At 61.9% G+C, this 115,343-nt stretch carries 103 protein-coding genes (1 of these 103 only partly in view); 74 read left to right on the top strand and 29 right to left on the bottom strand.

Annotated elements, in window-relative coordinates:
- Positions 1-3: 3 nt before the first annotated feature.
- From GGD65_RS08475 to GGD65_RS08460, 4 genes are read right to left on the bottom strand one after another with little or no spacing between them, the layout of a single operon-like run.
- A complete protein-coding gene (locus GGD65_RS08475) occupies positions 4-828 on the bottom strand; it encodes a carbohydrate ABC transporter permease (RefSeq protein WP_183233473.1) in 825 nt (274 codons plus the stop codon).
- A gap of 50 nt (positions 829-878) precedes the next feature.
- A complete protein-coding gene (locus GGD65_RS08470; protein ID WP_183233452.1) occupies positions 879-1,808 on the bottom strand; it encodes a carbohydrate ABC transporter permease in 930 nt (309 codons plus the stop codon).
- A complete protein-coding gene (locus GGD65_RS08465; RefSeq protein ID WP_183233451.1) occupies positions 1,805-2,971 on the bottom strand; it encodes an ABC transporter ATP-binding protein in 1,167 nt (388 codons plus the stop codon). Before GGD65_RS08465 ends, GGD65_RS08470 begins: the two co-directional genes overlap by 4 nt.
- 6 nt (positions 2,972-2,977) lie before the next feature.
- Entirely contained in the window at positions 2,978-3,802 is an 825-nt protein-coding gene (locus GGD65_RS08460; RefSeq protein WP_183233450.1) for a metallophosphoesterase, read from the bottom strand.
- Positions 3,803-4,044: 242 nt separating this feature from the next.
- Here GGD65_RS08460 and GGD65_RS41095 point away from each other — a divergent pair, with 242 nt between their 5' ends.
- From GGD65_RS41095 to GGD65_RS08415, 9 genes are all read left to right on the top strand, one after another.
- Complete coding sequence (locus GGD65_RS41095; protein ID WP_409333945.1) at positions 4,045-4,347, top strand: hypothetical protein; 303 nt, start codon at positions 4,045-4,047, stop codon at positions 4,345-4,347.
- 137 nt (positions 4,348-4,484) lie between these two features.
- Positions 4,485-5,834 carry a PotD/PotF family extracellular solute-binding protein gene (locus GGD65_RS08450; RefSeq protein WP_183233449.1) on the top strand — a complete coding sequence of 450 codons (1,350 nt, stop codon included), beginning with the start codon at positions 4,485-4,487 and terminating at the stop codon, positions 5,832-5,834.
- A 79-nt stretch (positions 5,835-5,913) separates the two neighbouring features.
- Positions 5,914-6,804 (top strand): ABC transporter permease, encoded by an 891-nt coding sequence (locus GGD65_RS08445; protein WP_091953806.1) that lies wholly within the window; start codon positions 5,914-5,916, stop codon positions 6,802-6,804.
- Positions 6,801-7,721 carry an ABC transporter permease gene (locus GGD65_RS08440; RefSeq protein WP_183233448.1) on the top strand — a complete coding sequence of 307 codons (921 nt, stop codon included), beginning with the start codon at positions 6,801-6,803 and terminating at the stop codon, positions 7,719-7,721. Before GGD65_RS08445 ends, GGD65_RS08440 begins: the two co-directional genes overlap by 4 nt.
- A gap of 8 nt (positions 7,722-7,729) precedes the next feature.
- Positions 7,730-8,836 carry an ABC transporter ATP-binding protein gene (locus tag GGD65_RS08435; protein WP_183234887.1) on the top strand — a complete coding sequence of 369 codons (1,107 nt, stop codon included), beginning with the start codon at positions 7,730-7,732 and terminating at the stop codon, positions 8,834-8,836.
- Positions 8,837-8,857: 21 nt separating this feature from the next.
- Positions 8,858-9,349, top strand: coding sequence for a (2Fe-2S)-binding protein (locus GGD65_RS08430; RefSeq protein ID WP_183233446.1), 492 nt, complete (start codon positions 8,858-8,860; stop codon positions 9,347-9,349).
- A gap of 2 nt (positions 9,350-9,351) precedes the next feature.
- Positions 9,352-11,739 carry a xanthine dehydrogenase family protein molybdopterin-binding subunit gene (locus GGD65_RS08425; RefSeq protein WP_183234885.1) on the top strand — a complete coding sequence of 796 codons (2,388 nt, stop codon included), beginning with the start codon at positions 9,352-9,354 and terminating at the stop codon, positions 11,737-11,739.
- Positions 11,740-11,750: 11 nt separating this feature from the next.
- Positions 11,751-12,548 (top strand): xanthine dehydrogenase family protein subunit M, encoded by a 798-nt coding sequence (locus tag GGD65_RS08420; protein ID WP_183233444.1) that lies wholly within the window; start codon positions 11,751-11,753, stop codon positions 12,546-12,548.
- Between the two features lie 16 nt (positions 12,549-12,564).
- The gene (locus GGD65_RS08415; RefSeq protein ID WP_183233443.1) at positions 12,565-14,055 is read left to right on the top strand and encodes an amidase; all 1,491 of its coding nucleotides are present in this window, start codon (positions 12,565-12,567) and stop codon (positions 14,053-14,055) included.
- A 159-nt stretch (positions 14,056-14,214) separates the two neighbouring features.
- On the opposite strand, the gene GGD65_RS08410 is transcribed toward GGD65_RS08415, so the two are convergent.
- The 3 genes from GGD65_RS08410 to GGD65_RS08400 form a co-directional block, all read right to left on the bottom strand.
- A complete protein-coding gene (locus tag GGD65_RS08410) occupies positions 14,215-15,114 on the bottom strand; it encodes a LysR substrate-binding domain-containing protein (protein WP_183234883.1) in 900 nt (299 codons plus the stop codon).
- A gap of 84 nt (positions 15,115-15,198) precedes the next feature.
- Complete coding sequence (locus GGD65_RS08405) at positions 15,199-16,569, bottom strand: amidase (protein WP_183233441.1); 1,371 nt, start codon at positions 16,567-16,569, stop codon at positions 15,199-15,201.
- The gene (locus GGD65_RS08400; protein ID WP_183234882.1) at positions 16,550-17,746 is read right to left on the bottom strand and encodes an MFS transporter; all 1,197 of its coding nucleotides are present in this window, start codon (positions 17,744-17,746) and stop codon (positions 16,550-16,552) included. Before GGD65_RS08400 ends, GGD65_RS08405 begins: the two co-directional genes overlap by 20 nt.
- 26 nt (positions 17,747-17,772) lie before the next feature.
- On the opposite strand from GGD65_RS08400, the gene GGD65_RS08395 reads away from it, so the two are divergent.
- Entirely contained in the window at positions 17,773-18,108 is a 336-nt protein-coding gene (locus tag GGD65_RS08395; RefSeq protein WP_183233439.1) for a hydroxyisourate hydrolase, read from the top strand.
- Here GGD65_RS08395 and GGD65_RS08390 read toward each other — a convergent pair whose 3' ends face one another.
- From GGD65_RS08390 to GGD65_RS08375, 4 genes are read right to left on the bottom strand one after another with little or no spacing between them, the layout of a single operon-like run.
- A complete protein-coding gene (locus GGD65_RS08390; RefSeq protein WP_183233438.1) occupies positions 18,109-18,924 on the bottom strand; it encodes an ABC transporter permease in 816 nt (271 codons plus the stop codon). It abuts the gene before it with no gap.
- A complete protein-coding gene (locus tag GGD65_RS08385; protein ID WP_183233437.1) occupies positions 18,924-19,787 on the bottom strand; it encodes an ABC transporter permease in 864 nt (287 codons plus the stop codon). Before GGD65_RS08385 ends, GGD65_RS08390 begins: the two co-directional genes overlap by 1 nt.
- 3 nt (positions 19,788-19,790) lie before the next feature.
- Positions 19,791-20,837 carry an ABC transporter substrate-binding protein gene (locus tag GGD65_RS08380; RefSeq protein ID WP_183233436.1) on the bottom strand — a complete coding sequence of 349 codons (1,047 nt, stop codon included), beginning with the start codon at positions 20,835-20,837 and terminating at the stop codon, positions 19,791-19,793.
- 44 nt (positions 20,838-20,881) lie between these two features.
- The gene (locus tag GGD65_RS08375; protein WP_183233435.1) at positions 20,882-21,976 is read right to left on the bottom strand and encodes an ABC transporter ATP-binding protein; all 1,095 of its coding nucleotides are present in this window, start codon (positions 21,974-21,976) and stop codon (positions 20,882-20,884) included.
- A gap of 88 nt (positions 21,977-22,064) precedes the next feature.
- Between GGD65_RS08375 and GGD65_RS08370 the strand changes: the two genes are divergently transcribed.
- Positions 22,065-23,447, top strand: coding sequence for an amidase (locus tag GGD65_RS08370; protein WP_183234880.1), 1,383 nt, complete (start codon positions 22,065-22,067; stop codon positions 23,445-23,447).
- Here the strand turns inward: GGD65_RS08370 and GGD65_RS08365 are convergent.
- Together GGD65_RS08365 and GGD65_RS08360 are read right to left on the bottom strand one after the other, a co-directional pair.
- Entirely contained in the window at positions 23,444-24,193 is a 750-nt protein-coding gene (locus tag GGD65_RS08365; RefSeq protein WP_183233472.1) for an aspartate/glutamate racemase family protein, read from the bottom strand. The two genes, GGD65_RS08370 and GGD65_RS08365, sit on opposite strands and share 4 nt — an antisense overlap.
- Positions 24,194-24,195: 2 nt before the next feature.
- Positions 24,196-24,927 carry a GntR family transcriptional regulator gene (locus tag GGD65_RS08360; protein ID WP_210316766.1) on the bottom strand — a complete coding sequence of 244 codons (732 nt, stop codon included), beginning with the start codon at positions 24,925-24,927 and terminating at the stop codon, positions 24,196-24,198.
- A gap of 174 nt (positions 24,928-25,101) precedes the next feature.
- On the opposite strand from GGD65_RS08360, the gene GGD65_RS08355 reads away from it, so the two are divergent.
- From GGD65_RS08355 to GGD65_RS08330, 6 genes are all read left to right on the top strand, one after another.
- Positions 25,102-26,106, top strand: a complete 1,005-nt coding sequence (locus tag GGD65_RS08355; protein ID WP_183233433.1) for an ABC transporter substrate-binding protein — start codon at positions 25,102-25,104, stop codon at positions 26,104-26,106.
- Positions 26,090-26,941 (top strand): ABC transporter permease, encoded by an 852-nt coding sequence (locus GGD65_RS08350; RefSeq protein WP_183233432.1) that lies wholly within the window; start codon positions 26,090-26,092, stop codon positions 26,939-26,941. Before GGD65_RS08355 ends, GGD65_RS08350 begins: the two co-directional genes overlap by 17 nt.
- Complete coding sequence (locus GGD65_RS08345) at positions 26,941-27,717, top strand: ABC transporter ATP-binding protein (RefSeq protein ID WP_183233431.1); 777 nt, start codon at positions 26,941-26,943, stop codon at positions 27,715-27,717. Before GGD65_RS08350 ends, GGD65_RS08345 begins: the two co-directional genes overlap by 1 nt.
- A gap of 9 nt (positions 27,718-27,726) precedes the next feature.
- On the top strand, positions 27,727-28,458 hold the full coding sequence (locus tag GGD65_RS08340) for an aspartate/glutamate racemase family protein (protein WP_183233430.1): 732 nt from the start codon (positions 27,727-27,729) through the stop codon (positions 28,456-28,458).
- A complete protein-coding gene (gene hydA, locus GGD65_RS08335) occupies positions 28,458-29,879 on the top strand; it encodes a dihydropyrimidinase (RefSeq protein ID WP_183234996.1) in 1,422 nt (473 codons plus the stop codon). The genes GGD65_RS08340 and hydA overlap by 1 nt, the downstream gene beginning before the upstream one ends.
- A gap of 81 nt (positions 29,880-29,960) precedes the next feature.
- Positions 29,961-30,236: a hypothetical protein gene (locus GGD65_RS08330; RefSeq protein WP_183233429.1), complete on the top strand. Its 276-nt coding sequence runs from the start codon at positions 29,961-29,963 to the stop codon at positions 30,234-30,236.
- 436 nt (positions 30,237-30,672) lie between these two features.
- Here GGD65_RS08330 and GGD65_RS08325 read toward each other — a convergent pair whose 3' ends face one another.
- Positions 30,673-31,551 carry a GNAT family N-acetyltransferase gene (locus GGD65_RS08325; RefSeq protein ID WP_092252109.1) on the bottom strand — a complete coding sequence of 293 codons (879 nt, stop codon included), beginning with the start codon at positions 31,549-31,551 and terminating at the stop codon, positions 30,673-30,675.
- A 342-nt stretch (positions 31,552-31,893) separates the two neighbouring features.
- Here GGD65_RS08325 and GGD65_RS08320 point away from each other — a divergent pair, with 342 nt between their 5' ends.
- The 3 genes from GGD65_RS08320 (at position 31,894) to GGD65_RS08310 (ending at position 34,856) form a co-directional block, all read left to right on the top strand.
- Entirely contained in the window at positions 31,894-32,817 is a 924-nt protein-coding gene (locus tag GGD65_RS08320) for a glyoxylate/hydroxypyruvate reductase A (RefSeq protein ID WP_183234879.1), read from the top strand.
- Between the two features lie 13 nt (positions 32,818-32,830).
- The gene (locus GGD65_RS08315; protein ID WP_092252113.1) at positions 32,831-33,187 is read left to right on the top strand and encodes a cupin domain-containing protein; all 357 of its coding nucleotides are present in this window, start codon (positions 32,831-32,833) and stop codon (positions 33,185-33,187) included.
- 211 nt (positions 33,188-33,398) lie between these two features.
- Positions 33,399-34,856 (top strand): NAD-dependent succinate-semialdehyde dehydrogenase, encoded by a 1,458-nt coding sequence (locus GGD65_RS08310; protein WP_183233427.1) that lies wholly within the window; start codon positions 33,399-33,401, stop codon positions 34,854-34,856.
- 112 nt (positions 34,857-34,968) lie between these two features.
- Here GGD65_RS08310 and GGD65_RS08305 read toward each other — a convergent pair whose 3' ends face one another.
- Complete coding sequence (locus tag GGD65_RS08305) at positions 34,969-35,658, bottom strand: haloacid dehalogenase type II (protein WP_183233426.1); 690 nt, start codon at positions 35,656-35,658, stop codon at positions 34,969-34,971.
- Between the two features lie 343 nt (positions 35,659-36,001).
- On the opposite strand from GGD65_RS08305, the gene GGD65_RS08300 reads away from it, so the two are divergent.
- The gene (locus GGD65_RS08300) at positions 36,002-37,378 is read left to right on the top strand and encodes an aspartate aminotransferase family protein (protein ID WP_183234995.1); all 1,377 of its coding nucleotides are present in this window, start codon (positions 36,002-36,004) and stop codon (positions 37,376-37,378) included.
- Between the two features lie 28 nt (positions 37,379-37,406).
- Here GGD65_RS08300 and GGD65_RS08295 read toward each other — a convergent pair whose 3' ends face one another.
- Both GGD65_RS08295 and GGD65_RS08290 read right to left on the bottom strand, forming a co-directional pair.
- Entirely contained in the window at positions 37,407-37,883 is a 477-nt protein-coding gene (locus GGD65_RS08295; RefSeq protein WP_018321783.1) for an Lrp/AsnC family transcriptional regulator, read from the bottom strand.
- A 113-nt stretch (positions 37,884-37,996) separates the two neighbouring features.
- A complete protein-coding gene (locus GGD65_RS08290; RefSeq protein WP_183233425.1) occupies positions 37,997-39,322 on the bottom strand; it encodes an FAD-binding oxidoreductase in 1,326 nt (441 codons plus the stop codon).
- 640 nt (positions 39,323-39,962) lie between these two features.
- On the opposite strand from GGD65_RS08290, the gene GGD65_RS08285 reads away from it, so the two are divergent.
- From GGD65_RS08285 to GGD65_RS08235, 11 genes are all read left to right on the top strand, one after another.
- The gene (locus GGD65_RS08285; protein ID WP_183233468.1) at positions 39,963-41,654 is read left to right on the top strand and encodes an ABC transporter ATP-binding protein; all 1,692 of its coding nucleotides are present in this window, start codon (positions 39,963-39,965) and stop codon (positions 41,652-41,654) included.
- Positions 41,651-43,321 (top strand): peptide ABC transporter substrate-binding protein, encoded by a 1,671-nt coding sequence (locus GGD65_RS08280; protein WP_183233424.1) that lies wholly within the window; start codon positions 41,651-41,653, stop codon positions 43,319-43,321. The genes GGD65_RS08285 and GGD65_RS08280 overlap by 4 nt, the downstream gene beginning before the upstream one ends.
- 55 nt (positions 43,322-43,376) lie before the next feature.
- The gene (locus GGD65_RS08275; protein WP_183233423.1) at positions 43,377-44,327 is read left to right on the top strand and encodes an ABC transporter permease; all 951 of its coding nucleotides are present in this window, start codon (positions 43,377-43,379) and stop codon (positions 44,325-44,327) included.
- Between the two features lie 38 nt (positions 44,328-44,365).
- Positions 44,366-45,244: an ABC transporter permease gene (locus GGD65_RS08270; RefSeq protein WP_018321788.1), complete on the top strand. Its 879-nt coding sequence runs from the start codon at positions 44,366-44,368 to the stop codon at positions 45,242-45,244.
- Between the two features lie 53 nt (positions 45,245-45,297).
- Positions 45,298-46,608 carry an FAD-binding oxidoreductase gene (locus GGD65_RS08265; RefSeq protein WP_183233422.1) on the top strand — a complete coding sequence of 437 codons (1,311 nt, stop codon included), beginning with the start codon at positions 45,298-45,300 and terminating at the stop codon, positions 46,606-46,608.
- A 72-nt stretch (positions 46,609-46,680) separates the two neighbouring features.
- The gene (gene thrC / locus GGD65_RS08260; protein WP_183234877.1) at positions 46,681-48,108 is read left to right on the top strand and encodes a threonine synthase; all 1,428 of its coding nucleotides are present in this window, start codon (positions 46,681-46,683) and stop codon (positions 48,106-48,108) included.
- Between the two features lie 34 nt (positions 48,109-48,142).
- Positions 48,143-49,111, top strand: a complete 969-nt coding sequence (locus GGD65_RS08255) for a homoserine kinase (protein WP_183233420.1) — start codon at positions 48,143-48,145, stop codon at positions 49,109-49,111.
- Positions 49,112-49,481: 370 nt separating this feature from the next.
- A complete protein-coding gene (locus GGD65_RS08250) occupies positions 49,482-50,354 on the top strand; it encodes a GNAT family N-acetyltransferase (RefSeq protein WP_183233419.1) in 873 nt (290 codons plus the stop codon).
- A gap of 26 nt (positions 50,355-50,380) precedes the next feature.
- A complete protein-coding gene (locus GGD65_RS08245; RefSeq protein WP_183233467.1) occupies positions 50,381-51,550 on the top strand; it encodes an alanine racemase in 1,170 nt (389 codons plus the stop codon).
- Between the two features lie 75 nt (positions 51,551-51,625).
- Positions 51,626-53,098 (top strand): aldehyde dehydrogenase family protein, encoded by a 1,473-nt coding sequence (locus GGD65_RS08240; RefSeq protein WP_183234875.1) that lies wholly within the window; start codon positions 51,626-51,628, stop codon positions 53,096-53,098.
- A gap of 147 nt (positions 53,099-53,245) precedes the next feature.
- Complete coding sequence (locus tag GGD65_RS08235; RefSeq protein WP_183233417.1) at positions 53,246-54,568, top strand: FAD-binding oxidoreductase; 1,323 nt, start codon at positions 53,246-53,248, stop codon at positions 54,566-54,568.
- Positions 54,569-54,814: 246 nt separating this feature from the next.
- Here GGD65_RS08235 and GGD65_RS08230 read toward each other — a convergent pair whose 3' ends face one another.
- The 6 genes from GGD65_RS08230 to GGD65_RS08205 all read right to left on the bottom strand — a co-directional run bounded on the left by GGD65_RS08230 (position 54,815) and on the right by GGD65_RS08205 (position 63,310).
- Positions 54,815-56,254 (bottom strand): FAD-binding oxidoreductase, encoded by a 1,440-nt coding sequence (locus GGD65_RS08230; protein WP_244550582.1) that lies wholly within the window; start codon positions 56,252-56,254, stop codon positions 54,815-54,817.
- Between the two features lie 975 nt (positions 56,255-57,229).
- Complete coding sequence (locus GGD65_RS08225; RefSeq protein WP_183233416.1) at positions 57,230-58,282, bottom strand: SMP-30/gluconolactonase/LRE family protein; 1,053 nt, start codon at positions 58,280-58,282, stop codon at positions 57,230-57,232.
- A gap of 77 nt (positions 58,283-58,359) precedes the next feature.
- The gene (locus tag GGD65_RS08220) at positions 58,360-59,097 is read right to left on the bottom strand and encodes an EthD domain-containing protein (protein ID WP_183233415.1); all 738 of its coding nucleotides are present in this window, start codon (positions 59,095-59,097) and stop codon (positions 58,360-58,362) included.
- A gap of 51 nt (positions 59,098-59,148) precedes the next feature.
- The gene (locus GGD65_RS08215; RefSeq protein ID WP_183234873.1) at positions 59,149-60,513 is read right to left on the bottom strand and encodes an MFS transporter; all 1,365 of its coding nucleotides are present in this window, start codon (positions 60,511-60,513) and stop codon (positions 59,149-59,151) included.
- A 197-nt stretch (positions 60,514-60,710) separates the two neighbouring features.
- Positions 60,711-61,202, bottom strand: a complete 492-nt coding sequence (locus tag GGD65_RS08210; RefSeq protein ID WP_183233413.1) for a nuclear transport factor 2 family protein — start codon at positions 61,200-61,202, stop codon at positions 60,711-60,713.
- A gap of 386 nt (positions 61,203-61,588) precedes the next feature.
- On the bottom strand, positions 61,589-63,310 hold the full coding sequence (locus tag GGD65_RS08205) for an extracellular solute-binding protein (RefSeq protein WP_183233412.1): 1,722 nt from the start codon (positions 63,308-63,310) through the stop codon (positions 61,589-61,591).
- A 156-nt stretch (positions 63,311-63,466) separates the two neighbouring features.
- On the opposite strand from GGD65_RS08205, the gene GGD65_RS08200 reads away from it, so the two are divergent.
- Entirely contained in the window at positions 63,467-65,134 is a 1,668-nt protein-coding gene (locus tag GGD65_RS08200) for a GMC family oxidoreductase (protein WP_183234872.1), read from the top strand.
- 333 nt (positions 65,135-65,467) lie between these two features.
- Here the strand turns inward: GGD65_RS08200 and GGD65_RS08195 are convergent, their stop codons facing one another.
- Entirely contained in the window at positions 65,468-66,094 is a 627-nt protein-coding gene (locus tag GGD65_RS08195; protein WP_183234871.1) for a TetR/AcrR family transcriptional regulator, read from the bottom strand.
- 405 nt (positions 66,095-66,499) lie between these two features.
- Here GGD65_RS08195 and GGD65_RS08190 point away from each other — a divergent pair, with 405 nt between their 5' ends.
- On the top strand, positions 66,500-67,348 hold the full coding sequence (locus GGD65_RS08190; protein WP_246783213.1) for a S9 family peptidase: 849 nt from the start codon (positions 66,500-66,502) through the stop codon (positions 67,346-67,348).
- A gap of 336 nt (positions 67,349-67,684) precedes the next feature.
- On the opposite strand, the gene GGD65_RS08185 is transcribed toward GGD65_RS08190, so the two are convergent.
- The gene (locus GGD65_RS08185) at positions 67,685-69,268 is read right to left on the bottom strand and encodes a gamma-glutamyltransferase family protein (RefSeq protein WP_183234870.1); all 1,584 of its coding nucleotides are present in this window, start codon (positions 69,266-69,268) and stop codon (positions 67,685-67,687) included.
- A gap of 592 nt (positions 69,269-69,860) precedes the next feature.
- Positions 69,861-70,664, bottom strand: a complete 804-nt coding sequence (locus GGD65_RS08180) for a TetR/AcrR family transcriptional regulator (RefSeq protein WP_210316765.1) — start codon at positions 70,662-70,664, stop codon at positions 69,861-69,863.
- A gap of 825 nt (positions 70,665-71,489) precedes the next feature.
- On the opposite strand from GGD65_RS08180, the gene GGD65_RS08175 reads away from it, so the two are divergent.
- From GGD65_RS08175 to GGD65_RS08125, 11 genes are all read left to right on the top strand, one after another.
- A complete protein-coding gene (locus tag GGD65_RS08175; protein ID WP_183233408.1) occupies positions 71,490-72,470 on the top strand; it encodes a hypothetical protein in 981 nt (326 codons plus the stop codon).
- A 269-nt stretch (positions 72,471-72,739) separates the two neighbouring features.
- Positions 72,740-74,467 carry an AMP-binding protein gene (locus GGD65_RS08170; protein WP_183234869.1) on the top strand — a complete coding sequence of 576 codons (1,728 nt, stop codon included), beginning with the start codon at positions 72,740-72,742 and terminating at the stop codon, positions 74,465-74,467.
- A gap of 236 nt (positions 74,468-74,703) precedes the next feature.
- Positions 74,704-75,405, top strand: a complete 702-nt coding sequence (locus GGD65_RS08165; RefSeq protein ID WP_210316764.1) for an NAD(P)-binding domain-containing protein — start codon at positions 74,704-74,706, stop codon at positions 75,403-75,405.
- A gap of 719 nt (positions 75,406-76,124) precedes the next feature.
- Positions 76,125-77,804, top strand: coding sequence for an MOSC domain-containing protein (locus GGD65_RS08160; RefSeq protein ID WP_183234868.1), 1,680 nt, complete (start codon positions 76,125-76,127; stop codon positions 77,802-77,804).
- Positions 77,805-77,890: 86 nt separating this feature from the next.
- On the top strand, positions 77,891-79,168 hold the full coding sequence (locus tag GGD65_RS08155; protein ID WP_092252188.1) for an MFS transporter: 1,278 nt from the start codon (positions 77,891-77,893) through the stop codon (positions 79,166-79,168).
- A gap of 136 nt (positions 79,169-79,304) precedes the next feature.
- The gene (locus tag GGD65_RS08150; RefSeq protein WP_183234867.1) at positions 79,305-80,534 is read left to right on the top strand and encodes an amidohydrolase family protein; all 1,230 of its coding nucleotides are present in this window, start codon (positions 79,305-79,307) and stop codon (positions 80,532-80,534) included.
- Between the two features lie 78 nt (positions 80,535-80,612).
- Entirely contained in the window at positions 80,613-81,113 is a 501-nt protein-coding gene (locus GGD65_RS08145; protein ID WP_183233403.1) for a nuclear transport factor 2 family protein, read from the top strand.
- Positions 81,114-81,197: 84 nt separating this feature from the next.
- Positions 81,198-82,265, top strand: coding sequence for a LysR family transcriptional regulator (locus GGD65_RS08140; RefSeq protein ID WP_183233402.1), 1,068 nt, complete (start codon positions 81,198-81,200; stop codon positions 82,263-82,265).
- 137 nt (positions 82,266-82,402) lie between these two features.
- Positions 82,403-83,023 (top strand): glutathione S-transferase family protein, encoded by a 621-nt coding sequence (locus GGD65_RS08135; protein ID WP_183233401.1) that lies wholly within the window; start codon positions 82,403-82,405, stop codon positions 83,021-83,023.
- Positions 83,024-83,075: 52 nt separating this feature from the next.
- Positions 83,076-84,323, top strand: coding sequence for an NAD(P)/FAD-dependent oxidoreductase (locus GGD65_RS08130; RefSeq protein ID WP_183234866.1), 1,248 nt, complete (start codon positions 83,076-83,078; stop codon positions 84,321-84,323).
- Between the two features lie 118 nt (positions 84,324-84,441).
- A complete protein-coding gene (locus GGD65_RS08125) occupies positions 84,442-85,374 on the top strand; it encodes a pyridoxal-phosphate dependent enzyme (protein WP_183234865.1) in 933 nt (310 codons plus the stop codon).
- Positions 85,375-85,683: 309 nt separating this feature from the next.
- Here GGD65_RS08125 and GGD65_RS08120 read toward each other — a convergent pair whose 3' ends face one another.
- Positions 85,684-86,448: an SDR family oxidoreductase gene (locus tag GGD65_RS08120; protein WP_183233397.1), complete on the bottom strand. Its 765-nt coding sequence runs from the start codon at positions 86,446-86,448 to the stop codon at positions 85,684-85,686.
- 165 nt (positions 86,449-86,613) lie between these two features.
- On the opposite strand from GGD65_RS08120, the gene GGD65_RS08115 reads away from it, so the two are divergent.
- From GGD65_RS08115 to rlxS, 13 genes are all read left to right on the top strand, one after another.
- Positions 86,614-87,345 (top strand): autoinducer binding domain-containing protein, encoded by a 732-nt coding sequence (locus GGD65_RS08115; protein ID WP_183233396.1) that lies wholly within the window; start codon positions 86,614-86,616, stop codon positions 87,343-87,345.
- 197 nt (positions 87,346-87,542) lie between these two features.
- On the top strand, positions 87,543-88,181 hold the full coding sequence (locus GGD65_RS08110; protein ID WP_183234864.1) for an acyl-homoserine-lactone synthase: 639 nt from the start codon (positions 87,543-87,545) through the stop codon (positions 88,179-88,181).
- 158 nt (positions 88,182-88,339) lie between these two features.
- A complete protein-coding gene (locus GGD65_RS08105; RefSeq protein WP_183261961.1) occupies positions 88,340-88,744 on the top strand; it encodes an isochorismatase family protein in 405 nt (134 codons plus the stop codon).
- 463 nt (positions 88,745-89,207) lie between these two features.
- Positions 89,208-90,176: an ArdC family protein gene (locus tag GGD65_RS08100; protein ID WP_183233629.1), complete on the top strand. Its 969-nt coding sequence runs from the start codon at positions 89,208-89,210 to the stop codon at positions 90,174-90,176.
- Positions 90,177-90,262: 86 nt separating this feature from the next.
- Positions 90,263-90,484 (top strand): hypothetical protein, encoded by a 222-nt coding sequence (locus GGD65_RS08095; protein ID WP_183233574.1) that lies wholly within the window; start codon positions 90,263-90,265, stop codon positions 90,482-90,484.
- Between the two features lie 172 nt (positions 90,485-90,656).
- Positions 90,657-90,809, top strand: coding sequence for a hypothetical protein (locus GGD65_RS08090; protein ID WP_183234862.1), 153 nt, complete (start codon positions 90,657-90,659; stop codon positions 90,807-90,809).
- A 1,108-nt stretch (positions 90,810-91,917) separates the two neighbouring features.
- Positions 91,918-92,241, top strand: coding sequence for a DUF736 family protein (locus GGD65_RS08085; protein WP_183233576.1), 324 nt, complete (start codon positions 91,918-91,920; stop codon positions 92,239-92,241).
- A 115-nt stretch (positions 92,242-92,356) separates the two neighbouring features.
- A complete protein-coding gene (locus tag GGD65_RS08080) occupies positions 92,357-93,160 on the top strand; it encodes a DUF2285 domain-containing protein (RefSeq protein WP_183234861.1) in 804 nt (267 codons plus the stop codon).
- Between the two features lie 149 nt (positions 93,161-93,309).
- Positions 93,310-93,531, top strand: coding sequence for a helix-turn-helix domain-containing protein (locus tag GGD65_RS08075; protein ID WP_183233578.1), 222 nt, complete (start codon positions 93,310-93,312; stop codon positions 93,529-93,531).
- Positions 93,521-94,060 carry a S26 family signal peptidase gene (locus GGD65_RS08070; protein ID WP_210316778.1) on the top strand — a complete coding sequence of 180 codons (540 nt, stop codon included), beginning with the start codon at positions 93,521-93,523 and terminating at the stop codon, positions 94,058-94,060. Before GGD65_RS08075 ends, GGD65_RS08070 begins: the two co-directional genes overlap by 11 nt.
- A gap of 495 nt (positions 94,061-94,555) precedes the next feature.
- Positions 94,556-95,503: a methyltransferase gene (locus tag GGD65_RS08065; protein ID WP_183234860.1), complete on the top strand. Its 948-nt coding sequence runs from the start codon at positions 94,556-94,558 to the stop codon at positions 95,501-95,503.
- Between the two features lie 248 nt (positions 95,504-95,751).
- The gene (locus tag GGD65_RS08060; protein ID WP_183234859.1) at positions 95,752-95,967 is read left to right on the top strand and encodes a hypothetical protein; all 216 of its coding nucleotides are present in this window, start codon (positions 95,752-95,754) and stop codon (positions 95,965-95,967) included.
- 728 nt (positions 95,968-96,695) lie between these two features.
- On the top strand, positions 96,696-98,663 hold the full coding sequence (gene rlxS / locus GGD65_RS08055) for a relaxase/mobilization nuclease RlxS (protein WP_183234858.1): 1,968 nt from the start codon (positions 96,696-96,698) through the stop codon (positions 98,661-98,663).
- 8 nt (positions 98,664-98,671) lie between these two features.
- On the opposite strand, the gene GGD65_RS08050 is transcribed toward rlxS, so the two are convergent.
- Entirely contained in the window at positions 98,672-100,027 is a 1,356-nt protein-coding gene (locus GGD65_RS08050) for a GSU2403 family nucleotidyltransferase fold protein (RefSeq protein WP_183234857.1), read from the bottom strand.
- 418 nt (positions 100,028-100,445) lie between these two features.
- Between GGD65_RS08050 and GGD65_RS08045 the strand changes: the two genes are divergently transcribed.
- Genes GGD65_RS08045 through GGD65_RS07990 form a run of 12 tightly spaced genes read left to right on the top strand, consistent with a single transcriptional unit; the run spans position 100,446 to position 112,399 of the window.
- Complete coding sequence (locus GGD65_RS08045; protein ID WP_183234856.1) at positions 100,446-102,473, top strand: conjugal transfer protein TraG; 2,028 nt, start codon at positions 100,446-100,448, stop codon at positions 102,471-102,473.
- An 11-nt stretch (positions 102,474-102,484) separates the two neighbouring features.
- A complete protein-coding gene (locus tag GGD65_RS08040) occupies positions 102,485-103,036 on the top strand; it encodes a CopG family transcriptional regulator (protein WP_183234855.1) in 552 nt (183 codons plus the stop codon).
- The gene (gene trbB, locus GGD65_RS08035) at positions 103,029-104,012 is read left to right on the top strand and encodes a P-type conjugative transfer ATPase TrbB (RefSeq protein WP_183234854.1); all 984 of its coding nucleotides are present in this window, start codon (positions 103,029-103,031) and stop codon (positions 104,010-104,012) included. Before GGD65_RS08040 ends, trbB begins: the two co-directional genes overlap by 8 nt.
- A 17-nt stretch (positions 104,013-104,029) precedes the next feature.
- Complete coding sequence (locus GGD65_RS08030) at positions 104,030-104,398, top strand: TrbC/VirB2 family protein (RefSeq protein WP_246783212.1); 369 nt, start codon at positions 104,030-104,032, stop codon at positions 104,396-104,398.
- Positions 104,398-104,655: a VirB3 family type IV secretion system protein gene (locus GGD65_RS08025; RefSeq protein ID WP_183234852.1), complete on the top strand. Its 258-nt coding sequence runs from the start codon at positions 104,398-104,400 to the stop codon at positions 104,653-104,655. The genes GGD65_RS08030 and GGD65_RS08025 overlap by 1 nt, the downstream gene beginning before the upstream one ends.
- Positions 104,649-107,201 (top strand): conjugal transfer protein TrbE, encoded by a 2,553-nt coding sequence (trbE, locus tag GGD65_RS08020; protein ID WP_183234991.1) that lies wholly within the window; start codon positions 104,649-104,651, stop codon positions 107,199-107,201. The genes GGD65_RS08025 and trbE overlap by 7 nt, the downstream gene beginning before the upstream one ends.
- A 29-nt stretch (positions 107,202-107,230) precedes the next feature.
- On the top strand, positions 107,231-107,983 hold the full coding sequence (gene trbJ / locus GGD65_RS08015) for a P-type conjugative transfer protein TrbJ (protein ID WP_183234850.1): 753 nt from the start codon (positions 107,231-107,233) through the stop codon (positions 107,981-107,983).
- 11 nt (positions 107,984-107,994) lie between these two features.
- The gene (gene trbL, locus GGD65_RS08010) at positions 107,995-109,158 is read left to right on the top strand and encodes a P-type conjugative transfer protein TrbL (RefSeq protein WP_183234848.1); all 1,164 of its coding nucleotides are present in this window, start codon (positions 107,995-107,997) and stop codon (positions 109,156-109,158) included.
- A 3-nt stretch (positions 109,159-109,161) separates the two neighbouring features.
- Entirely contained in the window at positions 109,162-109,866 is a 705-nt protein-coding gene (gene trbF, locus GGD65_RS08005) for a conjugal transfer protein TrbF (protein WP_183234847.1), read from the top strand.
- Positions 109,863-110,888 (top strand): P-type conjugative transfer protein TrbG, encoded by a 1,026-nt coding sequence (gene trbG, locus GGD65_RS08000; RefSeq protein ID WP_183234846.1) that lies wholly within the window; start codon positions 109,863-109,865, stop codon positions 110,886-110,888. The genes trbF and trbG overlap by 4 nt, the downstream gene beginning before the upstream one ends.
- Positions 110,885-112,162, top strand: coding sequence for a TrbI/VirB10 family protein (locus GGD65_RS40130; RefSeq protein WP_183234845.1), 1,278 nt, complete (start codon positions 110,885-110,887; stop codon positions 112,160-112,162). The genes trbG and GGD65_RS40130 overlap by 4 nt, the downstream gene beginning before the upstream one ends.
- 3 nt (positions 112,163-112,165) lie before the next feature.
- Positions 112,166-112,399 carry a DUF2274 domain-containing protein gene (locus GGD65_RS07990; protein WP_183234844.1) on the top strand — a complete coding sequence of 78 codons (234 nt, stop codon included), beginning with the start codon at positions 112,166-112,168 and terminating at the stop codon, positions 112,397-112,399.
- A 7-nt stretch (positions 112,400-112,406) separates the two neighbouring features.
- Here the strand turns inward: GGD65_RS07990 and GGD65_RS07985 are convergent, their stop codons facing one another.
- Positions 112,407-112,787 carry a hypothetical protein gene (locus GGD65_RS07985; RefSeq protein WP_183234843.1) on the bottom strand — a complete coding sequence of 127 codons (381 nt, stop codon included), beginning with the start codon at positions 112,785-112,787 and terminating at the stop codon, positions 112,407-112,409.
- 110 nt (positions 112,788-112,897) lie between these two features.
- Here GGD65_RS07985 and GGD65_RS07980 point away from each other — a divergent pair, with 110 nt between their 5' ends.
- The 4 genes from GGD65_RS07980 to GGD65_RS07965 form a co-directional block, all read left to right on the top strand.
- Positions 112,898-113,137 (top strand): helix-turn-helix domain-containing protein, encoded by a 240-nt coding sequence (locus GGD65_RS07980; RefSeq protein ID WP_183234842.1) that lies wholly within the window; start codon positions 112,898-112,900, stop codon positions 113,135-113,137.
- Between the two features lie 365 nt (positions 113,138-113,502).
- Entirely contained in the window at positions 113,503-114,282 is a 780-nt protein-coding gene (locus tag GGD65_RS07975) for a hypothetical protein (protein WP_183234841.1), read from the top strand.
- A gap of 42 nt (positions 114,283-114,324) precedes the next feature.
- On the top strand, positions 114,325-115,185 hold the full coding sequence (locus GGD65_RS07970; RefSeq protein WP_183234840.1) for a hypothetical protein: 861 nt from the start codon (positions 114,325-114,327) through the stop codon (positions 115,183-115,185).
- A 125-nt stretch (positions 115,186-115,310) separates the two neighbouring features.
- Positions 115,311-115,343, top strand: partial view of a hypothetical protein gene (locus tag GGD65_RS07965; protein WP_183234839.1) — the 5' portion only. It continues 1,296 nt past the right edge of the window; 33 of the gene's 1,329 nt are visible here — the first part of the coding sequence; its start codon is at positions 115,311-115,313; its stop codon lies off the right edge, out of view.

Here is a 115,343-nt window from a genome sequence, read left to right as displayed (position 1 = left end):
ACGTCACTTGATTCCGGTCATCGTGATGCCGGCGATGAAATGCCGCCGCGCGATCAGGAACGCGATCACCAGCGGCGCGGTGATGATGGTGGCACCGGCGGCCAGCGCGCCGTAATTCGAGCCCAGCTCGGAATCGGCGAAATACATCATGCCGAGCGGCGGTGTTGCGAGCTTGGTGTCGGAGACGACGATGAGCGGCCAATAGAGGTCGTTCCAGTGCGCCACGACCGAGAAGATCGAGAACGCCGCAATGGCAGGCCAGGCGCTCGGCACGACGATGCGCCAGACGATTTCGAATTCGCCGACGCCATCGAGCCGCGCGGCTTGGATGATCTCGTCCGGATAGGATTTGAAGAACTGCCGGAACAGGAAGATCGCGAAGACCGACAGGAAGAACGGCATCATCATCGAGAGGTAGGTGTTGAGAATGCCGAGCTCGGCGAACGCGATGTAGAGCGGGAGCGAGGGCGCCTGGACCGGAATGCAGAGTCCGAGCAGGACAAGCGAAAACAGGATCGGCCGTCCCGGAAACTTCAGCTTGGCGAGCGCATAGGCGCAGGGAATTGCGACCAGCAGCTGGACGATGAGGATTCCGCCGCAGACGATGAGACCGTTGAGCAGAAAACGCAGCAGTGGTGCGGTGCTCAGGGCAGATTCGAAGTTCTGCCATCCGTAGAATTGGCGCGGCCAGAGCCGGAACGTCGCCTCGAAGATCTCACCCGGCGGCTTGATCGCGCTCGTCAGCATGAAGACGAACGGCAGCAGCATGAAGACTGCGCCGCCGATCAGCACCGCGTGGACGAGCGCAAGCGACACGAGGCGCCGCATGCGGATCGCCACCGGTGTCGGCGGGCGAGTGATCGTGGCCGAGTTGCGCATCAATAGTGCACCCGTCGATCGAGGATGAAGGTTTGCAGCACCGAGAACACCAGCGTGAACGCCAGGAAGACGAGTGTGAGCGTCGCCGCATAGCTCATGTGAAAGTACTGAAATCCCTCCAGATAGATGGCATACAGCAGCACCTCGGATGCGCCTCCGGGGCCACCCCGCGTCATTACCGCAACCGTGTCGAAGATCTTGAAGGCGGTGATGAAGGTGGTCACGGTCACGAACATCGTCGTCGGACCAAGCATCGGCCACGTCACTTTCAGGAAGCGGTCAATGGGATGGCTCGCGCCATCGATGTCGACGGCCTCGTAGAGATCGCGGGGGATCGCCGAAAGGCCGGCGAGGAATAGCACCATGTTGAAGCCGACGAGCTGCCAGATGCCGATCGCGGCGAGCGTCGGGATGACGAGGCGCGGCTCGCTCAGGAAAGCCGTCTCCGCGAACCCCAGTACCTTGAGCGCCTGATTGATGAGCCCCAGGGTCGGGTGCAGCAGGAACTGCCACATCGTGGCCATTGCGATGAGCGTCGAGGTAACGGGGAGGAAATAGATCACTTCATAGAGGCTGCGCGTGCGCTTGCGCTGGTGGATCAGGATTGCGACCAGCAGCGAGATCAGGACGCCGCCGGGCACGACAATCGCCACGTAGAGCAGGGTATTGGTCACCGAGCGACGAATCACGGGATCCTGCAGCGCCGCGCCGAAGTTCTTGAAGCCGACGAACGAGAAGTCGAGCGCACCCAGCTCGTAGTTGGTAAAACTCAGGAAGGCGAGAGCAGCCAGCGGCGCCAGATTCGTCAGGACCAGCAGGATGAAGGCCGGCGCGGCAAAGCCCAAGCCCGCGAACCGCTCGACCCATCGCTGGCGGCCGGCTGGCGGCGCCGCGACGAGCGGAGTGACTTGAGCCGCGACCGTGGTCATCGGGCCTCGCTCGTGCGGCGCACATCGCGGCCGGCGGCATTGCGGCTTTCCACCTCGATGCGGCGGCCGTTGTTGTCGAAGACGTGGCAATCCCGTGGCTCGAAGGCGAGCGGGACCTCGCCCTCGGGGATCGGGATGCTGTTGTCGACCCGGCAGAGCACCGCTACTTCCGGGGAGGCCACGAGATCGAAGTGAAGGATGCTTTCCGAGCCGAGATTTTCGCGGCGCCGGAACCTGCACGTGACGGCGCACGGTCCGCCTCCGATCCGCATCGCGTCCGGACGCACGCCGACCGTCAGTTCCGGCGTCGGCGCGTTGCGAACATCGATCGGCAGCGTCCGGCCGAGCAGTTCGACGTGACCGCTGGGCCCCACATGGGCCGGAAATAGATTGATCGCCGGACTGCCAATGAACTGCGCGACCGCGGTCGTGGCGGGCCGTTCATAGACCTCGGCGGGGGTGCCGAGCTGGAGTATGTTGCCGTGATCCATCACGGCAAGGCGATCGGACATCGTCATCGCCTCGATCTGGTCGTGTGTCACGTAGATCATCGTGGCGCCGAGACGCGCGTGCAGCTCGGTCAGCTCGCCACGCATGTGCACACGCAGCTTGGCGTCGAGGTTCGACAATGGCTCGTCCATCAGGAAAGCCTGCGGGTGACGCACCATTGCGCGGCCGAGCGCGACGCGCTGCCGTTGCCCGCCCGAAAGCTGTCCGGGGCGGCGGTGAAAGAAGGATTCGATGCGAAGCTGCTCCGCGACGGCCCGCACCTCACGCGCGATCTCGTCCATGATGCGCCTGCGGTGAGGCGACAGATGACGCATCAAGGGCAGGCGCTCGAACAGGTTGAGGCGCGTCATGGTGAGGGGCAGCGCGATGTTGTCGAACACCGACATGTGGGGATAGAGCGCGTAATTCTGGAACACCATGGCGATCCTGCGCTCGTGAGGCCGCATATGGTCGACCGAAGTCCCGCCGATCGACACCGAGCCGCGGTCCTGCGATTCGAGGCCGGCGATGATGCGCAGGAGCGTCGACTTGCCACAGCCGGAGGGGCCAACCAGCGTCAGAAATTCGCCGTCCGCAATATCGAGGTCGATGTCGTTGAGGACGGATGTGTCGCCGAAAGCCTTATGGATGCCGCGCAATGTGAGACCGGCCATCGCAGCTCACGCCTCAGCTTCGCGCGGCGGATAGACCTCGTGCACGACGTCGTCGATCCAGTAATCGGTAAGACCTGGCACCGGACGAATGCTCACGTCGATGTTCTCGCCGTCGATGTCGTAGACCACCGCTCCAAGCCGTGCAGCGCCGCCCATCGGCGGCGCCAGTTTCTCACCGACCAGAAAGCCGGCCGCCGGCCCCCAAATGTAGTGCGTGCCGTTCAGCCGGATTTCGTGCCACCGATGCAAATGCCCACTGGCCACGATCTCCACCCGGTAGCCTTGCAGGAGATCGAGAAGGGCGCGGCGCGGCTCCGGCTTGACCGACCAGTAACCGGTGTCGGCCTCGGTCGGTGACTCGATGAACAGCGGCCGGTGCGTGAACCAGGCAAGGCGACGCCCCGCAGCGTCGGCCATCGCGGCCTCGAGCCATTCGGTCTGCCGCGCCTCTTCGGGGCCGCCGCCGAAGATCATCGAATTGAGGCCGATCAGGCGCCAACCGTCCACATCGCGTAGCCAGCGGTCGTCGCCGAAGTGGCGGCGAAAGCGATCGAGCCGCTCGCCATTTACCGGCTGATGCGGATTGCCGACCTCGCCGACGTCATGATTTCCCGGAACCGCCACGACTGGGACGCCGAGCGAGGCCAGTTGGGTCGCGCAATATGCTGCGTCGGTTTCCTGATCGGCTGCATCGACCGTCACGTCGCCGGTATGTATGACAAGATCTGGCTTATGCTGCGCGATCCAACGCGCAAGGGGCGCCCAGTTTGCCTCGAAGTGCTGCTTGCTCGGGCTGAGATGCGTATCGGAAATCTGAATAACTCGGACCATGACGTCTCTGCTTTGGGTCGCGTGTCATGCCGTGCGTTGGCCGCGCAGCGGTCTCTCGCTCGAATCAAACGCGTTACTTCTCGCTGCGCGAGGTTGGGATAGTCATCGCAATCGCTTGACGTGAGGTTTCTGGCGCTCTCCCGTTCCTTTGACGCCGCCAAGGGGCTTGGATGTTTTCGATAATTATACATATGATCGGCAATGGAGACAAATGTAATTTCTGGGCCGGAGTCTGAGACGCGGTGTTTCCCGAGCACCACGCCTTTCTCGGCGAGCTGCCGCTGTTTCAGGCGGTCGAGCGGCTACACCGGGCTGCGCCGGACAAGAAGCTCGTGATCGAGGTAAAGCAGGCGGTAGATGCGCAAGATCAGCGGCTGAAGGCTGTGAAGGCCAACACGGTCGCTTGTGGTGCGAGCAGGAGTCGTGCTCCGAGCAATTCGAGGAACGACGGACCGGAGAAGCTCCTATTCACCGCGATCGGCACATCGGCCTGCTGCCTTCCTAAGCCGCGTGCCGAGATGACGTGCAGAGAGTTGAGCCATTAGTGGCGCTTATGCCGTGAATTGCTACTTCCAATTTTACTTCGCAGAATCCCGCCTCTAGCCTCGCGCGCAACTGATCACATCCGCGGCCGGTCAATGGCGTCCGGCGCGAGCGTTCATCGTAACCAACGAGGGTTGCCATGTCTGACGGGGCTAAGGGGACGTCCACTTCCATTCCGGCGGGATCGGAGACGAAAGCTGCGAAAAAGTTGAGCCGGCGCACCCTGTTGAAGGGGGCAGCCGCGGTTGCGGGCGCAGCCGCAGGATCGGATGCGATCCGCGGATTCCCGACCATCTGGGCGCAGGAGATCAAGGACATCGAGCTGCGCCATGTCGGCGTCTCCTATTCGGTGGTGAAAGCGATCGGCGACCAGGCCGCCAAGGATCTCGGCTTCAAGGTGACGATGCAGAACCTCGACACCTCCGCCGCCATCAACCGCTTCATAAGCCAGCCTAATACGGTCGACATCGCCGACCTCGAGGGCTGGCAGGCCAAGCTTGCCGCCAAGCGCGGGGTGATCCAGGGCATCGAGGTCAAGAAGATCAAGGAGTTCGACAACATCCTGCCGATCTTCACCAAGGGCGAGATCGACGGCCACAAGATCCCGCGCCAGGGCATCTCGCCTTATGAAGCCATGTACATCTCCAAGCCCGACTCGACCGATCTGCACGACGGCGTCACCGAGTGGGCGACCTTCCTGCCGCAGGTCTACAACGCCGACTCCATCGGCTATCGCCCCGACCTCGTCGGCTATGAAGTGACCGAGTGGAAGGACCTGATCGATCCGAAATTCAAGGGTAAGGCCGCGATCCTCGACGTGCCCGCGATCGGCATCATGGATGCCGCGCTCTGCTTCGAAAGCGCCGGGCTGATCAAGTACGGCAACAAGGGCAACATGACCAAGGAGGAGATCGACTTCACCTGCAACAAGCTGATCGAGCTGAAGAAGCAGGGCCAGTTCCGGGCGACCTGGACCACCTTCGACCAGTCGGTGCAGCTGATGGCCGCGGGCGAGGTGGTCATCCAGTCGATGTGGTCGCCGGCGGTCGCAGCTGTCCGCGTCAAGGAGATTCCCTGCGTCTATGCGCCGGTCAACGTCAAGAACGGCAAGGAGGGCTATCGCGGCTGGTGCAACGGCATGGGCCTGATGAAGCATCTCTCCGGCAAAAAGTTAGATGCCGCCTACGAATATCTCAACTGGTACCTCTCGGGCTGGCAGGGGGGCTTCGTCGGCCGCTACGGCTATTACAGCCCGGTGCCGTCGACGGCGAAGAAATTCCTGACCGCTGCCGAATGGGATTTCTGGTACGACGGTAAGCCGGCGCCGGAGGTCATCAATGATCCCTACGGTGTGCCGATGGAGAAGGCCGGCACCAAGCGTGACGGCGGCTCGTTCCTCGATCGCGTCAAGAACATCTCGTGCTGGAACACGCTGATGGATGAAGCCGCCTACATGAACAAGCGCTGGAACGACTTCAAGGTGGCCTGAAACCTGCTTTCCCTGACTTAAGCGAAGCACCGGCGCGTGAACTGCGCCGGTGCGAGAAGACTTCGAGGCGTTCGCCGACATGCAGCCAAGGTCTAGTCCAGCTCAAAAGTCACCACGCGCAAATCTCGCCGGCTGGCTCTACGTGTCGCCGCTGGTGCTGGTGCTCGTGCCGTTCTTCGTCGCGCCGATCCTGGTTGTGCTGGCCGCAAGCTTCTTTGCGACCGACGGCTTCGGCGGACTGACGCCGGGCTTTACGCTGGCCAGCTACGTCGAGGTGCTGCATTCGGCGCTGACGCTGAAATTGTATCTGGCGACGATCAAGTTCACGGCGCTGACCTGGATATTCACCCTGATCATCGGCTTCTTCGTCGCGTACTTCCTGGTGTTCCACGTTCGCAATCAACTCCTGGCAATCGGCCTGTTCCTGCTCTGCACGGTGCCGTTCTGGACCTCGAACATCATCCGGATGATCTCGTGGATCCCGCTGCTCGGCAAGGAAGGCCTGATCAACCAGGCGCTGCTGGGGTTGGGCGTGATCCGGCAGCCTCTCGAAGTGCTGCTGTTCTCCGACCTCGCCGTCGTTATCGCCTACGTCCATCAGCTCACGATCTTCATGATCGTGCCGATCTTCAATTCCATGGCGCGGATCGACAAGAAGCTGATCGAGGCCGCGATCGATGCCGGCGCGAGCCGGTTCGACATCATGCGCCTGATCGTAGTGCCGATGTCCAAGAGCGGCATCGCGCTCGGCACCATCTTCGTGGTCTCGATCGTGATGGGTGACTTCTTCGTGGTGAAGGTGATGTCCGGCGGCGGTTCGGCCTCGGTGGTCAGCGCGTTCTACGAGGACGTCGGCGTGCTGCAATATCCGACCGCGGCGGCGAGCGCGGTGCTGCTGACCCTGGTGCTGGTTGCGATCGTCTCGCTGATCTTGCGCACCGTCGACATTCGGCAGGAGATCACGCGATGAGCGCGGTTCTCGCCGACATGCCCAAGACCGAAAAGTCCAAGACCGAAACGTCCAAGACCGTCGCGCCTGCGGCCACCAAGGCGATCGCGCCGAGCACGGGCCGCAGGCCCTGGACCTTCTACGTGCTGGCGACGCTGTTCGCTGCCTACGTCATCGCGCTCTACGGCCCGATGTTTTGCATCTACATCCTGTCTTTCCAGGACATTCGCGGCGGCCTCGTGTTCCCGATGAAGGGGCATTCGCTGCACTGGTTCGCGGACCTCGTCACCCAGGTCCGGACTGGGGACGTCAAGGGCTCGTTCGACCGCTCGATCAAGCTCGCGGTCATCGTCACCGTCATCACTGTGGTGGTCTCGTTTCTTGCCGGCCTCGGCTTCCGCAAACGCTTCGGAGGCGACAGCTTCGTCTTCTACATGATGATCGGCAGCCTGGTCGCGCCCGGCCTCGTGCTCGGTCTCGGCACGGGTCTCCTGTTCCAGGCACTCGGGCTGAATGCGAGCTGGTACACCTCGGCGCTCGGTGCGCAGCTGTCCTGGACGCTACCGTTCGGCGTGCTCGTGATGTTCGCGGTGATGTCGCGCTTCAACCATGTCTGGGAGGAGGCGGCCTACGACCTCGGCGCCAGCCGTTGGCAGTCGATTCGGCTGGTGATGATCCCGGTGCTTGCACCCGGCCTCGTCGCGGTCGCCCTGTTCGGTTTCACGCTGTCGTATGATGAGTTTGCGCGCAGCCTCCAGACCGCGGGCTCGCTAAACACGCTGCCGCTGGAAATCTGGAGCATGACGCTGAACGTCACTTCGCCCTCGCTTTATGCGCTCGGCACCGTGACTACCGTCGTCTCCTTCATCGTCATCGGCGCGAGCCTAGGCAGCATCGTGCTGATCCAGAAGAAGCGCGGCAGCAGTGCAAAGGGTTGAGCTGGGAAATGAAGAACGATCGCGGCGATATCGAACTGGCGGGTGTCTGCAAGAGTTTTGACGGCGCGACCTACGTGGTTGACGGCGTCAATCTTAGGATCGCGGACGGCGCCTATTGCTGCTTCATCGGCCCGTCCGGCTGCGGCAAGACCACGATCCTGCGCATGATCGCCGGTCACGATGATCCGACCGCAGGCGAGATCGTCATCGGGGGGCAGAATGTGGTCGGACTGGCGCCGGTGCAGCGCCGCACTGCGATGATGTTCCAGTCCTATGCGCTGTTCCCACATCTGACGGTGCGTGAGAACATCGCCTTTGCCTTGCGGGTGCGAGGCCAATCCAAGGCCGATCGCCTGCGCGCAGCCGATGCCATGATCGAGAAGGTACGGCTGACGCAATTCGCCGACCGCTTGCCGGCCCAGCTCTCCGGCGGCCAGCAGCAGCGCGTGGCGCTGGCGCGTGCGGCGATCACCGAGCCGCGGGTGCTGCTGCTGGACGAGCCACTGTCGGCGCTCGACGAGCAGCTCCGTGTGCAGATGCGCCAGGAACTGCGGCGGATGCAGCAGGAGCTTGGCATCACGTTCATCCACGTCACCCACACCCAGCTCGAGGCGATCGCGCTCGCCGATCTCGTCGTGGTGATGGAGCAGGGCAAGATCAAGCAGGCGGGAGCGGCGCGGGACGTCTACGCCCACCCGCACGATCGCTACGTCGCCGAGTTCATGGGCGGGCAGAACGTGCTGTCCGGCCGGGTCGAGAAGGTCAACGGCGCAAGCTTTACGCTTGCGCAGGCTGCGCCTGACGGCATCGAGGTGCCGCTTCTGGCGCGGCCCACCGTCAACGTCGGCGACAAGGTCGATATCGCCGTGCGCCGCGATGATGTTGCGCTGGTGCGGCCGGGCAGGGATCTGCCGCCCGGGTGCACCACGTCGCTGCCGAGCCGGGTGCTCGCGATCGAATATCAGGGCTACTTCGTCAAGGTGATGCTCGACACCGTACCGGACGACGAGTTCGTCGCCTATGTGCCGGAAAAGACCTTCTTTGCGGACCCCTTCACAGTCGGCGATGTCGTGATGGCCACATGGGCCGCCGGCAGCGCCTTGCCTCTCGCCTAAAGACCAATCGCGCACAGGAGTATGACCGTGCAGATATCCTTCACACTCAACGGCCGGCCAACCACCGTGGACGTCGAACCGGCGACGCTCGTCGCCGGGCTGCTGCGCGAGCAGCTCCATCTCACGGGCACCCATATCGGCTGCGACACCAGCCAGTGCGGCGCCTGCGTAGTGCATCTCGACGGTTTGCCGGTGAAGAGCTGCACGCTGCTGGCTCCGGCGCTTGATGGCGCGACGCTGCTCACCATTGAAGGTCTGCAAGGTGCGCCGGGCTCGAACCAAATGCATCCCATGCAGGAGGCCTTTCGTGAGCATCACGGGCTGCAATGCGGGTTCTGCACACCCGGCATGTTGATGACCGCGGTCGCGCTCGCCGCGGAGAAGTCTGACCTGACAGAGGCCGATGTCCGCCATGGCCTCGAAGGCAACATCTGCCGCTGCACCGGCTACCAGAACATCGTCGTTTCGGTGCTGGCTGGCGCTGCCGCCATGAACGCCGCCAAGGGAGAGTGACCATGGGCAATGTCATCGGCATCGGCGCCGCGCCGAAGCGCAAAGAGGACCAGCGCTTCCTCACCGGCCGCGGCAATTACGTCTCCGACATCAAGCGTCCGGGCATGACGGCCGGCGTATTCGTGCGCTCTCCGCATGGCCATGCGCTGCTGCGCGGCATCGACAAGAGTGCGGCGCTGGCATCATCAGGCGTGATTGCCGTGTTGACTGGCGACGACGTCAAGGCCGATGGCCTGGGATCACTGCCTTGCGGCTGGGGTATCTCGGATGCGCAGGGCGTGCCGATGAAGGAGCCGCCGTTTCCGATGCTGGCGCAGGGCAAGGTGCGCTTCGTTGGTGACATGGTGGCCTTCGTCGTGGCGGAGACGCCGGAGCAGGCAAATGCTGCAGCCGAATTGCTCGCGATCGACTACGAAGTGCTGTCTTCAGTCGTCGGCGTGCTCGAAGCCGTCCGGCCCGGCGCGCCGCAATTGTTCGACGACGTCCCGAACAACATCTGTTGCGACTGGGAGCTCGGTGACAAGGCCGCCGTCGAGACCGCGTTCCGGAAAGCTGCGCATGTCGCAAAGCTGAGCCTCGTCAACAACCGCCTGATCGGCAATCCGATGGAGCCGCGTGCGGCGATCGCGGAATACGAGCCAGGCACGGACCGATTCACGCTGTGGACCACGAGCCAATTCCCGCATGTCGTACGCTTCCTGATGGGGGCGCTGGTGCTGAACATCCCGCAGCACAAGCTGCGGGTGGTTGCGCCCGATGTCGGCGGCGGATTCGGCGTCAAGCAGTTCCACTATGGCGAGGAGGCCGTCATCACCTGGGCCGCCAAGCGCGTGAAGCGGCCGGTGAAATGGGTCGCGAGCCGCTCGGAAGGTTACGTCTCCGATCGTCACGGCCGCGATCACGTCACCGAGGCCGAGCTGGCGCTCGACGAGACCGGAAAATTCCTGGCCTTCCGCGTCAACACGCTCGCCAATATGGGCGGCTATCTCTCGACCTTCGGGCCGAACATCCCGACCAATCTCTATGGGCCGCTGCTCGGCGGCGTCTACACGACGCCTGCGATCTACTGCAACGTGAAGGTGGTCTTCACCAATACGGTGCCGGTGGATGCCTATCGCGGCGCTGGCCGTCCCGAGGCGACCTTCGTCCTGGAGCGCATCGTCGATGTCGCCGCCAGCGAGATGGGGATCGACCGCGTCGAGATCCGCCGCCGCAACATGATCCCGAAGGAGGCCTATCCGTACCAGACGCCGGTGCTGGTGCAGTACGATTCCGGCGATCCCATGGGCTGTCTCGACGGCGCCCTCGTCGCGGCCGACGTCAAGAATTTCGGCATCCGCAAGGCGGCGTCTGCCAGCAAGGGCAAATTCCGCGGGCTCGGTTATTCCACCTACGTCGAGGCCTGCGGCCTTGCGCCGTCGCGCTTCGCCGGGAGATTGGGCGCGCGCGGCGGTCTGTACGAAAGCGCCACGGTGCGCGTGCATCCGACCGGCCAGGTGACGGTCATGATCGGAACCCACAATCACGGCCAGGGCCACGAGACGACGTTTGCCCAGATCGTCTCGGACAAGCTTGGGGTCGCCTTCGAGAATGTCGACATCGTGTTCGGCGATACCGACCGCGTGCAGTTCGGCATGGGCACCTATGGCTCGCGCTCCCTGGTGGTCGGCGGTGCGGCGCTGTCGAAGGCGACGGACAAGGTCATCGCCAAGGGCAAGAAGATCGCGGCCCATCTGCTCGAAGCGGCTGAGGTCGATATTCAGTTCGAGAGCGGCAAATTTTCGGTTGCGGGCACGGATCGCGCCAAGACGTTCGAGGAGATCGCGGGCGCTGCCTACGTGCCACACGATTATCCGCTTGAGGTGCTGGAGCCGGGGCTTGAGGAGCAGGCCTATTACGACCCCGTCAACTTCACCTATCCCGGCGGCTGCCACATCGCTGAAGTCGAGGTCGATCCCGAGACGGGCACGGTGACGCTGGTCAACTACACCGCGGTGGACGACGTCGGCACGGTCATCAACCCGATGATCGTGGAGGGCCAGCTGCATGGCGGCATCGTGCAGGGCGTCGGCCAGGCGCTGTTCGAGAGCGCGGTCTATGACGAAGGCTCGGGCCAGCTTCTGTCGGGCTCGCTGATGGATTACTGCATGCCGCGCGCCGACCATCTGCCGATGATGAAAGTGGCAACCCATTCCACGCTCTGCACGCATACGCCGATGGGTGTGAAGGGCTGCGGCGAGGTCGGCACCATCGGCTCGCCCGCCGCCGTCATCAACGCGGTGGTCGATGCGCTGTCGCACCTGGGCGTCACCCATGTCGACATGCCGGCGACGCCGAACCGGATCTGGCGCCTGTTGCAGAATGCGTCGCTGCCGGTCGCCGCGGAATAGGGAGGACAACAATGAAACCATTTGCCTATCACCAGCCTCACCAGATTCCAGATGCGGCTAAGCTTCTGACCTCGATCGAGGACAGCAAGCTTGTTGCGGGCGGCATGACGCTGATCCCGACGCTGAAGCAGCGACTGGCCAATCCGCCGGCGCTGGTCGATCTTTCGAAGCTCGGAAATCTCAAGGGCATCGCTGACGACGGTGCCATTGTCACGATCGGCGCGATGACGCCGCATGCGGTGGTCGCAGCTTCAAAGTTGGTGCAGGAGAAAATTCCCGGGCTCGCGGCGCTGGCTTCGATGATCGGCGATCCCGCCGTGCGCAGCCGCGGCACCATCGGTGGCTCCGTCGCCAACAACGATCCTGCTGCGGATTATCCCGCCGGCGTGCTCGGTCTCGGTGCCACCATCGTAACCAGCACGCGCGAGATCGCCGCCGACAGGTTCTTCCTCGGTCTGTTCGAAACCGCGCTTGAACCCGGCGAGATCATTACGGCGATCCGTTTTCCCGTGCCGCTGAAAGCGGGCTACGCAAAGTTCAAAGCGCCGGCGTCGCGCTATGCGCTGGTCGGCGTGTTCGTCGCGAAATTTGCCGACGGCTTCCGCGTCGCCGTAACGGGCGCGGGTCCCGGCGTGTTCCGCGTGCCGCCGATGGAGGCGGCGCTGTCGGGCAACTTTGATCCGTCCGCGATCGCGGCGATCAAGATCGACACCGACGGTCTCACCTCCGATATTCATGCGGAAGCCGATTACCGCGCGCATCTCGTCACGGTCATGGCCAAGCGCGCCGTCGACGCGGCGCTCAACTAGCTCCTTAGGGTTGATGATGACTGATGGTTCCGGCCGAACGGCCTTTCCGCCGGCGCCGACTGGCCTTGGCGCGCTTTCTGCAACCGAGATCATGGCCGGTTACCGGCGCAAGGCGTTCACCCCGCGCGATGTCATTGACGACACCATCGCCGCGCTGGAGGCGGCGGACGAGACCTGCAACGCGGTGGTGACGCCGATGTACGAGCAGGCGAGGGCGGAGGCCGACCGTCTCACCAGGGAAATGCGGGCGGGCGAAGCGAAGGGACCGCTCGCCGGTGTGCCCGTCACGATCAAGGACCTCGTCTTCGTCGCGGGCGTGCCGGCCTATGCAGGTTCGCCGATGAACGAGGGCTTCGTGCCTGAGGCCGACGCTGCCGTGGTCTCGGCCCTGAAGGCATCCGGCGCGATCATCACCTGCAAGACCACGACCTGCGAGTCAGGCTACAAGCTGACAGCCGACAGCCCCGTCACCGGCATCACGCGCAATCCCTGGAACCCTGGTCGCACCAGCGGCGGGTCGAGCGGCGGCGCCGCGGCGAGCGTCGCTGCCGGCTGCGGCCCGATCGCGATCGGCACCGACGGCGTCGGCTCGATCCGGGTGCCATCCTCCTTCTGCGGCGTGTTCGGCCTGAAGCCGACCTTTGGTCTCGTACCGCGCTCGCCCGGCTTCTCGCCGCCATCCTGGGCCTCGCTCGCCCATACCGGCCCGATCACGCGCACGGTCGCGGATGCTGCGCTGACGCTGGAGATCATAGCCGGCTACGACGTGCGTGATGCCGCGAGCCTTCCCGCGTCCGCACGCCGCTTCAATACGGATGCTGGGTGCCTGGACGGCATTCGTATCGGAGCCAGCGCCGATCTCGGCTACGCCGCCGTCAGCCCGGACGTGTGCGCAGCATTTGGCAAGGCGCTTGCCATTCTCGATTCCTGCGGTGCGCAGGTCACCATGGACGGGCCTGGTCTCGATCCCGGCATTTTGGAGCACACGCTGAAGCCGATCGCCTTTACCGAACAGGCGGCGGCGGTTGCGAGCAAGTCCGCAACCGATCTTGCAAGCTCGGAGGCCGACTATCGCAATGTCGTCAGCGCCGGCCGGCGCTACAGCGGCACGGATTACATCGAAGCGAGTTACCGCCGCGGCCAGACGCGCAGTGCCTTCGTCAAATTGTTCGAACGCGTCGATGTGCTGGTGACGCCGACGGTCGCGGTCACTGCGTTCGAAGCTGGCCGGATCGGAGTCGACACCATCGATGGCCGCAAGGTCGATCCGCATCTCGGCTGGTCGCCGTTTACCTGGCCGGTCAATCTCGCCGGTCTTCCGGCGGCAACACTGCCTTGCGGCTTCGATCGTGACGGGATGCCGATCGGTCTTCAGATTGTCGCGCCCTGGCTCGACGAGCCCACGATCTTCCGCATCGCCGCGGCGTTCGAGCAGGCGCAGCCCTGGGCGAAATTCTGGCCACAGCTGGCGCTACGCCAGGCGGGTGGGGAGCGCGCCAAGGGGTGAAACGGTCATGATACGATTGGTGTTTTGCCCGACGTGTCAGATCGCGCAGGCACGGTCCGGAATCGTGGGCTCGGTGCTCCGTAAAGTGACGCGCGAAAAACCCTTTGCAAACAAAGGCCGTTCTACTGTGCATGGGGTTGTTTTCGCGTTTTTGTGGGCCTAGCCCAGCTCGATCGGCGGGCCGCGGCCGCTGAGCTCTTCGTCGAGGCGCAGATAATGCGCGAGATAGTCGTGCAGCGCGGTCGCGGCCTTCGAGGTGGCGCCGCTCGATTTGTAGAGCAACAGCTCGATCTTCGGCAGTGGCGGCAGGCCTTCGTTCGGTCCGATCTCGCGCATCGCCGGCACCAGCGCGCTGCGGCCGAGCACGGTGACGGCCATGCCGGCGAAAGCCGCGGCCTGGAGACCTCCGACGCTTTCACTGACGCAGGCGATGCGCCAGCGCAGATTGGCACGCTCCAGCGTGTCGATAGCGTAGTCGCGATAGATGTTTCCGGGGGGCAGCAGCGCCAGCGGAATCGGACGCTCCTGGTGCGCGACCGATTGATCACCGGTCATCCAGACCAGTTGCTCGCGCCGCACCACCTGGCCGCCGGTGAAATCGTTCATGCGGGTGACGAGCGCGATGTCGACGTCGCCGCGCTTGACGAGGCCGACCAGTGGCGTCGACAGCGCGCAATTGAGCTCGACCTGCACGCGCGGAAAGGATTTTCGGAACACGCTGAGGATCTGCGGCAGCATGAAGGCGGCGTAGAGGTCGGGCGTGCCGAGCACGACCTGACCCTCGATCTCCTGCGACGCCAGTTGCGAGATCAGCTCGTCATGCAACCTTAGGATGGATTTGGCGTAGGTGAGGACGGTGGTGCCGTCATCGGTCAGCGTCAGCCGGCGGCCGGCGTGCTCGAACAATTGCTTGCCTGTCAGCTCCTCTAGCCGCTGCAGTTGCAGGGTAATCGCCGGCTGGGTGCGGCCCAGCCGTCGGGCGGTCTCGGTGATGCTGCCGGTCTCGACCACCGAGATCAGCGACCGGAGCATGCGGATGTCGAGACTGATGAGGTTCATGCGGCGTCCATGTCGCCCAGAATTTATGCAAGTTCCATGCTAGCGCGTGCTGGCCCATGCTCATAGTGACGAGCCAAGCCGGCTTCAACACGCTTGCAGCATGGCCTCGATCTGGTGTGCGGCGCCAAGCAGCGTCAGGTCCTGCCCGCGCCTCGCGATGATTTGCAGGCCGAATGGAAGTCCGCGCGGATCCGTTCCGCACGGGATCGAGATCGCCGGCAGGCGGGCATGATTGACAAAAGGAGTAAACACCGCGTGCCCCCGTGGGCTCGCGGGTTTTCCGCCGATCATGTCGGGACCAAGCTGCGTCAGTGACCAAGCGACGCAGGGGACAGTTGGGGTCAGCAGCAGGTCCACGTCGGTGAGGAAGGCCGCGAAAGCATTGGCGATCGCGGCGCTCGCGACCAGAGCTCCAGCAACCTCGGCACCCGACCAGGAAAGGCCGCGTTCGATCTGCTTGGCGACATCAGGATCAAAGATGGCCGGGTCCTTGCGGAACGCGTCCCCATAGAGCGCAGCGAGACCGGCATGTTGGAGTGGCATGATGGCGTCTTCGGTCGCGCCCGTCGGCCAGACGGGATCGCGTCGAGTGATGCGCAAGCCTGCCGCGGAGAGGCGGTCGACAGTGGAGGCGAGGGCATTCTCGACGATGTCGTCGACCGCGACGTCTAAGCCAAGTCGCGGTGAGAATGCCATGCGCACGCCGCCTATGTCTTCCGCCTGCCGTGCAACGAGGGCGGAATCCGGGTCGCGCGGATCGGCGCCGGCCATGGACTCGAACGCCAATGCGATATCGGCCACATCAGATGCGATCGGTGCAATGACGGAAAGACCGAAGAACGGCTCGGCGAAACCGGGCCCATATGGAATCGCGCCGTAGGACGGCTTGAAGCCGGCGACGCCGACATGGGCCGGCGGCCTGCGGCTGGAGCCGCCGGCATCGGTACCGATCGCGAGCGGCACGAGGCCGGCTGCGACCGCAGCGGCGGGACCGCCGGACGAGCCGCCCGGTGTCAACGCGGGATCGAGCGGATGGCGCGTGGGTCCGTAGAGCTGTGAGGTCGTGACGCCCTTGCAGGCGAATTCCGACGTCGCGCCGATGCCGACGATGACAGCACCGGCCTTGCGCAGTCGCTCGATCGCAACCGCATCTTGCGGCGCGACGAAATCGGCGAACAGGCGCGAGCCCTGCGTCACGCGCCAGCCACTGGCCCAGATGTTGTCCTTGACGACGATGGGCACGCCGGCGAGCGACATCGTCTCGCCGGCGCGCAGGCGATCGTCGACCCTCGCAGCATCGGCAAGCGTCCGCGCGGGATCGATCGTCACCACCGCGTTGAGCGCCTTGGCGGCCTCGATGCGCGCGAGCGCGGCTTCGGCGGTCTCGACGGCGCTCGTCCGCCCGGCCGTGACGTCGGCGGCGATCCCGCGCGCGCTATTGACTGGTTTTGTCATGGCCTCCCCAGATCAACGCCAATGTGCCGCAGAGCACAAGGCAGGCCAAGGTAACGAACGCCGCGCCAAGACTGACCGTGGCGTCCAGCATTGAGATCAGTGCCGGCGCGGCCAGCAGGCCCGCATAGGATGCGGTCAGCACCGCGCCCGTGGTCTCGCCGATCCGGTCCTGTGGCGCAAGGTGGGCGATCTCGGCGATGAAGACGCCGTTCCAGCCCGACGCCGTCAGGCCGAGCAGCGCGGCCATCGCGAACTGGCCGGTGCGGCCGAGCGATGCGCCATCAAGGCCGAGCAGCGCGGCGCAGAACGCCATGCCGAGGCCGATGACGATCAGAACCACACGTGAAGCGTTGAGGCGCATGGCGACATAGCCCCAGCCGAGCCGGCCGACCAGGCCGCCGGTCTGCGCGCAGGCGAGCGCCATCCCGGCCTCGATATGACTGAGGCCGAGCTCGCGGGTGCCGAGCGTGACGAAGACGGTGTTGAGCGACACCTGCATCGCGCTGAACGGCATCGAGGCCAGCGCCAGCATCGCGATGCGCCGGTCCGCGGTGACGAGGCCCAGCCGTGCACGGAGACTGAGTTCCGGAGGAGGGGTTGCCTTGCCGGCATAGGCCGGCCGCAGCCGCTCGAACATCAGGATCGCCAACAGCGCACAGGTGCCCACCGCCGCATAGCACCAGGCGGGTCCGAGCGAGATGGCCATGGCGGGCAGAACCAGCGAGCCGCAGACGGCGCCGATCTGGTTGCCGGTCTGGCGGACCGAGAACACGAAGGCGCGCTGTTCGACCGTCACGAGCCGCGCCAGCAGCGCCGCGCTCGCCGGCGTCTCCGGCCCGAATGCAAGGCCGAGGCAGAGGCCGGCGGCAAGCAGTGCGGCCGTCGAGCCGAGCGAGGCCAGCGCCATGCTGAGGACGATCGCCGCCGCGCAGAGGCTGGCGATCCGGAGCGAGCCCAGGCGCGCGATGAAACCGCCGCCCCAGAACGAGGCGGGGATGCCGACGGCGAACACCGCGCAGGAGAACATTGAGAGCTGCCACACCTCGATCTGGGCGCGCGGCGCGACCACGCCCGGCGCGAACAGCGCGAGCGCCACCAGCGCCTGGAGCGAGGTCATCGCCCCCAGAGCCGGCGGCAGTGCGGGCGCTGGCCGAACGGCATTGTTTCCGTCTACCATGCAGCTGCACTCACGGGAGGAACATGGTGGCAGGCGGTATTTCCATTCACGCAGTCGACGTGGCGACCGGCCGGCCGGCGCAGGGCCTGCGCGTCGAGATCTGGCGGATCGATCCGGATTCGCTGTGCATCGCCGACGGACGGCTCGGCGCAAACGGCGTGCTCGATCATTCCGTCGCGCAAGGTGCAGGCGTGACGGCCGGTGAGTATGAGGTCCTGTTTCATCTCGGCGAATTCTTCGGCGACAGCGACGGCTTCCTGACCGTGGCGCCGTTCCGCTTCCGTATCAAGAACGTCCATGAACATTTTCATCTGCCGCTGAAATTCACGCGCTGGGGCTATTCGCTGTTTCGTGGGGCCTGATCAGTTGGTCAGTCGCCGCGACAGGCCGGTGATGCGCTCCATGACGGCGACCAGTGCGACGGTGGCGATGATCAGCACGCCCGACAGCGCGGCGATGGTGACATCGAGCTTGCCCTCGAGATCCTGCCACATCCGGATCGGCAGCATATCGGTTGCGGCATCGCGCAGGAACAGCGAGACCGGCACATTGTCGAACGACGACATGAAGGCGATGAAGGCGCCCGCGATGACGCCCGGCCGGATCAGCGGCAACACGATCCGCCGGAACGTGTAGAGGCGGCTCGCGCCCAGCACCGCCGAGCTTTCGAGCAGGGTCGGCTCCAACTGGGCAAGCGCGGCGACCGTGTTGCGCACGACGTAGGGCACGCAGACCACAGTGTGGCCGATCACCAGCGTCAGCGGCGACACCGGCAGGCCGACCAGTGAGAACAGCATCAAGGCCGCAAGGCCGAAGGCGAGTGCAGGGAGCACGAGCGGCGACATGAAGAGGGAATCCAGCAGCCGCGCCGACAGCGCCCGCGACCGCGAGATCGCGAGCGCAGCGGCAACGCCGAGCACGACGGAGAGGCCCGTCGCCCACGACGCGACGATCAAGCTGTTCTTGGCCGCGAAGTGCAGCTGCCACGCATTCCCGAGCTCGGCGTACCAGCGCAGCGAATAGCCCGGCGGCGGAAAGCGTAGCGAGAAGCCGCTGGTGAAGGAGACGATCAGGACCACGAGCGAGGGCGCGATGATCAGGATCAGCGCGATGATCGCGATCACGGTCATGACCAGCTCGAAGCTGAACGCCTCCAGGGTGCGCTTGCGTCCACTCATCACACGCCTCCATAGCCGCGCGACATGCGGCCGAGCGTGGTGAAGACCGAGACGACCGCGAGCACGGCCAGCAGGAAGATGATCGAGATCGCGGCCGCAAACGGCCAGTTCTGCAGCGTCGAAGCCTGCTGATAGAGATACATCGGCATGAACAGCATCTGCCCACCCCCGACCAGCGACTGGGTGATGAAAGCCGTGATCGCGGCGGCATAAGTCAACGTGCATCCGGCGATCACGCCGGGCAGCGACAGCGGCAGCACGATTTTGAAGAAGGTGCGCCAGCTTCCGGCGCCGAGCGAGCAGGATGCATCGTCGAGATTGGGGTCGATCCGGCCGAGCGCGGTGATCAGCGGCAGCGTCATCAGCGGCATCTGCACCTGCGCCAGTGCGATCACGACGCCGAACTGGGTGTAGAGCAGTTTGAGGGGCGTATCGATGATCCCAAGGGATTGCAGCGTCGCGTTGATGATGCCCTGCCGCCCCAGGATGACGATCCAGGCGAAGGTGCGCACCACCACGCTGGTCAGAAGCGGAAGCAGCACGATCAGGATGATGATGGTCTGAAGCTTGGGCCCGACCCGCTGATAGAGCCAGGCGATGGGAAAGCCGAGCACGAGACAGACGGCCGTCACCTCAGCGCCCAGCAGCAGCGTCGAGCCGAGCACGCTGAGGCTGAAGGGGTCGGTGAGGAAGTGCAGGTACTGGCCGAGCCCCCAATGCAGCCCGGCCGTGTCGTTGTGCAGGGAGAGCCAGAACAGTTGCAGCAGCGGTGCGACGAAGAACAGCAGGAAGAACAGCGCCAGCGGCGCTGCCAATCCCATGCCGTAGGAGGTGACGTCCCGCGATGCCGGTGCTGCGCCCATCGTTCAGATCTTGATCTCGCGGTTGAAGCGCTCGATCCAGGCCGAGCGTTGCTCGTTGATCTTCTTCCAGTCCTGGAACACGAACTTCTTCTTCAGCTCGGCGGTGTCCTTGGCCAGCACGCGCGCGATCTCGCCGCCCATCGTCACTTTGGAGTTGGTCGGCACGATCAGATAAGGCGGGTTCATCAGCGTGGTCTGCACCTCCGGCGTCAGCGCCGCCTCGATCAGCTTGAAGGCAAGCTCGCGGTTCGGCGAGTTCTTGACGATGTGGATCGTGGTTTTGAAGGCGATGGCGCCTTCCTTCGGCGCCACGAACTCGACCGGCACGCCGCGGGCTTTCAGGATCTGGATGGCGTTGAAATTGCCGGGCGAGATGTCGATCTGGCCCTGCTGGAACAGGGTGGCGAGCGCGCCGGGATTGGCTGCCACCGCGGCGAGATTGGGCTTCAGCTCCTCCAGCGCCTTGAAGCCGGGATCGACATTGGCTTCCGAGCCGCCGCGCATCTTGGCGATCTCGACCAGCCAGCCGGTGCCGAGCGTCGAGTTGAGGTTGGTGATGCCGACGCGGCCCTTGAACTCGGGCTTCCAGAGATCGGCCCATGAGGTCGGCGGCGTCTTGACGGCTTCCGGATTGTAGGTGAGGCCGACAACCTGGAAGAAGGGGACGGGGCCCGTCGGCTCCTGCGCCTCGGCGATCAGGTCCTTGTAATAGGCGCTCTTGTCGACCGGATAGGACTCGACCAGATCCTGGCCGATGGCGACGAGGGCAGGACCCGGATCGTGCAGCATGACGTCGATCGGCGGATTGGCCTTGGCGGCGTTAACCTTCGCGATCTGGTCGACCGAGAGCATGGGATCGAGCACCATCGCGGCATCGGCGTTGGCCTTGCGGAAGGCCGGCACGAGCACGGCCTTGTGCGCTTCCTCCCAGCTTCCGGTGAAGGTCGCAAACACCAGCGGGCGGGCCTGGGCGAAGCTCAGTCCGGGAAACGCCTTCATGGCCCCGAGCGTGAGGGCGGTCGTCATCAGGCTGCGGCGATTGAGGATCATGTCGAACTCCGTGTGGACTGGATCAAAAGCGTTTTGGACTGGACCTAAAGCGATGCAGGAAAGGCGTTGGCGAGCGATGGGGCGAGCGGTGCGAGGCGCACGGCGGCGCCGCTCTCCAATGCGCGCGTCTCGCCGATGCGCGCCTGGGAGATCTTGACGCCGGAGCCGTCGGCCGTCGTGACCTCGTGAACGACGGTGGCGCCCAGCGGCAGCGACATGCCGACCACGCCGGCAAAACCGGTCTCGTCGCCGACGAATTGCAGATGCTCGGGTCGGATGCACACGGTGACGCGGCCGCCTTCGGTGAGGGCGCCGGCCGCGGGGCGCGCGATGATCTCCGCGCCGGCATCGAGGCGTATCTTTGCAGCGGTGCGGTCCGTCGAGACCACAATTCCTGGCATGCGGTTGGTCGAGCCGACAAAAGTGTTCACGAACAGCGTCTGCGGCCGGTCGTAGACGTCGGACGGCGAGCCGAATTGCTCGAGCTTGCCGTGGCTCAGCACGGCGACGCGATCGGCCATCGACAGCGCCTCTTCCTGATCGTGCGTCACGATCAGCGTGGTGATGCCGGAGACGCGCTGCAGCCGCTTGACCTCGATCTGCATGTCGAGGCGCAGATTCTTGTCGAGCGCCGCAAAGGGCTCATCCAGCAGCAGGATCGACGGCTTGATCGCGAGCGCGCGGGCGAGCGCGACGCGCTGCTGCTGGCCGCCGGAGAGCTGCCGAGGCAGCCGCTCGTCCATCGCGGGCAATTGCACCAGCTCCAACAGGCGCTGCGCCTCGCGCTGGCGCGTCGCCTTGTCGATGCCGCGGGCGGCGAGGCCGTAGGCGACGTTCTCGCTGATCGAAAGATGCGGGAACAACGCGTAGTTCTGGAACACGATGCCGACGGCGCGGCGGTTCGGCGGCAGCGCATCGACGATGTCATCGCCGATGATGATGCGCCCCTGGCTCTGCGCGATGAAGCCGGCGATGATCCGCAATAGGGTGGTCTTGCCGCAGCCGGACGGGCCGAGCAGGGCGATGATCTCGCCGCCCTTGATGTCGAGATTGATGTTCTCGACCGCGAGCGCGCCACTCGGATAGCGGTGGGTGACCGCATCGACGACGAGCGAACGGCCGCCTTGCGCTTCAGCCATGATGTTGCCTCCCGTTGCCCGAAGGGAGAAAGCAAGTCTCGTGCCCGCGGCGCTCGCCTTTCGCAGCGCACTCGGGCATTGTGGTGCGATGACATCGATATGCGAGCTCAGTGCCACAGCCCTCGCGCGCGCCATTGCCGGCGGTGAGCTGTCCTCGCGCGACGTCGTCGAGGCGCATCTGGCGCGGATCGTGGATCAGGATGCGCAATTGGCGGCATTCGTCACCGTCGATGCGGACGGCGCTCGCCGTGCCGCGCAAATCTGCGATGCCGCGTCCGCGCCAATCGGCCCGCTGCATGGCGTGCCGATCGCGATCAAGGATCTCACCGACACTGCGGGACTTGCAACGACTTATGGATCCGTGCTGTTCCGCGATCACGTGCCGGCCGAGGACGATCTCGTGGTGGGGCGGCTGCGTCGCGCCGGCGCCATCATTCTGGGCAAGAGCAACACGCCGGAGTTTGGCTTTGGCGCGGTCTGCACCAATAAATTGCGAGGACCGACGCGCAATCCCTTCGATCTCGCGCTGACCTCCGGCGGATCGTCCGGCGGCTCTGCCGTCGGGGTCGCTGCCGGCATGGTGCCGCTGGCGCACGGCACCGATTTCGGTGGCTCCGTGCGGACGCCCGCAAGCTTCTGCGAAGTCGCCTCGATCCGTCCGACGCCCGGCCGCATCCCGTCGCCGCGCCGCCCGCTCGGCTGGGATATGCTGGCGACCCACGGTTTTCTTGCCCGCGGCGTCGATGACCTCGCGCTCGCCCTGTCGGTCTGTGCTGGTGACGACGCGAAGGATCCGCTCTCGACCGGCGTTTACAATGACGATCGGCCGCTCGCAGGACGCCCCCGGATCGCCGTCACGCCCGATTTTGGCGTTGCGCCGGTTTCGCGCGACGTTCGTGCGCGTTTTGCTGCCGCCTGCGACGCCCTCGCCGGCGTTGCCGATCTGCTGCCGTTTTCGCCTAATTGCAGCGGCGCGATAGAGACCTTCCGCACGCTCCGCGCCGCACACATCGCCAACAGCTATGGCGAGCTGCTGCGGACGCGCCGCACCGAGCTCACACCTACCGTGATCTGGAACATCGAGGCGGGCGCAGAGCTTTCCGCCGAAGATTATCTCAACGCCGAGCGCCGCCGCACCGCGATCTACCGCAGCTTTCGCGCGCTGTTCGCGCGTGCCGATTTCCTGATCGCGCCCGCAGCCTCGGTCTTCCCCTGGCCGAACGAGATCAGTGATGTCACCGCGATCGACGGCGTAGCGCTGGAGACGCCGATCGACTATCTCGCCGTCACCTTCATGGTGTCGCTGGTCGGCTTTCCGGTCCTGACCTTGCCGGTGCGGCGAGGGGAGAATGAGCTGCCCTTCGGCATCCAAATCATCGCGCCGCCGGGCTGCGAATCCCGCCTGTTTGCTTTCGGCCGTAGCACCGAGAACGAATTGGGGTTTTCGCATCGCCGGCCGAAGCTCCCCTAGCTGTCGCGATGCTCGAGCCGGGCGGCGAGCGCCCCGGGAAGGCCGATGGTGGGCTTTGCTGCGGGCCGGCGGTACGTGCCCGCGCTCGCCTTGCGCAGGCGTAGCGCATGAAGCGCTTCGGCTTGCTTCACCGAGGCGATCACCTGATCGACGACGGGGACGGGAATTCGGTCCGCAACGCGCTCGGCAAGGCCGGAGAGGGGCGCGCCGGCAAAAATCAGCACATCGGCCTCGTCATCGACGATCGCGCGCTGGGCGAGGTCGACGAGCAGATCCTCCTTTTCGGTGCCGACCTCCGAAATCGCCTTGAACGGCGTATCGAGCATGCGAATGCCGGCGCAGCGTTCCCACAGCCCGTGGGCGCGGACGCATTCCTCGTACCAGGGGCCCAGCGCCTGCGCGAAGGTGACGATCGCGAAGCGGCGCCCGGCCATACAGGCCGTCAGCATCGCCGCTTCCGCCATGCCGACCACGGGAATGTCGAATGTCTCGCGTGCGGCGAACAGGCCGGGGTCGCCGAAGGCAGCGATGATCGCGGCATCCACCTTCATGTGCTGCTCGGCCAGCATCTCCAACGCAATGGCGCCGCCGATCTGCGCCTCGGTGCGCGTGGCGATATAGGGCACGCCGCGGGTCGCGGTGCAGGGGACCAGCTGAGTGCCGGGCGCCGCCGCGCGCTGTCCGACATCGGTCATTAATTGTGTGACCGCGGTGCTGGTGTTGGGGTTGAGCAGCAGCAGCTTCATGGTCATGCTGCCGTCAGCCTGGGTTTGGGGGCGAGAGTCTCGAGCAAAGCGGTGCCGGTCTGGCGGACGTGGGCGCCGAGCAGGCGTCCCGCGGCTTCACTGTCTCGCGCCTCGAGGGCGGCGAGGATGCCGGCGTGCTCATCCACCGAATTGCTCCAGCGCTTGTCGGCGCCCAGCGCCAGATAGCGCGCGCGTTCGGCGCGGGAGATCAGCGTCTCGTGCGCCTCGCGGAGCGGCGTGTTGCGCGCCATGCGGACGATGGTGTTGTGGATCTCGCCGTTGATGGCGAAGTAATCGTCGAGCTTGCCGTTGCGATGATGACCCTCCATGCGGGTCTGCAGCGTCCGCAGGCGGGCGAGGTCGCGTTCGGTCGCGCGCTCCGCCGCCAGCTCGGCGGCCAGCCGCTCGATGCCGGCGAGCGCTTCGAACAACTCCGAGATGCCGTCAACCGCGATGTCGGCGATGCGCGGGCTGCGGTTGGGACGAAGCTCGATCAATCCCTCCGCCGCCAGCACCTTCATCGCCTCGCGCAGCGGCGTGCGCGATACGCCCAGCTCCTTTGACAACCTGGTCTCCTGGGTCTGCGATCCCGGCGCCAGCTCGCCGCGAATGATCATCGTCCGCATCCGCGCGGCGGCGCGCTCGTGCAAGCCCATCCTCTTGAGCTTGGGCGACTTTCGCCCCTTCGGGATTTCCGACTTCTGCTGCACGCGCGCCTCATTGCTACAGTTCATCCTAGCCGTTTCCGGCTCCTTGGCTTGCCCAAAATACCGACGCATGTAGCTGAAAACAATGGCATAGCGCGCAAATTGTATGCAGCATGCAGAATCCCCGTTGCGCTGCGGCGAAGGCCGACCGATGATCTCGCGAGACGCGCGAGATCTCGCGCCTTCGAAACGGAGTTTGCGATGCGGACGAGTTTGCGACTGGGCCTTGTGATGATGGCGGCGATGTTCGGGGCTGGCGATTTTGCCTCCGCGCAAGCCCCGAAGATCAAGCTCGGCTACGCCAAATGTGCGCACTGCCTGCCGATGTCGCTGATCCCGGGCATGGCGAAAGGCGTCGAGATCGAGGCTACCGGCTTCAACTCGGGCAATGACGTGCTCACGGCCCTAGTGTCGAAGAGCATCGACGTCGCGCAGGTCACCTATCTCCACTACATCACCGCGCTTGACAAAGGTTTTGACGTTGTCGCCGTATCAGGCCAGATCAACGGCGGCTCGGAGTGTCTCTCCTCCGCGAAGCTGAACCTTCCCCCTGAGGACTGGACCACGTTCAAGGCGACCGCTCTGAAGGCGAAGAGCGACGGTCAGCCGCTGAAGGTCGCGGCGTCGCGCGGCAATGCGCAGGACATCCACATGCGGGGCGCATTCCTCAAGCAGGGCCTCGATCCCAACAAGGACGTCCAGTTCATCAACATCCCCAATCCGTCCGACCATCTCGCGGCCCTGCAGCGCGGTGAGGTCGACATGATCTGCTCGGTCGAGCCGTTCGCCTCGCAGATCCGGCTTGCGGGCGCCGGCAAGCATTTTGTGCTGCCCTATGACCAGGCCGCCGGCAATCTCACCAATCTCATCGTTACCCGCTCCGACGTGATCGCCAGCCAACGCGCCGGTGTGCAGGGCGTCGTCAGCGCCGTGGTCGAGCTCGACAACAAGTTGATTGCCGACAAGGCGCCGTGGATCGAGGTCATCAACAAGCTCACCGGTCTTGACAAGAATGTGGCGACGGAAGCGCTGAAGAACGCGTCGCCCGATCCGGCGATCCATCGGTCGCAGACGCTCGCGATCGCCGCGATGATGCGCGACCTCAAATACATCTCGAAGGACGTCTCCGCGGAAGCGGAGAAGAACATGGACTACTCGTTCCTGGCGCATGCCACCGGAAAGGCCAAGAATGACCTCGGTTATTGACGTCTCGCCCGCAAGGACGGCCTTTCGGCTGACGCGGGCGTTCCAGGGGCTCGAACGCCTCGTCGTGCCCGCGTTGCTGATCGCGGGCTGGGAGGCCTTTGCCCGCAGTGGCGTGCTGCCGCCCGCGCTGCTGCCGGCGCCGAGCGCGGTGCTGCATGCGCTCGGCGACTGGGTGTTCGGCTTCGACGAGACCACGCAGACCTATTCCGGGCACTGGCTGCGCGACGCGCTCGCCAGCGCGCTTCGCGTGTTCGGCGGCTTTGCGCTGGCGAGCCTCCTCGGCATCCTCGCCGGGGTCGCGATCGGCTGGTCGCGCCTGTTCGAGAAGACGCTGGAGCCGACCCTGCAGATGCTGCGCCCGATCCCGCCGGTGTCCTGGATTCCGCTCGCCATCATCTGGTTCGGCATCGCCGACAAGCCGGCGATCTTCCTCGTTTTCCTCGGTGCCTTCTTCCCCGTGCTAATGAACGCAATCCACGGCGTGAAGACCGTGGACCACAATCTCGTCCGTGCTGGTGCGATGATGGGCGCGAACGGGCGGCAGATGCTGACCGACATCGTGCTGCCGGCGGCGCTGCCCTCGATCTTCGCAGGCCTGCGCATCGCGGTCGGATCGGCCTGGATGCTGACGGTCACGGCCGAGATGGTCGCGGTGAAGAGCGGCCTCGGTTACGTCTTGTGGGACTCCTATTACTTTCTGCGCTACGACATCGTGCTCGCGGCGATGATCTCGATCGGGCTGCTCGGCTATCTCTCCGACCTCGGCCTCAAGGCGATCATGGCGCGCACGCTGCGCTGGCAGCAGACGACCACCGTGCAGGGCAGGGCGGGCTGATGGCGGCAATCGAGCTTCGCAACATCGTCAAGGTGTTCTCCGACAAGCGGCGCGGCCGCGACCTGCTGACGTTGGACAACATCAATCTCGACATCGAGGCCAACGATTTCGTCTGCCTGCTCGGCCCCTCCGGCTGCGGCAAGTCGACACTCCTGAACATCATCGCCGGCTTCGAGCAGGCGACCTCCGGCCGCACGCTGGTCGACGGCAAGCAGGTGGAGCGGCCCGGCTCGGACCGCGGCGTGGTGTTCCAGCAGCCGACCCTGATGCCGTGGCTGACCGCGATCGACAACATCGCCTTCCACCTCAAGCTCAAGGGCGTTGCCAAGGCCCAACGGCACGACCGCGCCATGGAATTCATCGATCTCGTCGGCCTGCGAGGCTTCGAGCACCATCATCCCTCTGAAATGTCCGGCGGCATGAACCAGCGCGTCGGCATCGCACGCGCGCTGCTCATGAACCCCAGCGTCATCCTGATGGACGAGCCGTTTGCGGCGCTGGACGCCCAGACCAAGCTCGAAATGCAGGAAGAGCTGGTCGCGATCTGGCAGAAACGGCGCTGCACCATCGTGTTCGTTACCCACAGCGTCGACGAGGCGCTGGTGCTCGGCAACAAGATCGTGGTGATGACCAGGCGGCCCGGCCGGATCCGCGAGGCCGTCAATTTCGACCTGCCGCGCCCGCGCGACATCACGAGCCCCGAATTCAACGATGCAAAGCGCCACGTCCTGTCCCTGATCCGGGAGGAGTCGACGCGCCTTGCGCAGGCGTCGTAGGGTAGCGCCATGCGCAAGCGTCTCGGCATGATCACGCCGTCCTCCAACTCGGTGCTGGAGCCTGTCACCAGTGCGATGCTGGCCGGCGTCCCTGGCGTCACGGCGCACTTCTCGCGTTTCCGCGTCACCGAGATCGCGCTCGACGCAACGGCGCTCAGCCAATTTGACGCGTCCGCGATGCTTCCCGCCGCGGACTTGCTGGCCGATGCCAAGGTCGATGCGATTGCCTGGAACGGCACCTCGGCGAGCTGGCTCGGAATCGGGCGAGATCGAAGCCTTTGTGAAGCGATCACGGCGCGCACAAGTGTGCCGGCAACGACGTCGACGCTGGCCTGCATCGAGGCCACCCGCGCGCTCGGCGCCAAACGCATTGGCCTCGTCTCGCCATATACCGACGACGTGCAGCGGCGAATCGGCGATGTCTGGGCCGAGGCGGGCGTTGCCCCGCACGCAGAGCGCCACCTCCGCTTGCGCGACAACTTTTCCTTCGGCGAGGTCGCGCCGGCGACGATCGCGGACATGATCCGCGCCGTGGCTAGTGAGGGTGCCGACGCTATCGTCATCCTATGCACCAATCTCGACGGTGCAGCCCTGGCAACCGCGCTGGAGCGGGAGCTGGACATCGCCGTGCTCGATTCGGTCGCGGTCACGCTATGGCGGACGCTCTGCCTCGCCGGCGGCGACCTCTCGGCTCTTGCGCAGTGGGGGCGGATCTTCCAGACAATGCCAGTCATCAAGTGATGGAGACATCAGTGACGCAGCTCGATCTCGCCATTCGCGGCGGCACTATCGTGACGGCCAGCGACGAGTTTCGCGCCGATATCGGAATTCGCGCCGGCCGCATCGTCAGCATCTCCGACCGCATCGAGGGCGCGGCGCGCGAGATCGATGCGAGCGGATTGCTCGCGCTGCCGGGCGGCATCGACAGCCACGTCCACATCTCGCAAGCCTCGGGCCCCGACGTGGTGATGGCCGACGATTTTGCCTCGGCGACACGCGCGGCAGCGGCCGGCGGCAACACCATGGTGCTGCCCTTCGCGCTGCAGGAGAAGGGGACCTCGCTGCGCACCTGCGTCGAGAACTATCGCAAGCTTGCCGAAGGCGAGTGCTACGTGGACACCGCCTTCCATCTCATCATCTCTGATCCGACCGCGGTCGTGCTCGGGCAGGAGCTGCCGGCCCTGGTCAAGGACGGCTACACCTCCTTCAAGGTGTTCACGACCTATGACGACCTCGTGCTCAGCGACAAGCAGCTGCTCGAGGTATTCGAGGTTGCGCGCCGCGAGGAGGCGCTGGTGATGGTTCATTGCGAGGGCTATGACGCCATTCGCTTCCTCACCAGCAAGCTCGAGCGCGAGGGCCACATTGCACCCTACTATCACAGCACTTCGCGGCCCCAGGCGGTCGAGCGCGAGGCGACACATCGCGCCATCAGCCATGCCGAGGTGATCGGCGTTCCCATCATGATCGTGCACGTCTCCGGGCGCGAGGCGATGGAGCAGGTGCGCTGGGCCCAGCAGCGCGGACTGCCGGTTCATGCCGAGACCTGCCCGCAATACATCACGCTCACGGCCGACGACATGAAGGGCCTGAACATGGACATCACGGGCGCGAAGTATGTCTGCTCGCCGCCGCCGCGCAATGCCGAGAGCCAGCAGGCGATCTGGGAAGGCATCACGACCGGCGTGTTCCAGACCTTCTCGTCCGATCATTGCCCGTTCCGCTACGATGATCCCAAGGGTAAGCTGACGCCGAACGCCCGCACCTCGTTCCGCTGGGTGCCGAACGGTATTCCTGGCGTCGAGACGCGGCTGCCGATCCTGTTCTCCGAAGGCGTCTCGAAGGGCCGCATCACCCTGCAAAGGTTCGTCGAGCTGACGGCGACCAACCACGCGAGGATCTACGGTCTCTATCCGCGCAAGGGCTCGATCGGCGTCGGCTTCGATGCCGATATCGTGCTGTGGGACCCCAAGCTGAAGAGGAAGATTCAGCAGGCCGATCTTCACCACGGCGCAGACTATACACCCTGGGAAGGCTTTGACGTCACCGGTTGGCCCGTCACCACCATTGCCCGCGGCCGGGTCGTGTACGACCAGGGCAAGATCGTCGGCGACAAGGGCGCCGGCGAGGTGCTGAGCCGTGGCAAGTCGAGCCTGATCTGATCAGGCGCAGCCTGTCGTGCCGTGTCTGTCGTACGGCGGATCATACGGAACGGGATCGAGCGGCCGAACTGTCGAAAGAGCATGCTCAACCGTGATTGCGCCGATGCGGCCCTGGATGGCACCCTTGTCCAATTTGGGTCGGCTATTCACCGTCTGTTGAAGCGCCGGATCAGCTGTGTCCAGCTCGGACCGATCTGCCTGGCCCTATGCCATGCGGGATCATTGTCGCTTTCTCTTGTCCGGACCACTTTGTTGTTGCAGTTGCACGAGACGCCCATTCAGGCGAATGATATGTGCGCGCCACGCAAATTGCTGGTTCGAGTGCGCGAGGACATCTCCATGCTGCCGGTTCGATGAAAGAATAACCAATTGAATTCGCAAGCCTATCTCTTTTCCGTGGCGCCCATGATGGATTGGAGCGAGAGTTCAAATTTTTCAATTGGTTAGATGGCTGCGTGTGCGCGGCGTGCACCGGGAGATCAAGAAAAATCTCACCACGGCCAACGTAAGCTGGCTTGTTGCGCATGCGCATGATCTGAATTTACGAGGCCAGGAGGCGGGCGATTGCTTACGGCAGTCTCGGCTGTTCGAGGCGGGATAGTCGAAAATCGTGGGTTTGACTCCCACTTTCTCCGCCAATTGCGCGATTGTGTGCGCCAAACTACGATTTCGTGCGCTTGGGGCCGCTTCGCGAGCGACTCGTCCCTCTGCTGGTCGCCCTAGCCACGGCCCGTCTCTGTAGGGTCGCGATCGGCCGTTGGCACCAGTCCCCACGGAGCTTCGCTTCATAGCTTCAGCTCAACGCGTGACCAGCTAGCCCGTACACCCACGGCTCATTTTCCTTTCGGTTCAGGAATCGCCGGCCCTTAGACATCGTCGTGACGGTGTCGGTCATCCCGAGGCGGCTCTGTTGAAGGAAGTCGGCAAACAGACCCGTCTGCTCCCGCGTATCGACGCGGACGAATTGTCTCGCGAGATCCCTGAGATGCACGGCCGTGAGATGGATCGCGTCACAATCATTGCTGGCGATGATCGGGCCGATCACATGACCGCGCCCGAATTCGCGCTTCATGGAATAACCGACGGTCTCTCCGCCGCGGCGCAGGACGGAGATTGACGCACCTTCAGAAAGCAACGCGAGCAGCTTCTGCCGGTTAGTTCCGAACGCGCGTTCGTCCAGTGCCGCGATCTCTCCGATGTTAGCCGTGGACAGCGAGCTCAACTCACCGGCCAGACCCGGCACCGGCGGGGGTGGTGAGACGATCTCTCCTTGCCACAGATGCACGGTGGCTTCCTTCGTGAACCCCAGCGACAGATACAGATGATAGGCGGCATGGGTTGAATTGAGGGTCAAATTCCGGTCGCCACACCGCTCGAAAACCTGCTCCATGAGCCAGCGGCCAGTACCTTGTGCCTGGGTTCGGGGCGATGTGATCACCAGGCCAATCGTCGCGAATTCCTGGCTATAAGGGAACCACATCGCGCTGCCGAAAACGCGGCCTATGCCGTCAACGGCGACGATGCCGTGGCCGGCGCGGCGTAGGAAATCCCAATCCTTGGGGCGATGCGGCCAGCCGACACCGATCGAAAGCGCGTGGAGCAGCTTCACATCAACGTCGTTTATGTCCTTGGCCACCAGTTCAAAGGACTTCACGCGTACCGTTCGTCCCATTCAGCTCATCCATTCCTTTGCGGGCTCAAAGGCCGCGGCCTATCCCCCGCCGACCTTCTGCTGCGTGCCGCACAAGCCCTCTTTTGCAGCAGCATAGCGCGGAAGGCCAGCAGGTTTCGCCTGTTTGGCGGGCGGTACTCGGAATGTTTCGCCGCCAGTGGAGCTCGATTCAGCAGGGAAAGCTACTGGTTGCGGCCTATCGATATCCGGCAACAGCAGGCAGGGTGACCCCAGTGAACGTTGAAGGCTTCGTAGGGCTCGCCGCCTTTCCAGCCCTCGGTGGCCGGCCAGTCCGGTCTCAACGCGCCGCATCCCGGGCGAGGACCTGAGAGGACCACGTCGATGGCGTTCCTTTTCAATTCCGATGCTGCTCGGGCGGCTATATTCCGGCAGGCCTTTGCGCGCGAGCTCCCTGATCTCGAATTCTATCATTCCAGCGAATGCTTCGAGCCGGAAAAGGTACGGTACCTGATAACCTGGAACGCGCCCGACGATCTCTCGCGTTTTCGAAATCTGGAAATGCTCTTTTCCACCGGTGCGGGGGTCGATCAATTCAAGCCGGAGACCCTACCTGGCCACGTCAAGCTCGTGCGCATGATCGAGGATGGCATCATACGCATGATGCAGGAGTACGTCGTGCTTGGGGTGCTGACACTCCATCGCGAGATGCTTGCCTATCGGGAGCAGCAGGGAAGAGGCCTATGGCAGGCTCTTGCAACGCCCCAGGCGGCCGATCGGCGCGTCGGCTTTCTGGGCCTCGGCATGTTGGCGCAAGCTGCGATTGATCGCCTCAAGCCGTTTCGATTTCCGCTTGCCGCGTGGAGCCGCAGCAACAAGACGATCGAGGGTGTCACCTGCTTCCACGGCGAAGATCAGCTTGGCAGCTTCCTGAAAGGTGCGGACATTCTCGTCTGTCTTCTGCCCTTGACGGAGCAAACAAGCGGCATCCTGAGCGCACAGCTGTTCTCTCTCGTGCCGGCGGGAGCAAGACTGCTCCATGTCGGCCGCGGCCCGCAGCTTGACCAGGGTGCACTCATCGAGGCGCTCGACAGCGGGCACCTTGCGGCCGCCATGCTTGACGTCACCGATCCCGAGCCATTGCCAGAGAACCATCCACTCTGGTCCCATCCGAAGGTGATCATCACGCCGCATATCGCGTCCGTGACGCAACCGCATACGGCAGCACAATCCGTCATAGAGAACATCCGGCGCCACCGCGCTGGACGAAATCCGATCGGCCTCGTCGATCGAGCGCTCGGTTACTAACAGGAAAGATGCCATGTCACTTCTGATTGCCATCGACACCAATCCGGATTTTGTACCGAAGAAGGCCGTGCCGGATCCGGAACGTCTCATTTCGGGCAATCCGTCCTTCAAGACCTGGGCGCAGGACGCCTCGAAGGGTGAGAAAGTGCTGACGGGCGTCTGGGAGGCAACCCCCGGCGAGACCCATTCGATCAAGGGCACCACCTTCGAGTTCTGCCACATCATCTCGGGTCTTATCGAAATCGAGGAAAAAGGTGGTGAGACGAAGACTTTCCGCGCCGGCGACAGCTTTGTGATGAAGCCGGGCTTTGTTGGCGTCTGGCGCACGATCGAGACCGTGCGGAAGATCTATGTCTGCCACTATGACTGAGCACGATGCCTGACGGCGGCCTCACTAAACGACGGCCAGAACAATCGACTTTCGAGTGCCCGTCTGACCGGACTCAACGCGGTCAGACGCTTCCTTTTCGATGAAAAATGCGGCGCGCGGTGCTGTATGGCCCAGATGAGACGGCTTGTCTCGCCAATCGCATATCCGGCAGTGTTGGCGGTTTGACCCCGAAGAGTAAGGGAACAAATACATGGTTGCATTGAAAGACAAGGATCTGTTTCGCCAGCAGGCACTGATCGGCGGCCACTGGCGCGACGCGAGTGCGAAGGCGACGGTTGATGTCATCGATCCTGCCAGCCAGCAAGTTCTTGGCACCATCCCCGATATGGGGTGCAAGGAGACCAGGGCTGCCATCCGCGCTGCGGCCGACGCGTTCAAGCATTGGAAGACCAAGGCCCATGCAGAGCGCGCCGCGCTGCTGGAGCGCTGGTATGAGCTGATGCGACACCATGAGCAGGATTTGGCTCTTCTGCTCACGCTGGAGCAGGGCAAGCCACTGGCGGAATCGCTCGGCGAAATCCGCTATGGGGCCTCCTTCGTCAAATGGTTTGCGGAAGAGGCGCGCCGGATCAACGGATCGACGATCCCGTCTCCCACCGTCGATCGCCGCATTCTGGTTTTGAAAGAGCCGGTCGGCGTCTGCGGGATCATCACGCCCTGGAATTTTCCCAACGCGATGATTACACGCAAGGTGGCGCCTGCGCTGGCCGCGGGCTGCACCGTCGTCATCAAGCCCTCTGAATTCACGCCGTTTTCGGGCCTCGCGATCGGTGTGCTGGCGGAGCGGGCAGGAATTCCACCTGGCGTGATCAACATCGTGACGGGTATGCCGGCGGAAATTGGCCAGGAACTGATGGCCAATGAGTCCGTCCGCAAGATCTCGTTCACGGGATCGACCCGCGTCGGCGCGCTGCTGATGAAAGGCGCCGCCGACAACATCAAGCGGCTCAGTCTCGAGCTCGGCGGCAACGCGCCGTTCATCGTCTTCGACGATGCCGATATCGACCGCGCCGTCGAGGGCGCAATTGCGTCGAAGTTCCGCAACGGCGGACAGACCTGCGTCTGCTGCAATCGCATTCTTGTCCAATCGGGTGTCTACGATGCCTTTGCACAGAAGCTCGCCGGCAAGGTCGCGAAAATGAAGGTCGGTGCCGGTACGGAAGATGGGGTCGCAATCGGGCCGATGATCAATGGCGCAGCGATCGAGAAGATCAAGCGGCACGTCATGGACGCTCTGGATAAAGGCGCAAAGATCATCGCTGAGAGTGAGGCGGTGCCGGAGGGCCGGCAATTTGCTCGGCCTCTCGTGCTCGGTGGCGCGACGACCGAGATGCTCCTGGCTTCGGAGGAGACCTTCGGGCCGGTCGCGCCGCTTTTCCGGTTCGAGACGGAGGACGAGGCGATAGCGATCGCAAACGGTACGCCCTTCGGTCTTGCGGCGTATTTCTACACTGAAAACCTGAAGCGTTCCTGGCGTGTTGCCGAAGCGCTGGAGTTCGGCATGGTCGGCCTGAACACCGGCCTGATCTCGACGGAGGTCGCGCCTTTCGGCGGTGTCAAACAGTCGGGCCTGGGACGCGAGGGATCTCAGCTCGGGATAGAAGAATATCTCGAGAGCAAGGCCCTTCATGTCGGCGGCCTGGATTGAGCGTCCATCGGATCTGAAACAAGAAAAGGGGGCGGTTGAACCGCCCCCTTTTCTTTGACCAGCGCAGATCTCTATTGCTGAAGTGCCGCGAGCGATCCCGAAAGAACTGCGCTCAGGCGCTTTTACGAAGAGGCTCCAGGCCGACTGCGGCAGCCAAGCCGCCGATGCCAGAGACCTCGGTGTATTCATAGAAGGGGTTCGCCGGCTCGTGACCGCGGTTCACCCATACCTTGCTCTTGATACCCAGATCGTAGGCGGTCATCAGATCGTAGCGGAACGAGGAGGAGACGTGGGTGATATCTTCCGGGCCGCAGCCCAGCTTGTCGAACATGTATTCGAAGCCTTTCATGTGCGGCTTGTAGGCGCCAGTCTCCTCGGCCGTGATGACCATGTGGAAGGGAGCGCCGAGCTTCTCCACGTTGGACATGATGAGGTTCTTCATGGAGTTCGACAAGATGACCAGCGGGATCTCTTTGGCAACCTTGGCCAGACCCGCTGGGACGTCGGGATGTGGACCCCATGTGTGGATCTCTTCATTGATGCGCTGGGCATCCTCCGGCCGAAATACGATACCGTTGCGCTTGCAAGCGCGCTCAACTGAATTATGCACGACCTCGAAGTACGGCTTCCACGCGCCAAGAACTTCGTCCAGGCGATAGGCGGCGAAATCCTTGATGAAACTAGCCATCGTCGTGGCAGAAAGTTGAGATCCGTAGACTCTCCTTGCCGCGCCGGCCATGTCGAAATTGGTCAGCGTGCCGTAACAGTCGAAGGTGATGTATTTCGGTCTAAACGTTGCCATGGCTCGATCCTTTTCGGTCCTCACGCACCGCGCTCCGGTACGACAGGGATCATAGCGGGCAGACGACCGGATAAAGCACCGCTGTCGCGGTGACCGGGAGCAGATTGTGTCGTATCGGATCGGAGCTGTGGCAGAGAGTTGTGCGAAATAGGCGCATCCGACGTGAGCGCCAATGCCTGGCGCGGGCCGATGCCGGCATAAGATGCCGCACTGGTGCCCAATCAAAGTCAAAACGCCCTCCGTCCATGTCCTGCCTGGGAGCAAGTGCTGTCTTCGGCAGCTTATGTTGGCCCAGACACGACGGCCTGCTCGCATAAACATCGCGACCGATCTGGAGGACAATATGTTGAGCAACTCGCTGATTGAACTCGATCGCGCGCATCTGATTCACCCGGTCTCATCCTATCGCAGCCATGAGGCGTCGGGTGTGCGCATGCTGAAATCAGCGAAGGGCGCGACCCTGACCGATGCCTCGGGACGTCAATTGCTCGACGGGTTCGCGGGTCTGTGGTGTGTCAATGCCGGCTACGGGCAGGACAGCATCGTCGAGGCGGCCACGAGGCAGTTGCGTGAACTTCCCTATGCGACGGGCTATTTCGGTTTGGGCTCGGACCCGGCGATCCGGCTGGCGGCCAGGTTGGCTGAATTGGCGCCTGGCGATCTGAACCATGTCTACTTCACGCTGGGTGGCTCCGATGCCATCGACAGTACGATCCGGTTCATCAGGTACTACTATCATTCCAAAGGGCGGCCGCAGAAGGACCAGTTCATTTCCGTCGAGTCTGGCTACCATGGATCGTCGACGGCAGGGGCTGGCTTGACGGCGCTGCCCGCCTTTCATGCGGGCTTTGGGGTGCCATACAACTGGCAACACAAGATCCCCTCGCACTACGCCTATCGCAACCCTGTCGGTTCCCATCCCCAGGCTATCATTGCGGCGTCGGTCGCGGCCTTGCGGGCCAAGATCGCCGAGCTCGGCGCCGAACGCGTCGCCGCCTTCTATGTCGAGCCGATACAGGGGTCAGGAGGCGTCCTCGTTCCGCCGCCGTCCTGGCTGAAGGCGATGCATGCGGTCTGCAAGGAGCACGATATTCTGTTCGTTGCCGATGAGGTCATCACCGGCTTTGGCCGTGTCGGTCCGCTCTTCGCCTGTGAAGAGGATGACGTCGTGCCGGATCTCATGACCACGGCAAAGGGGCTAACCTCTGGCTACGTGCCGATGGGGGCCGTTCTCATGTCCGACGGCGTCTACAACACGATTGCCGATGGCGCCGGCAAGGCGGTCGTCGGCCACGGCTACACCTATTCCGCTCATCCCGTCAGCGCAGCCGTTGGGCTCGCGTGCCTTGATCTCTATGAAAACGGCTTGCTGGAAAACGGCCGGAAGGCCGGGCACCGGCTGATGGAAGGTCTTCGGGCGCTTGCCGATCATCCGCTTGTCGGCGATATCAGGGGTCGCGGCATGCTGGCTGCAATCGAGCTCGTGACTGACAAGGAGCTCAAGACGCCTCTGCCGGCGGAAGCCGACGCGGTGCGCCGCATCTTCGACCGCGCGTGGGACAATGGTCTCGTGATCCGCGCCTTCGCGCAAGGCGTGCTGGGCTACGCGCCGCCGCTGTGCTGCACCGATGACGACATCGACGGCATTATTGAGCGGACAAAGACGACGCTCGACCAGACGCTCGAAGACAAGGACGTCCGCGCGGCGATGAAGGGATGATCACCGCGCTGCCGGTCGGAGATTGTTCTTAGCTATCGAAGATGCTTTCGAGCGGCAGATGGGATTTCACGATCGGGGACTTCAGCACGACGAAACTGAAATACTTGTCGATGCCGATATCCATCTCGACCAGGCGTTCCATGACCGCTTGGTATTCGCTGATCCCCGCCGTGATGAACTTCACGAGATAGTCGTACCCACCCGAAACCAGATGGCATTCGACGACCGAATCGATCTTTTCGATCGTCGTGAGAAAGCGAGCGAAATCGATCTGCCGGTGGTTCTTCAGGGTGATTTCAGCGAAGACCGTCAGAGTTTGTCCGAGCTTGGCAACATCGATCTGGGCGGAATAGCCGGTGATGAAGCCCTCCGTCTGGAGCCTCTTGACGCGCATCAGGCACGGGCTCGGCGAAAGATTTATCAGCTCTGCGAGCTCGACGTTGGAAATGCGCCCGTTCTTCTGCAGTTCGCATAAAATCCTGATGTCGATCTTATCGAGCTTCATAGCAATGCCATCAGATGGGGCCGACAACGGCGTCAGGGCTTTGAGTCTTCAGCGTCATATGCATTGTCATAGCATCAACCAGCAGCTTTTCCCAACGAGGCGGAAACTGCAATTCAGAACTCGCTGACCTTCCCCCAGGCGCTCATTTTCAGCCGTTCCGGCCTGTAGGGACGCGGGTCGACGATCGGTGCTCGACCGGTGATGATGTCGGCGATCATGTGCCCGGTGCCGGGCCCAATCCCGAAGCCGTGCCCACTGAACCCCGCCGCAAGGATGAAGCCTGGAATGGATTCAACTTCGCCGATTGCCGGAATGCCGTCCGGTGTGCTGTCGATGTAGCCGGCCCAGACGTTTGAGATGGCGAGGTGCCGCAGCTCGGAGACCAGCTTGCACGCGCGTCGATGCGTCAGCCGAATCTGCCCCATGTCGGGGCGGGGGTTGAGCGTTCGGTTCAGCTCCATCGGGGTCACCTCGTCGAGCCTCCATTTCGCCAGGGATTCGTGGCCTTGCCGCATGCCCTCGAAGGCGCCGGGGCTGAGGCTTCGCCAGCGGCGGGCGAACATGGGGAGGAATTCGCGGCCGAACCTGACCTGCTGCGGCGTCGGATCTAGTCGCGCGCGCCCGCTGATGGCCAGCGTGTATCCGCCATCGCCGCGGCGCGTGGCCGACACGAGCCCTGCGTAAAGGGCATCAGGCAGGTCGGCCGCGCCCGGGGCCAGGGCGAGAATCGAAGAGCACACGGATGCCTGCGGGAAGCGAATTCCGAGCTGGTTGCAGAACGAAGATGCCCATGCGCCTCCTGCCATGACCACCGTCTTCGTCCGGATCGTGCCCGCCTCGGTCACCACGCCGTTGACCCGGCCGGCACTGAGCTCGATGCCGCGCGCGGCGCAGAGCTGGTGCACCGTGCCGCCCGCCGCCATGATCGCACGCGCGGCGATGGGAACGGCCTTTGAAGTGTCCGCCGTCCCGTCTGTCGGCGAGAAGACGCCGCCTCTCCATTTGCGGCCCGTCGCCTTGCCGCGCTCGTTCGCTTCTTCCGCACTCAACATGTGCGTCGTGACGCCCACCGTACTGGCGAAGTCTCGCCACTTCGCCCAGCCCGCCAGCTCATTTTCGTCGTTCGACAAATACAAAAGCCCGCAGCGGCGAAAACCCGTATCTTCACCGGTCTCTCCGGCAACTCTGTCCCAGAGATCGAGGCTCTTGGTTGCAATCGGGAGCTCGCGCGCGTCGCGGTTCTGCTGACGGCACCATCCCCAGTTGCGGCTGGACTGCTCGGCGGCGATGCGGCCCTTCTCGAGCAAGGCAACCTTGAGCCCGCGCCGGGCGAGATAGTAGCTTGTGAACACGCCCACCACGCCGCCGCCGATGACGACGACGTCCGCCTCACGAGGCAGGGATGGACTGGATTCGATATGCAGGAGCGGCGCGCTCATCCGACAGGGATCTCCGGTGGTTGCGTAGCGTAACCGGGGAATTGCGGCAGGCCCCGCGGACTTTGGCCATGAGACCGAATATCCTGCGGTTTACTGCCTTTGACACAGGCTATTATTGCGAAAATACTTTGCTTGGATCGCAGCTTGCAGGCGGCGAGACTGATGCACGTGCTCCTGCGATCCGTCGCGCGCCGCCGCGGCAGGGCTGGCGGCGCAGACTGAAATGCCAAATCGGACTTCGTTTTCAGAAGTTCCTGCTGCTTCGATGCCGGCTTTCGGCGACTCCAGGGTGATTCAAATCGTCAAGATCGGCAGAACGGATCGAAGGATCGAAGTCCATAGAGGCAACCCGCATGAGCCTTGTCGAGGAGCAGATCTTGGCAGAAGCGATCAAGCTATGAGCTCGGCACCATCCATGCTTCGCTTCGATCGAACTGACCTGTTCGGTCGGCGCCGCACTGCGAAGAAGAGTTCTTGCCTCTTGCGCGGGGAGGCCTGAATCATGTCGCAGTCTCCAATGGAGGAATGGCACGTCGAACGTCAAATCGTCGACCTGTCGAAGAAGCGTGGCAAGGCAAAGAACCGAAAGCGCGGCTCGCAGCAGGATGGCCGAACGAAGCTAAAAAGGGAGGATGTTCCGATGGCCTCTGGCGAGCCGGCTGCAGCCCCCGCCGATGTCGCGCTGTCGGTGCGCGAACTGACCGTGAGCCTGCCTGAAGGAATGGAGCGGGCCCACGCCGTCGAGAACATCTCCTTCGATCTCAAACGTGGACAGATTCTCTGCATCATCGGAGAATCTGGATCGGGCAAGTCGGTCACCGCCAATGCGATCATGGGGCTTCTGCCGAAGGTGATCAGGGTCACCTCGGGGGCGATCCACCTGAATGGGACGAACATCGTAGGCCTCGCGCCAGAAAAGCTCCGCAGTCTGCGCGGCCGAGTCGTCTCGATGATCTTTCAAGATCCTCTCTCGGCGCTCAACCCGCTGATGACCGTGGGCGCGCAGATCGAGGAGGTGATGGCCGCGCACGACGTGGGCACGCCGGCCTCGCGCCGCAGCCGGGCCATAGACTTGTTGATTGAAGTGGGTCTGCCTGATCCGCAGCTCATGTATCACCAATATCCCTTCCGGCTTTCGGGCGGGCAGCGGCAGCGGGTGATGATCGCTATGGCTCTGGCTCTCGAACCAGCGATCCTGATTGCGGACGAGCCGACCACCGCACTCGACGTGACGACCCAGGCGCAGATCCTGCAATTGATCCGCGACATTCAGCGCCGCAAGGGAATGAGCGTCATGTTCATTACCCATGATTTCGGCGTCGTCGCGGAGATTGCCGACCACGTTGTGGTGATGGAGAAGGGCCATTGCGTGGAGCAGGGCAGTGCCGCGCAGGTGCTGAAGTCGCCCAGTCATCTCTATACGCGCCGCCTGATCGCAGCCGTGCCCCACCTGACCGGCAAGGACCGCGTTCCCTCGGAAGCCGGGGAGCGAGCGTCGATCCTGAAGGTCGAATGCCTGGCAAAGACTTATCGCAGCGGCAGCGCGCTTTTCCGTACGCAGCGCATCGTGCCTGCGGTCAATGGGGTCAGCTTCGACCTCACGTCGGGTCGCACGCTCGGCGTCGTCGGGGAAAGCGGTTCGGGCAAGTCGTCGCTCGGTCGGCTGTTGATCAAGCTCATGGAGTGCGACGGCGGCTCGATTCTGTTCGAAGGCCGCGACATCGCTGGGCTTTCCGAAGCCGAGTTTCGGCCGCTACGGCCGAACATCCAGATGATCTTTCAGGATCCTTTCGCATCGCTCAATCCGCGATCGACGGTCGGTCAAATTCTCACTGTCGGCCCGGTCGCGCATGGCATGCCTTATGACAAAGCTTGCGAGCGTGCGCGGGAGCTTCTGTCCCATGTCGGCCTGGATGCAGGCGCCTTTGAGCGCTATCCGCACGAGTTCTCCGGCGGGCAGCGCCAGCGCGTCGGCATCGCGCGGGCGCTGATGTTCAAGCCAAAATTGCTGATTGCCGACGAAGCGGTCTCAGCGCTCGACGTATCGATCCAGGCCCAGATCTTGAAGCTGCTCGACCAGATCCAGCGGGAGACCGGCGTCTCGATGATCTTCATCACGCATGATCTGCGCGTCGCAAGCCAAATCTGCGATGAAATCGCCGTCATGCATCGAGGACAAATCGTGGAACGCGGACCGCCGTCCCAGATATTCCTCGATCCGAAATCCACCTACACGCGAGAACTGGTGGCAGCAATCCCGGGCGAGCAACCCCTGAGCATGCCCGAACATGCAGAGTACGGCGGACAGCACAAGGGAGGAGAGACGTTATGAGAAAGGGTTCTGCAACGACATCGAGCTACTCGCGGCGTGATGCTCTGCGAATGGTGGCGATCGGCGGAGCTGCCGGCCTGATCGCGCCCAACCTATTGGGCAAGCCGGCCCACGCGCGCACCTCTCCGACAAAGCCAACCGGCCGCGTGATCGTCGGGCTTGGACAAGAGCCCACCGTCTTCAATCCGCTGATGGTACACATTGAAGTCGATGATGGCGTGCACTTCTCGGTCTTCGACGCGCTGTTCCGCATCGATCCTCAAGGCGTTATCCAGCCCAACTTGGCCGTGGAAGTGCCGAACCAGAAGAATGGCGGCATTTCGGAAGACGGTCTCAAATGGCGTATTCGTTTGCGCGACGATGTCCGCTGGCACGACGGCAAACCGTTCAGCGCCGAGGACGTGAAGTTCACGCTCGAGCTGATTACGAATCCGAACTTCCGGAGTTGGCGCACGGCCGGCCATGCTCTCGTGCGCGACATCACGGTGGTCTCGCCGACGGAGATCACGTGGCGAATGGAGGAGGCCTTTGCGCCGTATCTGTCGTTCCTGACCGAAACATTTATCGTCCCCAAGCACATCCTCGAGAAAGAGGCCAATCCGAACAACGCCGCCTTCAACCAGGCACCGGTCGGAACCGGCGCCTTCAAGTGGAGCAAGAGGGTTGCTGGTGATCATCTCGAACTCGTTGCGAACACCGAATACTTCGGTGATGGCCCTCACATCGAGAGGCTGGTCTTCAAATACATTCCCGATCTCACGGTCCTCTACACCCAGTTCAAGAGCGGCGACATTGATCTCGTGGGCCAGCCTTACATCACGCCCGATCATCACGGGGAAGCCAAGACGCTGCCAAACCGTGTGGTGACGCTCGTCCCAAGGACCTCGTTCGAATCCTTCTATCTGAACCTCGAGCGCCCGCAGTTCAAGGAGCTTGCCGTTCGCGAGGCGCTCTACGCGGCGATTGACAAGGAGGCGATCATTCAGGGGCTCTATTACGGCGTGCCGACCCCGACAGAGACGTTCATGCCGCGGCAGTCCTTCTTCTTCAACGCCAATCTGCCCCTGCACAAATTTGATGTGAATCGCGCGGGCAAGATCCTCGACCAGGCCGGCTGGGCAAAGGGCGCGGACGGCATTCGCGCCAAGAACGGCGTTCGCCTGTCCTTTACCAATTCGACCACGTCGGGCGATCCCCTTCGTGAACAGGTGCAGCAGTTCCTGCAGCAGACGTTCGCGCAACTGGGGGTCGAGATGAAGATATCGAACCTGCCCGCCGCCGTGATGTGGGGCGATTTCTGGGTGCAATCGCAGTTCGATTCCGTGATCGTCGGCAGCTCGTATCTGATTGGCGCCGATCCGGACGTCACCAATCGCCTCCACTCGCGCTCGATCGCAGCGAAGGGAGGCCGCGGCTCGAACAATGCCCAATACGCAAATCCGGAGGTCGATGCCCTCCTTGACAAAGGCGCCCGCACCTTCGATCCCGAAGCGCGGCGCGCGATCTACTCTCGCGTACAGGAACTCGTGCGCCGCGATCTGCCTTTCCTGCCGTTGTATCAGAGCAACTCGGTCCAAGGTCTCAAGAAAGGGATCAATGGATTCGTGCCGAATGGCAACACGCGCACGGAGTCCTGGAACGCGCTCGCTTGGTATTGGGCGAGCTGATGTCTCGCCGGACGGACCGCGTCGGACGGTGTTGTCACGCTAATGGAGGACTCGAATGTCCGCCTTCCTGCTGAATCGTCTCTTGCAGAGCATCGTGCTGCTGGTGATCGTCTCGATCATCGGCTTCACGGTTCTCAACCTCATGCCGGGTGGTCCTCTGGCGCAGTTCGGGCTCGATCCGGGGATGACCCAGAAGGATGTGGAGCGGCTCGCAGCGCAGCTCGGGTTGAACCGGCCGCTATGGATGCAGTATCTCGATTGGGCCTGGCGGCTGCTCCAGGGCGATTGGGGACACTCGTTCCGCGATGGCTCTTCGGTGCTGACGGTGATTGGTCGACACTTGCTGGCGACGCTACTGCTTATGGGTACGTCCACCGTATTTGCGATCGGGGTGGGTGCCTGGATCGGAATCCGGGGCGCCACCCACCGCTATTCGCTGTTCGACTACTGCGCGACTGTCGGCGCCATGGTGGCGCTGTCCGTTCCGACGTTCTGGTTTGGCCTGATCGGCATCTACATCTTCACCCTGAAGCTGGGTTGGGTGCCCGCAGGCAACATGTACACGATTGGCGACGGCTCGGTACTGGACTATCTGCATCACCTGATCTTGCCGAGCCTGGTGCTGTCCCTCGTTCATGTCGCTATCTGGAGCCGTTACATGCGGACGGCAACGCTCGATGCGCTCAGTCAGGATTTCGTCAAGACGGCCCGGGCCAAGGGCGTGAGCGAACGCCGCATCTTGCTGAAACATGTCATCGGCAATGCGCTGTTGCCGATGATCACGCTGGCAGGGATGCAATTGCCCAGCGTTCTCACCGGCGCGCTGGTCACGGAGACCGTGTTCACCTGGCCGGGCATGGGGCGGCTGTTTCTCGACAGCCTTGGTTACAGCGACTATCCGGTCGTGATGGGGCTGTTGATCTTCTCGGCCATCCTGGTCCTGTTGGGTAATCTGATCGCAGACATCGTGATCGCCACCGTCGATCCGCGCATTCGCCTGGCCTGAGCCTGCAGACTCACGACAGATAAGAGGAGCGAGTAGATATGACCGCCATCGTCGCGCACGCAGCTCCGGCCCGCTGGTGGCACAGCCGTGCCGTTATCCGCTTCATGCGTCACCACCTGGCGCTCTTGGGAATCGCGATGATCACCCTGCTCGTGCTGGCGTGCGCCATCGGTCCCTATGCCTTGCCCTACGATTCGCTCCACATCGATCTGCGCGCCCGCTTTGCTCCGCCGCTGACAGGCAACCATTACTTAGGCACGGATCCCTTAGGGCGAGACCTCGCGGTGCGGCTGTTGATGGCCGGGCGCGTCTCGCTGGCGGTGGGGTTCTCCGCCATGTTGCTGTCGACGTTGATCGGCACGCTCATTGGCGTGACGGCCGGCTATCGCGGGGGTTGGGTCGGGGCGGCATTGATGCGGACGGTCGATGGCTTCCTGTCCTATCCCTCGATCTTTCTCGTGCTGGCGCTGGCCGCAACGCTGCGGCCGAGCCCGGCGATGATCACCGTGATCATTGCCGTCACGAGCTGGATGGAGACTGCGCGAATCGTCGAGGCCGAGGTCCGTTCCCTGCGCGAGCGCGAGTTCGTCCAGGCCGCGCGCATGGTCGGGCTTCGCAGGGCGCACATCATGTTCCGCGAGATCCTGCCCAATGCCATGGGTCCCATCATCGTCGCCGCAAGTCTGGCCGTCGCGCGCGCGATCCTTCTGGAGGCCTATATCAGCTTTCTCGGCTACGGCATCCAGCCGCCGCTGCCCAGCTGGGGCAACATGCTCAATGGCGCCCAGCAATATCTGGCGAGCGCTCCCTGGCTTGCCATCATTCCCGGTGCCGCCATTACGATGGCGGTGACGAGCTTCAACTTCATCGGCGATGGCTTGCGAGATGCCCTCGACGTTCGAAACGACCACATCTGAACGATTTCAACTGAGTCGCGGCAGAAACCAGCGACCATACGAGAAGCAAAGCCATGCACGCGCCGAGAGTTGCCGAGAAGGCCACGCCCTATTGGTGGGAAGCCGCGCCGCTTAAGCCGCCGCCTCAGCAGCCAATAGCCAGGAAGCTCGACGTGTTGATCGTGGGCGCGGGCTATGCAGGGCTCTCGGCCGGTCTGGTGCTGGCGCGCGAGGGCCGCTCGGTTGCGGCCTATGACGCCATGGACCCTGGTGAAGGAGCTTCGACGCGCAACGGCGGTATCACCAGCGGATCCATTCGGCCCGATTACGCGACGCTCACGCGCCGGTTCGGAGAGGAGAGGGCGCTGGCGATCGAGGCGGAAGGCAAGGCCGCGCGCGAGTTCCTGTACGATTTCATCAGGACGGAAGGCCTCGCCTGCGACTTCCAGCCGGTGGGGCAGTTCAAAGGCGCCTTCGGCTACGAGCAATACGAGGCCATGGCGCGCACCGCGGAGAGGCTGGCAAAGAAGCTTGGGATCGAAGCCTACGCAGTTCCCTATGCCGAGCAGCGCCAGTATATCGGCACCGATGTCTATCGCGGCGGTACGGTTCGGATCGACATCGGCGGACTGCACCCGGCGAAGTTTCACGCCGAACTGCTGCGGGTCGCGCTCGCTTCCGGATTGAGAGTCCACGCGCGGACGCCCGTGATCTCGATCGACAGAGATGGCTCCGGTTTCCGCGTCGTCACCGCGGCCGGTCCGGTGCAGGCGCGTCAGGTGCTGGTGTGTACCAACGGTTACACCGATGGCGCCGTGCCCTTCCTGCGCCGTCGGCTGGTCCCGGTTCGCAGCCGGATCATTGCGACGGAGGAGCTTGCGCCCGAAGTCATGGCGCGGCTGATGCCGAAACGCATGATGATCACGGAGAACCGGGAGGTCGGCTTCTATTATCGGCCCTCGCCTGATGGCAAACGCATCTTGCTGGGCGGCCGCGACAGCTCTCGTGTCGGCGACCCCGTCGCCCCGAAGCTGCTTCTGCGCAAGGGCCTGGTGAATCTGTTCCCTGAGCTGGAGCCCGTTCGCCTCTCACACAGCTGGTTCGGCCATGTGGCCATGAACCGCGACATGATTCCGCGCATTTTCGAGAAGGAAGGTATCGTCTATGCCAGCGGCTTCTGCGGGTCGGGCGTGGTCTGGGCGCCATGGGTCGGTATGCATGCGGCCCACAAGCTCATGGGACACGAGGAGAGGGCGCGCACCGCGTTCGACTTCAGGCCTCCGGCCTTCATCCCGTTCTATCGAGGCAATCCGTGGTTCATGCCTGCCTTCATTCAAGGCTACCGGATGCGTGACCGGATCGCGATGTGGCGCGCCAGCCGTTGACGGCCGGCAGCACAGCTTACAACCCAGGTCTGAGTTCCGGAGGCACTTCCGCCTCTCTAAAGAAGATTGACGATGCAGTACGTGTCCACGCGCGGCCATTCAGGCCGCAAGCAATTCTGCGAGGCATTGCTTGAAGGCCTCGCCCCGGATGGCGGGCTGTACGTCCCGGAAACCTATCCTCGTGTGGACCACGCCACGCTGGATGCGTGGCGTACGCTGTCCTACGCCAACCTGGCTTTCGAGATCCTGTCGCTCTATGTCGGCGATATTCCCTCCGCCGACCTGAATGCCATCTGTGCAAAGACCTACACGCCGGAGATATTCGGAAAGCCTGACATCGCGCCGCTGCGAAAGCTGGAGAGGGGACTTTACCTCCAGGAACTGTCGAATGGTCCCACGTTGGCGTTCAAGGACATGGCCATGCAGTTGCTCGGCAATCTGCTCGAGTACGAGCTGGCGCGCCGGCAGGAGAACTTGAACATTCTTGGTGCGACCAGTGGCGATACCGGAAGCGCGGCAGAATACGCCATGCGCGGCAAGAAAGGGGTGCGGGTGTTCATGCTCTCGCCCCGCGGACGAATGAGCGCCTTTCAACAAGCTCAGATGTTCAGCCTCCAGGACCACAACATCCACAACATCGCGATAGAAGGCGTCTTCGACGATTGCCAGGACATCGTCAAGCGGGTGGCGAGCGATCTGGAGTTCAAGCAGAAATACAAGATCGGTGCGGTGAACTCGATCAACTGGGCGAGGCTCCTTGCGCAGGTCGTCTATTACTTCTCCGGTTATCTGCAGGCGTCCGAACGGGGGACGACAAGTGTAAGCTTTGCAGTGCCTTCGGGGAATTTCGGCAACATCTGCGCGGGGCATGTTGCGCGCATGATGGGGCTTCCAATATCCCGGTTGGTCCTTGCGACCAACGAGAACGACGTGCTCGACGAGTTTTTCCGTACCGGGGTGTATCGCGTCCGAAGTCGCGCAGACACGCTCGAAACCTCAAGCCCGTCCATGGACATCTCCAAGGCTTCAAATCTCGAACGCTTTGTATTCGACTTGTTAGATCGGGACGCAGAGCGAACGAAATCGCTGTTTGCTGATCAGCTCGGGGAGCGAGGCTCGTTCGATCTGAGTGGAGAATCCAGATTTGCAGAGGCTACAGCCCGTTTCGGCTTCCGTAGCGGAAGGAGCACACATGCCGATCGGCTCGCGACCATCCGTGACACGTGGAAGCGTCGGAACACCGTGATCGATCCACATACGGCAGATGGCGTGAAGGTCGGGCGCATGCACGCGAGTCCCGAGATGCCGATGATTGTGCTCGAAACTGCTCTGCCGATCAAATTCGCCGCGACGATCAAGGAAGCTCTGGGCCGTGAGCCCGATCGCCCGCAAAGCTACGATGGCATTGAGAAGTTGCCGAGGCGGGTCAAAGTCCTTCCCGCGAATGCCCAGGCTGTCAAGAACTACATCACCGAGATTGTGCGTGATAAAGCCTGCTGAACGGCAGATATCGGAACGAAGGTCGCGTCAACCCATGGCCGTATTCACGGAGCTGTCATTCGACCAAGTCACAGCGTTCTTTCGAGCGCGGGGTCTCGGCGCGCCTCGCTCCGTTCGCGGGATCACCAGCGGAATTGAGAATACCAACTACTTCGTCGATACGGATCGGGAAGGGTACGTGCTCACCATTTTTGAGCGCCTCCCCTTCGAGCAGTTGCCGTTTTACCTCCACTTCATGAAGCATCTTGCGGTGCGGGGCATGCCCGTCCCCAATCCGGTCGCCAACCGTGACGGCGAAATCCTTCACTCACTGAAGGGGCGGCCTGCCGCCGTCGTTACCAGGCTTCCCGGTGCAAGCGAGATGGAGCCTACGGTCGCGCATTGTGGTGCCGTCGGAAAATTCCTCGCGCAGGTGCACCTGGCTGGGGCCGATTACCCGCGACAACAGATAAATCCGCGCGGCCTCCAGTGGTGGAACGAGGTTGTGCCGGTGGTCAGCCGCTATGCATCTGCTGGACAGCGCTCGCTGCTCGCGAGTGAATTGGCGTTTCAGAACCAGGTCGCTTTGTCCTCGACCTACCGGCAACTGCCCAGGGGACCGGTGCACGCTGATCTCTTTCGCGACAACGCCTTGTTTGAGCGGGGGCAACTGTCCGGCGTTCTTGATTTCTATTTCGCCGGGTGCGACGCGCTTCTGTTCGACATTGCAGTGTGCGTCAATGATTGGTGCATCGATGGTCCCGCCGGCCGTTACGACGAGGAGCGAGTCATCGCCTTCCTCGACGCATATGAGAGCGTCCGGAGGTTGACTCCTTCGGAGCGCTTGCTGCTTCCCGCGATGCAGCGCGCTGCGGCATTTCGGTTTTTACTGTCGCGCCTGTGGGACGTATATCTGCCCCGCAAAGCTACGCTCCTAAAGCCACACGATCCGGGTCACTTCGAGCGCATGTTGCGCGTGCTGCGTGGAGAGATCCCCATGATGATCGCCGAAATGGCGCCCTAGCGGAGATTGGAGGGAATTATGACGCCGACTCTCGAAGGCCGCGCCGCGGCGCCCGACGCGTCGGCGCGCGACACGTCGTGATAACCGACGTCAATCCGCACCGTCTGGCGCTTGCAGTGGTGCTCCCGCCGCATGTGAGGCGTCAGCTCTGACGGCCCGCTTTCGAGCGCCGTCCTGGCGCGCCCGCCGCTGACGGCAGATTGGCCGCGTCGAGCCGCGAACAATGAAATTCTATGCCGAACTTTGCTCCAGTCCAATTGTGTAATGCTGTCTGGTGAAACGTACAGTGCGGACGATGCGAGGATCAGGTGGACCTCGCCGTCAATCAGGTACTGGCGACAAGTACCGCGAGCAAGAGAAACGTCGACCAATGATGAAGCCCGCAGCTTACCAGGCCGGAGATCGCGACGATCGAGCCGCGGTGCTGGTTCCATTCGCCAGATCACACCTGGAAGGCGCCCTGAAGCTCTCGCAGGAGATGTCCTGGCCCTATCGGCTCGAAGATTGGGATGTCGCGCTGCAGCTGGGCAAAGGCTTTGTTCTGGAACACGGTGGGACGGTGATCGGGACCGCGGCATGGTGGCCGTATGGCGAAACCCATGCTTCCGCTGGTATGATCATCGTCGCGAAGACCGCTCAGGGCCGTGGCTATGGGGCCCGGCTCATGGATGCGTTGCTGACGTCCGCGCGTCCACGAAGCATTGCGCTGAATTCGACCGCCGAAGGCCAAGCGCTTTACCAGCGGCGCGGTTTCGTCCCCATCGGGGTCATCCACCAGCATCAGGGAATTCCCAGAGGACGCCATGAGTCGCCGCCGGGGCTCGTCAGGCCAATGGCTGCCTCGGATTTCGAGGTGATCATGCGACTCGATCGCGACGCTACGGGCTTGGAGAGACGACAGATGCTCGAAAAGCTACTCCAAAGCGGTGATAGCTATCTCCTGCAGCGTGACGGCATGGCCCGCGGCTACGCCATCTCCCGGCTTTTTGGCCGCGGGCATGTCATCGGTCCCGTCGTCGCCGAAACCGAGACCGATGCACAGGCGCTGATCGAGGCTGCGCTCGCGCGGCTCGGCAGTGGTTTTGTCCGCATCGACACCTCTGCCACATCGCAGCTCGGGAGTTGGCTTGAAGGCATCGGCCTGGAGCAGGTCGGCGATGCCACCACAATGATCTTGGGCACGCCGGCACCATCAGGCGGGCCGGCGCGCGTGTTTGCGATTCCCAATCAGTCGTTCGGCTAGGAGACATCGACGTGCGACGCGAGGAGATGAGCGGAACGGATCACCAGAACTCCGAGACGGCCGCAACGCTCGGCACGCTGGCAACGCCGGCTCTCCTGCTCGACGTGCATCGGCTCGATCGCAATCTCGCCCGCCTGTCCTCGCGCATGGCGGAGCGGGGCGTCGTGCTGCGTCCCCACATGAAAACCGCGAAATCCATCGACGTGGCGCGACGGGCTTATCCGTCCGGATCGGGGCCGATCACTGTTTCTACCCTGGCGGAAGCCGAGTATTTCGCGCGGCACGGTTTTCGCGACATGACTTATGCGGTGGGTCTGGCGCCCCACACAGCTGAAAGAGCGATGCGTCTGCGCAAAGCAGGCGTTGACCTCAAGGTACTGCTCGATTCGCCGGAGCAGGCGAGGATGCTCGGCGCCGCCGGTCGTGACGCTGGTGTGACACCCACTGCGTTCATCGAGATTGACTGCGATGGTCACCGCGGCGGGCTGACCGCGGACGATCCAAAGCTCATTGCAGTCGCGGTCGCGCTGGGCGAGGCCGGCATCAAGCTTGCCGGCGTTCTCACCCATGCAGGCGAATCCTACAGCCTCTTCACGCCCGAGGCTCTCGTCGCGGCCGCGGAGAATGAGAGAGCGGTAGCGGTTGCCGCGGCGGAGGCCTTGCGGGCGGCCGGGCACCAATGCCCCATCGTGAGCGTCGGCTCGACCCCGACAGCGCATTTCGCCGAAGACCTGACCGGCGTCACGGAAATGCGGGCGGGCGTCTACATGTTCTTCGACTTGGTCATGCACGGTGTTGGTGTCTGCACGACGGACGACATCGCGATCTCGGTGCTCGCCACCGTGATCGGCACGAAGCCCGAGAAGGGCTGGATTTTGGTCGATGCCGGATGGATGGCGCTGTCGCGCGACCGCGGCACCGCGGCGCAGCGGGTCGACCACGGATATGGTCTGGTCTGCGACGTGGCCGGCAAGGTCTATCCGGACCTGATCGTTTCGCAAGCAAGCCAGGAGCACGGGATCCTCGCCATCAGGCCCGGGTCGGCGCACGCTTTGCCCAATCTTCCGATCGGCGCGAAGGTCAGGATTCTCCCCAATCACGCCTGTGCTACGGCGTCGCAACACGAGTTGTACAACGTCGTCTCCGCCGGCGGCGACGCGACTCACGCCCGATGGCCCCGGATGCGCGGCTGGTAGCACTGGCCGGGCCATTCCCAGCCCCTGGTTCCCGCCGCCGATCGGCGCCTATTCCCGGATCAAGGATCGCTTCCAATGACCTCGCCCATTCGACATTTGACGGAAGCCGGCTTTCTCGGAAAATTCTACATCGACGGAGACTGGCGGAAGCCGATCGGATCAGTCACGGCAGCCGCAATTGTCGTCAACCCGGCGACGGAACAGCCGATCGCCGACGTCGCGCTCGGCGACGACGATGATGTGGACTGCGCGATCGCAGCCGCCAGAGGAGCCTTCGCCGCCTTGTCCATGACACCGCCTGCTCAGAGAGCGGCGCTGCTCGACCGGATGCACGCCTTGCTCCTTGAGCGGCTGGAGCTGTTCGCGCAGGCGCTTACGTGTGAGATGGGAGCTGCGATCACCTATGCGCGCCGCGCTCAGGTGCCGTTGGCCGCCGAGCATATCCGCGTCGCCCGCGACAATCTCGCGAATTATCCGTTCATCGCCGCGCGCGGCAGCACCGCGATCATGCGCGAGCCAATCGGCGTCTGCGGCCTCATCACGCCATGGAACTGGCCACTTTATCAGATTACTGCGAAGGTGGCCCCGGCGATTGCGGCCGGTTGCACGGTGGTGTTGAAACCGAGCGAATTATCGCCGCTGAGCGCTTTGCTATTCGCGGAACTGATGGACGATGCCGGTTGCCCACCCGGCGTCTTCAACCTCGTCAATGGGACAGGTCCGATCGTGGGCGCCGCTCTCGCGTCGCATCCGTTGGTCGACATGATCTCGATCACCGGCTCGACGCGCGCCGGCGTTCTCGTCGCGCAAGCGGCAGCGCCCACCGTCAAGCGCGTTGCCCAGGAGCTCGGCGGCAAGTCGCCAAATATCATCTTGCCGGACGCCGATCTCAGCCGTGCTGTTCCGCTTGGCGTCGCCGCCGCCTTCCGCAATCTCGGCCAATCCTGCAGTGCGCCGACGCGCATGCTCGTGCCCCGTTCACGGATCGAGGAGGTCGAGACCTTGGCCGCGGCGGCCGCTTCTGAACTGGTGGTCGGCGATCCCCTTGCGGAAAGCACGACCCATGGTCCGATCGCCAACCGGCCGCAGTTCGAGCGCATCCAGACCATGATCGGCGTCGGACTGGAAGAAGGCGTCAAGCTCGTCATCGGCGGGCGAGGGCGGCCCGACGATCTCCGGACTGGCTTCTATGCGCGGCCGACCATCTTCTCGAACGTCCGTCCCGACATGAGGATCGCGCAGGAGGAGATCTTCGGCCCGGTGCTGTCTATCATTCCCTACGACACCGTGGACGAAGCGATCGCGATCGCCAATGACACCGTCTACGGCCTCGGCGCCCACGTGCAGGGCACTGATATGGAGACGGCGCGAACCGTCGCCGGGCAGATCCAGTCGGGTCAAGTCCATCTCAATTATCCTGACTGGGACCCCAACGCACCTTTCGGCGGCTACAAGCGCTCCGGCAACGGTCGCGAATACGGCATCGAGGGCATGGAGGAGTATCTCGAGACCAAGGCCGTTCTCGGATTTTATCACTCTCGCGCTTGAGCATCTCGTATCGCTCAAACGGCCAGAAAACCGAACATCTTGCGAAGTCCTGGATGATTTCAGCACATTCTACCGAGCGCACGATGCGATGAAGGGCTGATCGGAAACGTTGCTTCCGCATTCTTGGCAGCCGAGGTTCGTTGGACCATGTCGCCCCACGTCGATCGCATTCACAGCGATGAGCGTCTCCCGGCCGAGGCCGACGTCGTCATCGTCGGCGGCGGCATCCTCGGCTCTACGGCCGCCTATTACCTGGCGAAGCGTGGCCTCTCCGTGGCGCTCCTCGAGAAGGGGCACGTCGCCTGTGAACAATCGAGCCGAAACTGGGGTTGGTGCCGCCAGCAGAACCGCGACCGGCGCGAACTGCCGCTATCGGTGCTCTCCATGCGGCTGTGGGACGAGCTCACGCGCGATATCAATCGGGACCTTGGATTTCGTCGCTGTGGTCTCGTCTATGCGACCCATGACGAGGCTGTGCTCGCGGGCTGGGAAAAGTGGCGCGAGGTCGCCAGGGAGTACGGCGTCGATACCCGCGTGCTGAGCCGGGCCGAGGTGGCCGAGCGCGTCCCCGAAGCGCGCGACAAATGGGTCGGCGGGACCTATTCGGCGCGAGACGGCAAGGCCGAACCTGCGCTCGCCGCGCCGGCTATCGCTGAGGGGGCTAGAGTTCTGGGCGCCACGATCCACCAGGGATGCGCCGCGCGGGCGCTCGACTTGGCCAATGGCAGGATTGCGGGCGTGCACACGGAGAAGGGCTACATCAGAACCAGTGCTGTGCTGTGCGCCGCCGGCGCCTGGTCCTCGCGCTTCCTTCGGCCGCTCGGGATCAGTTTCCCCCAAGCGAGCATCCGGCAGACCGCGCTGCGTTCCACGCCGACAATCAACATAGGCGAGGCGGTCTCCACACCCTATTGCACGATTACGCGCCGACTGGACGGCAGCTACACGCTTGCGATCAGCGGCAAGGCGAACCTCGAAATCACGCCCCAGGCCATCCGGTATAGCCGGGAATTCATGCCGCAGTTCTTGCGTCGCCTGAAGAACGTCAGGCTCGGCATCGGCCAATCGTTCGTTTCGGGGCCGGATTCATTGCCGGCGCTGCTGACCAACGACGACCGGATCTTCGAACAGAATCGCGTGCTGGACCCTCCGCCCTTGAAATGGCTGGAGAGCCAAGTGGTGGAGAGTGTCCGGAAAACCTTCCCCCAACTCGGCGAAATAGAGATCGATAGCGCCTGGGGCGGCTTCGTCGATTGCACGCCGGACGCAGTGCCCGTGGTATCGCAGGTGGACGGGGTGGATGGCCTCGTCCTCGCGGCGGGCTGCTCGGGTCACGGCTTCGGTCTGGGCCCGGGGCTCGGCTATCTGGCCGCAGAGCTTGTCGTAAACGACACGCCTTGCGTCGATCCGACGCCGTTCCGGCTGTCGCGTCTGGTCGATGGTTCCAAGCTGGACATCGCCGCCATCTGAAGATCGAGCCGGACGTCAGGCCCGACGTACCGTGGCGAGCAAAGGACTCGGAGCTGTGCTCGAAGATCCTTATCCGCGTGCGGGACCTGATCGCGATTTAGCAGTCCCTAAGGGGCGTTTCCTCCCCAACTTGAGCCACTCCTTCGGAGTGGCTCTTTCTTTATGGACAAGACGATTTGGCTGATCGAGGTGCATCGGCCGAAGACCCACCGTTTGGAAAGGATCGCCAACTCGCCGGCCGATGGTTCAACGGGCAGACTTCTCTCCCAATGGGCAGACGATCGCGCCAGCGTTCATGATGTCCGCCGGATCAAAGGCGGTCTTGATCCGGCGCATCGCCGCGATGCGCCCGAGATCGCCGTACCGCTCCAGAAGATGCTTCTTGAATCGGCCGACGCCATGCTCCGCGCTGAACGTGCCGCCGAGCGCTGCGGCTGTATCGTAGAGTTGCAGAGACAGGCTGCTTTCGATCCGCTTGGTGAACTCGATGCGGTCGACGCCGGCGGGAACGAGCACGTTGTAGTGCAGATTGCCGTCGCCGACATGGCCGTACACGGAAAGCTCAAGGTCGGCGTCATATGCTCGCACCTGTGAGCCGGCCAGATCTAGGAAGCGCTGAATGGAGGAAAGCGGTACCGAGATATCGTGCTTGACCGACCCGTTCCGGCGCTTCTCGCCCTCGGGGATGGTCTCGCGGAGCCGCCACATCGCGGTCCGCTGCGATCCGCTCTGCGCCAGCAGTGCGTCCTCGATCCATCCGGACTCGATCGCCTCGGCCAGTACTGCTTCCATCAGTTCGTCGAGATCGAGATGACGTGAGGAAGAGGCTAACTCGACGAGGACGGCGCCAGCTGGGCCCGCTCCAAGGGAGCGCGGGTCGGTCATTGCGTCGGTCGCAAGCGCGATGGATCGGGCCGCCATGAATTCGAAAGTGGTCAGCAGGTCCGCGGATTCGCGACGGACCAGAGCGAGAAGCTCGGCGAGCGGCGCGCCGCTCGCGAGCTTCAGCCAGGCAGTCGCGCGGCGGGTTGGCAGGGGCGCGAGACGCAACACTGCGCCCGTAACGATGCCCAGAGTCCCCTCGCTTCCGACGAAGCACTGTTTGACATCGTAGCCGGTATTGTTCTTCCGCAGCTTGCGCATGTCGGAGACCACCGTGCCGTCCGACAGCACCGCCTCAATTCCGAGCAGCAGATCACGCGTCATTCCGTACCTGACGACCGATAGCCCGCCGGCATTCGTCCCGATGTTACCGCCGATCCGGCAACTGCCTTCCGCGCCGAGGCTGAGCGGCAACAGAAGTCCGGTGGCCGCCGCGGCGTCCTGTACGTTCTTCAGGATGGCGCCGGCGTCCACAGAGATGCTCATGGAGACGGGATCGACTTCGCGAATCCTGTCCATCCGCTCGAGGCTCACGATAATCTGGCGTCCGGAAGCGTCCGGTGTCGCACCGCCGCAGTAGCTGGTATTGCCGCCCTGCGGAACGATTCCGATACCATGATGCGCCGCCAGCCGCACGATGTCGGCGACTTGCTTCGTCGTCGCCGGCTTCAGCACGGCAAACGTCGAGCCCGTGGAGAGCTGGCGTTGATCCGTCGTGTAGGTAGCCATCCGCTCCGGGTCGTCAACGACGCCTCCGTCGCCGACAAGGTCGCGAAAGGCCCGAACGTGTACTGACTGGGACATGCTCAGCTCCCAATTGGCATCGGGCCATCTTTGCGCGTTTGTGCCGCATTGGCTGCCGTTGGAGGGTCATTCAGAAGAAACCAATGCTGAATTACTACGATTGTCGGCAGCTTGCGCCGCCGTCGAACACTTTCTCGCGAGGCGTCTGGGACTTGAGAGAAGTAGTCGATGACTTCACGGGTCATCTATCCCTGATGCTTGAAGTGGGGCGTCGCTACCGTAGCCAAGATCGTAGGTTGCTCTGTGCTGAATTGAGAAACGGTACATATTTCAATGGAGGTTGACTGACACTCTCTCCGTGCCGTGGCTCATGGGAAGAGGTGATGGACGAAACCTCCTTGAATTGGCTCCAATTGGACATCGATTGCTGGAGCTAGCTCAAACTTGCCCATGATGGATTGGACCGAGAGTTCAAGTTGTTCAACTGGTTAGAGGGCGACGTGTGCACGACGTGTGCACCGGGATATCAAGAAAAATCTCGCTACCACTAACTTGAGCGAGCTTGTGGCGCATGTGCATGATTCCGAATTTGCGAGGGCAGAAGGCGGGCGAGTGCTTATGCGCGGCCTCGGCTGTTCGAAGCGGAATAGTCGAAAATCGTGGGTTTGACTCCCACTCTCTCCGCAGTCGCCCGATTTTGTACGCCAAACTACGATCCCCCGCGCTTGGCTCGTCAATCGTGCCGAATGTAGCCCAATGCCGGTCATTGGTACACGTCGACTGCGCGCGATCAGAGTATCGCGGAGGGCGTCGCCAGAATTCGAACCTGAACCGCGCGCCGAAGAGCATGTCAGAGGACCCAGCCACAAGCGCCATGATCTGTGCAGTCGAATAGGACTCGGCAGTGGCGGAACGATACCACCCCACTTCGTGGTCGCCGTGCAGTTCACGGATCACCCGGGGTCGACAAGACATGCAATCGAGCGGTTCATATAGAAGAGGTTGGATGCAACGCGAAATCGAATGCCGCTCACGTCATCGACTGGGGATCAACGTCTCGATCCGATAAAGACTGTTCTTCGCTGTCATGTAGAGAAACGTTCGGCCGTCACGAGTGGCAAGCGCGACGTTAGACACCGCGGGTTCGTCAGGCACGGGAATGTATGCGATCTCCTCGCCGCTCGGTGCGTAGACACGCACGCCGCGACGACTCGCCGCCGACACCGCAGCGTAGACATTTCCCCGCGCATCAACGGTAATGCCGTCAGGGCCGATCTCACTGCCGTAGTCAGCAAGAACGCGTTGATTGCTCGCCGTCCCGTCCGCGGCCAAGTCATATGCCAATAGTCTCATGGCGCCGTTCCGCTGCGGGACCTTGTCGATGCGAAAGTCGGACACCAAAGAATCGAGCTCGGCAACGTACAGGGTCTTTTGATTGGGCGAAATCACAATGCCATTCGGCCTGGCAACATCGGCAAGGATGAGATGGACGGAGCCATCCGTGTCGAGGCGGTAGACTCCCTGAATCGGTTGCTCGATCGGTTCATGACCAAAATAGCGGGGATCCGTAAAGTAGATACGACCCTGATCGTCGATGTCGAGGTCGTTCGGTGCATTGAAAGGGCGTCCTTTATAGAGCCCTGCGATTATCGTTGTTCGACCGGTCTTGCTGTCCGTGCGAACGATAGAACGGCCCCCAAAATCGGCGCCTTGCGCGACGATCATTCGTCCTTCGCGATCGAATTTGATCCCAGCGGCCATGCCGCTTGGTGAACGGAAGATAGAGGTCTTGTTGGTGGCAGGATCGAAGACCCAAATACTCCCCGCATCCATCCGAGTTGCGAACGTCATGGTGATGTCGCAGAAATAAATCCTACCATCGGGGCCAACCGCGGGGCCTTCAGTCCAGAAGCCCCCATCGAATAGTTTTTCCAGCTTGGCGCCTGACGCCACAATCGGCCCCGGGACCTGTAACGGCGCCGCCATTTGGCCGGCAGTCGTTGTGATTCCTATCATAGTTGTCACGGCCGCCACGGCCATCAAACGCCAAGCGCTCCGTGACGTTTCCAAACTCATTGGCGATGTCATCCGTTTCTCCATGACTGGAAGGGCGAGAGTGGGTCGGCCGACTTTGACTGTAAGACCCAGTCTTCAGCGTTGCGTGCTCATTCAGGAAGGATCACCCGGGGGGCGACAAGACATGCTATCTCGCGGCTCAAATCGAAGAGGTTCGATGCATCATCACGAATTCCCCTCGTGTAGCCCGACGCATTGAAGGCCGCTTTTGCTGCCTCTGACGAATCGAACCAGAATTCGGAGGCACCATCGAATTCCTCATCGACAGGCACGACTCCGCCTGCCAGATACCGCGTTGCGCCTGAAATCGTGTGATCCTGCCGATAGCCGCGGAGTCCCTGCACGAAGTCTCTCTGAGCCAGCACGATATCCCTGTGCACGGTGCGCCAGCGGTTGCTGAAGTCCTGCTGCGACAGACCTGCACGCCGGCGGTGGAAGACGAATACCTTCACGGCGCCAGCACCCGGAAGGATCACGTGCTCGAGCGTCTTGAGAACGACAACGCGGCTACGATCTAGGAAAGCCTCCTCATCCGGGATCACGCGCTCCCGGAATACCGGCATCTCGGGAAAGGACGGGCCACCCTCGGTGCCTGGACGAACGTAGACCTGCGCCACCCCGTCATAGGGGAACGGCAATTGGCCCAGGAGACCCGAACCAATCAGATGATTCTGCACGTAACCGCTGCGCAACCGAGGCCATTCCGGGATCGACTTAAGAACCGCTGCGTGGACCTCGAACCAATGTTTGCCGAATTGCTCCTGGTTGATCATCGAATTACGTTTCAGCAGATACAATGGCTTCTGCCGCAGCTCGGATGATGTCATTGTGTTCCCCTGGTGAAGCGGATGTCGGACTGAGTTGATGCGCAACCGGCGTCAGTGCGAGATGTCGGTCTGGCGTGTTTCTGGCGACAGCACGACGCAAAGCATCGAGATGAGACAGAACACTGCCAGGAAGGCACCAACTCCGACAACGCTGGTTCCCCCCGTAGAGGCGAAAATCCACGTCACGATCAGTGGGGTGAGGCCAGCGCCCAGGGTCGAGCCAAGCTGATAGCCGATGGAGGCGCCGGTGTAGCGCGTCTTGGTGCTGAACTTCTCACTCAGAAAGGCGCCCATGGGTCCATAGAGCAGGCCTGCTGCAAACGAACCCAAAAGCCAGAAGGCGAGGACAGTCAGGATCGGATCACCCGTCGAGACCAGGAGGAAGTTGGGCCCAATCAGCAGAATCGAAAGCAAGAAGCCCGTGATTAACACTGGCCTGCGTCCATACTTGTCGCTGAGATGAGCGCAGACCGGGAACCACACAAGGTTGACACCGTTTGCGAACGCGAGCGCGAACAGCGCGATGCTCGAGTCCAACCCCAGATTCCGGATATAGGTCTGTGTGAAGGTTGCCCCAACGATGAAGACGGCAAGGGGTCCTGCTGCCGTGACGACAGCGAGAATAACGGCCTTCCACTCAAAGCGCAGTAGATGGGCGAGAGGAAATCGGCTCATTTCACCTTCGCGCTTCAAAGCCTCGAGGAAAAGCGGTGACTCGCTGATCCGGTTTCTGATGTAGACGCCAATGATCAGCAACAGAGCGCTGAAGAGGAAGGGCACGCGCCATCCCCATTGCAGGAACTGGTCCTCGGGTAGCAGTTTGACGAGCCCGAATGCGAGCGCCGAGAGCAAGGTTCCGGTCGGCGCACCGATGTGGATGAGCGACGCAAAAAGCCCCCGCCTTTTCTGATCACCGTGTTCGATGGCCATCATCAATGCTCCACCGTACTCGCCGCCCACCGCGAGGCCTTGGATGATGCGCATGAGCAGCAATAGCGCAGGAGCCGCCCAGCCAATGGTCTGGGGCGTAGGCAGAAGACCCACCAATGTCGAAGCGATGCCCATCATCCACATTGTGATGACGAGCATGCTCTTACGCCCGAGTCGGTCGCCGAAGTGGCCAAAGATGATGCCGCCCAAGGGCCGAGCCAAATACCCAGCGGCAAACGTCGCGTAGGCAGCAACCGTGCTCATCAGCGGCGAGAGGTTGCCAAAGAAGACCGGCCCGAACACGAGCGCAGAAGCAGTGCTGTACAAGAGGAAGTCGTAGAACTCAATTGCACATCCGAGGTAGCCGGAGATGATGACGCGCCTCACTTCGCGTCGGTCCGAATTTGCATGGCGTATGTCGTCCGAGACTGCCGCCACGGCAGCCGTCCCGGCGATCGAGTAGGTATTCGCTTCCTGAAGCATCATGGACGTTTCCCTCATCGTTGTTCTGCTTTTGCTTGGACGGCAGGTCGATATTCACTGCCAGTGTCCGCACGTAAGTACCCTGCTTGGACAGAGCCCGCTGTGATGTAGGAATGGACGCGGCAGCAGCTTCCGGCGCCAGTTGGCGAATAGGGCCGGAAATCGTTGGAAATCAACAGTGCTCGTTGGCCTTCGGGCGCTCAAGCTTTCACCTGATGTCCAGTCAATACAAATCGACCAGGCCATTGATCTTCGATCTCGGAAACGCGCCGCATGATGCGCCAGCGGCCATCGGCATCTCGCCTCAGCGTATCCAGATATCGCCCCATCCCCCAGACGAACGACGGTTCGCCGTCACGCGGATCGAAGCGGAACATGTAGCTCACGACATCTGCAGTGTCGCCGTGCAATTCGATCAGGCTATTGAGAACGAGGTGCTTATGAAAAATTTCAGGAGCATGCGAATGGCGGCTCGCGAAATCTTTGGTGCCAGCAACGCCTTCCCATCGATTGACCGAGCCATCCGGTCGCCTCGTCTCCCGCACCGCGTCGGCCGTGAAGCAGTCCGTCAACCGGTCGAAGTCACCGTAGTCGAGGGCGTGACCATACTGCTTCAGCGTGTCGAGTATCGCGTTTCGATCCTCCAATGCCTGGACACGCGTCTTGAGCGTCGCAAGATCGTCTTGAGACATTTCCTCACTCCAACTTTCTTGTTGCGACACGGACCCGTTGCAATAGCTCTTGGTCCGTCAGGCGGGAGCACAACAGCCCACCGCAGGAGACGCAACGATGGAATTGTCCGTTTTGGACTTTTCAGCGAGGCACGATGGATAAGAGACCTCGCGTCTGTCCGAATCGTCGAACGTATCGCGCGAAGCGCCGGGCCTTTCGGACGCCCTTCGACCGGTCAGTTCTGGAGCGACTTTCTGGTTGGTGAGATGTTAGGGGCGAGGCGACGACGAAGCCGCGCCCTCCCGAGGTCATCTATACGACCGCGATGCGATATCTCGTGTGATGGTTCGCGAATGAAAGTCATCGAGCCAAGTCCGCCAACATCCCGCCGGATCGGACACGGCGGTCATGACCGCTTGACGTTGGTCAGGTGCCGCTCCCGCTTCAGAACTGCCATGATGCGGTGCTGCGCATCGCTCAGAGCCGCCGCGTCTGGTTTACGACCGGTCAGCGCGTCATGCACTTCCTCACCAATGATCGTTTCGACGGCGATGTAACCCGGCACGGCTGGACGTTGCCAAGCCTGAAGCTGCCCGCGCCGAGCCATCTGATCAATGGCGCGCACGATCGGGGAGCCCGCGGTCGTGTCGGGATTGGCGGCCATGCTGAAGCGCGGCAGGACAGGGAAGCCATTGTTGATCTGGCTCTGGATAGATTCGCGTGAGGTCATCCTGCCGATCGCGGCCGCGGCGGCCTCGACGCGGTCGGACGGCAGATTGGCCGGGATCGCCAGCAGGAAGCCGCCGAGCGGCGTGATATTGCCGCCGCGCGGCCCCGCCGGCTGCGGCAGGTAGCGCACGCGGCGCTTGACCCGCGAGCGCATGTCCGCCTCGAAGCGCACCGCGCGCATGGACCAAGCATAGGCCATCGCCGCGCGACCGGTCAGGAACAGCTCGACGGAGGGATCCCAACTGAGATCCAAAACGTCCGGCGGCGAAATGGTGCAGAGCCGGTGCATATAGTCGAGCGCCGCGCGCGCGGCGTCGCTGTCCAGGGACGGCATCAGTTCGGCTGCACTCCAGTCGATCGCCCGGTGTGTGGCGGGACCACGTGGCCCCTCCAGCACGGCGCCGCCACAGCAGCCGACCAGTGACATGAAGCTGGACGCGATCGGCATGCCGCGCACACCGTTCCAGGTTATGCCGAAACGGCCTTCAGCGGGCGCGTGCAGCTTCCGCCCCGCCGCGATCACCTCGTCGAAACTCCGGGGGAAGTTGAGCGATTTCTCGGCGAACAGATCGGTGCGTGCGGCAAACAGCTCGATCGAAGAGACAATCGGCACACCGTACTGACGGCTGTCCCACCGCCCGGTCGCCCAGACCGATGGGTCGAAGTCCAGCGAATCGATGCCGACATTCAGCAGATGTGCATCGAGGCATTGCACTCGTCCGCTCTCGGCGAAGGAGCCGAGCCAGGGCGCGTTTAGGGTGATGACGTCGTATTCGGAGACTGGACGCTGTGCATTGGCCACGGCGCGCTCATACATGTCGTCCAGCTTCAGCAGATCGAAGTCGCGGCGAGATGCCAGGTTGTTGCGCCAATCGGCCCAGAGGTCGCGCATCGCAGCGAAGAAGGCATCGTCCTGCAGCAGGAAGCGCAGAGTCCGGCCGCTGTCGATCGTGCGCTGCATGATGCTCGGGGGCGGCGCGAGAAAGGTGTCGATGCGGTTGACGCCGAAGCTGAAATCCTCGTCGTTCTCGGCGCTCGACCGCACGCCGACGGTTTGCGCCAGCACGGATTTGATGTGCCGAGCATAGCCAGTGAAGGCGGCCATCATCGGCTCGCCTGGATGCAGTGTGAAGCTCTTGCCCGTGCGCGTGCGTGGCAGCCGAATGATCCAGCCGCTCGCGATCAGCTCATTGATCCGGCGCAGCGCCGTCGCGTGAGGCACGCCCGAGACCTGGGCCAGTGCGGAGACGGTCAGGATTTCGCCGCGCAGCTGCGCGGTCACCAGGCTGGTGGCGATGGCCCAGGTCGGATCCTGCTGGGTAACAGGAAATAGCTCGCCGAACGGCTCGCGGAGCCGGTCGAGGAAACCGATGACTCTCAGCAGCTCTCCTTCGTTCATGCCGCAGAATATCCATGCTGAATTTATTTTTATCCAGTATGGACTAATTCTTATTTGCCGCAAGCCGGTGCGACGCGGACTGTGGTCTTTCCGGGAAGAGGGAGGACAGTTCATGGCGGAATGGGCGGGAGCGCTGACGGCTCGCGGGTATCCGGCATGATCGCGGACTATGTCATTGTCGGCGGCGGCAGTGCCGGCGCGGTGCTGGCATCGCGCTTATCCGAGAACTCGGCGAACCGCGTGGTCCTGCTTGAGGCAGGGGCCGATACGCCGCCGGATGCCACGCCCGCTGATATCGACGACACCTTCCCGAGTTCGAGCCTCAACCCAGAATATTTCTGGCCGGAGTTGCAGGCGCGTCGACGGGAGGGCGGACGGCTCCATCCCTATCCCCAGGCACGAATCATGGGTGGCGGATCCAGCATCATGGGTATGTGGGCCTTACGCGGCATGCCGTCGGACTATCGACGCTGGTCCGAGGCCGGTGCTGAGGGGTGGGACTGGCCGGACGTCTTGCCCTTTTTCCATCGGGCCGAGGCGCATGCCGATGAGCCATCGTCGGGCGGTCCCTATCCGATCCGTATCCCGCCGCGCGCGGAATGGCCGGGCTTTGTGCGTGCCATCGAGGCGGCGATGCAGACCCGTGGTTTTGGGCATATCGAGGACATCAACGAGACGCCCGGCTGCGGCTTCTTCGCTATGCCCAATGCCGCAACGGCACATAAGCGTTCCTCGACCGCGTCCCGCTACTTGACCGCTGCCGTGCGCGCTCGATCAAACCTGACCATTCTTGCGGGCGCCACGGTGCGGGCACTGCGAATCGAGAATGGTCGCGCCACGGGCGTCACTGTCGAGCAGGCGGGCTCGAGCCGCGAACTCGCGGCAGGCGAGGTCATCCTCAGTGCCGGCGCCATCCATTCGCCGGCCTTGCTCATGCGCGCCGGCATCGGTAACGCCGAGTCGCTGCGCGACCTTGGCATCGAGCCGCGCCTGCACCGCCCCGGCGTCGGGCAGAACCTGCAGAACCATCCCTATCTGCATATCGCGATGACGCTGCCGGCGCGCGCGCGGCTACCGGCAGCGTTGCGCCGGTTTGCGCTGGCCGGGGTGCGGCATTCATCGGGTTTGGCGGATTGCCCGGCGGGTGATCTGGTGCTGACGGCGATTGGCCGGGTCAGTTCCCACAGTTTCGGTGTCGATCTCGCCATGTTCAGCGCGGCGCTGTATGCGCCGTTTTCGCAGGGCACAGTGGCCCTGGCCAATGCCGCGCCGGAAGCGCCTCCGGCCATCGATTTCCGCTTCCTGGATGATCCGCGCGATGCGCCGCGGATTCTGCAGGCCGCTCGTTTCGCTGAAAGCCTGCTCGCCGATCCCCTCTTCGGGCAGCACTACCATGACGCCTTTCTGCTGCCGCCGGTGATGTCGCTCAATCAATTCGGAAAGACCGGGCTTGCCGGTGCGTTGACCGCGCTGGGCGCATCCTTGGTGCTGAACGCGCCGCCGTCCATTTCACGTCTCGTTCTGTCGCGCCGGTTAGCGCCTGGTTTCTGGATCGCCAACCGCCGACGCCGGCGGATGCTGAACGACGACGACATCCTGAGTGCCATTGCGCCGATGGGACATGTCGCCGGCACATGCCGCATGGGACGGCTCGAGGATGCCAATGCGGTCGTCGATGCGCATTGTCGCGTTATCGGGCTCGGGGGCTTGCGCGTCGTCGACGCCTCGGTCATGCCTTGCGTGCCCAGCGCCAACACCAACTTGCCGACGATCATGGTCGCGGAGAAGGCCGCCGACCTCATCCGACGCGACTGTGTCCGCTAGACCGGATGATCGATGTTCGACCAGTGATAAATTGCGATCGGTCTCGCGAAGCAGGTATTCCTGAGCATTCGTCTGACCTCGTCCGTCTCTCATGCGTCGTGACATGCTCGCGTCGTCAGCGCCGGGGTCAAAACGAAAGACCCCATAGCCGGCATCCGCCAGCGGCGCGTTGAGCGAAGCGGTGATGGCGATACCGAGCGCATTTCGGTGTCGTCAGGATCGATCACTCCGTCGTCCCAAAGTTCGGAGGGAACGTAGTATCCCGACAGCTGCTGCTGATAAGCCTAGAGCGTCTCGGCGCGCACGCGCTCGACATTTTCCTGTTTGATCTAGCTACTCCAAGCCGTCGCATGTGATCTGGAGATATCCAAAGATCGCCCTTCTAACGCGGGAGATTAAAAGCGGTGCATTTGCATCGCCTCTCTGCGCCGCAGAATCGACTATGCCGCCAATGATTGCGATTAAATCGGCGGCTGCGGGGGAATGTCGAGCAGTTGCCGGCAGGTCAGATCGTTCCAAGCAACTCAAAACAATGCGGACGAGTTCGTTTTTGAGGCGTTTGTCCCTGTCATCTGCAAACAGTCTTTTTCGTTCGATGTTGAGCAGACACGTAAGCGTCGGCCGCTTCAGTTGCCGGTTCACCATCGCACCGATGAGAGACCCTAAACCCTCTCTCCCGCTCGAGAAGGCATTCAATTCGCTAAAGTCGCCGAGCAGTAAGTCTGTTTCGCGCTCTATCAAGGCTCGAGTGATCGCGTCTCGGCTCGGGAAGTACTGATAGATAGATCCAGGACTCACTCCCGCGAGGTTGGCAATGGCATTTGTGGTGTAATCCGCCAATCCTCTCTGTTCTAGTATGCATGCCGCAGCTTCAATAATGGTGGCGACTGTTGCCGCCGAGCGCGCTTGAACCGGCTTCTTCCTGGGCTCTAAAAGGCTTCGGCTCGATTTTTTGTGCATGGCTCAATTCGATATATAAGGGCCATCTCGATGCGATGTGTAGCCGGCTTCATCGCGCCTCGCTTCGACGCATTGAGTACTTCTATTGATTGAGGCGTGCAAGTTCGAGGCTCAGATGTCATAGCTTCAGCTCCAAGCACGTTTTGACGATCAGCAATGTGAGCACGTGTCGTGGCGTCAGTGGGAATGTGGTCCATCCGCGGGGAAAAACAGGCGTGGGTGAAAATTGGGAAATGCGAGTATTCAAATCGCGAGCAGCCGCTCACACTGATCTGAAAATGATGATCGAAAGTGTTATCGTCGGTATAGCGATCAGAGAGGCTCGGATGATTTCGACTGGGCGTTCAATGCTGAGTTACGTTTCGGCGTCCAAGGCGAATAATGGTATGGATGAGTGTGCCGGACATGCAGGACTACGTCTGCAGAGAAAACGTAACGTACTGTACCCACGACGGAGTAGAGCTGCGTGGTGATCTTTACCTTCCTAAGGGAGATAGGCTTTTTCCGATCTTGATAGGTGTGCCCGGAGGAGGTTGGCGTATCTGCGTACGGGCCAGCATTCGTCAATGGGGTATTTATCTCGCCTCTCGCGGATATGGCCTATTCGTTATCGATTATCGCCTTGCGACCGCAACCCGCAAGGCCTTTCCCGAGGCGGTGCAAGATGTCGTCGCGGCCGTTCGGTTTATTCGCGGCTCAGGGGCCGAACTATCCATCGATCCACAGCGCATCGGGCTGCTAGGTGCGTCGGCAGGGGCGCATCTTGCCGCACTAGCAGCGTTTGGAGGCGACACGACTGCTTTCGGTGGGGGGCATCCCGGCGATGCGTTCGCCTCAACACCAGCTGGTGTAAAGGTGCTGGTGGCTGTTTACGGAGTATTCGATCTCTTAAGACAATGGCAGGATGATCTCAGTCGCAATCCGGATCCCGAATGGAATATGACGCGCAATCTTATCGGCAGAGACCCCTATGAGGATCAGCGGAGCTATTTCGAGGCATCGCCGTTGCGGCATGTCACTTACGACAAGAACCGAATGTCGGTGTTTGTGAGCTGGGGCACATCGGACGAATTCGTAGATCCCGCACAGTCGGAGTCGTTCGTGCGCGCCTTGCAACAGGCGCGCTTCACTGTTCGAACACACAAAATACTCGGTGCCTCGCACTTTTGGTTTGGACAATCCCTTGATTTCTCGTCAGGCGAGGACACGAGCCTCGCGCCGCGCCTGGTTCAATTTCTTAACCTGGCTCTCTGACTGAATCGCGCCGTCCGGCGAGTTAGTTTCTGGATGTGCCGCTCGACGTTCGCGGCAGATGGCTTGTCTCTTCAACAATCGCTGAGCTTGGAAACGGTCCAGGCCGACGATGTCGCGGACGCTTCCGTCTCTTATCAACTCCCTGCAACTCCAAGAATACGAAGAGCGTGTTCATTATCGTCGGATACGGAAGATGCGGGAGCTTACAAGACAGATGTAACCCTCAGGGATTAAAGACGCTAGTCGAATCGGACAGCTCCAATCGGAACGACAGATGTCGTCGCTCTCATCCCTCCACTGCGAAGCAAGAATGATCTATGCTTGGCGCACAATAGATCACCATGCCGCCACGCACCCATCGCTTCTAGGATCGCACGCGCCCTCAAGGAGGCCATCGGGATGCCGAACGATCGCTCCGGCGTGGCCCATCTGAGACGTGAAAGGACCGACGAGCTCAACCTCATGACCGGCTTCGCGTAGTGCCTCATAAAGTCCCGGGTCGAAGCGGTCCTCCAATTTTAGGGAAGTGCTAGCGTCCCCCCAAGCGCGCCCGAGCAGCCAGCGGGGTGCCGTGATCGCCTGCTGCAAGGGCATGCCAAAGCGGGCATAGCGCGAGAAAATTGCGCCCTGCGTTTGTGGTTGGCCTTCGCCCCCCATTGTGCCGTAAGTCATCACCCGTCCGTCTTGGAAACGGGCCAGGCCTGGAGTTAACGTATGGAACGGCTTTCTGCGCGGTTCCAGAGCATTCCAGCCGCCGCGCGACAATCGGAAACTGCTCCCTCGATTCTGCCATACAATGCCGGAGCGTGGCAGAACAAGCCCGGAGCCAAACTCGAAGTAGGTGCTCTGGATTGCACTTACAGTCCGACCTTCATTGTCGATCACCCCGAACCAAGTGGTGTCGCCGGCAGAAGGGGACTGAGGCCAAGGCAAGGCACGGTGACTTTCGATTCGAGCCGCCATTTTGTCGAGGGCGTCGCTGTCATCCAGGAGCGCCTGCGGATTTAGCTTCATCCAGGCCGGATCGCCCACATGCGTGTCCCTCACCAAGAAAGCTTGCTTCGTGGCCTCGACGAGACCATGCAAATGCGCAAAGCTTTCTGGCTTGTCTGCGTGAATGCGGTCGAACAGAGCTAGAATGAGCAGCGACGCGAGACCCTGAGTTGGTGGAGCGGTGTTGAAGAGCCGGGCGCCGGAAATTTCTACCGAAAGCGGTTCAGGGCGATCCACCAAATGGTCGGCGAAGTCGGCCGCTGTAAGCGGACTTCCCAGCGCCTCCAGATCGGACGCAATCATCGTAGCAAGAGGACCGTTATAGAAAGTTCCAAGTCCCTCGGAGGCCAGGCGGCGGAGAGACGCCGCCAGGGCGGGCTGCCGGAAGCGTTCGCCTTCCACCATCGGTCGCCCCGCACGCTCGAAAATGCTTGCGTAGGCACCGGGCAAATTCTTCAACTCCGGGCTCTTATTGGCCGCGATCTGGGCGCCATCACGGGTGAGCGCTACACCGTGCTCCGCGTATTGAATGGCGTCACGAAGCAGCCGCGAGGGAGATAAAAGGCGGCGAGGGCTCGCCTCGAGGGCTGCAGCCCATCCAGAGACGGCTCCTGCCATCGTGTTGGCGGCTAGCGGTCCGCGGCGAGGTATCTCGGCTAAATTCTCATACAATCCGAGATTTGCGCGACTCGCCGAGCGCCCAGAGGCGTCGATCGTACGCGTACGACCGTCAGGTTCGGCTATTAGCCAAAATCCATCCCCACCAATGCCCGTCATGTGAGGGTAGACGACTGCCAGGCAGGCGGCGACGGCAACTGCCGCCTCGATTGCGTCACCACCATCTTTGAGGACGTCGAGCCCCGTCTGGCTCGCCAAATGATGTGGTGAGACAACCATACCCCGAAAGGAGCGAACAGTGTGCAGCATTTTATGATTATAAGGTGCCGAACGCCGCATTGAAGAATGCAGGCGCGCTGATCAAGATGAACATGTGAGCCTATGCAAAACCCATTCGAGGGCGTTCCACCCTCATCCAGCAGATCGAACCTAGCTCAGTCTGTGGGGCAGCGTGCTTGGCTAGATCCGCGCTGTATTGTGCGTGCTTGTGTGCGATTGTAGTACTCGCGTTACAAGCGATCCCATTCGCGCGCTTTGGAGCGGGGCAAGCAGCGGGAAACGTGCAGCTTCAAAATGAAAGCTCACATTGTCCGCGGTGAAGCGACCTCAAATCAACCTGAGGAAATATACCGAAGCAAGTGCACACCTATCCAAATGGTAATGCTGCATGAGAGCTCGTGCTATTCGTTTGTCACTCTGGACGGCGCGCTGCTCGCGATCAGCCGCTCCCTCGGTTTAGTATTGAAAAGCGCGTTCTCAAAAGAGAATCGCGAGCATTGCGCCGATGTCTAGGAATTGTCCGTGCGCCGCGCGCCTGTTAGGCGGCGGAGAATGCCGTGCATCCAATCCGTCGCCCCGGTCATAAAAGCGTTTCGACGAAATCTTAGGTCTTAACCCAGTCCTACTTGTGACGGTGTTCATCATCAGCGAGCCGCTGACGATGGTGCGCATTTCGCACTCCGACTTTATAGCCCCGCGGATTTCCCGGATCTAACGGCTGGGAATCGATCTTTCGAAGGTGCCCCGTTCTCTGTTGAGCTAATTTCACCTTCATGTCTAAATAGCCCCACACGGCCGCTTCGATAGAGCGCGTTAGAGAGGATGCATCGACCTCTCCTCGTCGGCCGCTGGCGTAATTTAGCGCCTTGGCAATCTCGACTATGTCCATAGCCGTCGCTTCAGATGCGGACATTGAGAGACCGAAGCTCTTCCGTAGGAACTCTTCTAGCGAAGCTCGGATGATTGTGCCGGCGCGCGACGCTGGCATGAGCGATGCCAATCTAACTTCTTCGAAATCCAGCAATCTTGCCAACAGTGGACGTCGTACCTGATTGCGGACGGCCGCCTTAAACACTTCCCGCAGTGCTCGTCTCGGCGGGGTTAAGGCGAGCGCTGCCAAGATGGCGTCGACCATACTGGTCGTCTCGCGCTCGATGAGTGCGATGGTAACCGCGTCTTTGTTTGGAAAATACTGGTAAAGCGATCCTATGCTTACTCCGGCACGAGCCGCGATCTCGTTCGTCGTGTAGCCGTCAAACCCGTAACGTTCAAGAATATCGGCCGCACCCTCGAGTATCGTATCCACCGTTAGGGCCGCGCGGGTTTGAGCGGGCGTTTTTCTGGGGTTCAGCCGCTGCGTTCCAACCTTTTTGAAGCGTGATGAGCTCATATGAGAAATGCTCGTACCTTTTCTGGCTGCCGTCAAGGGTATCCGGATCCAGCAGACGTCACCGTACGCATTGCTCCGATGTTCTTTCGATGGTCTTCCCGACGGTTGCCATGCCCGAACTCGTGACCTTCATGTCGGCGGCGCGCGCGGCGACCGCTTAGCTGAGGGGCGGGGAAGTTGTGCCAATGGCCGTGGGAACGTTGGGAGGCTCCGTAGCATGAGGACGCATAGGGGATTGCATCATTCGTGATGGGACTTTCATCCACTCGCGTCAGGAGTCGGCGCCGAGTTAAGAAATCTGTTTGGTGCGCATACCGACTGGCGGCAGGCGGATTCTCGACAGCCGAAATGTGAGCAGGTGTGGCCGGCTCTGCGGTCAACGGCAGCATTTGCAGGAAATAACGCGAGAGCCTGATGCGAGTACCGAAATGGCGAGCAATCGCTACCCTGTGGCATGAAAACGGAGTGACGTTCGTTCGCTCGGCGACAAACAATAATGAAGGGAGAGTTCGCTAGCGATACAATCTGGCCAGCGAGGCGGCAGCTTGAAGGTTCAATTGGATCAAGTCGCCTCCGCGCAATTCAATCAAAGCAGCGGTTTCTTAGAGCGCTCGACTACGTCCGGAAAGGGGCGGGGGAGCTTTGATGCGCGCTAGTCGCGTCCGGACAGATCGTAGCGTTCGAAACGGCTGATCGTGTTGCTGAATACTAAGACCGAACCACTGAGAGAGGACAGTTTCGGTGGCTTAAGAGTCCTCTCGCCGAGCGACGTCGCCGCTGGCGTAGCCAAAACGCTTTACTCAAACAACGTTCCATGGGGGATATCACGTGTCTTGCTGTCATTGGAGGATCGCACTGGCGATGTTGTCCGCGACGATGCTTGGCCCAATAGGCTTTGCCAACGCGGCGGATTGGCCTGATAAGCCGGTGAAGGCTGTACCGGTTGTCGATGCTCCCTTCTTTACCGTGAATGACAACCGGTTAACTTACGCATATTTGTTTGAGGCTAACACTCCGTTGGCTCCGGGAGGGAAGAACGTAGCCGCGTTTACGCACTTTGACGCTTGGGCATACGGTACCAACTCTTTCAACGGCTTATTGGCCAAAAACCAACAGGGCGACGTAGCTTCATCTTGTAGACTACCAAATCAAGGCTGTGGCGGCTCACTGGAATTCCACGGTTTTCTCAGGAGCACGCTTGGTTTCAATCAAGTATTCGACACCAAAGCGTTCTCTGCCGGGCCGCTACAGAACGTCTCGCTCGCGGTCGGAGGCGGAGTGCAGTTCAAGAATACATTCTCCGCAATAAATCGAAACTCGATTACTGCAGGCCTCCAATTCGACTTTGCCTTGCCCTACAAGGGGTACTTCAACATTACGCCGCAAATGTACAAGGCTTGGCAGTACTCCGGGAGCTATGCGGCGATATCATTCGCACCGGCATTTCCGGGAGCTCCCAACGGATGGCTGGACTTCGACCCGACATGGTCCGTTTTCATGAGCTATTACATGCCGTTGGGTTTCTTGCCTGAGTCGATCCCGCTCTCTGTCAGTGGCAACTTCACCATCATTGGCCCAATGGGGAGGGGCGCGAAACCAGGCGTCCTTCCAGCGGCCCTGATTGCTCCCACCATAACCGAGTACAATGGTGAGCCGGTGCGCTTGACGTTGGACGCTAGCAAAGTGCTGTGGGGTCCCAAGTATTCTCATTTCGTCGACGTGTGGGTCGCTTACAAGTACTGGCGCAATCTTCTGGGGCTTGACGACACATCCAATCTGGCGTGCCTGTCGCTAAATTGCAGGGGATCATCGCTATACTCCGGGATTACGGTGAAGTTCTAACCGCCTAGCTCGGTGCGACAATCCGAAGATGTCCGGAGCTGCTCACGGCATCGAGTCAATGGCTCGGCGGCGTGGCCACACACTCCATGGATCGAATGCCGACGACGCCTCCGCTAGCAGGCCGGTCAGTTCTGCTCCTCCCTGACTTGGGCCGCCTAGCTTGTGCTAGGCGGCCCATTTCGGTCGACCCCAACGGGAATTCGCAATCGAGACATGCTCCTGATGAAGGTCGAACGCACCAAAGGCGCAGGTTTTGCAGGAAAAGTATGATGACAACGTTCCAGGACGCGCGGACCTTTTTGCTGAAGCATCGAACCGATTACGATACGGCGGTGAAGGGATTCCGTTGGCCTGATCCTGTCCCCTTCAATTGGGCATTGGAGTGGTTCGATGCCGATCTTGCCTCGAGAGAAGAGAGCAGGGACCGCACAGCCCTGTGGATCGTCGATGCTGGCCAGGACATGAAGCATAAGCTCACCTTTGCGGAGTTGTCGCGCCGCTCCAATCAGGTCGCAAACTTCCTGCGAGCGCAGGGCCTTCGGCGGGGCGACCATCTGCTGCTGCTGCTCGGTAATGTTGTGCCGTTATGGGAGACCATGCTGGCGGCCATCAAGCTTGGTGTGGTCGTCATTCCTGCAACGACGTTACTGACGCCTGAGGAACTGAGGGATCGATTGGAGCGTGGGAGAGCTACAGCGGTAGTCGCAGGGCAGGACCAACTGGACAAATTCGGCAGCCTGCCGACGAACAACCTCGTCCGCATCGCGGTTGGGGCGACATCGCAGCCTGGCTGGCTTGCCTACGAAGAGGCTGCGCACGCATCGGAGAGTTTCGTCCCGGACGGGCCGACGTTGCCAGACGATCCGATGCTGCTCTACTTCACCTCGGGCACCACGGCCAAACCCAAGCTCGTGCGCCATAGCCAGCGCAGCTATCCAGTCGGCCATCTTTCGACCATGTACTGGCTTGGCCTCAGACCCGGCGACATTCACCTCAATATCTCTTCGCCGGGCTGGGCCAAGCATGCCTGGAGTTGCTTCTTCGCGCCCTGGAATGCGGGGGCCACCGTATTCGTCTTCAATCAAGCCCGCTTCGAAGCAAAAGCATTGCTCGAGGCCATCGGCCGTTTCGGCGTGACCACGCTTTGCGCACCGTCGACGGTCTGGCGTCACTTCATTCAGGAGGACCTTGGCTCCTTCAAGGTGAGCTTGCGTGAGGTCTGCGGCGCAGGCGAGCCACTCAATCCCGAAGTGATCGACCAGGTACATGCCGCGTGGGGGCTCACCATCCGCGATGGATACGGCCAAACGGAGACTACGGCGCTGGCTGGCAATTCTCCTGGTCAGAAGATCAAGATCGGATCTATGGGGCGCCCGCTGCCCGGTTATCAAGTGCAGATTAGCGATGCTGATGGTCTTCCCGCAACCGAGGGCGAGATCACGTTTCGGCTCAATGCGGGCAGGCCGGCTGGGCTCATGCAGGGCTACCAAACCGAGGACGACGGACTTTCCGGCGTCAATGGCGTGCTTTACCGCAGCGGCGACGTTGCCGTTGCAGATGAGGATGGCTATCTCACTTTCATAGGGCGGTCTGACGATGTGTTTAAGTCCTCGGACTATCGCATCAGCCCGTTCGAACTGGAGAGCGTTCTGCTTGAGCACGAGTTCGTCGCGGAAGCGGCGGTGGTCCCCAGCCCGGATCCTGTACGCCTCGCGGTGCCCAAGGCTTTCGTACTGCTCGCTTCAAGTGCCGAATGTTCACGCGATACTGTGCTGTCAATCTTCAGGCACCTGAATGCGCGGCTTGCGCCATTCAAGCGTATTCGGCGCCTCGAAATCGTCTCCGAACTTCCCAAAACGATCTCTGGCAAGATCCGCCGCGTCCAGCTGCGGAAGCTTGAACAGGACGCCAATGGCATCAGCCCGATGCGTGGCCAGGAGTTCCGGGAAGAGGAGTTTCCCGAGTTGCGAATACAAAAGGGGAAAGATAGCCGATAAACGAACTTGGAATACGGTCGCGGAGGCGAACACTCGGCGAGTGTGCGCTGCGCACTGACCGTGTTCCAAAAGATGCGTGCTTAGCGCTGAACGAGAAGCCAATGCAACCGCGGTTCTTTGCGCCTGTCGGAAAAGTAATGCTGGAATCACGTCCCCATCCGAGCGCGCCATAGACACACATCATTCGAAGTCACGTACGATTGGTGTGATTGGTTTCAAAACACCGTGAGAGTGTGGTGCTCCTCGAAGCGCGAATTCACAAATTCTGTTTCGGTCAATCAACAAAGGCGCGTTCTAAAATGCGTAATATTGCAATTTTCGGATCTGGTCGAGTAGGAGCGACGCTTGCCACCGGTTTGGCTGCGGCCGGGCATTCTTTGAAACTCGGCGTGCGAAACCCAGAAACGGCGCGCGGCAAATGGACGGGACCTAACGCGATGTTCGCCAGCCTAGCCGAGGCATCGCGCGACGCCTCGGTTGTTATCAACGCTACGCCCGGAGCGAGTAGCGTCGAGTGCCTTTCAGTTCTTCGCGCAGAGTTGAAGGGAAAGGTGCTGATCGATGTTGCTAACGCAACGGTACGTGGTCCGGATGGAATTCCGAGTGCCTTGCTTTACCCCAACTCAAGCTTGGCGGAAATCCTTCAGGCAGCATTACCTGAGACCTTCGTGGTCAAGACGCTTAATACCGTGTTGTCGCCCGTGATGGCGAATCCCGATCTGCTGAGATCGCCAGCGACCGTCTTTGTGTCCGGAAACGATGACGGTGCGAAGGCGGTCACGCGGGAATTACTGCGCGACCTCGGCTGGTCGGATCGCTCCGTCGAGGATCTTGGAAGGATCGATAGCGCGCGTGGTACCGAAGCACTGATCCTCCTCGTGCCCTATCTCATTCGTTCCAAAGGATTTGCAAATTTTGCGCTGAGCGTGGTGCGGTGAACCCAATCGATCGTTGACGAAGTGTGACGTCGCGCTCTGAGCGAAGTGTTGTTACTCGGCATCTTTTGCCTGCAATCAAGAGAGGCCGATTGGGTCAGTGGCGGCAAACCCGAAGGCCCGCCGAGCCGATTGTCGCTCCTCGCGCTCAACATGCGATGGTCGCTCAACGATGTGGGCGATGTCGTATTTCGCTCTTGGCAGCCGTACCCTCGGCAATCCGCGCACGATACCGAGCAGATCACGGGTTCGCTGATGAGCGTCTTGCGCTGCCCGACGGGCAGAGCTGGATGAGTGTTTACTTTTCGATCGGGGCGTTGGTGATCGTAGGATACTTGTGCAGCTGAGCCGCTTTCGGCCTAGGGGCGATACGCTGTAGCGTTCTAATCGCATCCGTTAACTCTCGCCTAATCCAAAATGCGAGCAGACACCTTCATTGTCGAAGCGGAAGGCGCCGTGGATCGTTTGTTTTGCTGAATTTCCTGCTGTCTAGACCTCCCTTCGGGAGCGCTCTCGAGCGTGCTCCAAAAGCGAGTTGTAGGAGTGAATGATTACGCAGAATATTCGGAGATCGCGAACAATTTCCAAGCTAGCAGAGATGAAGAGTCGTCGTGCCCCAAACACGCCTTAGTGGCAAATCTTCGGAGGCGCCTCGCACGCCAAGGATCATCGCCCTCAGCCGCGCTCATCCCGTCCCGACCGGGATTCGCGGCCGGCAGCTGATGACGTCGATCGTCCGCGACCCCATCGAGGGGCCACTGCAAATCGGTCCCGAAGGACCGGTCGACAATTCGACCGCTGTACACACCGAGCACATGCTGGCGTTTCCCGCCGCGCATTACGATTTCTGGACGCGTGAACTCGGCGTGGCTCGCAATGCATGGAACTGGGCCTGGTGGGGAGAGAATCTGACGGTTGATGGCGTAGACGAAGAAATGCTGCGCATCGGGGACCTGGTCAAGATCGGTACTGCCGAGTTTGAGGTCACGTCGCCGCGGATTCCCTGTTTCAAGGTGGCTTGGCGCATCGGTCAACCGGACTCCATCCTTTTGCGTATGATGGAGACGGGGCGCGTTGGTTTCCATCTGGCAGTGCTCAAGCCGGGTTTGGTCTCGCTCGGTGACGCAATCGAAGTCTCCTCTCCACAGCCTGAAAACATAACCGTCGCCGACATGTCGCGGCTGCTGCTGTCGACCTCCATCGAAAGCGTGGAGCAGCTGAGCGCCACTTTGGCGATCCCGGCCCTCGGCAAAAAGGCGGCGGGAGCGGTCCGCCGCCGAATTGCGCTGATCGAGGATCGCGAGCGCATGCGCGTCGGCCGCTGGCGAGGGTGGCGCCGGTTCATCTTGGCGAACGTTAATGACGAGGTCGAGGGGATCCGTTCGTTCCACTTGCAGCCTGATGACGATCAGCCCCTGGCTCCCCCGGCGCCAGGCCAATTTTTGAGCGTCAAGACCCAGCGCGAGGGCGAGCCGGACCTGGTGCGCACCTGGAGCATCAGTGACGTCGACCTGCAACGGCGCCTTTACCGCATTAGCATCAAGGTCATAGAAGGCGGCGCCGGATCTCGCCGCATGCACGAGCAGTTGCAGGTGGGAGACGCCATCTGGTGTCGTCCACCCGCAGGTCAGTTCGTCCTCAATCGCAGCGGTCACCGCCGTATCGCGCTGTTCAGTGCAGGTATCGGTGTCACACCGATGATAATGATGCTGAAGGGCTACATCGAGCGGGGGCAGGGCGCGCCGCCCCTGGTGTGGCTGCAGGTGGCCGTGAATGGGCGGGCTCACCCGTTCAAGGAGGAGATCTCCGCGCTGCTGGCGCAGCTCCCGGATGTTCACCGGATCATCTATTACACCCGGCCTGATCCCGCGGATCGCATTGGTGTTGACTACGACCGCTCGGGTCGCCCGACGGCGGAGGATCTGCGTGAGATTTTCGGGGCGCCTTATCCGCTCAACCTGTTTGGCCGGGAGCTGCCGTTTCCCGGACAGGAGACGGAGGCCTACGTCTGTGGCCCAGAGAGCTTCCAGGATCTGGTGCGGGATTCACTGCTGGCGATCGGTGTGAAACCCGCCGACATTCTTTCCGAGGCATTCGTCGTCAAAAGAGCGGCGAACGAAGGGCAGGCGGCCCTGATCGAGAAGGCGGCGGTGCGTTTCATCCGCTCCGGGGTAACCGCCGAGTGGCACGCGGACGATGGCCAGACCTTGCTGGACCTGGCGGAGGCCGCGGGCCTGAGCCCTGCTTATGCCTGCCGCTCCGGTCTTTGCCAGAGTTGCGAGTGCGCGATCATGGCCGGTGCTGTCCAGTACGACCCGCAGCCGTCGGTGCCCTTGGAGAGCGGCAAGGTGCTTATCTGCTGCGCCCGGCCGGCGACGAACGTGATCGAGCTGGATGTTTGAGCAGCCGGCAACTCCTGTCTCCATCCGACCGGGGGAGTCTTGAAAAACTGGAATTGCGATCGACGAGACTAAGGGGAGGAAATGGGATGACTTCGACGCGGGACTATTCCGAGCTCAAAGCAAACTGGCGCCTGCTGCTTGCTGCGTTTGTCGGATCGGCTGTTGGATTCCCGACGCTTCCATTCTTCAGCATTGGCGCTTTCGCGCCGACGTTCCAGCGCGTCTTCGGCTGGAGTCAAGCTGCCATTCTGGGTGGGCTGCTGCTTGCCACGGTCATGATTCTTGTCTTCGGCACCTTTATCGGAGCATTCATCGATCGGAGAGGGCCCCGCCTGATCACGATGGTCTCGCTGGTTGGCATGGGAGTCAGTTATATGGGGCTTGCCGCCTCCGACGGCTCCATGACGGTCTATTATGCCGCTTGGGTCGCTATGTGCGTCACCGGTCTCGGGGCAAGTGCCATATCTTTCACGCGCGTGATCAGCGGCGCTTTTAGCCGGCGTCGTGGGCTCGCGCTTGGCTTGGTGTTGGCAGGATCAGGCGTCTTCGCTTTGCTGGTGAAACCTTTTGCGGCATGGCTGATCGCCGCCTTCGGTTGGCGCGTTGCCCTGGTTGCCATCGGTGCTCTGCCGGTTTTGTTTGCGGCTCCGCTCGTGTGGTGGGGGTTCCCAAGAAGCTGGACAGGACCGAAAGGCGTTGTCGTAATGGGTGATACGGGGCTCAGCGTCAGGGATGCCTTGCGAAGTTGGGCTTTCTGGGTGCTGATCGTCGCCTTTATTGGCATGGGTTTTGGGATCGGCGCACCCGTGCCAAACATCGAAGCGATCCTCAACACCAAGCAGCTCGATGCGCGCGTGATCGTAAATGTGGCGGCGCTCATTGGCCTCTCCATCGTTGTGGGCCGTCTTGCTGGCGGTTGGTTGATGGATCGCTTCTGGGTCCCAGCCTTGGCTATGATCATGTTGCTCAGCGCCGCCTCGGGCTGCGTGCTGCTGTCAGCGTCCGTGGTGACGGACACCAGTGCAGGCGCCGCCATTGTATTGATCGGCCTCGCCGCCGGCGTGGAGTATGACATTCTGGCCTATCTGGTCGCCAGGTACATCGGCCTGCGCCGCTACGGATCTATCTACGGCATCTTATTCGGCATCTTCGCGATCGGAGCCGGTGGAGGGCCAGCGCTGCTTGGTCGATCTTATGATCTATCCGGCAGCTATACGACGGGCCTCTTAGCCTGCGCAGGCGCCCTGGTCGCATCCGGTCTCTGTCTCTTGTCGCTGGGTCCCTATCCTACGAAGTTCGAACCCGTTCAGGGCGCCTCGTGCCCCAGCGATGTCGAACCCCAAGCCTTCACCTCAAGCACCTGAAGCAGGCTGCCATGATCAGATTACTGAGCTACGTCACGCCGCGTTTGTGCTTGGCCTCGCTTGAGGCGACTCTAAGACCGGGTAAGCGCTCGCCGGCATACGACTCGCAAGCGCGCGTCAGCAGGAGAGATGGGCTGTGATTACAGTGCTAAGCAACGCGCGCATTTTTGACGGGGTCTCCGAAAATATCATTGAGAATGGCGCGGTGGTCATTGAAGGCGATCGGATTCGGGATGTGACATCAGGCGCCGTGCGCCTCAGCGACGCCCGTGTCATCGATTGTCGCAACCGCTATCTGATTCCCGGACTGATCGACTGCCACGTCCACGCTTGTTCACCGACGTACAATTTGCCTGTTGCGGATCATCTGCCGGCGTCCTTGCTAACTTCCCATGCGGTCAGATGGTTGAAGGGCGCGTTGCACCGAGGGTTCACCAGCGTGCGCGATGCGGGGGGTGGCGACGTCGGTCTGCATCTGGCGATCGAACGGGGGGTTATCGAGGGGCCTCGCTTCTTCTTCTCTGGGAAGGCGTTGTCGCAGACCGGAGGTCATTCGGACAACCGTCCTGCTGATTATGTCCCCCAATGCGGTTGCGCCGGCTACGCCGGCTGTACCGGGCTGGTCGTGGATGGGGCCGACGCCGTGCGGCTCGTTGTCCGCGAAGAGCTGCGTAAAGGCGCCACGCAGATCAAGCTGATGCTGTCTGGGGGCGTCACCTCGCCGACCGACCCGATGTGGATGCCCCAGTTCACCGACGACGAGATCCTGGCAGCGGTCCAGGAAGCCGGTACACGCCGCGTCTATGTGATGGCGCACGCACATACCGACGATGCGGCGCGCCGCTGCGCCACCCTCGGCGTGCGTACTGTGGAGCACGGAACAGACATAAGTCCGGAGACGGCGGCCCTCCTTGCAGAACACTGCACCTACGTCGTTCCCACGCTGTCGCCCGCCGCGCTCCTCGAGCGGCACGGTGCGCGGGTGGGGCTACCCCCCGCTGGCGTCGAGAAAGTCAAGGGCATCATCACGCTTATGGCACGCTCCATCGAAAATCTGACTCGGGCCGGCGTAAAGCTCGGCATCGGCACCGATCTCTTCGGCGAGGAGTTTCACGTCATGCAAGGAGGCGAACTGAAATTGCGGGGCGAAGTTTCGCCGGCGATCGACGTGTTGCGCTCGGCCACCTCTATCGGTGCGGAAATTCTCCAAAAGAGTGGCGAGCTCGGGTGCATTCGCCCAGACGCTCTTGCCGACATCCTTGTTTTGGAAGGCGATCCCTTTGCGGATCTCGGACTTTTCGAGGACGCGGCGCGCAACATCCCGATGATCATGAAGAGCGGGCAGTTCGTGCGTTGCTCGCTCTGATTTCGGCGTCAGGTGGCCGCCGCGCTTCCGAGGGCCGGACAGCGGCGCAAATCCAAAATGATCAGCGAAAGGACGACGATGACCGATCCCTTGAAGGACCTGCTGGACAAGCGCGCGCTAGACGAATTGATCTTCAAAACGATGCATGCGCTGGATGCGCGCGACTGGCCTGCTTACCGGACGTCGTTCGTGGATGATGTCGCCTTCGACTTCCGCGAGCATGGCGCGGCCCCGCCTGAGGCCCGCCAAGTGATTACCGGGATAGACAGCTTTCTGGCCTTGCAGCGCGCGGTGATCGAGGGCTTTGACACTGCTCAACATCATGTCACGAATATGGTGCACACGATCGATGGCGACAAAGCCGTAACCAACTCCTATCTCTATGCTGAGCATTTTCTAAACAACGACCGCGGTGATCGTAGCGTATCGCTGGGCGGCCGTTATCAATTTGACTCGCGCCGCTATCCAGACGGCTGGAAGATCCATCGCCAGCGTTTCTACAGCCCATGGATCCGCGGCAACCCCATGCTCTATCAGATTGCCGTCGAGGTCACATCCGCGCGCGCCGCCGGCCGGTAGTGGCTGTCATGCCTGCCAAGCTCAAATCAGTGGGTCAGCTCCCTTTCATGGAATAATCGAACTGCCACGGAATCGATCGTCGAAATGAGACATCTCACGTTTCGCCAGCTGAATATCTTCGCGACGGTGGGCGACCACGAGAATCTGGCGGCCGCCGGCCGGATACTCGGCCTCTCCGCGGCGACCCTGAGCGATGCTATTCGAGATGTCGAGGCCGCGCTCGGTAAGGAAATGTTCGATCGATCATCACGCAAGATGCGGCTGTCCGCCGACGGTCGCGCACTGCTGCCGGATGCAAAAAAGCTCGTGCGGGAGGCGCGTGCGCTGACGTTGCGACACCGCAGCCGATCGGTGCTTTGCATCGGCGCTTCAATGACGGTCGGGAACCATATCTTGCCGCCGCTGCTCGGTGATTTCGCGCTGAGGCACCCCCAAGCCGAGATCACGGTGCAAATTCGCAACACGGACGATGTCATCCAGCTGTTGGCGGAGCATGCGGTGGACGCGGCGATCGTCGAAGGGCGTGTCACCGATTCCTCGCTCGATGTTCGTGTTTGGCGGAGAGATCCGCTGGTGATCATCGCCGCGCCGGGCCATCCGCTAGCGAGAACCTCGGACCTCGCGGCTCTCGGCGCGGCGAGGTGGATCCTGCGAGAGGATGGATCGAGCACGCGTTGGTCTTTCGAGACAGCTGTCGCTGATTGGCCGGTTGCGCCCTATGTACTTATGACCGTTGGTAGCAACGAACTCCTGAAAGCTGCCGTGATGCGCGGATTGGGCCTCAGTTGCATCGCGGCGTCGGCAGTGGCGGCGGAGGTCCGGCGCGGCGAGTTGGACATCGTGCCCCTGAATTGCGTCTCGTTCCAACAGACCTTGAGCATCGTCCAGCGCGCCAACAGACGCTCGAGCGCAATCGTGCAAGAATTCCTGGATCTCTGCCTCGCGGCCCATGTGCCCGCAGGTGTTGAGGCGGACTCCCGTTCGGGCAGAACGTTGCCTTTGGCGAGTGGCTCAGCCGAGACCGCTAACGTGATCGGCGGAAAGGACGCATCGGCTCTGGCGTCGGGCCGGGCTTGCAACAGAAGCGGCCCTCGAAAGCGCGATCATTCGCATCTCGAAAATGGGCTGCCTATTGGTCCGTTCGCTTCGTGAATCTCTAACGTCGAGTTCGGTCTTTTGCTACTTCCGCCGACATCCATGGCTGGTACGCTCGGCGCAAATCAGAACTTCGGGGGCGCCGCATCGCTTGCGTCGACCTTGGGCCAACACGGAGCGGAGGTGGGCAGAGCATGAAGTTGCACGGAAACAGAGTGGGGTCGAATTGCCGTCGGGTGACCATCTATCTTGCGGAGAAGGGTCTTGAGCTCGAACTCGTTGAGGTTGACCTGGCATCAGGCGAGCACAAGAGCGCGGCGTTCCGTGCGAAGAATCCGGCCGGCCTTATACCGGTTCTGGAGTTGGACGATGGAACTTTCCTCCCGGAGTCTTCGGCGATCGTTGAATATCTCGAGGACAAGTTTCCGGCCCCGACAATGATCGGCGGCACGCCAGAGATGCGAGGAAAGATACGAGCACTCGAAAGGATCGCCAGCGATCTCGCGATAGTTTCGGGTGTAATGCTTAAGCACTCCAACCCCATGTTCGCAAAGAACGTCGATCAGGTTCCTGCAGTGGCTGAGGCCGTGCAGGGGATCGTCGCCCAGCAGCTTAGCCTTCTCGAGGCACATCTCGGCGACAAGCCCTTCCTGGCCGGGGAACGACCGACCATCGCGGATATCACTCTCTTCTCCTTCACCCAGGCGTTCAGAGTTCGGATGAACACGACTCTTACCGAAGGCTACCCGCGTCTGACCGCCTGGTACGAGCGGTTCGAAAAGCGACCGAGCGCTGTGTACCAGGTGAGCGCCTAAATGGCGCGGTTGATCGTGCAAATGGCCGGATGAAGCAAGACCGGGAGCAAATATGACCAAAAAATCAGCCAGCAATGTTCATCTCTTGGGCGCGTCCTCATCGCTCCTGAATGACAAGAAGATTGCCATTATCGGCGCGGGACCATGTGGCCTGACGCTAGCGCGGCTCTTACAACAGAAAGGCGCCGACGTACGCGTCTTCGAAATGGAGCCGTCGAGCACGGCGCGTAACCAGGGCGGCTCGCTCGATCTGCATGAAGACTCCGGCCAACTCGCCTTGCGTAGAGCCGGTTTGCACGAGGAATTCCTCGCCGCATGTCGACCGGAAGGGCAAGCCATCAAGATCGTAGACAAGCATGGCAAGATGATCGTGGATCTGCAGCCGAAAGATGAGGCGGAAACACGTCCCGAAATTGATCGCGCCGTGCTGCGCAGCCTACTGATCGACTCACTGGATGCCGAGACGATACAATGGGGGCGGCCGTTAGAGAACGTGGAGCGGTCTGCGCAGGGAAATCTGCGATTGGTGTTTGCGGACGGGCGGCACGTAGATGCAGATCTGGTATTCGGATGTGACGGCGCATGGTCGAAGGTCCGGCCGTTTGTTTCCACGACGAAACCGTATTATTGCGGAATTACGATTGCGGAAACCTGGATTCCGTTAGTGGAGGCGCACCACCCTCGCGTGGCTGAGCTTGTTGGTGCCGGCATTTTTCTGGCGACGGGGGACGACAAGGGGTTGCTCGCTCAGCGGAACGGCAATGGCAGCGTTCGGGTGTACGTGCTCCTGCGTGTTCCTGAGGATTGGACGCAGCGCTGTGGTTTTGCTTTCAATCAACTCGATGCGACCCGCCAAGGCCTGTTGCAAATCTTTGAAGGATGGGCGCCGCATCTACGTGAGGTGCTGACGATACCGGATATGTTTATTCCCCGCTCACTATACACACATCCCCCTAGGCAGGCCGCTTGGCTCGATCGAGCGAACGTCACATTGTTGGGAGATGCTGCTCACGTGATGCCATTTTTTACAGGGCGGGGGGTCAATCTCGCGATGCTGGATGCGGCCGAGCTCGCGGACAACCTGACATCCGAAAAATTCTCTGACGTTGCGGGGGCTATCCGCGCATATGAAACAAGCATGTTTGACCGAATGGCCCCGGAGATCTCCGAAAACCATGCCGATCAGGATGTATTCATCTCTCGCGACGCCCCTGCGGGCATCAAGGAGCTGTTATGGCGCAGAATAGAATTAGGCCAAGAACGCAAAGCCAAACCGTCGAGCGCCGGTTCTAACTCCTAGATCACCCGACTGCGATGTTGATGCAACGATGTCTCCCTCATTCCCAATTTGGGGAAAAGCAGCCGGTTCTGCAACAACGCGGCGACGGGTTCGAGCGATCTCAGAAAGATAGCCCACGATGCAGTCGAGTTTCCATCATGTAACGCCCGTTGTTGAGTCGCCGATGATCAATCAGCGGCTAGGGCGCCGCATTATGTTTAAGATGGACTGCCATCAGCCCGCGGGGTCATTCAAGATCAGAGGCATCGGCCATGTTGTGGCGCAGCATGTTGCCGCCGGCGCGGATCATTTCGTCTGCTCGTCAGGTGGCAACGCAGGGCTGGCGCTCGCCTATTGCACTGCGGCCCTCAAAGTGCGAGCGACAATCTTCGTCCCCGAGACCACGAAGACGAGCGTGCATCAATTGCTCGCGAGCTATGGCGCGACGGTCCATGTAGCGGGCAAGGTCTGGGATGAGGCCGATAAGGCAGCACGTGATCACTGCGCCGCTGAAGGCGCGGTATACGTATCGCCATTCAATGATCCCTTGCTTTGGCAAGGGCATAGCACCCTTGTTGATGAACTCGCGTTTCAGATCGAGCGACCCGACGCGGTCGTTTTGTCTGTCGGCGGTGGCGGGCTCTTATGCGGAGTGTTACATGGAATGCATAAGCATGGCTGGAGCGACGTGCCCGTCATAGCGGCGGAAACCAAAGGCGCAGATTCCTTTGCTGCGGCCGTTGCGGCCGGCCGCCCGGTCGCCCTGGGAGGCATTACCTCGAAAGCAACATCGTTGGGTGCCCTTAAAGTGTCCGACGAAGCCTTCCGCTGGACCGCGAGGCATCCTATCCACTCTGCGGTGGTCACCGATCAAGACGCCTTCACATCGTGCCTTACATTTGCAAACGAGCTTCGTGTTCTGGTTGAGCCTGCCTGCGGCGCCGCGCTATCAGCCGTCCAACAAGGCAACTTTCCGCTCGATAAGTGCAAGAACATCGTGGTGATAGCATGCGGTGGGAATGCCGTCAGCGCGGGCGCATTGTGCGAATGGGCGACGCATCATTCGGCTTGAGGCGCTCGGCCTCTGTCCAGATGATCTTGAGAGGCCAGCATCAAGGTGGTCAACCTGGGTCAATCCTCGTACATTTGCCTGCAGACGGCGACTGACGCGAAGCGATAACCGCCAACGACGGCTTCAGAGGTGCCTTCGACCGCCGGTGAGTAGTTTTGTGAGCTGGGTGAGGTCTTATGGTCTCGTTTATCCTCCGCTACCCGCAGTAAGCGCCGCGGCGTAGCGCGCCGTCAGATGAAGGCAGATGGCGCTCGTCGATCTTGCGATCCTCGCCGTCGATGAAACGGGATCGCGCCGAGGGGCTTGAAATCATTGGGCGTAGACGGCGCCGCCATTCACGTAAACGGTGGTCGTGTTCACCCAACGCGCGTCATTGGACGCTAAGAACAAAGCCGCGTCAGCAACTTCTTCCGGTTCACCCGGTCGTGTGAAAGGGGTCGGAATGGCCGGGGCCGGGGCCGAGCCGGTCGGACCGACCGCCAGGCCCGCGATCCGGTCGGTGCGTATCAGTCCGGGGGCCAGAGTGAGGGCACGCACGCCGCGAATCGCAACTTCTCGCGAGAGGGCCCGGGTCAGCTGTTCGATCGCGAGCTTAGTGGATGAATATAGGCAGTGCTCCGGCACAGCAAGTCGGGTCGTTCCCGAGGAGAGGCTGATGATGACGCCGTTGTCGCGCACACGACGGCCAGCTTCTTGAAACGTGACGATAAAGCCCTTCAGCACCTTCAGCTGATGGTCGATGGCTTCCTCGGAAAGCTGAGTTGGCGCTCCTGCAGCGATTCCGGGCATCCCGGGATGAGCATTCGCGACCACGATATCCAGAGCTCCGAATGCCTTTTGCCCTTCATCGAACAGCCGGCGTACTGCCACAGGGTCCATGCTATCGCCCTGCAAAACGACGGCATCGCCTCCAGCCGCCTTTACCGCATCCGCGGTCGCATCCGCTGCAGCTTTGTTCGAGACATAGTTGACAACAACCTTCGCGCCTTCGCGCCCGTAGACCTCCGCGATCGCGCGACCGATTCCGCGTGACGCGCCGGTGATGAGCGCTACCTTGTTCTCTAGTTTTCGCATTGTGTCTTTCACTTCATGAGTGTTTTACTTCTTGAGTTGTCAATTTATCAGCCCCCCATATCATGGAAAGTCGTAAAGCTCCGAACGAGCTGTAAGGAATTATCGAACCGACGAATCCGGCGCTTCGATACACTCGGCGGTGATGGCTTGACGATCGCAAACAGAATGAATTCGATCGAGGACGCGTTCCAGGAATTCACTGACGCAATCCAGACGGCGGGCGATGTTAACGCATTCGAACGTCTTGCCGCGCGGCTCGCGCAAAGGCTCGGCTTTCAGCGATTTGCCTATTTGCGCCTGGCCGGCGAGGCGCCCGTGCTCATCTCGTCCTACCCGAAGTCCTGGACCGACCGCTATTTTGATCTTGGATATCAAAAGCTTGATCCCGTAGTTCTCCGTGCCAAGGCCGGGCGTGACCTCTTCAGCTGGGGTGGGAGAGCTCGTGCGCCCACGGGGTCGCGAGCACAGCGTCAGTTTTTTGATGAGGCCACGACCTTTGGCATCCGCTCCGGAATCACCGTGCCGATCAGAGGCGGTTTCGGACAGACAGCGGCCTTCACGTTGGCGACGAGCGATCGTGAGATCGATCTCGACCGTCTTGCCGGCGAATGGAGGGACATCATTCACCAGGCGGGATTGTATTTCCATGCGCACGTCGACGCGCGGCTCGGCGCTCCGTTCGTCACGCGGCAACTCACCGATAGCGAGCTGACCCAGCGCGAGCGTCAGTGCCTTGCATGGACAGCGCAAGGCAAAACGGTCGCCGATATTGCGGTTCTCGTCGCGATCGCGCCGCGTACCGTCGTCTTTCATCTTGAAAATGCACGTCGCAAATTGGGGGCGGCGTCGATCGCTCAGTGTGTTGCGATAGCATTGCGCCGCGGTCTGTTGAGCTGACGGCCTCGTATCTGATTTCCAGCAGGGCAGGATAAGGAAGGCGCATGCGTGCGGCCTTCAAGACGAAGGGCTCTTTGCATTTAGTCTAAAGTGGTCTAGCGTAGTCCTGCTAATCGCGCCCCACCTGCAAAATCTGACAGGCGCTCACGCGGGCGTTTTCTGCTGTCAAAGCCTCCTGGTAACTCTAGGAGGTCGGTATGCACGCTATCGCGCTTCATACGTCTCAGTTTGGTCGCCATCTCGACCTTCTAATGTCGATGTATCGGCTCCGTCGGCGCGTCTTCAAAGACCGATTGGATTGGAGCGTGTCGGTATCGGGTGACCTGGAAATCGACGTCTATGATGCCTTGGGTCCCAACTATCTTCTCGTCGTCTCAGATGAGAACGAGGTTCTTGGCTGCGTCAGGCTTCTGCCGACGACTGGCCCAACGATGCTCGCCGACACCTTTGCCAATCTTCTGGGCAACAGGGCGGCGCCACGTGACGAGCGCATTCTCGAAAGCTCAAGATTTTGCGTTGACACCGAGCGCAGCGTCGATGCCGGCCGAACCGGCTTCAACCGCGCCACCTTCGTGCTGTTTGCCGCGATGCTCGAGGCGATGCGAGAAGGGGGAGCGCAATCCATCGTGACCGTCACTGATGCTCGAATGGAGCGCATCCTGAGGCGAGCGGGTTGGCCCCTGGAGCGGTTGTGTGAGCCCCAGCCGCTTGGACAGACCCTCGCGCTTGCAGGATTTCTTCACGATTCAGATCAGGCGCTCGAGGCCATGTACCGGCAAGCCGGGGTGGACGGACCGGTTCTGATCTCACTAGGATCGGAACGCAAGGTCGCCTGATCTTTCGGCGGTTGACAGAGTCTCGTTGCATGCTGGCTGATCCGCGACATAGCTGCGTTGTTCTCTTAAACATGACGCGAGGCGGTGGAGTCGACGCTCAGGCGTCCGCCCTCGGTCGACGCGGAAACCTCACATTGCTGCCGGCATGCCGGGAGGTCTTGGGTATCCGCCAGATCGCAGTCGGCGAGTATGAACGGGACAATGTTTCCGATCAAATCGCCGTCTCTATCGACCACTTCGATATCGATGCCTTGTCCGTTTGGCGGGATCCGCAGCTTGGAGCTTTCCTTGCGGAATCGGAGGCTAGCGTCGTCTTTCTGGGCGGATCATTTCTTGAAGAAGAGGTGCTGATCGCGGCATTGGAAGGGGTGCGGCACGGGTACGACATCCGATTGCTCTCGGATTTGTCGGTCGCACGTGATGAAGCCGATCGGTCGATCGCTTTGGCTCGCCTAGCCCATCACGGCGTTCTCGCCACCACGATCCGGCAAGCTCTCCTTGAATGGGCTGTGTCTCTGGGCGATCAGGCCGTCAGTCGGAGGGTACAGCAATTGCTCTTGTAAATGGCGCTTCCCGCAAGCGGCCGCTTGCGGGCCGGGCTCTCGTGAACCGAGCCCGCTTTGCGGTCTCGGCCTTGTGGCTTCGGTCCCTGGCGCAAACACGTCGTGCACGGATCCAGGCGCCCACATGTCGTCTATGTGTTTGATGGAGCCCCACGCTCTCGCTGACGCGTCGACGATGCCTTTGAGGGCGATGCTTTGAGGAGCCGGCCGCAGGCGGCCGGCGCTTTTAATGAGCCCCCGGAAGGCGGGGTGGGCGGCGCTCCCGCATAGCCCCGAACCGGCGGTCCGCAACCGCGCCTCGCTAAGTCTCTCTGTGTCGCCAGTGTGCTTGGCGCGGTCCTCCGCTGTCGCTCCGGCCGTTCCGGTGCGGTCCGCCTCTACGTTCGGGGCTTTCCGGTCGCTTCTCGCCGCCCACCCCGCCTTTCGGGGGCAGGGCGCGGAAGTGGAGCGAGCGGAGATCGTCATGTCCAAGCGTTCAACCCACCATCACGCGACCAAACCGAAGGCAAGTCTCTACGAGGAAATCACTGCCCACATCGTTGCGGATCTGGAGGCGGGGATCTTCCCGTGGGCCCGGCCATGGGGCACAGGAGGCGGCAATCAGGCTTGCGCGCTGCCGAGAAATGCAGCCACGGGCAAAGCCTATTCTGGGATCAACGTCCTGATCCTTTGGGGGCGGCTATTTGAGTGCAGCTTTGCCTCGGGGCGGTGGCTCACCTTCCGCCAAGCCTCAAGTCTCGGCGGTACAGTCCGCAAGGGCGAGCACGGCGTTACCATCTGCTACGCCGACCGCTTCGTTCCCAAGCGCGAGGAGGGTGACGCAAGCCGCACCTCTCAAGACCTGCAGGACGCGGACGGAGCGGCCGTTCCGTTTCTGCGGCGTTACACCGTCTTCAACGTCGATCAATGCGACAACCTGCCGGACCATTGCCTCGTCGAAGCGCCACCCGTGCCTGAGCACGAGATCGTGCCGCAGGCGGAAGCACTTACTATCGCAACGCGCGCCGATATCCGCATCGGCGGTGCAAAAGCTTTCTATTCGCCATCAGAGGACACGGTCCACGTCCCGCCGCAGCCCGCCTTCTTCGAGCAGATCAATTATTACCGCACGCTGTTTCACGAGCTCGGGCACTGGACTGGTCACCTCTCGCGCCTGAACCGGGAGCTATCAGGCGCATTCGGTTCAAAACTCTACGCCAATGAAGAGCTGATCGCGGAACTGACGGCAGCCTTCGTCTGCGCTGCGCTGTCGATCGAGCCCACCGTCCGCCATGCCGACTATCTCGGCTCGTGGCTCAAGGTCCTTCGGGAAGACAGCCGCGCGATTTTCCGCGCCGCCAGCAAGGCCTCGAAGGCCGCCGACTTCCTGCTTGCCTTCGCAGATGGCCACGCGACCCCCGCAACCGCGGCGCAGCCCGAGATTGGCCGGTGACGATGGGGGCGACGGCGGCGCTCGCCTTCGCTGCCCCCTGAACGGCCGCTCGACATCGGGCTCTTCGACGAGGCCGCAGGGCCGCATTGCTGTCCGAAATCGCAGGCAAGGCCGTCGCGGACGCCAATTTGTCGGAGCCGGGCAAGGTGCAGAAGAAGATCATCCACGACTGCCTGAACGGCGAGGGAAGGCAGCGCACTGAGCGCTTCGTGCCGCGCTACATGACCTTCCCGATCGGCCATTACGATCCGAACAAGACCCTCGAAATCGCACGGGCATCAGAGAGTATTAACGCTTTGTTTACCTGAATTTGGGCCCGACGATTCGGGCGCGGACAGGCTTGCCGCGCCCGGATTTCGCAGCGTCCGAGTCGCATCGGAGTCAATCCGGCGAACAGCAAATTCCGGGAATCGAGAACGGGACGACTCATCCTATAGCTCGATCAAGTTGACGGCAGTGCACTGCATCATGGAGCTGACGATGATGAACCCGTTCAAACTGTTTCCCGAGCCGCAAGCGGTAAGGCTCAGCCGCATCTGTATTGCCCAGGTCGTCGTCTGCGTTTCGGCGCTGACCTCCAACGCCGTCCTGCTCTCGAAGATCGTGCCGACCCTGATGAGCGGGTTCAACTGATCGTCGTGTAAGGCAGTAGCGAACGTCCACGAGGGCTGGGCAGGGCACTTCAAAATCAAAAGCCGGACCGTTGCACGCGATGTCGCGCTTCACGATCCGGCCTCATAGGTGGTTCAAACCACTCTCGGCCAGGGCGCCCAATCGACCTCGCGCACGCTCAACGCTGCGTTAGTTCTGCGCCTCTGAGACTGAAAGCGGGTTAGGCGAAGAGCTACTTCTTTTTCTTCGCGGCTTTTTTCGCGGTGGTCTTCTTCGCCTTCTTCGGCGCTGTCTTCTTCGCCTTCTTCGCTTTCTTGGCCATGTGCCCTCCGTCAATGCATGAAGCTAAAGGTGCAGACCGGGAATCGGCATGCACTAAATGATCGTAACATCGATCATGCTAGATTGACATCGCGGCACGTCGGCACGCGGGCAGCGAGCTCGAGTCGTCGTATCTCGTCGCAGTCAACGCCGCAGCAATGAGGAGCGGCACGGCCGCCGCGAGCAGCTCTGGTGCGCCGATGAGCGTTCGCTGCCAGAGTTGCAGATCAGTGCAAACACACCGTCGCCGGCCCTGGCCGGAAGCATCGCAGAGACCGGGAGAGAGCCTGCATCAGGGCCAATTCAGCCGCTGCCAGCAATAGGCTCACATAGTCCTTGCGGCTGTCTCGCCGCGGCAAATCCAGTCCCCTCCGATCCCGCCGTCCAGAGAGGATGACCCGGTGGTCGTGATAAGTCTCGGCGCTCTTGCCGCGGCTCGGATGACGGAGATGCGGTCCAGTAGGAAGACCTGTCACGCCTCCCCATTGTAGCTGCAAGATCATCTTGTGCCGCCCGACCGGGCGGGTCTTGTCCTCTTCTGTTGTCAGCGGGGCCGATCCCCTCATGCGTGGCGAAGAGACCTATGGGAAGCGCTCCGCCTGTCAAAACCTTTCCCGCCAGCTTTTTTCCCCGCCGGACGAAAAGGTCCGGCTCCTCGCGGCCGCTTCGCTGCAAAAAAGCCGTCGGCTTAGGTGCTCCGCATGCGCTGCGCCCCGAAGGCGGGTTCGAAGGCGTTTCGCTTCCCATAACGGTCTCGCCATCGCGAGGGGATCGGCTCCTCGCGGGGACAACAGAAGAGGACAAGACCATGACCGCGATCGGATACGTCACCAAGAACGACAACGGCAGCTACAAGGGCCAGCTCAAGACCGTCTCTATCCGGGCCGACATCGACATCATCCCGAACCGCGACAAGAGCGTCGAGACCCATCCCGACTTTCGGGTGTTCACCCAGGGCGTCGAGATCGGGGCGGGCTGGGTCCGCCGCGGAGAGAACAGCCGCAAGGACTATGTGAGCCTGTCGCTGGCAGCGCCGGAGTTCGGCCCGCGCAAGCTCTACGCCAATCTCGGCCGCGCCGCCGGCCAGGACGACGACAGCGTGTTTGCGCTGATCTGGAATCCGGTGGATTGATGCCAATCGGCCCCCGCGAGAGCCGCTCGCGGGGGCCGTGCTCTTGCCCCATTTAGACAGAACCATCCAAAGTTGTATTGGTGTTTCTAGTGGAGCCCGCTTATTGAACTGTTCGGTGAATTCGAAGGCAGGTAGAGACGACGATCACGCTGCTTCATGCTCGTTCGCCGCCTATGACGGCGGCGACTGGGCGTGGGAGTTCTTGCGCCGGAACGACGACTATATCTCCGACTGGCGAAGCAGCATTCCCAGGCATCTGCCATGTATTATGCTGAACGACGGGACGAAGCTGCTGCGCCTGCGGCGGCGGTTCCTGCAAGCGGAGAAGTGGGGGCTTTATGCCTTCGCCGATCCACGACTTTGCGCTCACGAGACAACCGCATTCTGGCACGCCAAGGCTTTGAAGCGCGTGGTGCGGCTGAATGCAAGAAAGCCGGACCAGGGGGAAGCGAGCGTCCGGCGGCTTGCGGATTTCAACGCCGAGCGACATGCGGTGATCGGCGTAGATGGTGTTCCGCTGGTCGTGATAAAGCGCAATGGCGTGGGCGTTCCCCTCGAAATCCACGGCCTTTCGGTACTGACAGCGGCGTTCACGCCCGTCTACGAGCTGCACGATCTCGACGATCTCACAGCCCAGACCGAGCTTTTAAGGCGTCTGCAGCGCCTCACCGACGCCGATTTTAGAGCGGCTCAAAAACCGTCCTTTGCTGCCGATGAGCGCCTCCAGCAGGCTCTCATCGCGCTCGACGAGAGCCTCAAAGGCAAGACGTATCGACAGATCGCAATTGCGATCTTCGGGGAGAAGAAAGTCACTGAGGAATGGCACAGTCATAGTCAATTCTTGCGCGATCGCACGCGACGCCTCGTCGCCAAGGGCACCGCATTGATGAAGGGCGGTTACCGCGACCTTCTGGCCTGATAGAATTTTTCCTTCTCTTTTGACGAACTTTGCCCGCGCAGGATGGCGAAAGCTCGCCTCTGATCTTCGCCACTCCACAAAGCGCCTGCGATCTGACGACGCTTCTTCTTGCACCTCTTGGTTGTATGGGGTGTCGGAAGGAAAGTTGGATGACCACGAAAACTGACGACAAGGAACCGGACAAGCCGTTCCTCAACACGGTCGAGGCGGCCGGCTGGCTCAGACTCACCAAGAACACGCTGGAGAAGATGCGGGTCCAGGGCAGGGGACCGGTCTACCGCAAGCACGGACGCTATGTCCGCTATCACATCGAAGACCTCGTCGAATGGTCACATGCGAGCAAGAGGAGGTCGACCTCCGATGCGGATTGATCGCACGAGATTATGGCGCCAGGCCTCCACGCTCTCGGCCATGTGCGCCGGCATCATTACGCTTCTGATGTCGTCCGCGCCCGCGGTGCCGGTTCTGATCTACAATGCCACCGGCAGCGCGCCGCTCGGCTTCTACTATGTGGAGCCGCGGCTGCCGGCGCGCGGCGAGCTCGCCGTCTTCAAGCCACCTCCTGGAATCGAACTCCTGATCATCGCGCACGAGATCCTACTTATGCCCGTGCCACTCCTAAAGCGGGTCGAGGCGATAGGCGGAGACGAAATCTGCCGTGCCAGGCAGCCGATCGGAAGCATATCCATCAACGGAAAGGTCGTTGCCGAGGTGCTCGACAAAGACCGGCAAGGGCGGCCTCTTCCGGCCTGGGAGGGCTGCATGAGACTGGTCGAAGGGGAATACTTCCTGCTGCAGCCCCACCCGAATTCCTTTGACTCGCGGTACTTCGGGCCGGTGCTCCGCTGCGATATTCTGGGCGTCGCACGTCCGCTCTGGACGTGGAATCCGGATATGTGAGCGGTTGATTTTACGGGCGCGCGTCTGCAACAAGGCGCGCGCTCGTCGTATTTTGCTCCCCTGCTCGAACCCGGATCGGCAACAGCCGCGTGAGGCCGGCAGGCAAGGTCCCAGCACGGGGCCGGCGAAACCTCCACGACGAGCCGTTCAGATCGCGACGTTGACGATCGGAAGATTGAACGCACCGGCTCGCGCGCGGGCTGGCATGCACAAGTTACTTTTCTCTTGAAGGGGGGACTTGAGGGGCGCTGCCCCGTCACCCCCGCAAGACCTTCTTTCGTCCTCCGGTGCAGCAAGTCGGTCGCACGTCGCAGCTCACGCTGGCTCGGTGCAACCGCGTTGCGCACCATCGGATGCGCGCCGGCAAAGCCGGCGCCGAAACAAGCTCTTGCCCCCCGAAACCCCGGTCTCGCCGACGGGCAGGCGGCATGGCGAAGGCCATGCGCGCTGCGCCGATCAAACGCCCGTTCACGGGCTCACAGGCGAGACATCACGATGGCAAAGTTGACGAAGGCGGAGGCCAAGGCACATGCCAAGGCCGTCGAACTGCTCAAGAAGGACATCCTCACCTACGATGAGCGTGTGTTTGTGCTGGACAATTGGCACGAGGGCGCAAGCCACATCAACGGATCGGCGGGGGCATTCTTTACCCCTAGCGGCCTTGCCGGAGACTTCGCGATCGATGCTTACGGCGGCCGAACCATCGACCTTTGCGCAGGGATTGGCGCCCTCGCATTCCACGTCTATTGGAGGGCACACTACGCGCGTGGCCGAGACGAACCACAGAAGGAAATCGTCTGTATCGAGCGTGATCCTGCCTATGTCGAGGTCGCCCGCAAGGTGTTGCCGGAAGCCCAGTGGATTTGCGCCGATGTGTTCGAACTGGACTTGTCGAGCCTCGGGCACTTCGGTTGCGCGATCGCAAATCCCCCGTTCGGAGCCACTCCCAGGCTAGCAGGCGGACCGCGCTACACTGGACGCTCTTTTGAGTTTCACGTGATCGATATCGCTTCCGGTATTGCGGATTATGGCGCGTTCATCATCCCGCAGGCGTCTGCACCGTTCCAATATAGCGGCGTGCAGTGCTACCGAGAACGCAAGAGCGCGGATTATCTCAAGTTCACTGAACAGACCGGAATTCATCTTGAAGCCGGCTGCGGCGTGGACTGCTCTTTCTATCGTGACACATGGAAGGGCGTCGCGCCCAATGTTGAAATCGTCTGCGCCAACTTCGAGGAAATCCCTCGCAACAAGGGTAGATCTTCGGTCCAGCCAGAGGCCGAGCTGCGTGCTCTCTGGAGCAAAAACGGCGTTCCGGTGGATCGGCAGGACGCCATAATTCGCGAGGTCGAGGCCAAAGCCAGGGGCGGAATTCGATCCGACGAACGCCCCGTCCAGGCGGACTTGTTCACTGATCTTGGGCCTTTTGCACCCAAGCGCTGACGGTCTCTGCGGCGAATTCGTCTCGCAAATTGCCTGAGCGAGCCAGGCTGCCAAGCCTGGTTCACTCGGTCGGCTTCCGTGCGGCTGATGAAGTTCAGTGCTTGTCGGTTGCGGCCCAACGGGCCATCAATGGCTTCAGCCGTTTCATTCAGACGCGGAGCACCTTTGAGCTCGTGGTCAGGGAGCGACAAGTAAGCGTGCGCCGGGTTTTCGATCCAGCGGCGGCCGGACTTGTTGTATGATAGCGGATGGACCGCGGCATGCTTCAAGAGCACTTAGCGATAGCGGAGCGCCACATTGCCCTTGGCGTGAAGCTTCTTGCCAAGCAGGAAGCGCTGATCGCCGAGCTGGACCGGCACGGCCATGATACCAAGGGCGCAAGGGACGTGTTGGCCACAATGGTGGAAACGCAGTCCCTCCATATAGACGACCGGGACCGCATCTTGAGGGAATTGGGACAGTAGGCCCGTTGATCTAGATCAATGGCCACCAGCGGCTCCGGTCAAGCTTCAGGCATGAATGATCCGAAACCAGAGGCACATTCCGCCTCCAAGCCGACGCGCTTGGATGAGGCCCGACGAGGGGTACGCGGCCGACCTCCGCGAGATAATCAAGAAGCTCCGCCAAAAGATGCATTAAGCCGCTTAGGTCGGAGCCAATGCCCGCGCCGACTTCCGCTCATTGCCTTCAGGGACACCGGAAGATTGCTGGTTCTGCACCACTGTTCGGGCCTAAGCGGAAATCAGTCTGCCAGCCCCTAGGACCCTCGCTCACCTGGGCAAGAGTTCGCGGAGGAGTGCGATAGTAACTGCTGATGGCATACGGGCGATGCCTTCGGCCCGCACTCTACTCGTCGCTTCGCTCCTCACCGAGCCACCCTACGGTGTCTCGGCCCTTCGGGTAACGATCGCTATCGCAAGCGTGCGCAAACAGTCGGGCTTCGTAAGTCAAACTGCCAAGTCACGGCGGCTCGTTCGCTAGGAAAGCAAAAAGGCGGGAGGGCAAGATAAAAGCACTGGCGCTACAGGGCGCCTAAGTCGTTGCCTGCACATCCAAGATTTGGCGCTCTCTGAGTGCTCGCTGTCACCAAGTGCACCCCAAGGCAATGGCGGACTTGCGCAATTGCGTGTGCCTCTTGGCGAATGCCCCTCGGCCTCACATATCGCCGGCAGTCAAACGTCGGATGCGGGCCATGCGAGAGATCGACGACGAATTCGATGTGAAGTTCGGACGGATCGGCAACCGCAAAGCCAGACGGTCGACCAGCTATCTTCGACGCGTCCGTCAGGAAGCGACCAAAGCTGGCGCCAGTGCGAGGGCAAGTTCATCGTTCACCGGCAGCCGCATCGGCCGAGGCCACGCACAGGGGGCGGTGCTGGCAGGGCGTGCGCGAAGTCAGGGGCAGCGCCGTGTCGTGATCAAGGCCCGGATCGTCAGGATCAAGTCGGGCAATCTGGGTGCCGTGCGCGCCCACCTTCGGTATGTACAGCGCGATGGGGTCACACGTGAAGGCGAGCCAGGGGATCTCTACGACGGCAGCAATGATCGCGCCGACGGCAAGAGCTTTACGGAACGAAGTGCCGGCGATCGCCACCAGTTCCGGTTCATCGTGGCGCCCGAGGACAGCGTGGAGCTCGCGGACCTGAAGCCGTTCGTCCGCGACCTCATGCAGCAGATGGAGCAGGATCTCGGCACCAGGCTCGACTGGGTCGCTGCCGATCATTTCAACACCGGCCACCCCCATACCCACATCGTTTTGCGCGGCAAGGATGATCGAGGAGACGACCTCGTGATCGCGCGCGACTATATCGCTCATGGTTTCCGGTCGCGGGCAGCGGAACTGATCACGCGAGAACTCGGCCCTGAAACGGAGATCGAAGTCGCGCGCAAGCTCCAGCAGGAGGTCACGGCGGAGCGGCTGACCCGGCTCGACCGAAGCATCCTGCAAGATGCTGCGGGCGGGGTTCTCGAGCTGGGTTTGCGGTCTGGACGGGAGCCTGCCTGGCAAACCGCTCGGATCGGACGGCTGCGAACCCTCGAGCGGATGGGATTGGCAGAGGAGAGCGAGCCCGGGCATTGGCGGATCGACCCTGAGCTTGAGCCCAGGCTCAGACGCATGGGGGAACGCGGCGACATCATCAAGACCATGCACCGCGAGATGGCCGCAGCAGGAATCTCGCGAGCAGCCGGCGACTACGCGATCTTCGATCCGGAACAAGGCGCTCGTCGCCTGGTCGGGCGCGTGGTCAGCGAGGGATTTGCCGACGAACTGACGGAGCGACGGTATGTTGTGATCGATGGGGTGGACGGGCGGACGCACTATGCCGAGATTGGGGCCGTCGGCGTCAACGACGAGCCGCCTGTCCGCAACACGGTTCTGGAACTCAGATCGCGCGTCGCTGAACCGCGGGCGATCGACCGGACGATCGCAGAGATCGCCGCCCGCCATGGCGGCAGCTACAGCGACCGGCTGCATCGGGAATTCGATCCCCAAGCGTCGGGCGAATTTGTCGGATCCCACGTGCGGCGCCTGGAGGCGATGCGGCGCGAAGGCATGGTCAGCCGTCTTGCCGACGGCAGTTGGGGTGTTGGGAAGGACTATCTGGACCGGGCGCATCGATACGAGCAGTTCCAGCGCTCGCGCAACCCGGTGCGGGTCACGGTGCTGTCATGGCAAAGGCTCGAAGATCTGCCGCAGGCGTTAGGCGCTACCTGGCTCGATCGCAAGCTCGTTGGCAAGGAGCCCGATGAACTCGCGTCGACCGGCTTTGGCGCGGAGGTCGAGACCGCGTTGCGAGCAAGGCGGCAATGGCTGATCGAGCAGGGGCTGGCGCGGGAAGAGGGTGGCCAGGTGCGTCTTGCGCGAAGCATGCTTGAGACGCTTCAGGCGCGCGAACTGGCACGGACCGCGGCTGATATTTCCGCGCGCACCGGTCTCGAGCATGTCGATGTCAAGGCCGGCGACAAGATTGACGGCGTCTATCGGCGCATGCTGACGCTGAACAGCGGACGGTTCGCCCTGATCGAGCGGTCCCATGAGTTCGCGCTGGTGCCCTGGCGGCCGGTGCTGGACCGAGCGCGCGGGCAATTGGTCAGCGGTCAGGTCGGGGGCGAGGGCATATCCTGGTCGATCGGGATCAAGCGCGGGATTGGACTCTGACGAGAGACTTACTTCCGCTTGGGCACACGTGGCGTCGGGAAATTCTCGACGTCGGATGTCTTGACTAGGACAGCGCCGGGCTCGTCGACCGGCGCGGAGAGATATTTGGCGCGAGCGATCTCCTCGATCCTCGACCTGTTCTTGAGGAACGCTTCCAGGCGGCCTTCTTGCCCAAGGCCGTCGGCGCCGAAATGGTCGTCCAGCGCCTCGCGGCTGACTGCGCAATTGACGGTGCCGCCGAGCTCCTTTCCCTGGAACGTCACGACGTCGCGGCTGAAGTCATAGCGGGCCGGGGGATTGTCGAAGGACAGATCGATGCCTGGAATGATCGAGCGAGGTGAGCCAATGGTCTTGAGCAACGTGTCTCGAACGGCGGCCGCAAGCAAGGCTAGCCCTTCGAGCATTAATTGGCGCCATTTGGGACCGCGACCATGAGCTTCGTCCCATGCCGAATTTAGCTCATGGGGTCGCTTTTCTGCTAGAGCCGCGAGCAAGGCCTCGGCCTGCTGCAGGTCCTTGTCACGTTTGGCAAACCCCTCCGGGCGCCTGCGGGAGATGATGAGCTTGTGGACGGCATAGCGCGCCGGCGCCGGCACATGCACATAGATGCCGGCGCCATGCAGGATGACCGTGGGCTCGGGATCGCGGATCAGGAAGTCCAGGAAGCGCAGTGGCTGGGCGTCTGTGTTCAGGGCGGGCAGCTTTTGGGGACGGGCGGTCTCCTTGCCCTCGTGGGGCGTGAGAAAATCAACGCGCAAGCCGCCCTTGGCCGCGTAGCTCGTCACGCGCCGGCCGTCAGATACGTGAGGGACGGCACGAAAGGACTTGTCGACTTCCTTCAGCACGTCCAGAACGGGCGGCGTGGAATCCTCAACCGCGACCGAGACATTCTTGAATTGCGCGATGTCCACGTCGCCGGTCTGCAGCGAGCCGGCCGAGAGGCGAACGCCAAGCATCGCAGCATAGGTCTGGTAGGCGATCGTTCCGACGAGTACGCCGCGAAGGCGAAACACACCTGCCCTGGCGAGCGCCGCGATGACGTCGCCGATCTCTGGAATGGGGCGAGGAAAGCTGAATGAGCGGACCAGCGTGGAGACAAGCGCCCGGCGCTCACGCTCGTCTTCGCGAACCTCATTGTGGTGGGCAATGCGCTCCAAGAGCTCAGGCGTCTCGGGCCCGACATAGCGCTGCGACCGTTCGGCGCCGGTACCGGTCTGGAAGTACCAATACTTGCGGCCGTTGATGCTCTTGGCCGTGAACGAGCCGTTGTCCGCGAAGGCCTCCTGGAAGGCGGCGTTCGCGGTGCGCTCGAGGAGCTCGGCGTAGGTCGTCTGGCTAACCAGGGAAGGGGCCGGCATGGTCATTGTCCGGGTTATACTCAGTCTGCGGATTGAGTATAAAGGGCGTGGAACCCGGCGTCCAGCTCATTTATACTCAGTTCGCAAAGTGAGTATAAAGGCGGTTAACCCTGGTTTCGTAGCCGAATCGGCGTGCCAACGGTGTCAGTGGCAACGTTTGCCCGGTTCCGCCCCTCTGTTCCATGCCTCCTCCTGTGTCACGCATTGTCCGGATCAAGAGTCGTCCAGTTTGAGCCGGTAGCTCACCTTTAGTTGAGGCGCTTGATCATCCTCGCCATGACTGGACGGAGATCCTTCTCGCCTTCGCACGCCTGATCGACGATGCCCTTGCTTCCCTGTCGCGATTTTTATTTCGATTGAACGCAAAGCGCATTGGCCCCTTTCATCGCGCCGCTCACGTTGGGTGAGTGAGTGGGGCGAGCGGATGTTTCCAGCAAAAATCTACGTCGGCCAGATTGCCGTCGTGTTCGGCATTGTCGTTGTGTCGACCTGGGGCGCAACGCAATGGACCGCCGCAGCTCTCGGCTACCAGCAGCGCCTGGGTGAACCCTGGTTCCTGATCGTCGGCTACCCCGTCTATCTGCCGTGGCGGTTGTTCGAATGGTGGTTCGCGTACGAAGCCTATGCGCCCGAGATATTCGAGGAGGGCGGAGCCATCGCCGCAGCTGGCGGCGTTGCAGGCGCAATGTTTGCCATCGTCAATTCAGTGTGGCGCGCGCGTCAAAGCCAGTTGGTGACGACTTACGGTTCGGCACGGTGGGCGACGCCGAAGGAAATCAAGGCGGCTGGCCTGTTCGCATCCAAGGGCGTGTTTCTGGGATGCCTCGAGAACAACTATCTCCGTCACGACGGACCGGAACACGTGATGTGCTTTGCACCGACCCGGTCGGGCAAGGGCGTGGGGCTGGTGTTGCCCACATTGCTCTCGTGGACCTCGTCTGCGGTGGTGCACGACATCAAGGGCGAGAACTGGGAACTGACCTCTGGCTGGCGTTCGACCTTCTCGCACTGCCTCTTGTTCAACCCCACGGACTCGCGGAGCGCGCGCTATAATCCGCTGCTCGAGGTGCGCAAAGGCGCGGCCGAAGTCCGCGACGTCCAGAACATCGCCGACATCCTGGTCGACCCCGAAGGGGCGCTCGAACGCCGAACCCATTGGGAAAAGACCAGTCATTCGCTTCTGGTCGGCGTCATCCTTCACGTCCTTTATGCCGAAGAGAAGAAGACGCTGACCCGCGTCACCGAGATCCTGGCAGACCCCGCGCAGTCCTTTGAGAAGACGCTCCGGATCATGCTGGCAACCAATCATCTCGGCACCGAAGCGGAGCCGAAGGTGCACCCAGTGGTCGCCGCGACGGCACGTGAGCTGCTCAACAAGTCCGAAAACGAACGCTCCGGCGTTCTGTCGACCGCCGTGAGTTTCCTTGGGCTCTATCGCGATCCCGTCGTCAGCAGAAACACCGAGCACTGTGATTGGCGCATCGCCGACCTCGTCAGTGCCGACAAACCGGTCACACTCTACCTCGTCGTTCCGCCGTCGGACATCAGCCGCACCAAGCCGCTGATCAGGCTGATCCTCAACCAGATCGGCCGCCGGCTGACCGAGACCCTGAACACCAAGGCCGGTGATCCCAAACACCGCCAGCTCCTGATGATGCTGGATGAGTTTCCGGCGCTCGGCCGGCTCGACTTCTTCGAGAGCGCGCTCGCGTTCATGGCCGGATATGGCATCCGCGCCTACCTGATCGCGCAGTCGCTCAACCAGATCGCAAAGGCGTATGGCGAGAACAATGCGATCCTGGACAATTGTCACGTTCGCATTGCTTTCGCCGCCAATGACGAGCGCACCGCCAAACGGATCTCGGACGCGCTCGGCACCGCAACCGAACTACGTGCACAACGCAACTATGCGGGCCATCGGCTGGCGCCCTGGCTTGGCCATGTGATGGTCAGCCGTCAGGAAACTGCGCGCCCATTGCTGACGCCGGGCGAGGTGATGCAACTGCCGCCCGACCAGGCCATCGTGCTGGTCTCGGGTCTTGCGCCGGTCCGGGCGACAAAGCTGCGGCATTATGAGGACGCCAACTTCGTCAGTCGTCTGCGGAGGCCGCCATCCTTGGTGGGCGGCTCGTATGCCGACCGGCCGGCGGCCCGCGCTGACGATTGGCGCGGCGAGGTGCGCACCACTGACCTTCGCCTTGCGACCCTGCCGTACCGCGAACTCATGCATACCGGCGGCGAGGAAGGCGGGCTCAAGCAGCAATTGCCGTTGTTCGACGAGGCCGCGCCCGCTGTGAGCGAGGCTCGCGCCTCCGAGGAGCGATTACTCGACGACGAGTCCGATGTCGCCGCCGACCGCAGCCAGATGCAGCAAGCCGCCAACGCGTCCAGCGCCGTGCGTAGAGCCCATGCCGTCACCCGCGACGACGACGATCTTCTTCCCTCGTTCTGAAGAGCACCCCAATGAAACCGAAACTGTCGGCCTACGTCTCTGAAAGTGTGTCGCAACGGCTCGAGCTCGCAGCCAAGCGCCCCGGAGCCAGCAAGTCAGCCATTGTCGATGCTGCGCTGGATCGCTTTCTCAATCCCGAGCGTGACACCAGCGGCGATGCGGCGCTGGTCCGAAGGCTGGACCGGATGAGCCGGCAACTGGAACGAGCCGATCGTGACGTTGGCGTCCTGGCGGAGACCATCGCGCTCTTCATCCGCTACTACCTGACCATCACCCCGCCGTTGCCTTCGCAGGATCAGGACGCAGCGCGAGCGCTGGGCCGCGAGCGCTTCGAGATGTTTGTCGCCCAGGTCGGCAAACGCGTCGCCTCCGGCGGCCGGCTTGTGGCCGACGTCATGGATCGCGTCAGCGCCTCGAAACCGGATCTCTTCATGCGCAACCTCGAGGAGGGCGCCCCTCTGGGCGCGGCGCAACCCAGCGACACTGAATCCCGCGCGCAGAGCGCGACGGGTGAGCCGCCGGAGCATTCTCCGGCAGGGCGAGAGGAGGTCGGCAATGTCTGATCTCCTCTCGCCAGAGACCCGCGAACGGCGCCGGGGCATGCTGCGGACCGCGATGGGACCGGCGATCGCGCTGGCTCTGGAAGAACCCGATGTCGTCGAGGTCATGGTCAATCCCGACGGCAGGCTTTGGCTTGATCGGCACGGCACGGGCCGAGCAGATACTGGCGTCGTTCTGACGCCACAGGAGGCCGAGCGGATCATCCGGCTTGTCGCCAGCCATGTTCGGGCGGAAGCGAGCGGTTCGTCTCCCATTATCTCGGCGGAGCTTCCCGAAACTGGTGAGCGCTTTGAAGGCGTCTTGCCTCCTGTCTCGCTCGCGCCGTGCTTTGCCATCCGCAAGCCCGCAACGACCACCTTCCGCCTGTCCGATTATGTCAAGGCGCAGACTGCGTCGCCCCTAATGGCAAAGGTGCTGACATCAGCAGTCACGGAAGCGCGCAGCATCCTGATCGCCGGCGGCACCGGCTCGGGCAAGACCACGCTAGCCAATGCGCTTCTTGCGGAGATCGCCGGCCTCGAAGAGCGGGTCGTCATCATCGAAGACACTCGCGAGCTGCGCTGCGATGCAAAGGATGCCGTGACGCTCCGGACCAAGCCGGGAGTGGCGAGCCTTGCGGATCTTGTCAGATCTACGCTGCGCCTGCGTCCCGACCGCATCATCGTCGGTGAGGTCAGAGGCGCCGAAGCTCTCGACATGCTGAAAGCCTGGAATACGGGGCACCCCGGCGGAATTGCCACGGTCCATGCCAACTCGGCACGCGCTGCGCTCTACCGGATCGAACAGCTCATTCAGGAAGCGGTCGCAACCGTGCCGCGCCGGCTCATTGCCGAAGCGATTGATCTGATCGTCTTCATCAAGGGGCGGGGACCCGCACGACGCATCGAGACCGTCGCCGAGCTCAAGGGCCTCGATCCTTCGGGCGACTATCTGCTCGAGACCCCGCCCGGACTTCCAAACACCTCCCATCGCCCCTGACCTGAAGGAGACTTCCTATGTCCATTCGATTGAATCTAAACGTGCGTTCGCGCTTTCGCGGCTTCTGCTCGGTCAGCGGGTTGCCGCTGGTCACGCTCGGCGTGGCGTCGGCGTGCGTGCTCCTCAACGTCACGGCGGCGCACGCCGCAGGTTCCGGCATGCCTTGGGAAGCGCCGCTCGAGCGCGTCCTGGAATCGGTGCAGGGGCCCGTCGCCAAGATCGTCGCCGTCATCATCATCACGGTGACAGGCATATCGCTGGCCTTCGGCGACACTTCAGGTGGATTCCGCAAGATGGTCCAGGTCGTATTTGGCCTCTCGATCGCCTTTGCTGCGAGTTCCTTCTTCCTCTCGTTCTTCTCCTTCGGTGGCGGAGCACTGATCTGATGCGCCCCGACGGTTTTGAACTCGTGCTCCACCGCTCGCTGACTGAACCGATCCTGATCGGCGGCGCCCCGCGTGCCGCCGCCATTTTGATCGGGACCCTCTCAGCCGTGCTTGCGCTCGGCCTGCGCCTTTGGCTCGCAGGCCTCGTGCTCTGGGTCGTTGGACACAGCGTGGCTGTTTGGCTCGCAAAACGCGACCCGGCCTTCGTCGAAGTCACCATTCGTCACACCAAACACAAAGGGCGGCTTGCATGCTGAACTTGAAAGAATTCCGCGGCAACGCCTATCGGCTGGCTGATTGGCTGCCATGGGCATGCCTGGTCGCTCCCGGTGTCATCCTCAATAAGGATGGCAGCTTCCAACGAACGATCCGCTACCGCGGGCCGGACCTCGATAGCGCGACCGAAGCCGAACTGATGAGCGTCGTGTCCCGCGTCAACAACGTTCTGAAGCGGTTTGGCTCAGGTTGGGCTCTCTTCTTTGATGCCACGCGCATCCCGGCTTGCGAATATCCGCGGTCGGAATTCCCGGACCCTGTATCCTGGCTGGTCGACGAGGAGCGGCGCGCTTCCTTCGAAGGCGCAACCGCGGTGGCATGGGAGGATCCGTCACGCCCTGGCGGGCAGCATTTCGAGAGCGTGCTGCATCTAACCCTGGTGTACCTGCCGCCGGCGGAAAGGGTCTCACGCCTCGAAGGTCTATTCCTCGAGCGCCCCAAGGCGAGGAACCGTGGGACCAGAAAAGGACAATCTACCATAATTCCTGCGCAAGGTGACGCCGACGACGGCGAGATCGACGGCCAACAGCGATTTGATAGCGACGAGAAAGGCTATCGTGATCATCTCCAGAGGTTCATCCAGGAGACCGACCGAGCCATCGATCTGCTCTCGTCGGTCTTGCCCGAGATATGGCCTCTCAACGATGCGGAGACGCTCACATATCTTCACAGCTGCGTCTCGACCAAACGCCATCCGGTCGCGGTACCAAGGATTCCAGCCTATCTTGATTGCTTCCTCAGTGATGAGCCGCTGACCGGCGGATTGTCGCCGGCGATCGGGCGGAGCCATCTGCGGGTATTGACCGTTCTTGGGTTTCCCCACGTCACCTTTCCCGGCTTGCTTGACGAGCTGAACCGGCTCGGCGTTGCCTACCGCTGGGCCACCCGGTTCATCCCGCTCGACCGTACGCAGGCCAATGCGACGTTGTCGCGTTACCGGCGGCAGTGGTTTGCCAAGCGGAAGTCGCTTGCGGCGATCCTCAAGGAGGTCATGTTCAACGAGCAGGCGGCGCTGCTCGATACTGACGCCAGCAACAAGGCTCTCGATGCCGACGCAGCGCTTTCCGAGCTCGGTGACGATCTGGTTGCCTTCGGCTATATCACCACGACCGTCACCGTAAGTGACGAGGACTCCCATCAAGCCGACGAGAAGATCCGCGCGGTCGAGCGGGTGATCAACAGCCGGGGGTTTACGGCTATCCGCGAGAGCGTCAATGCGGTTGAAGCCTGGCTTGGCGGTCTGCCAGGCCAAGCCTATGCCAACATCCGCCAGCCTATCGTTCACACACTCAATCTCGCCCATATGTGCCCATTGTCGGCAGTATGGGCCGGTCCGGAGCAGTGCGAGCACCTTGATGGCCCGCCGCTTCTGATCGCCAAGACCAAGGGCGCGACCCCATTCCGTTTGTCCCTCCACGCCGGCGACGTTGGACACACGATCATTGTCGGTCCGACGGGGGCGGGTAAGTCGGTCCTGCTTTCGATGCTGGCGTTGCAATTCCGTCGATATCCAAACGCCCAACTGATCACGTTCGACAAGGGCCGCTCGGCACGGGTCACCACACTCGCATTGTCGGGCGCCTGGTATGAGCTGGGCGCCAAGGGCGGCATCGCCTTTCAACCGCTCAAGGATGTCGCGGAGGAGGGCGCGAGACTCTGGGCGCTCGACTGGCTCTGCGGCGTGCTCGCCCATGAGCGCGTGACCGTAACGCCCGACGTCAAGGAGACGCTCTGGTCGGCGCTGAGGAGCCTCGGCTCTGCGCCCGTCTCGCAGCGGACGATGACCGGGCTCGTGGCGCTGCTGGCCCGTGACGCGCTGCGGCAGGCATTGCAGCCCTACACGCTGGAAGGGCCGTACGGCCGCTTCCTGGATGCGGACGCCGACCGCCTTTCCGGTGTCGACGTGTTGACCTTCGAAATGGAAGAGCTGATGGCGTTGCCGGGCCTTGTGGCGCCGGTTTTGACCTATCTCTTCCACACCCTCGAAGAGCGCTTTGACGGCCGGCCGACGCTGCTGGTGCTGGATGAGGCCTGGGTGTTTCTGGATGACCCGTTGTTCGCGAGCCGCATTCGCGAATGGCTGAAGACGCTGCGCAAAAAGAACGTGGCCGTCATCTTCGCAACCCAGTCGCTCGCCGATATCGCGGACAGCCAGATTGCTCCCGCGATCATCGAATCCTGCCCAAGCAGGATCTTCCTGCCGAACCCCCGTGCGCTGGAGCCGACCCAGACCGAGACCTATCGGCGGTTCGGCCTGAACGACACGCAAGTGCGCCTGATCGCGGAGGCTTTCCCGAAGCGCGACTACTATCTGCAATCACGCGCCGGCAATCGACTGTTTGAGCTCGGCCTAGGACCGGTGGCGCTCGCGCTTGTCGCGGCGTCCTCGCCCGAGGACCAGCGAACCGTCGATGCGGTCCTGTCTCGCTCCGGCCCTCATCACTTTGCCAAGCGCTTTCTCGCCGAGCGAGACCTGCACTGGGCGGCGAACCTGATCAGCACCTTCGAACAGGCCCAGAAAGCCTGACACCAATCCCAGCGTTTAAGGAGCTATCCATGCTGAATATCTTCGTCACACCTGTCGCATGCCGAATCGCAAAAGCGACCCCAATCGTAGCGCTGTCCCTCGTCATTGCGCTGAACGGATCCCAACGGCTTGGGGCACAGGTCGTCGTGTTCGATCCATCGAACTACGGTCAAAACCTCCTGACGGCCGCTCGTACGCTCGAGCAGATCAACAACCAGGTCAGGAGCCTCCAAAACCAGGCCCAGTCGCTGCTCAATCAGGCCAAGAATCTCACGAGCCTGCCAACAAGCGTCGTCGGTCAACTCTCCTCAACCATCAATCAGATGAACGGCCTGATCAGCCAGGCAAAGAACCTTTCGTTCGATGTCCAGAAAACCCAGCAGGATTTTGAACGCCTCTATCCTCGCCAATATGCGGCGGCCGTCTCGTCCGACAAGATGGTGCAGGACGCGACCGCGCGTTGGGACAATAGCTACGACGGGCTGAAGCAGTCGCTCACTCTTCAATCGGCGATTGTCGGCAATCTGGACCAGGACGGCCAGACGCTTCGAACGCTGATGGCAAATTCGTCCGCGGCTGCCGGTTCGTTGCAGGCCCAACAGTCGGGCAACGAGCTGCTCGGCCTCCAGATCAAGCAATCGTTGCAGACCCAGGCGCTCATGGCGACCCAGGCGCGCGCGAGCACATTGCGTGCCGCCGAAGAGCAGGCCTCCTCGGCCGCCGCAAAGGAGCGCTTTACCCGCTTCATCGGCGACGGCCATGCCTACACCAGCGGCAAGTAGGTGAGGGCGCCATGGCTGATCTTTCCGTCATTGACCGCTTTACCGAGACGTTCTCGCGATACATCGACTCCGGGTTTGGTCTTCTGTCCGGCGATGTCTCCTTCTTGAGTTCAACGCTGATAGGCATCGACCTGACGCTTGCCGGACTTGCCTGGGCTATGCGGGCGGACGATCACATTCTGGTCACGCTCGCCAAGAAGGTGCTCTATGTCGGCGCCTTCGCGTTCATCATCGGCAACTTCAAGAGTCTTGCCGACGTCGTCTTCGCGTCGTTCTCCAGCATCGGACTGAAAGCATCCGGCGGGAGCTTGAGCGCGGCAGACCTGGCGCGACCGGGTTTCGTCGCTTCCGCCGGGTTTACGGCCGCACATCCTCTTCTCGAGGAGACCGGCCAGTTCTCCGGTTTTGATGTCCTGACCAACCTGCCGACGATCCTCATCCTGTTGTTCTGCTGGATCCTGATCGTGCTCGCCTTCTTCGTCCTTTCGGTGCAGCTCTTCGTTACGCTGATCGAATTCAAGCTGACGACGCTGGCAAGCTTCATTCTCGTGCCGTTCGCCCTGTGGGGAAAGACCTCATTCCTGGCGGAAAAGACGCTTGGCAACGTAGTCGCCTCGGGGGTGAAGGTGATGGTTCTTGCCATCATCATCGGCATCGGCTCGACCATCTTCGGCCAGCTTGCAAGCACGTTGACGCGGCCGGTCGACATCGTCTCGGCCATGAGCTTGTTGTTGGCGGCGCTTTCGCTGTTTGGCCTTGGCATCTTCGGCCCAGGGATCGCGGCAGGATTGGTCTCGGGGGCGCCCCAGCTAGGAGCAGGCGCTGCGGCAGGAACAGCGGCGGGCGCGGCGGCGGTCGTGATCGGCGGCGGAGCTGCGGCCGCAGGAGGCTTGCGCCTCGCGGCGGGTGGCTCGATGACCGCGGTTCGCTCAGCTGCGTCCCTAACAGGAGCGTCTTCGGCTGCCGGCACATCGGCCCGAGCCGCCACAGTGGATCAGCTATCGAGCGGGAGTACCGGCGGTTCAACGAATGGAGCGGCCGCTTCAAGCGCAGGGCGTACGGCGGCGGCGTCAGGACGTGGACACGCGAGGGAAGCAGCGCAGGTCGCCGCTCACACCCTGAAGGAAGGTGACAAAGGCGGGCATTCTTCGGGCCCGAAGCTGGGGGAGGAGTAGGACATGGCAGGTCATCCCTTTCAGCGCGTATCTGTTCGATACGGCGAAACACCCGAGCCGGTCACGCCCTATCAAAAGGCGGCCCAAGTCTGGGACGAGCGGCTAGGGTCGGCCCGCGTTCAGGCGAGCAACTGGCGATTGGCAGCGCTGGCAGCCATCGGCCTGTCGGGCGTACTCGGATTGACGATCTTTGTACAGATCGCCCGTTCGGGCGTCGTTCCCTACGTGGTCGAAGTCGATCGGCTCGGCGAAGTCCGGGCAGTCGGACCAGCACTCGAAGCCTACCAACCGTCAGACGCGCAGATTGCGCATTTTCTCGCGCGGTTCATCGAGAACGTTCGCTCGTTGTCAATCGATCCGGTCATCGTGCGGGCGAACTGGCTGCGCGCCTACGACTTCGTCACCGATCGCGGCGCTCAGGCTTTGAACGACTACGCGCGGGAGGCCGATCCCTTCACGAAGATCGGCTCGAAAACAGTGACGGCCGAGGTCACGTCTGTGGTGCGCGCCTCCGGCGACAGCTTCGAGATCCGTTGGAAAGAGAACACCTACGAGAACGGCGTGATCGCAAGGACCGAGCGCTTCACCGGTCTCGTCACCACCGTTCTCAAGCCGCCCGCGGATGCCGAAATCCTGCGGAAGAATCCTCTCGGCCTTTACGTCCATTCCCTCAACTGGTCGCGCGACCTGATTGGAGACGCCAAATGAATTCCAAAGCCCTCACCAAGCTCGCGTCGGCCAGCACGCTCGCTTTGTCCTTTGCACTGGGCGGATGTGCCAGCAAGCTTAATCTCGAAGCGCCCTATGATGAGATGGTCTTCGAGAAGGGCTTTCCAGAGGCCGATCCGCCTGCGCCTGTGCAAGTCGTCGAGACACCCAAGATCCTGCCGCTGCCCGGTCAGTTGAAGCCTTATCCGACAAAGGCCGGCAAGGAGGAAAAGCTGCCGCCGGAGCAGGCGATCGCAAAGGCGAACAAGGCCGCGAGGATGGAGCCGACGCGCGCCGGATATATCAACGCCATTCAGGTCTATCCGTGGACCGAAGGCGCGCTCTACCGGCTTTATGCAAGCCCGGAGAAGGTCTCGACCATTGCGCTCCAACCGGGGGAGGAACTGATCGATGTCTCCACCGGCGATACGGTGCGCTGGGTGGTCGGTGATACCTCGAGCGGGCAGGGAAGCGCCCGGCGAGTGCACATTCTGATTAAGCCAACGCTTCCGGACATTCAGACCAACCTCGTGGTGCTGACCGACCGGCGAGCCTATCACCTCGAGCTCGTGTCGACCAAGCAGACCTATATGGCGTCTATCTCGTGGACGTATCCAACGGACACGCTCGTTGCGCTCCACAAGCAGAACGTCGCTGCCCAGGAAAACGAGGAACGCATCGTCGATCGCGGCGTGCGGCTCGACAGCCTGAACTTCCGCTATCGGATCGAAGGAGACGATCCGCCGTGGCGGCCGCTGCGCGCCTTCGATGATGGCCGCAAGGTCTACATCCAGATGCCGTCTGGCCTGTCGCAAGGGGAGGCGCCGCCGTTGTTCGTCGCTGGAGCCGATGGGCGGCCGAACCTCGTCAACTACCGGGTCCGGGGTACCTACTACATCGTCGATCGGATGTTCGGTGCCGCCGAGCTTCGCTTGGGAGAAAATCCCCAGCGCATCGTCCGGATCATCCGGATCGACGCGCGGCCCATGTCGCAGGCCTTCAGCACCGGGAGCGCCTCATGACGAGCCTGGATCAGGATCCGGAGCCGCTGGAGCTGCGGGCGCGGCCGCGGCCCGTTCGCCGGCTCAACAGACGTGCTCTTATGATCGGCTGCGCCGTCGCGGCGCTATTTGTTGGCGGGGCGATACTCATTGCGCTCCGGCCGCACTCCTTCAAGCAGTCGGAACGGACAGAGCTTTACAATACGGACCGCAAGCAGACTGCCGAAGGCTTGAGCAAGCTACCAAAGTCCTATGAGGATCTGCCGCCATCGACGCCGAGGCTTGGGCCACCATCCCCGGGAGACATCGGCCGGGCCTTTGCCGAAAACGAGAAGAAGGCCGGTGTCGCATCGGACACGGGCTTCCGCACCAACCCGGAGGAGGACGCCGAGCGGGCTGAGCGGATCCGCCAGACACGGGTCGCGCAACAGGCTAAGGAGTCGGGCCTGTTCGTCCGCCTGTCGGAGAAACAGGACAAGCGCAAGCAGACAAGCGCGACCGAAGCAACGGTTGCTGCTGCCCCATCCGCATTCCGGCCTACAACGCCCGATACAGGGCCGTCAGCCGCGGAACTCGCGAAGACGGCGCAGGCGATGATCGACCGCTCCAGCGAGATCATTCCCTCATCGCAAGCGCGCAAGCTGGCCTTTGTAGGCGCGAAAGCCGACACGGAGACCACCAATCCCCATGCGCTCAAGCCAGCGCCATCCACGTATGCAGTGATGGCGGGATCGATCATCCCGGCGAGCCTCGTCACGGGGCTGAATTCCGACTTGCCGGGCACCACCATCGGTCAGGTCACCGAGAACGTCTATGACACGGTGACCGGCGAGCATCTCCTGATCCCGCAAGGGACTCGGATCATGGGCAAATACGACAGCGTCGTCGCCTTTGGCCAGAAGCGGGCGCTGGTCGTCTGGACGAGACTTATCTTGCCGAACGGCAATTCGATCGTGATCGAGAACCTTCCGGCCACCGACGTCGCGGGCTATGCCGGCCTTGAAGACGAGGTGGACTTTCACACCTGGCAATTGCTCAAAGGCATTGCGCTGGCGACCTTGATCGGAGTGGGGACCCAACTATCGATTGGCAATGACGAGAGCGACCTCGTGAAGGCCCTGCGGGAAAGCACGCAGCAGACGACAAACCGGGCTGGGCAGCGCCTGGTGGAGCGCGAGCTCGACGTGCAGCCGACAATCACGGTGCGGCCGGGGTGGCCGCTGCGGGTGATTGTTTCGAAGGATCTGGTACTGAAGCCGTACCAGGACGTTCAGGCAATAGCGAAGGGCAGATAAGGGATGAAGCTTGCGAAGCTGCCCGATCGAACGCCGGTGAAGATGAACGTTGTGTTCACACCAGGCCTGGCGCAGAGGCTGCGGGAGTATGCTGCGTTCTATGCAGAGACCTACGGCAACAAGGAGGAAGTAGCTGAGCTGATACCGTTTATGCTCGAGGCATTTCTCGAGGGCGATGCAGACTTTCGAAAATCTAGAAAGGTCGCAGGGGGTGGGTCGACGGCTGTTTCATCCTGACTGAGCTCTACACTTGGCTTGTTGCGAGCTGGAGGAGGGCGATCGAACGTCGCACTGCGTCAATGGACTTTTGGAGCCGCGCTAGCAGGCCTTCAAGGTCCTGTTTGGTAACCTCTTCCATGTGCAGGTTGTCGCTGCTCAAGAACGCTTCTACGAGTTGGTCGATTGACATCGTGTTCTTCGCAATAGAGCAACCGGACAGTGTGCCAGTCGCGGTCGAAGCAATCTCCCCGTCACCCGACAAAGCGATCTCTACCGAAACACTAGCGAAAATCGCTCGTTCAATCGCTTCGGATGGGATCTCAACTAAAGTCACTACTTGTCCCGTTGACGCGTCGCGGTAGCCGACATTCGAGGTAGCACCGCCATATTCGACGAAGGGCCTCAAGTGCTGCTCCACTACATAGCTTTCGCAATTTCCCAGCCAAGGCCAATGATTGCACATTTTATGACTTATAGTCTATGGGCTAAGGAGCTGGTTTCTTTTGCTTTCCCTGCATGCGATTGCAGGACCGAGTCGGCCTCAATATTCAGGAATTGCGTCGGGCAAGAAAACTCAGCCAAGAGGAGCTCGCCGACAGGAGTCAGGTCCATCAGACGTATCTGAGCGGTGTCGAAACGGGGAAGCGAAACCCGTCTCTTTTGGTGCTGGAGCGAATAGCCGAGGCCTTGGGGGTGGACCCGGAAGAGCTTCTTCGTCGGAGACGACGACGGGCGGGGGGAGCAGTTAGCTCCTAGTCGACGTGGACGACGTCGCCCCGTCGACTTGAGGGTTCCGTGCGCTAGGGGGTACTTGGAGCCCGAATTCGTTTTGACGCTTGAGCCATTGTGGGGGTGTCTCCTCTTTACGGCTAAAAAAAGCAGTCGCACGCATGGCATGGGATCGTTACCCGAACGGCTGAGACACCGGAGGCGGCGAGGGCCGTTTGCGCCTGGAGCTCGGCCCTGCAGAGCCGTCAGGCGAAAGGATGCCCCGACCGATCGGCTTGCATCTATCTGAATTGATGTCGATAATTTGCCTGATGTCTCACCGCAAATTTGGTCCCCGCCGGCTGCAAATCAAGACGCGTCGTCCTCTGTCGCAGAGAACGGCGACAGTTATCTTGAAACAGTCGCTTCGACGTTGTTGTCTTTGTTTCGGCCTTCGAGGCGACGGCAACGAACGCAAGGGGCAGATCGCGCACCTCAATCACGATCCCTCCGACAACCGGCCTGTGAATCTCGTTTTCCTCTGTCTCGACCACCACGATGAATACGACCGCCCCACACGCTTGGCGAAGGGCCTGACCTCCGGAGAAGTGCTTGCGTACCGCAAGCGGCTCTATGAGGCGGTGGCCAAGGGCGAGATTTTGGGCGGGGAGCGCCTTGACCCCGCGGCGGTCGCGGCAGCAATCGGAGGCGATGCTAGCGCCAAGTCCCGCAAACGCGAGGCCTGGCGGTTTCCGCTATGGCAGGTCGAAGACCAGATGGAGCTCTTTGCCTATCGGGCGGCCCATGATGGTGTGTGCTACATCGAGCGGATCCTGTTGCCCGATGGTCGGGCTGCCGTCGTCTGCGCGCCAGCGCCAGGCAATCCCGGCATGAGCATCACCAATGCAGTGGAAACGATAGCGGCCCAGGTCTGTGCGCGTTTCGATATCGGCCCCGAAACCCTGGTGTGGCTCGAGCACTGGACGACGCCGAAGCCGCAATGGCACCGCGTTCTCTTCCATCCCAAGGCAGGCGGCACGCCCTTCGCAGAACCGGAGTGGCTGGAAATGACCGCCACCATGTGGCGTGGGTTGTGGTTGAAGCCGAAGGGGCGGCTTCGGTATGACGGGTTTGGGGTACCGACCCTGTTAACGAAGGGATTTTCGCGGGTGGTGAGGGTCGGCCACCCCTGACGGCGCTTGTGTTGCTGCGCCCTGTTGCTATGTGATGGCGGCATGACCCGCCTGATCATTCCCACCGCACCCGAGAAGCTTGCGCCTTCCGAGCCGCCACAGCCTTTCACGCCGGAATACCTGAGCAAGCTCAGCGAGGAAGAGAGGAGATCTCCCGTAATGCAGGAGTTCGGGCGGCGGATGAGCAACAGCGGCGCGGCCTATGTCACCTGGTTCGTGTGGCGCTATCAGTCGAAAGTGCTGGAGACACCGTTTTTGCCTCGGCAGGGCTCCATGTTCTTCCTCGATTGCGGGCGGGGGCCTTTCGCGGTCACCGCCGGTCATGTGTTTGAGCAATTCGTCGAGGACCACCGGACGCAGCGCATCCGAAGCTGCCAAATCGGCAATATCGGCTTCAACCCTGAGGAACGACTCATCGCCCATGGCAAAGATCTCGGGCTCGACATCGCAACCTTCCGGGTCACGCCCGAGGAGATCGCGGCGACGGGCAAGAAAATCGTGCAGGGCGCCGACGGCGTATGGCCGCCGCCGCCGAACAGGCCGAATGAAGGCGTGTTCTTCGGCGGCTTTCCGGGCTGCGAACGCGATCCGATCGGACCGCATGAGATGGTGTTCGGTCTTCACAGCGCCATAACGCCTCTCACCAGCTTCACGGATCACCAGCTCTGCTGTCAGCTTGAGCGCGAGCACTGGATGGATGTTCGCGGGGTAGGATTGCCGCCAGAGGGCTATGACCTCGGCGGCATCTCCGGCGGGCCGATGCTTGCACCAGTCTTCGCTGATGGGGCCTGGGGCTGGCGACTCGTGGGCGTGATCTCGGAGGCAGTGAGCGTCGAGGGCTTCGAGCGGGTCACGGCCGTGCGCGCGCATTTCATCTTGCCGGATGGACGGCTTTCGCGCTGAGGGCGCTACTTTCCCCCGATAGAATGGTTGCGGGCAGGGCAATTTTGGATAGTGTGCTGCCTTCCCCAAAGTTTATAGTTTAGGTGGATACGCCTCAGGATAGAATTTCATTTCAGGACGAAACTATGCTCAATGCGCTCTTTGGTCTTAAGAAAACC

The organism is Bradyrhizobium sp. CIR18, assembly GCF_014198295.1.
Taxonomy (GTDB): domain Bacteria; phylum Pseudomonadota; class Alphaproteobacteria; order Rhizobiales; family Xanthobacteraceae; genus Bradyrhizobium.
The sequence above is the reverse complement of the archived record's forward strand: the minus strand, read 5'-3'. Positions and strand labels throughout refer to the sequence as shown.

Bases quoted from the DNA above. Each gene is read 5' to 3' on its own strand.
- GGD65_RS08475 (WP_183233473.1), bottom strand. From the start codon at position 828: ATGCGGCGCCTCGTGTCGCTTGCGCTCGTCCACGCGGTGCTGATCGGC.
- GGD65_RS08470 (WP_183233452.1), bottom strand. From the start codon at position 1,808: ATGACCACGGTCGCGGCTCAAGTCACTCCGCTCGTCGCGGCGCCGCCA.
- GGD65_RS08465 (WP_183233451.1), bottom strand. From the start codon at position 2,971: ATGGCCGGTCTCACATTGCGCGGCATCCATAAGGCTTTCGGCGACACA.
- GGD65_RS08460 (WP_183233450.1), bottom strand. From the start codon at position 3,802: ATGGTCCGAGTTATTCAGATTTCCGATACGCATCTCAGCCCGAGCAAG.
- GGD65_RS08450 (WP_183233449.1), top strand. From the start codon at position 4,485: ATGTCTGACGGGGCTAAGGGGACGTCCACTTCCATTCCGGCGGGATCG.
- GGD65_RS08445 (WP_091953806.1), top strand. From the start codon at position 5,914: ATGCAGCCAAGGTCTAGTCCAGCTCAAAAGTCACCACGCGCAAATCTC.
- GGD65_RS08440 (WP_183233448.1), top strand. From the start codon at position 6,801: ATGAGCGCGGTTCTCGCCGACATGCCCAAGACCGAAAAGTCCAAGACC.
- GGD65_RS08435 (WP_183234887.1), top strand. From the start codon at position 7,730: ATGAAGAACGATCGCGGCGATATCGAACTGGCGGGTGTCTGCAAGAGT.
- GGD65_RS08430 (WP_183233446.1), top strand. From the start codon at position 8,858: ATGACCGTGCAGATATCCTTCACACTCAACGGCCGGCCAACCACCGTG.
- GGD65_RS08425 (WP_183234885.1), top strand. From the start codon at position 9,352: ATGGGCAATGTCATCGGCATCGGCGCCGCGCCGAAGCGCAAAGAGGAC.
- GGD65_RS08420 (WP_183233444.1), top strand. From the start codon at position 11,751: ATGAAACCATTTGCCTATCACCAGCCTCACCAGATTCCAGATGCGGCT.
- GGD65_RS08415 (WP_183233443.1), top strand. From the start codon at position 12,565: ATGACTGATGGTTCCGGCCGAACGGCCTTTCCGCCGGCGCCGACTGGC.
- GGD65_RS08410 (WP_183234883.1), bottom strand. From the start codon at position 15,114: ATGAACCTCATCAGTCTCGACATCCGCATGCTCCGGTCGCTGATCTCG.
- GGD65_RS08405 (WP_183233441.1), bottom strand. From the start codon at position 16,569: ATGACAAAACCAGTCAATAGCGCGCGCGGGATCGCCGCCGACGTCACG.
- GGD65_RS08400 (WP_183234882.1), bottom strand. From the start codon at position 17,746: ATGGTAGACGGAAACAATGCCGTTCGGCCAGCGCCCGCACTGCCGCCG.
- GGD65_RS08390 (WP_183233438.1), bottom strand. From the start codon at position 18,924: ATGAGTGGACGCAAGCGCACCCTGGAGGCGTTCAGCTTCGAGCTGGTC.
- GGD65_RS08385 (WP_183233437.1), bottom strand. From the start codon at position 19,787: ATGGGCGCAGCACCGGCATCGCGGGACGTCACCTCCTACGGCATGGGA.
- GGD65_RS08380 (WP_183233436.1), bottom strand. From the start codon at position 20,837: ATGATCCTCAATCGCCGCAGCCTGATGACGACCGCCCTCACGCTCGGG.
- GGD65_RS08375 (WP_183233435.1), bottom strand. From the start codon at position 21,976: ATGGCTGAAGCGCAAGGCGGCCGTTCGCTCGTCGTCGATGCGGTCACC.
- GGD65_RS08370 (WP_183234880.1), top strand. From the start codon at position 22,065: ATGACATCGATATGCGAGCTCAGTGCCACAGCCCTCGCGCGCGCCATT.
- GGD65_RS08365 (WP_183233472.1), bottom strand. From the start codon at position 24,193: ATGAAGCTGCTGCTGCTCAACCCCAACACCAGCACCGCGGTCACACAA.
- GGD65_RS08360 (WP_210316766.1), bottom strand. From the start codon at position 24,927: ATGAACTGTAGCAATGAGGCGCGCGTGCAGCAGAAGTCGGAAATCCCG.
- GGD65_RS08355 (WP_183233433.1), top strand. From the start codon at position 25,102: ATGCGGACGAGTTTGCGACTGGGCCTTGTGATGATGGCGGCGATGTTC.
- GGD65_RS08350 (WP_183233432.1), top strand. From the start codon at position 26,090: ATGACCTCGGTTATTGACGTCTCGCCCGCAAGGACGGCCTTTCGGCTG.
- GGD65_RS08345 (WP_183233431.1), top strand. From the start codon at position 26,941: ATGGCGGCAATCGAGCTTCGCAACATCGTCAAGGTGTTCTCCGACAAG.
- GGD65_RS08340 (WP_183233430.1), top strand. From the start codon at position 27,727: ATGCGCAAGCGTCTCGGCATGATCACGCCGTCCTCCAACTCGGTGCTG.
- hydA (WP_183234996.1), top strand. From the start codon at position 28,458: ATGGAGACATCAGTGACGCAGCTCGATCTCGCCATTCGCGGCGGCACT.
- GGD65_RS08330 (WP_183233429.1), top strand. From the start codon at position 29,961: ATGCTCAACCGTGATTGCGCCGATGCGGCCCTGGATGGCACCCTTGTC.
- GGD65_RS08325 (WP_092252109.1), bottom strand. From the start codon at position 31,551: ATGGGACGAACGGTACGCGTGAAGTCCTTTGAACTGGTGGCCAAGGAC.
- GGD65_RS08320 (WP_183234879.1), top strand. From the start codon at position 31,894: ATGGCGTTCCTTTTCAATTCCGATGCTGCTCGGGCGGCTATATTCCGG.
- GGD65_RS08315 (WP_092252113.1), top strand. From the start codon at position 32,831: ATGTCACTTCTGATTGCCATCGACACCAATCCGGATTTTGTACCGAAG.
- GGD65_RS08310 (WP_183233427.1), top strand. From the start codon at position 33,399: ATGGTTGCATTGAAAGACAAGGATCTGTTTCGCCAGCAGGCACTGATC.
- GGD65_RS08305 (WP_183233426.1), bottom strand. From the start codon at position 35,658: ATGGCAACGTTTAGACCGAAATACATCACCTTCGACTGTTACGGCACG.
- GGD65_RS08300 (WP_183234995.1), top strand. From the start codon at position 36,002: ATGTTGAGCAACTCGCTGATTGAACTCGATCGCGCGCATCTGATTCAC.
- GGD65_RS08295 (WP_018321783.1), bottom strand. From the start codon at position 37,883: ATGAAGCTCGATAAGATCGACATCAGGATTTTATGCGAACTGCAGAAG.
- GGD65_RS08290 (WP_183233425.1), bottom strand. From the start codon at position 39,322: ATGAGCGCGCCGCTCCTGCATATCGAATCCAGTCCATCCCTGCCTCGT.
- GGD65_RS08285 (WP_183233468.1), top strand. From the start codon at position 39,963: ATGGCCTCTGGCGAGCCGGCTGCAGCCCCCGCCGATGTCGCGCTGTCG.
- GGD65_RS08280 (WP_183233424.1), top strand. From the start codon at position 41,651: ATGAGAAAGGGTTCTGCAACGACATCGAGCTACTCGCGGCGTGATGCT.
- GGD65_RS08275 (WP_183233423.1), top strand. From the start codon at position 43,377: ATGTCCGCCTTCCTGCTGAATCGTCTCTTGCAGAGCATCGTGCTGCTG.
- GGD65_RS08270 (WP_018321788.1), top strand. From the start codon at position 44,366: ATGACCGCCATCGTCGCGCACGCAGCTCCGGCCCGCTGGTGGCACAGC.
- GGD65_RS08265 (WP_183233422.1), top strand. From the start codon at position 45,298: ATGCACGCGCCGAGAGTTGCCGAGAAGGCCACGCCCTATTGGTGGGAA.
- thrC (WP_183234877.1), top strand. From the start codon at position 46,681: ATGCAGTACGTGTCCACGCGCGGCCATTCAGGCCGCAAGCAATTCTGC.
- GGD65_RS08255 (WP_183233420.1), top strand. From the start codon at position 48,143: ATGGCCGTATTCACGGAGCTGTCATTCGACCAAGTCACAGCGTTCTTT.
- GGD65_RS08250 (WP_183233419.1), top strand. From the start codon at position 49,482: ATGATGAAGCCCGCAGCTTACCAGGCCGGAGATCGCGACGATCGAGCC.
- GGD65_RS08245 (WP_183233467.1), top strand. From the start codon at position 50,381: ATGAGCGGAACGGATCACCAGAACTCCGAGACGGCCGCAACGCTCGGC.
- GGD65_RS08240 (WP_183234875.1), top strand. From the start codon at position 51,626: ATGACCTCGCCCATTCGACATTTGACGGAAGCCGGCTTTCTCGGAAAA.
- GGD65_RS08235 (WP_183233417.1), top strand. From the start codon at position 53,246: ATGTCGCCCCACGTCGATCGCATTCACAGCGATGAGCGTCTCCCGGCC.
- GGD65_RS08230 (WP_244550582.1), bottom strand. From the start codon at position 56,254: ATGTCCCAGTCAGTACACGTTCGGGCCTTTCGCGACCTTGTCGGCGAC.
- GGD65_RS08225 (WP_183233416.1), bottom strand. From the start codon at position 58,282: ATGACATCGCCAATGAGTTTGGAAACGTCACGGAGCGCTTGGCGTTTG.
- GGD65_RS08220 (WP_183233415.1), bottom strand. From the start codon at position 59,097: ATGACATCATCCGAGCTGCGGCAGAAGCCATTGTATCTGCTGAAACGT.
- GGD65_RS08215 (WP_183234873.1), bottom strand. From the start codon at position 60,513: ATGATGCTTCAGGAAGCGAATACCTACTCGATCGCCGGGACGGCTGCC.
- GGD65_RS08210 (WP_183233413.1), bottom strand. From the start codon at position 61,202: ATGTCTCAAGACGATCTTGCGACGCTCAAGACGCGTGTCCAGGCATTG.
- GGD65_RS08205 (WP_183233412.1), bottom strand. From the start codon at position 63,310: ATGAACGAAGGAGAGCTGCTGAGAGTCATCGGTTTCCTCGACCGGCTC.
- GGD65_RS08200 (WP_183234872.1), top strand. From the start codon at position 63,467: ATGATCGCGGACTATGTCATTGTCGGCGGCGGCAGTGCCGGCGCGGTG.
- GGD65_RS08195 (WP_183234871.1), bottom strand. From the start codon at position 66,094: ATGCACAAAAAATCGAGCCGAAGCCTTTTAGAGCCCAGGAAGAAGCCG.
- GGD65_RS08190 (WP_246783213.1), top strand. From the start codon at position 66,500: ATGCAGGACTACGTCTGCAGAGAAAACGTAACGTACTGTACCCACGAC.
- GGD65_RS08185 (WP_183234870.1), bottom strand. From the start codon at position 69,268: ATGCTGCACACTGTTCGCTCCTTTCGGGGTATGGTTGTCTCACCACAT.
- GGD65_RS08175 (WP_183233408.1), top strand. From the start codon at position 71,490: ATGTTGTCCGCGACGATGCTTGGCCCAATAGGCTTTGCCAACGCGGCG.
- GGD65_RS08170 (WP_183234869.1), top strand. From the start codon at position 72,740: ATGACAACGTTCCAGGACGCGCGGACCTTTTTGCTGAAGCATCGAACC.
- GGD65_RS08160 (WP_183234868.1), top strand. From the start codon at position 76,125: ATGACGTCGATCGTCCGCGACCCCATCGAGGGGCCACTGCAAATCGGT.
- GGD65_RS08155 (WP_092252188.1), top strand. From the start codon at position 77,891: ATGACTTCGACGCGGGACTATTCCGAGCTCAAAGCAAACTGGCGCCTG.
- GGD65_RS08145 (WP_183233403.1), top strand. From the start codon at position 80,613: ATGACCGATCCCTTGAAGGACCTGCTGGACAAGCGCGCGCTAGACGAA.
- GGD65_RS08140 (WP_183233402.1), top strand. From the start codon at position 81,198: ATGAGACATCTCACGTTTCGCCAGCTGAATATCTTCGCGACGGTGGGC.
- GGD65_RS08135 (WP_183233401.1), top strand. From the start codon at position 82,403: ATGAAGTTGCACGGAAACAGAGTGGGGTCGAATTGCCGTCGGGTGACC.
- GGD65_RS08130 (WP_183234866.1), top strand. From the start codon at position 83,076: ATGACCAAAAAATCAGCCAGCAATGTTCATCTCTTGGGCGCGTCCTCA.
- GGD65_RS08125 (WP_183234865.1), top strand. From the start codon at position 84,442: ATGCAGTCGAGTTTCCATCATGTAACGCCCGTTGTTGAGTCGCCGATG.
- GGD65_RS08120 (WP_183233397.1), bottom strand. From the start codon at position 86,448: ATGCGAAAACTAGAGAACAAGGTAGCGCTCATCACCGGCGCGTCACGC.
- GGD65_RS08115 (WP_183233396.1), top strand. From the start codon at position 86,614: ATGAATTCGATCGAGGACGCGTTCCAGGAATTCACTGACGCAATCCAG.
- GGD65_RS08110 (WP_183234864.1), top strand. From the start codon at position 87,543: ATGCACGCTATCGCGCTTCATACGTCTCAGTTTGGTCGCCATCTCGAC.
- GGD65_RS08100 (WP_183233629.1), top strand. From the start codon at position 89,208: ATGTCCAAGCGTTCAACCCACCATCACGCGACCAAACCGAAGGCAAGT.
- GGD65_RS08090 (WP_183234862.1), top strand. From the start codon at position 90,657: ATGATGAACCCGTTCAAACTGTTTCCCGAGCCGCAAGCGGTAAGGCTC.
- GGD65_RS08085 (WP_183233576.1), top strand. From the start codon at position 91,918: ATGACCGCGATCGGATACGTCACCAAGAACGACAACGGCAGCTACAAG.
- GGD65_RS08075 (WP_183233578.1), top strand. From the start codon at position 93,310: ATGACCACGAAAACTGACGACAAGGAACCGGACAAGCCGTTCCTCAAC.
- GGD65_RS08070 (WP_210316778.1), top strand. From the start codon at position 93,521: ATGCGGATTGATCGCACGAGATTATGGCGCCAGGCCTCCACGCTCTCG.
- GGD65_RS08065 (WP_183234860.1), top strand. From the start codon at position 94,556: ATGGCAAAGTTGACGAAGGCGGAGGCCAAGGCACATGCCAAGGCCGTC.
- GGD65_RS08060 (WP_183234859.1), top strand. From the start codon at position 95,752: ATGGACCGCGGCATGCTTCAAGAGCACTTAGCGATAGCGGAGCGCCAC.
- rlxS (WP_183234858.1), top strand. From the start codon at position 96,696: ATGCGAGAGATCGACGACGAATTCGATGTGAAGTTCGGACGGATCGGC.
- GGD65_RS08050 (WP_183234857.1), bottom strand. From the start codon at position 100,027: ATGACCATGCCGGCCCCTTCCCTGGTTAGCCAGACGACCTACGCCGAG.
- GGD65_RS08045 (WP_183234856.1), top strand. From the start codon at position 100,446: ATGTTTCCAGCAAAAATCTACGTCGGCCAGATTGCCGTCGTGTTCGGC.
- GGD65_RS08040 (WP_183234855.1), top strand. From the start codon at position 102,485: ATGAAACCGAAACTGTCGGCCTACGTCTCTGAAAGTGTGTCGCAACGG.
- trbB (WP_183234854.1), top strand. From the start codon at position 103,029: ATGTCTGATCTCCTCTCGCCAGAGACCCGCGAACGGCGCCGGGGCATG.
- GGD65_RS08030 (WP_246783212.1), top strand. From the start codon at position 104,030: ATGTCCATTCGATTGAATCTAAACGTGCGTTCGCGCTTTCGCGGCTTC.
- GGD65_RS08025 (WP_183234852.1), top strand. From the start codon at position 104,398: ATGCGCCCCGACGGTTTTGAACTCGTGCTCCACCGCTCGCTGACTGAA.
- trbE (WP_183234991.1), top strand. From the start codon at position 104,649: ATGCTGAACTTGAAAGAATTCCGCGGCAACGCCTATCGGCTGGCTGAT.
- trbJ (WP_183234850.1), top strand. From the start codon at position 107,231: ATGCTGAATATCTTCGTCACACCTGTCGCATGCCGAATCGCAAAAGCG.
- trbL (WP_183234848.1), top strand. From the start codon at position 107,995: ATGGCTGATCTTTCCGTCATTGACCGCTTTACCGAGACGTTCTCGCGA.
- trbF (WP_183234847.1), top strand. From the start codon at position 109,162: ATGGCAGGTCATCCCTTTCAGCGCGTATCTGTTCGATACGGCGAAACA.
- trbG (WP_183234846.1), top strand. From the start codon at position 109,863: ATGAATTCCAAAGCCCTCACCAAGCTCGCGTCGGCCAGCACGCTCGCT.
- GGD65_RS40130 (WP_183234845.1), top strand. From the start codon at position 110,885: ATGACGAGCCTGGATCAGGATCCGGAGCCGCTGGAGCTGCGGGCGCGG.
- GGD65_RS07990 (WP_183234844.1), top strand. From the start codon at position 112,166: ATGAAGCTTGCGAAGCTGCCCGATCGAACGCCGGTGAAGATGAACGTT.
- GGD65_RS07980 (WP_183234842.1), top strand. From the start codon at position 112,898: ATGCGATTGCAGGACCGAGTCGGCCTCAATATTCAGGAATTGCGTCGG.
- GGD65_RS07970 (WP_183234840.1), top strand. From the start codon at position 114,325: ATGACCCGCCTGATCATTCCCACCGCACCCGAGAAGCTTGCGCCTTCC.